The sequence below is a fragment of the Novosphingobium sp. PC22D genome (assembly GCF_002556635.1).
GTDB lineage: Bacteria > Pseudomonadota > Alphaproteobacteria > Sphingomonadales > Sphingomonadaceae > Novosphingobium.
In genome coordinates, this window is record NZ_MWMO01000003.1 from 1 (window position 1) to 113,724 (window position 113,724).

General features: G+C 66.4%; 106 protein-coding genes and 2 tRNA genes (1 of these 108 only partly in view). 61 read left to right on the forward strand and 47 right to left on the reverse strand.

Annotation, left to right across the window (positions count from 1 at the left end):
* Positions 1-16: 16 nt before the first annotated feature.
* The gene (gene soxR / locus B2G71_RS06650; protein WP_240530034.1) at positions 17-391 is read right to left on the reverse strand and encodes a redox-sensitive transcriptional activator SoxR; all 375 of its coding nucleotides are present in this window, start codon (positions 389-391) and stop codon (positions 17-19) included.
* A gap of 400 nt (positions 392-791) precedes the next feature.
* Here soxR and B2G71_RS06655 point away from each other — a divergent pair, with 400 nt between their 5' ends.
* From B2G71_RS06655 to B2G71_RS06670, 4 genes are all read left to right on the forward strand, one after another.
* On the forward strand, positions 792-1,925 hold the full coding sequence (locus tag B2G71_RS06655; protein ID WP_098104980.1) for an efflux RND transporter periplasmic adaptor subunit: 1,134 nt from the start codon (positions 792-794) through the stop codon (positions 1,923-1,925).
* Between the two features lies 1 nt (position 1,926).
* A complete protein-coding gene (locus B2G71_RS06660; RefSeq protein ID WP_098104981.1) occupies positions 1,927-4,998 on the forward strand; it encodes an efflux RND transporter permease subunit in 3,072 nt (1,023 codons plus the stop codon).
* Entirely contained in the window at positions 4,991-6,451 is a 1,461-nt protein-coding gene (locus B2G71_RS06665; RefSeq protein WP_098104982.1) for an efflux transporter outer membrane subunit, read from the forward strand. Before B2G71_RS06660 ends, B2G71_RS06665 begins: the two co-directional genes overlap by 8 nt.
* 214 nt (positions 6,452-6,665) lie before the next feature.
* Positions 6,666-8,258, forward strand: coding sequence for a peptidase S10 (locus tag B2G71_RS06670; RefSeq protein WP_098104983.1), 1,593 nt, complete (start codon positions 6,666-6,668; stop codon positions 8,256-8,258).
* Between the two features lie 4 nt (positions 8,259-8,262).
* Here the strand turns inward: B2G71_RS06670 and B2G71_RS06675 are convergent, their stop codons facing one another.
* From B2G71_RS06675 to B2G71_RS06700, 6 genes are all read right to left on the reverse strand, one after another.
* Positions 8,263-9,480: a phospholipase D-like domain-containing protein gene (locus B2G71_RS06675; RefSeq protein ID WP_098105268.1), complete on the reverse strand. Its 1,218-nt coding sequence runs from the start codon at positions 9,478-9,480 to the stop codon at positions 8,263-8,265.
* 5 nt (positions 9,481-9,485) lie between these two features.
* A complete protein-coding gene (locus tag B2G71_RS06680; RefSeq protein ID WP_098104984.1) occupies positions 9,486-9,962 on the reverse strand; it encodes a threonine/serine exporter family protein in 477 nt (158 codons plus the stop codon).
* A complete protein-coding gene (locus B2G71_RS06685; RefSeq protein ID WP_206049339.1) occupies positions 9,959-10,813 on the reverse strand; it encodes a threonine/serine exporter family protein in 855 nt (284 codons plus the stop codon). The genes B2G71_RS06680 and B2G71_RS06685 overlap by 4 nt, the downstream gene beginning before the upstream one ends.
* A gap of 167 nt (positions 10,814-10,980) precedes the next feature.
* Complete coding sequence (locus B2G71_RS06690; RefSeq protein WP_098104986.1) at positions 10,981-11,205, reverse strand: hypothetical protein; 225 nt, start codon at positions 11,203-11,205, stop codon at positions 10,981-10,983.
* Between the two features lie 66 nt (positions 11,206-11,271).
* The gene (gene greB / locus B2G71_RS06695; protein WP_098104987.1) at positions 11,272-11,757 is read right to left on the reverse strand and encodes a transcription elongation factor GreB; all 486 of its coding nucleotides are present in this window, start codon (positions 11,755-11,757) and stop codon (positions 11,272-11,274) included.
* 55 nt (positions 11,758-11,812) lie between these two features.
* Positions 11,813-13,780, reverse strand: coding sequence for a lytic transglycosylase domain-containing protein (locus tag B2G71_RS06700; RefSeq protein WP_098104988.1), 1,968 nt, complete (start codon positions 13,778-13,780; stop codon positions 11,813-11,815).
* 105 nt (positions 13,781-13,885) lie between these two features.
* Between B2G71_RS06700 and dapA the strand changes: the two genes are divergently transcribed.
* On the forward strand, positions 13,886-14,767 hold the full coding sequence (dapA, locus tag B2G71_RS06705) for a 4-hydroxy-tetrahydrodipicolinate synthase (protein WP_098104989.1): 882 nt from the start codon (positions 13,886-13,888) through the stop codon (positions 14,765-14,767).
* 33 nt (positions 14,768-14,800) lie between these two features.
* Here dapA and B2G71_RS06710 read toward each other — a convergent pair whose 3' ends face one another.
* Positions 14,801-15,394, reverse strand: a complete 594-nt coding sequence (locus B2G71_RS06710; protein ID WP_098104990.1) for a glutathione S-transferase N-terminal domain-containing protein — start codon at positions 15,392-15,394, stop codon at positions 14,801-14,803.
* A 166-nt stretch (positions 15,395-15,560) separates the two neighbouring features.
* Between B2G71_RS06710 and B2G71_RS06715 the strand changes: the two genes are divergently transcribed.
* The 8 genes from B2G71_RS06715 to B2G71_RS06750 all read left to right on the forward strand — a co-directional run bounded on the left by B2G71_RS06715 (position 15,561) and on the right by B2G71_RS06750 (position 25,591).
* Entirely contained in the window at positions 15,561-15,995 is a 435-nt protein-coding gene (locus B2G71_RS06715; protein WP_098104991.1) for a hypothetical protein, read from the forward strand.
* 113 nt (positions 15,996-16,108) lie between these two features.
* Positions 16,109-16,591: an SsrA-binding protein SmpB gene (gene smpB / locus B2G71_RS06720; protein WP_098104992.1), complete on the forward strand. Its 483-nt coding sequence runs from the start codon at positions 16,109-16,111 to the stop codon at positions 16,589-16,591.
* Entirely contained in the window at positions 16,588-17,169 is a 582-nt protein-coding gene (locus B2G71_RS06725; RefSeq protein WP_098104993.1) for a DUF2062 domain-containing protein, read from the forward strand. The genes smpB and B2G71_RS06725 overlap by 4 nt, the downstream gene beginning before the upstream one ends.
* Positions 17,159-19,594, forward strand: coding sequence for a PAS domain-containing sensor histidine kinase (locus B2G71_RS06730; RefSeq protein WP_098104994.1), 2,436 nt, complete (start codon positions 17,159-17,161; stop codon positions 19,592-19,594). Before B2G71_RS06725 ends, B2G71_RS06730 begins: the two co-directional genes overlap by 11 nt.
* 209 nt (positions 19,595-19,803) lie before the next feature.
* Positions 19,804-20,874, forward strand: coding sequence for a recombinase RecA (gene recA, locus B2G71_RS06735; RefSeq protein ID WP_098104995.1), 1,071 nt, complete (start codon positions 19,804-19,806; stop codon positions 20,872-20,874).
* A 69-nt stretch (positions 20,875-20,943) separates the two neighbouring features.
* Positions 20,944-22,224, forward strand: coding sequence for a Xaa-Pro peptidase family protein (locus B2G71_RS06740; protein ID WP_098104996.1), 1,281 nt, complete (start codon positions 20,944-20,946; stop codon positions 22,222-22,224).
* Between the two features lie 62 nt (positions 22,225-22,286).
* Positions 22,287-24,941 carry an alanine--tRNA ligase gene (gene alaS, locus B2G71_RS06745; RefSeq protein ID WP_098104997.1) on the forward strand — a complete coding sequence of 885 codons (2,655 nt, stop codon included), beginning with the start codon at positions 22,287-22,289 and terminating at the stop codon, positions 24,939-24,941.
* Between the two features lie 122 nt (positions 24,942-25,063).
* Positions 25,064-25,591, forward strand: coding sequence for a hypothetical protein (locus B2G71_RS06750; protein ID WP_098104998.1), 528 nt, complete (start codon positions 25,064-25,066; stop codon positions 25,589-25,591).
* Positions 25,592-25,639: 48 nt separating this feature from the next.
* On the opposite strand, the gene B2G71_RS06755 is transcribed toward B2G71_RS06750, so the two are convergent.
* On the reverse strand, positions 25,640-27,412 hold the full coding sequence (locus tag B2G71_RS06755; protein WP_098104999.1) for a cation:proton antiporter: 1,773 nt from the start codon (positions 27,410-27,412) through the stop codon (positions 25,640-25,642).
* Positions 27,413-27,650: 238 nt separating this feature from the next.
* Here B2G71_RS06755 and B2G71_RS06760 point away from each other — a divergent pair, with 238 nt between their 5' ends.
* Positions 27,651-28,901 carry an NYN domain-containing protein gene (locus B2G71_RS06760; RefSeq protein ID WP_168176293.1) on the forward strand — a complete coding sequence of 417 codons (1,251 nt, stop codon included), beginning with the start codon at positions 27,651-27,653 and terminating at the stop codon, positions 28,899-28,901.
* A gap of 70 nt (positions 28,902-28,971) precedes the next feature.
* On the opposite strand, the gene B2G71_RS06765 is transcribed toward B2G71_RS06760, so the two are convergent.
* Positions 28,972-29,751 (reverse strand): TonB family protein, encoded by a 780-nt coding sequence (locus B2G71_RS06765; RefSeq protein ID WP_098105001.1) that lies wholly within the window; start codon positions 29,749-29,751, stop codon positions 28,972-28,974.
* A gap of 149 nt (positions 29,752-29,900) precedes the next feature.
* A complete protein-coding gene (locus B2G71_RS06770; RefSeq protein WP_098105002.1) occupies positions 29,901-31,130 on the reverse strand; it encodes an NADP-dependent isocitrate dehydrogenase in 1,230 nt (409 codons plus the stop codon).
* Positions 31,131-31,265: 135 nt separating this feature from the next.
* On the opposite strand from B2G71_RS06770, the gene B2G71_RS06775 reads away from it, so the two are divergent.
* Positions 31,266-32,030, forward strand: coding sequence for a crotonase/enoyl-CoA hydratase family protein (locus B2G71_RS06775; RefSeq protein WP_098105003.1), 765 nt, complete (start codon positions 31,266-31,268; stop codon positions 32,028-32,030).
* A gap of 82 nt (positions 32,031-32,112) precedes the next feature.
* On the opposite strand, the gene B2G71_RS06780 is transcribed toward B2G71_RS06775, so the two are convergent.
* A tRNA-Val gene (locus B2G71_RS06780) sits at positions 32,113-32,187 on the reverse strand.
* A 102-nt stretch (positions 32,188-32,289) separates the two neighbouring features.
* Entirely contained in the window at positions 32,290-32,664 is a 375-nt protein-coding gene (locus B2G71_RS06785; RefSeq protein WP_098105004.1) for a response regulator, read from the reverse strand.
* 154 nt (positions 32,665-32,818) lie between these two features.
* Here B2G71_RS06785 and B2G71_RS06790 point away from each other — a divergent pair, with 154 nt between their 5' ends.
* On the forward strand, positions 32,819-33,769 hold the full coding sequence (locus tag B2G71_RS06790) for an N-formylglutamate amidohydrolase (RefSeq protein ID WP_098105269.1): 951 nt from the start codon (positions 32,819-32,821) through the stop codon (positions 33,767-33,769).
* A 271-nt stretch (positions 33,770-34,040) separates the two neighbouring features.
* Here B2G71_RS06790 and B2G71_RS06795 read toward each other — a convergent pair whose 3' ends face one another.
* Both B2G71_RS06795 and B2G71_RS06800 read right to left on the reverse strand, forming a co-directional pair.
* Entirely contained in the window at positions 34,041-34,811 is a 771-nt protein-coding gene (locus tag B2G71_RS06795; RefSeq protein WP_098105005.1) for a SapC family protein, read from the reverse strand.
* A 101-nt stretch (positions 34,812-34,912) separates the two neighbouring features.
* Positions 34,913-36,343, reverse strand: a complete 1,431-nt coding sequence (locus B2G71_RS06800; protein WP_098105006.1) for an FAD-binding oxidoreductase — start codon at positions 36,341-36,343, stop codon at positions 34,913-34,915.
* Positions 36,344-36,463: 120 nt separating this feature from the next.
* On the opposite strand from B2G71_RS06800, the gene B2G71_RS06805 reads away from it, so the two are divergent.
* Positions 36,464-37,072 carry a hypothetical protein gene (locus tag B2G71_RS06805; protein WP_098105007.1) on the forward strand — a complete coding sequence of 203 codons (609 nt, stop codon included), beginning with the start codon at positions 36,464-36,466 and terminating at the stop codon, positions 37,070-37,072.
* Positions 37,073-37,105: 33 nt separating this feature from the next.
* On the opposite strand, the gene B2G71_RS06810 is transcribed toward B2G71_RS06805, so the two are convergent.
* Positions 37,106-37,624, reverse strand: a complete 519-nt coding sequence (locus tag B2G71_RS06810) for a hypothetical protein (RefSeq protein WP_098105008.1) — start codon at positions 37,622-37,624, stop codon at positions 37,106-37,108.
* Between the two features lie 408 nt (positions 37,625-38,032).
* Here B2G71_RS06810 and B2G71_RS06815 point away from each other — a divergent pair, with 408 nt between their 5' ends.
* A complete protein-coding gene (locus tag B2G71_RS06815; RefSeq protein ID WP_098105009.1) occupies positions 38,033-39,400 on the forward strand; it encodes a DEAD/DEAH box helicase in 1,368 nt (455 codons plus the stop codon).
* 59 nt (positions 39,401-39,459) lie between these two features.
* On the opposite strand, the gene B2G71_RS06820 is transcribed toward B2G71_RS06815, so the two are convergent.
* Positions 39,460-40,998, reverse strand: coding sequence for a M20/M25/M40 family metallo-hydrolase (locus B2G71_RS06820; protein WP_240530035.1), 1,539 nt, complete (start codon positions 40,996-40,998; stop codon positions 39,460-39,462).
* A 63-nt stretch (positions 40,999-41,061) separates the two neighbouring features.
* Entirely contained in the window at positions 41,062-43,359 is a 2,298-nt protein-coding gene (locus tag B2G71_RS06825) for a UvrD-helicase domain-containing protein (RefSeq protein WP_240530036.1), read from the reverse strand.
* Positions 43,360-43,478: 119 nt separating this feature from the next.
* Between B2G71_RS06825 and B2G71_RS06830 the strand changes: the two genes are divergently transcribed.
* The gene (locus B2G71_RS06830) at positions 43,479-44,243 is read left to right on the forward strand and encodes a hypothetical protein (protein WP_240530037.1); all 765 of its coding nucleotides are present in this window, start codon (positions 43,479-43,481) and stop codon (positions 44,241-44,243) included.
* 118 nt (positions 44,244-44,361) lie between these two features.
* Positions 44,362-44,625 (forward strand): hypothetical protein, encoded by a 264-nt coding sequence (locus B2G71_RS06835; RefSeq protein ID WP_141521515.1) that lies wholly within the window; start codon positions 44,362-44,364, stop codon positions 44,623-44,625.
* Between the two features lie 6 nt (positions 44,626-44,631).
* Here B2G71_RS06835 and rsmD read toward each other — a convergent pair whose 3' ends face one another.
* Both rsmD and B2G71_RS06845 read right to left on the reverse strand, forming a co-directional pair.
* Positions 44,632-45,174, reverse strand: a complete 543-nt coding sequence (gene rsmD, locus B2G71_RS06840) for a 16S rRNA (guanine(966)-N(2))-methyltransferase RsmD (RefSeq protein ID WP_098105272.1) — start codon at positions 45,172-45,174, stop codon at positions 44,632-44,634.
* Complete coding sequence (locus tag B2G71_RS06845) at positions 45,171-46,091, reverse strand: pseudouridine synthase (RefSeq protein ID WP_098105011.1); 921 nt, start codon at positions 46,089-46,091, stop codon at positions 45,171-45,173. Before B2G71_RS06845 ends, rsmD begins: the two co-directional genes overlap by 4 nt.
* A 96-nt stretch (positions 46,092-46,187) precedes the next feature.
* Between B2G71_RS06845 and B2G71_RS06850 the strand changes: the two genes are divergently transcribed.
* Positions 46,188-47,528 (forward strand): MFS transporter, encoded by a 1,341-nt coding sequence (locus B2G71_RS06850; protein WP_098105012.1) that lies wholly within the window; start codon positions 46,188-46,190, stop codon positions 47,526-47,528.
* On the opposite strand, the gene B2G71_RS06855 is transcribed toward B2G71_RS06850, so the two are convergent.
* From B2G71_RS06855 to trpB, 3 genes are read right to left on the reverse strand one after another with little or no spacing between them, the layout of a single operon-like run.
* Entirely contained in the window at positions 47,525-48,826 is a 1,302-nt protein-coding gene (locus tag B2G71_RS06855; protein ID WP_098105013.1) for a bifunctional folylpolyglutamate synthase/dihydrofolate synthase, read from the reverse strand. The genes B2G71_RS06850 and B2G71_RS06855 overlap by 4 nt on opposite strands.
* A gap of 2 nt (positions 48,827-48,828) precedes the next feature.
* Positions 48,829-49,605: a tryptophan synthase subunit alpha gene (gene trpA / locus B2G71_RS06860; RefSeq protein ID WP_098105014.1), complete on the reverse strand. Its 777-nt coding sequence runs from the start codon at positions 49,603-49,605 to the stop codon at positions 48,829-48,831.
* 2 nt (positions 49,606-49,607) lie between these two features.
* Positions 49,608-50,849, reverse strand: a complete 1,242-nt coding sequence (gene trpB, locus B2G71_RS06865) for a tryptophan synthase subunit beta (protein ID WP_098105015.1) — start codon at positions 50,847-50,849, stop codon at positions 49,608-49,610.
* A gap of 218 nt (positions 50,850-51,067) precedes the next feature.
* Between trpB and B2G71_RS06870 the strand changes: the two genes are divergently transcribed.
* On the forward strand, positions 51,068-51,553 hold the full coding sequence (locus tag B2G71_RS06870) for a hypothetical protein (protein WP_098105016.1): 486 nt from the start codon (positions 51,068-51,070) through the stop codon (positions 51,551-51,553).
* A 237-nt stretch (positions 51,554-51,790) separates the two neighbouring features.
* On the opposite strand, the gene B2G71_RS06875 is transcribed toward B2G71_RS06870, so the two are convergent.
* A complete protein-coding gene (locus tag B2G71_RS06875) occupies positions 51,791-52,432 on the reverse strand; it encodes a phosphoribosylanthranilate isomerase (RefSeq protein WP_098105017.1) in 642 nt (213 codons plus the stop codon).
* 58 nt (positions 52,433-52,490) lie between these two features.
* Here B2G71_RS06875 and B2G71_RS06880 point away from each other — a divergent pair, with 58 nt between their 5' ends.
* On the forward strand, positions 52,491-52,913 hold the full coding sequence (locus tag B2G71_RS06880; protein WP_098105273.1) for a DUF4019 domain-containing protein: 423 nt from the start codon (positions 52,491-52,493) through the stop codon (positions 52,911-52,913).
* A gap of 36 nt (positions 52,914-52,949) precedes the next feature.
* Here the strand turns inward: B2G71_RS06880 and B2G71_RS06885 are convergent, their stop codons facing one another.
* The 4 genes from B2G71_RS06885 to purB form a co-directional block, all read right to left on the reverse strand.
* Positions 52,950-53,702 carry an SIMPL domain-containing protein gene (locus B2G71_RS06885; protein ID WP_098105018.1) on the reverse strand — a complete coding sequence of 251 codons (753 nt, stop codon included), beginning with the start codon at positions 53,700-53,702 and terminating at the stop codon, positions 52,950-52,952.
* A gap of 73 nt (positions 53,703-53,775) precedes the next feature.
* Entirely contained in the window at positions 53,776-54,453 is a 678-nt protein-coding gene (pyrF, locus tag B2G71_RS06890; protein WP_098105019.1) for an orotidine-5'-phosphate decarboxylase, read from the reverse strand.
* The gene (locus tag B2G71_RS06895; RefSeq protein WP_098105020.1) at positions 54,450-54,797 is read right to left on the reverse strand and encodes a LapA family protein; all 348 of its coding nucleotides are present in this window, start codon (positions 54,795-54,797) and stop codon (positions 54,450-54,452) included. Before B2G71_RS06895 ends, pyrF begins: the two co-directional genes overlap by 4 nt.
* A 109-nt stretch (positions 54,798-54,906) precedes the next feature.
* On the reverse strand, positions 54,907-56,217 hold the full coding sequence (gene purB, locus B2G71_RS06900; protein WP_098105274.1) for an adenylosuccinate lyase: 1,311 nt from the start codon (positions 56,215-56,217) through the stop codon (positions 54,907-54,909).
* Positions 56,218-56,341: 124 nt separating this feature from the next.
* Between purB and B2G71_RS06905 the strand changes: the two genes are divergently transcribed.
* The gene (locus B2G71_RS06905) at positions 56,342-57,364 is read left to right on the forward strand and encodes an alpha/beta hydrolase (protein WP_098105021.1); all 1,023 of its coding nucleotides are present in this window, start codon (positions 56,342-56,344) and stop codon (positions 57,362-57,364) included.
* A gap of 54 nt (positions 57,365-57,418) precedes the next feature.
* Here the strand turns inward: B2G71_RS06905 and B2G71_RS06910 are convergent, their stop codons facing one another.
* Both B2G71_RS06910 and radC read right to left on the reverse strand, forming a co-directional pair.
* Positions 57,419-58,153 (reverse strand): NRDE family protein, encoded by a 735-nt coding sequence (locus B2G71_RS06910; protein ID WP_098105022.1) that lies wholly within the window; start codon positions 58,151-58,153, stop codon positions 57,419-57,421.
* Positions 58,153-58,884, reverse strand: a complete 732-nt coding sequence (gene radC, locus B2G71_RS06915; protein WP_098105023.1) for a DNA repair protein RadC — start codon at positions 58,882-58,884, stop codon at positions 58,153-58,155. The genes B2G71_RS06910 and radC overlap by 1 nt, the downstream gene beginning before the upstream one ends.
* On the opposite strand from radC, the gene B2G71_RS06920 reads away from it, so the two are divergent.
* The 9 genes from B2G71_RS06920 to B2G71_RS06960 all read left to right on the forward strand — a co-directional run bounded on the left by B2G71_RS06920 (position 58,883) and on the right by B2G71_RS06960 (position 65,856).
* The gene (locus B2G71_RS06920; RefSeq protein WP_098105024.1) at positions 58,883-62,158 is read left to right on the forward strand and encodes a YdbH domain-containing protein; all 3,276 of its coding nucleotides are present in this window, start codon (positions 58,883-58,885) and stop codon (positions 62,156-62,158) included. The two genes, radC and B2G71_RS06920, sit on opposite strands and share 2 nt — an antisense overlap.
* Before the next feature lie 47 nt (positions 62,159-62,205).
* Complete coding sequence (locus B2G71_RS06925) at positions 62,206-62,427, forward strand: YnbE family lipoprotein (RefSeq protein ID WP_240530038.1); 222 nt, start codon at positions 62,206-62,208, stop codon at positions 62,425-62,427.
* Between the two features lie 11 nt (positions 62,428-62,438).
* The gene (locus B2G71_RS06930) at positions 62,439-62,831 is read left to right on the forward strand and encodes a YdbL family protein (RefSeq protein ID WP_098105276.1); all 393 of its coding nucleotides are present in this window, start codon (positions 62,439-62,441) and stop codon (positions 62,829-62,831) included.
* A gap of 53 nt (positions 62,832-62,884) precedes the next feature.
* On the forward strand, positions 62,885-63,115 hold the full coding sequence (locus tag B2G71_RS06935; protein ID WP_240530039.1) for a YrhK family protein: 231 nt from the start codon (positions 62,885-62,887) through the stop codon (positions 63,113-63,115).
* Between the two features lie 134 nt (positions 63,116-63,249).
* A complete protein-coding gene (locus B2G71_RS06940) occupies positions 63,250-63,570 on the forward strand; it encodes an AtpZ/AtpI family protein (protein WP_098105026.1) in 321 nt (106 codons plus the stop codon).
* A gap of 68 nt (positions 63,571-63,638) precedes the next feature.
* Positions 63,639-64,430, forward strand: coding sequence for a F0F1 ATP synthase subunit A (locus tag B2G71_RS06945; protein ID WP_098105027.1), 792 nt, complete (start codon positions 63,639-63,641; stop codon positions 64,428-64,430).
* Between the two features lie 44 nt (positions 64,431-64,474).
* Entirely contained in the window at positions 64,475-64,702 is a 228-nt protein-coding gene (locus tag B2G71_RS06950; protein WP_067538277.1) for a F0F1 ATP synthase subunit C, read from the forward strand.
* Between the two features lie 70 nt (positions 64,703-64,772).
* The gene (locus tag B2G71_RS06955; RefSeq protein WP_098105028.1) at positions 64,773-65,267 is read left to right on the forward strand and encodes an ATPase; all 495 of its coding nucleotides are present in this window, start codon (positions 64,773-64,775) and stop codon (positions 65,265-65,267) included.
* Positions 65,268-65,361: 94 nt separating this feature from the next.
* Positions 65,362-65,856, forward strand: coding sequence for a hypothetical protein (locus B2G71_RS06960; RefSeq protein ID WP_240530055.1), 495 nt, complete (start codon positions 65,362-65,364; stop codon positions 65,854-65,856).
* A 161-nt stretch (positions 65,857-66,017) separates the two neighbouring features.
* Here the strand turns inward: B2G71_RS06960 and gloB are convergent, their stop codons facing one another.
* The 5 genes from gloB to aroA form a co-directional block, all read right to left on the reverse strand.
* The gene (gloB, locus tag B2G71_RS06965) at positions 66,018-66,782 is read right to left on the reverse strand and encodes a hydroxyacylglutathione hydrolase (RefSeq protein WP_098105030.1); all 765 of its coding nucleotides are present in this window, start codon (positions 66,780-66,782) and stop codon (positions 66,018-66,020) included.
* 107 nt (positions 66,783-66,889) lie between these two features.
* Positions 66,890-68,602, reverse strand: a complete 1,713-nt coding sequence (gene rpsA / locus B2G71_RS06970; protein WP_098105031.1) for a 30S ribosomal protein S1 — start codon at positions 68,600-68,602, stop codon at positions 66,890-66,892.
* A 223-nt stretch (positions 68,603-68,825) separates the two neighbouring features.
* Entirely contained in the window at positions 68,826-69,449 is a 624-nt protein-coding gene (locus B2G71_RS06975) for a d(CMP) kinase (protein WP_098105032.1), read from the reverse strand.
* Positions 69,446-69,697 (reverse strand): permease, encoded by a 252-nt coding sequence (locus tag B2G71_RS06980; RefSeq protein ID WP_098105033.1) that lies wholly within the window; start codon positions 69,695-69,697, stop codon positions 69,446-69,448. Before B2G71_RS06980 ends, B2G71_RS06975 begins: the two co-directional genes overlap by 4 nt.
* Complete coding sequence (aroA, locus tag B2G71_RS06985) at positions 69,694-71,022, reverse strand: 3-phosphoshikimate 1-carboxyvinyltransferase (RefSeq protein ID WP_098105277.1); 1,329 nt, start codon at positions 71,020-71,022, stop codon at positions 69,694-69,696. Before aroA ends, B2G71_RS06980 begins: the two co-directional genes overlap by 4 nt.
* A gap of 206 nt (positions 71,023-71,228) precedes the next feature.
* Here aroA and B2G71_RS06990 point away from each other — a divergent pair, with 206 nt between their 5' ends.
* From B2G71_RS06990 to B2G71_RS07060, 15 genes are all read left to right on the forward strand, one after another.
* Positions 71,229-71,546, forward strand: a complete 318-nt coding sequence (locus tag B2G71_RS06990) for an FYDLN acid domain-containing protein (protein ID WP_098105034.1) — start codon at positions 71,229-71,231, stop codon at positions 71,544-71,546.
* A gap of 142 nt (positions 71,547-71,688) precedes the next feature.
* Positions 71,689-71,764 (forward strand) — tRNA-Ala (locus B2G71_RS06995).
* A gap of 183 nt (positions 71,765-71,947) precedes the next feature.
* Positions 71,948-73,411 (forward strand): signal recognition particle protein, encoded by a 1,464-nt coding sequence (ffh, locus tag B2G71_RS07000; RefSeq protein ID WP_098105035.1) that lies wholly within the window; start codon positions 71,948-71,950, stop codon positions 73,409-73,411.
* A gap of 46 nt (positions 73,412-73,457) precedes the next feature.
* Positions 73,458-73,925: a 30S ribosomal protein S16 gene (rpsP, locus tag B2G71_RS07005; protein ID WP_098105036.1), complete on the forward strand. Its 468-nt coding sequence runs from the start codon at positions 73,458-73,460 to the stop codon at positions 73,923-73,925.
* Positions 73,926-73,931: 6 nt separating this feature from the next.
* Entirely contained in the window at positions 73,932-74,450 is a 519-nt protein-coding gene (gene rimM / locus B2G71_RS07010; RefSeq protein ID WP_098105037.1) for a ribosome maturation factor RimM, read from the forward strand.
* A 48-nt stretch (positions 74,451-74,498) separates the two neighbouring features.
* Entirely contained in the window at positions 74,499-75,212 is a 714-nt protein-coding gene (locus B2G71_RS07015) for a DUF5818 domain-containing protein (RefSeq protein WP_098105038.1), read from the forward strand.
* A 130-nt stretch (positions 75,213-75,342) separates the two neighbouring features.
* The gene (trmD, locus tag B2G71_RS07020; RefSeq protein ID WP_098105039.1) at positions 75,343-76,089 is read left to right on the forward strand and encodes a tRNA (guanosine(37)-N1)-methyltransferase TrmD; all 747 of its coding nucleotides are present in this window, start codon (positions 75,343-75,345) and stop codon (positions 76,087-76,089) included.
* Positions 76,086-76,460 carry a 50S ribosomal protein L19 gene (gene rplS / locus B2G71_RS07025; protein ID WP_098105040.1) on the forward strand — a complete coding sequence of 125 codons (375 nt, stop codon included), beginning with the start codon at positions 76,086-76,088 and terminating at the stop codon, positions 76,458-76,460. Before trmD ends, rplS begins: the two co-directional genes overlap by 4 nt.
* A gap of 154 nt (positions 76,461-76,614) precedes the next feature.
* On the forward strand, positions 76,615-78,816 hold the full coding sequence (locus tag B2G71_RS07030; protein ID WP_240530056.1) for a S9 family peptidase: 2,202 nt from the start codon (positions 76,615-76,617) through the stop codon (positions 78,814-78,816).
* A 77-nt stretch (positions 78,817-78,893) separates the two neighbouring features.
* Positions 78,894-79,919 (forward strand): aspartate-semialdehyde dehydrogenase, encoded by a 1,026-nt coding sequence (locus tag B2G71_RS07035; RefSeq protein ID WP_098105041.1) that lies wholly within the window; start codon positions 78,894-78,896, stop codon positions 79,917-79,919.
* A 74-nt stretch (positions 79,920-79,993) separates the two neighbouring features.
* Positions 79,994-80,662 carry a hypothetical protein gene (locus B2G71_RS07040; RefSeq protein ID WP_098105042.1) on the forward strand — a complete coding sequence of 223 codons (669 nt, stop codon included), beginning with the start codon at positions 79,994-79,996 and terminating at the stop codon, positions 80,660-80,662.
* A 54-nt stretch (positions 80,663-80,716) separates the two neighbouring features.
* The gene (locus tag B2G71_RS07045) at positions 80,717-81,445 is read left to right on the forward strand and encodes a DUF4336 domain-containing protein (RefSeq protein WP_098105043.1); all 729 of its coding nucleotides are present in this window, start codon (positions 80,717-80,719) and stop codon (positions 81,443-81,445) included.
* A gap of 39 nt (positions 81,446-81,484) precedes the next feature.
* Positions 81,485-81,928, forward strand: a complete 444-nt coding sequence (locus B2G71_RS07050; RefSeq protein ID WP_098105044.1) for a GFA family protein — start codon at positions 81,485-81,487, stop codon at positions 81,926-81,928.
* On the forward strand, positions 81,925-82,680 hold the full coding sequence (locus tag B2G71_RS07055) for an alpha/beta fold hydrolase (RefSeq protein WP_098105045.1): 756 nt from the start codon (positions 81,925-81,927) through the stop codon (positions 82,678-82,680). The genes B2G71_RS07050 and B2G71_RS07055 overlap by 4 nt, the downstream gene beginning before the upstream one ends.
* A gap of 65 nt (positions 82,681-82,745) precedes the next feature.
* A complete protein-coding gene (locus B2G71_RS07060) occupies positions 82,746-84,560 on the forward strand; it encodes a M2 family metallopeptidase (RefSeq protein WP_098105046.1) in 1,815 nt (604 codons plus the stop codon).
* A 239-nt stretch (positions 84,561-84,799) separates the two neighbouring features.
* On the opposite strand, the gene B2G71_RS07065 is transcribed toward B2G71_RS07060, so the two are convergent.
* Positions 84,800-85,105 (reverse strand): ferritin-like domain-containing protein, encoded by a 306-nt coding sequence (locus B2G71_RS07065; protein WP_098105047.1) that lies wholly within the window; start codon positions 85,103-85,105, stop codon positions 84,800-84,802.
* A gap of 285 nt (positions 85,106-85,390) precedes the next feature.
* Between B2G71_RS07065 and B2G71_RS23710 the strand changes: the two genes are divergently transcribed.
* Positions 85,391-86,008 carry a hypothetical protein gene (locus B2G71_RS23710; protein ID WP_141521516.1) on the forward strand — a complete coding sequence of 206 codons (618 nt, stop codon included), beginning with the start codon at positions 85,391-85,393 and terminating at the stop codon, positions 86,006-86,008.
* Between the two features lie 169 nt (positions 86,009-86,177).
* Here B2G71_RS23710 and B2G71_RS07070 read toward each other — a convergent pair whose 3' ends face one another.
* Positions 86,178-87,611 (reverse strand): AMP nucleosidase, encoded by a 1,434-nt coding sequence (locus tag B2G71_RS07070; RefSeq protein WP_098105279.1) that lies wholly within the window; start codon positions 87,609-87,611, stop codon positions 86,178-86,180.
* 190 nt (positions 87,612-87,801) lie between these two features.
* On the opposite strand from B2G71_RS07070, the gene B2G71_RS07075 reads away from it, so the two are divergent.
* Entirely contained in the window at positions 87,802-89,331 is a 1,530-nt protein-coding gene (locus B2G71_RS07075; RefSeq protein ID WP_141521517.1) for a serine hydrolase domain-containing protein, read from the forward strand.
* 351 nt (positions 89,332-89,682) lie between these two features.
* On the opposite strand, the gene rplI is transcribed toward B2G71_RS07075, so the two are convergent.
* Genes rplI through rpsF form a run of 3 tightly spaced genes read right to left on the reverse strand, consistent with a single transcriptional unit; the run spans position 89,683 to position 90,916 of the window.
* The gene (rplI, locus tag B2G71_RS07080; RefSeq protein WP_098105049.1) at positions 89,683-90,312 is read right to left on the reverse strand and encodes a 50S ribosomal protein L9; all 630 of its coding nucleotides are present in this window, start codon (positions 90,310-90,312) and stop codon (positions 89,683-89,685) included.
* A gap of 13 nt (positions 90,313-90,325) precedes the next feature.
* The gene (gene rpsR, locus B2G71_RS07085) at positions 90,326-90,550 is read right to left on the reverse strand and encodes a 30S ribosomal protein S18 (RefSeq protein WP_098105050.1); all 225 of its coding nucleotides are present in this window, start codon (positions 90,548-90,550) and stop codon (positions 90,326-90,328) included.
* A 3-nt stretch (positions 90,551-90,553) separates the two neighbouring features.
* Entirely contained in the window at positions 90,554-90,916 is a 363-nt protein-coding gene (gene rpsF / locus B2G71_RS07090; RefSeq protein WP_098105280.1) for a 30S ribosomal protein S6, read from the reverse strand.
* Between the two features lie 305 nt (positions 90,917-91,221).
* Between rpsF and B2G71_RS07095 the strand changes: the two genes are divergently transcribed.
* Positions 91,222-93,873 carry a M1 family metallopeptidase gene (locus B2G71_RS07095; protein WP_098105051.1) on the forward strand — a complete coding sequence of 884 codons (2,652 nt, stop codon included), beginning with the start codon at positions 91,222-91,224 and terminating at the stop codon, positions 93,871-93,873.
* A gap of 72 nt (positions 93,874-93,945) precedes the next feature.
* On the opposite strand, the gene B2G71_RS07100 is transcribed toward B2G71_RS07095, so the two are convergent.
* Positions 93,946-94,770, reverse strand: coding sequence for a flagellin (locus tag B2G71_RS07100; protein ID WP_098105052.1), 825 nt, complete (start codon positions 94,768-94,770; stop codon positions 93,946-93,948).
* Between the two features lie 202 nt (positions 94,771-94,972).
* Here B2G71_RS07100 and B2G71_RS07105 point away from each other — a divergent pair, with 202 nt between their 5' ends.
* From B2G71_RS07105 to B2G71_RS07115, 3 genes are all read left to right on the forward strand, one after another.
* Positions 94,973-95,920: a DUF808 domain-containing protein gene (locus tag B2G71_RS07105; protein ID WP_098105053.1), complete on the forward strand. Its 948-nt coding sequence runs from the start codon at positions 94,973-94,975 to the stop codon at positions 95,918-95,920.
* A 155-nt stretch (positions 95,921-96,075) separates the two neighbouring features.
* Positions 96,076-96,294: a hypothetical protein gene (locus tag B2G71_RS07110; RefSeq protein WP_098105054.1), complete on the forward strand. Its 219-nt coding sequence runs from the start codon at positions 96,076-96,078 to the stop codon at positions 96,292-96,294.
* Positions 96,266-97,279, forward strand: coding sequence for a hypothetical protein (locus B2G71_RS07115; protein ID WP_206049340.1), 1,014 nt, complete (start codon positions 96,266-96,268; stop codon positions 97,277-97,279). Before B2G71_RS07110 ends, B2G71_RS07115 begins: the two co-directional genes overlap by 29 nt.
* A gap of 632 nt (positions 97,280-97,911) precedes the next feature.
* Here B2G71_RS07115 and B2G71_RS07125 read toward each other — a convergent pair.
* The gene (locus tag B2G71_RS07125) at positions 97,912-99,351 is read right to left on the reverse strand and encodes a Mur ligase family protein (RefSeq protein WP_098105056.1); all 1,440 of its coding nucleotides are present in this window, start codon (positions 99,349-99,351) and stop codon (positions 97,912-97,914) included.
* Between the two features lie 57 nt (positions 99,352-99,408).
* On the opposite strand from B2G71_RS07125, the gene B2G71_RS07130 reads away from it, so the two are divergent.
* The 4 genes from B2G71_RS07130 to dnaN all read left to right on the forward strand — a co-directional run bounded on the left by B2G71_RS07130 (position 99,409) and on the right by dnaN (position 103,424).
* Positions 99,409-100,227: an LD-carboxypeptidase gene (locus B2G71_RS07130; protein ID WP_098105057.1), complete on the forward strand. Its 819-nt coding sequence runs from the start codon at positions 99,409-99,411 to the stop codon at positions 100,225-100,227.
* Positions 100,228-100,319: 92 nt separating this feature from the next.
* A complete protein-coding gene (gene fabD / locus B2G71_RS07135; RefSeq protein ID WP_098105058.1) occupies positions 100,320-101,255 on the forward strand; it encodes an ACP S-malonyltransferase in 936 nt (311 codons plus the stop codon).
* Positions 101,256-101,305: 50 nt separating this feature from the next.
* A complete protein-coding gene (gene fabG, locus B2G71_RS07140) occupies positions 101,306-102,070 on the forward strand; it encodes a 3-oxoacyl-[acyl-carrier-protein] reductase (RefSeq protein WP_098105059.1) in 765 nt (254 codons plus the stop codon).
* A gap of 235 nt (positions 102,071-102,305) precedes the next feature.
* Entirely contained in the window at positions 102,306-103,424 is a 1,119-nt protein-coding gene (gene dnaN, locus B2G71_RS07145; RefSeq protein WP_098105060.1) for a DNA polymerase III subunit beta, read from the forward strand.
* Positions 103,425-103,458: 34 nt separating this feature from the next.
* On the opposite strand, the gene B2G71_RS07150 is transcribed toward dnaN, so the two are convergent.
* Positions 103,459-104,784, reverse strand: a complete 1,326-nt coding sequence (locus B2G71_RS07150; RefSeq protein ID WP_098105061.1) for an FAD-dependent oxidoreductase — start codon at positions 104,782-104,784, stop codon at positions 103,459-103,461.
* A 193-nt stretch (positions 104,785-104,977) separates the two neighbouring features.
* Here B2G71_RS07150 and B2G71_RS07155 point away from each other — a divergent pair, with 193 nt between their 5' ends.
* Both B2G71_RS07155 and lepA read left to right on the forward strand, forming a co-directional pair.
* Positions 104,978-107,677 carry an EAL domain-containing protein gene (locus tag B2G71_RS07155; RefSeq protein ID WP_098105062.1) on the forward strand — a complete coding sequence of 900 codons (2,700 nt, stop codon included), beginning with the start codon at positions 104,978-104,980 and terminating at the stop codon, positions 107,675-107,677.
* Between the two features lie 31 nt (positions 107,678-107,708).
* Positions 107,709-109,526 (forward strand): translation elongation factor 4, encoded by a 1,818-nt coding sequence (gene lepA / locus B2G71_RS07160; protein ID WP_098105063.1) that lies wholly within the window; start codon positions 107,709-107,711, stop codon positions 109,524-109,526.
* Positions 109,527-109,894: 368 nt separating this feature from the next.
* Here the strand turns inward: lepA and B2G71_RS07165 are convergent, their stop codons facing one another.
* The 4 genes from B2G71_RS07165 to B2G71_RS24745 all read right to left on the reverse strand — a co-directional run bounded on the left by B2G71_RS07165 (position 109,895) and on the right by B2G71_RS24745 (position 112,317).
* Positions 109,895-110,512: an MAE_28990/MAE_18760 family HEPN-like nuclease gene (locus B2G71_RS07165; protein WP_098105064.1), complete on the reverse strand. Its 618-nt coding sequence runs from the start codon at positions 110,510-110,512 to the stop codon at positions 109,895-109,897.
* The gene (locus B2G71_RS07170) at positions 110,496-111,578 is read right to left on the reverse strand and encodes a DUF262 domain-containing protein (protein ID WP_206049342.1); all 1,083 of its coding nucleotides are present in this window, start codon (positions 111,576-111,578) and stop codon (positions 110,496-110,498) included. The genes B2G71_RS07165 and B2G71_RS07170 overlap by 17 nt, the downstream gene beginning before the upstream one ends.
* A gap of 89 nt (positions 111,579-111,667) precedes the next feature.
* On the reverse strand, positions 111,668-111,823 hold the full coding sequence (locus B2G71_RS24040; RefSeq protein WP_168176294.1) for a hypothetical protein: 156 nt from the start codon (positions 111,821-111,823) through the stop codon (positions 111,668-111,670).
* 359 nt (positions 111,824-112,182) lie between these two features.
* A complete protein-coding gene (locus B2G71_RS24745) occupies positions 112,183-112,317 on the reverse strand; it encodes a hypothetical protein (RefSeq protein WP_276306910.1) in 135 nt (44 codons plus the stop codon).
* 360 nt (positions 112,318-112,677) lie between these two features.
* On the opposite strand from B2G71_RS24745, the gene B2G71_RS07175 reads away from it, so the two are divergent.
* A protein-coding gene (locus B2G71_RS07175) for a caspase family protein (protein WP_168176295.1) crosses the window boundary here: on the forward strand, positions 112,678-113,724 show its 5' portion. Its footprint extends 669 nt past the window's final position; only the first 1,047 of its 1,716 coding nucleotides appear in the window; it begins with the start codon at positions 112,678-112,680; its stop codon lies off the right edge, out of view.

Here is a 113,724-nt window from a genome sequence, read left to right on the forward strand (position 1 = left end):
AACCTTGTGATTTCGATTACTTGGACTTCGATAAAACCCACGCTTTCCTGCGGGCTTCAGCGTTCTTCACCGGCGACCAGCTATCGAGCTGGTCGCGCAACTGGACCAGGCTGGTGATCCGCTCGTTGAGCATGGCCCGCCAGTCCTGGCTCAAGGTCTGCCACTGGCGCGCGGTGATGGGCACCGAAGGGAACTTGTCGAGATGCTCCTTGATCAGCGTCAGCGGCACGCCCGCGCGCTGGGCGATCCGGATGATGGCGACGCGCCGCAGTATCCCGCGGTCATAGCGCCGCTGGTTGCCCCCGGTCCGCCACCCCTGGAGCAAGCCCTTTTTCTCGTAGAAGTGGATCGTTGATATGGCAACGCCGCTGCGCTGCGCCACCTCGCCCACTGTAAGTGTCTGTTTTCCCGAAGTTGCCATAAAGACCAAAACCAAAACCAATGTTCAGGTTTGAGCTAGGCGGGATGTCCTGCCGATGCAAGGGGCCGCATGATCGCAAGAGCCGGTCTGGAAAATCGAAAAAATCGATATTGACCTGAACTATAGTTGAGGTTGTAGAGGGGGTGCCGGCTCGCTTCCCCGGTGAGCAATTCCGCCACCTGCGGAGCAATATTCGAGGAGCCGACATGAATCTGCTTTACGAACCGCTCGACCCATCGTCGGGAAGGCCGCGCGATGTCTTCGCCGCCGTTATCAAGCCGTCGTTGCAGAGGCTTCATGCCAAGTCCGGCGTCGGTCGGTTATGGGGCCACGTCGCGGGATTCGGTTCAGTGCGGAGGGAGTTAAGGAAATGACGGGGGCAGATTCAGTGGAGGAAAATCCGCGCGATCGTTTCGGGCCGAAGGCGCGCAACATCGTGCTGGCCGTCGTCGCCCTGGCGGTACTGCTCGGGCTGCTGTTCGCCTGGCGCGCCATGCGCAACGGCGGAGGGCCGATGCCGCCGCGTCAGGCGGTTCCGGTCGCGGCTCTGGTGGCGACGCCCCGGGACGTGCCGAACGCGCTGGAAGCGGTGGGTACGCTGACGGCGGTGCGCGAAGTGACGCTGTCGCCCGAAGCCGCCGGACGCGTTTCCGCGATCCGGTTCAAGGCCGGCAACTACGTCGGCTCGGGATCGCTGCTGGTCCAGCTCTATGACGGCCCCGAGCGGGCTGATCGCAAGGCGGCGCTGGCCAGCGCCAAGTATGCGCGCCTGCAGCTCGAGCGGACCGAAAAGCTCATTCCTTCGGGCGCCGAATCGCGTGAACTGCTCGAGCAGCGTCGCGCCGAACGCGATCAGGCGGTCGCCGCGGTTGAACAGATCGATGCCCGCATCCGCCAGAAGCAGGTGCGCGCGCCGTTCGCGGGACGGCTCGGCATCCGCCGGGTCGATCTCGGCCAGTACCTCAATCCGGGCGACCCGGTCGCGACACTGACCGCGCTCGACAGCCTCTACGTCGAGTTTGCCGTTCCCCAGCAGGAGCTGACGCGACTGGAGCCGGGTACGACGGTCAGCGTCAGTTCCGATGCCTATCCCGGCCGCCGGTTCACCGCGCGCGTGAACGCGGTCGAGCCGGTCATCGACGGGGACACCCGCAACGTGACCGTGCAGGCGGTGATGCGCAATCCCGACCAGGCGCTGCGCCCGGGCATGTATGTCACGGCGGCGCTCGCTCTCCCCCCGCGCAAGGGGGCCATCGTCGTACCGGCCACGGCGATCCAGACTTCGGCGCAGGGTGACAGCGTGGTCATCATCCGCGGCAAGACGCCGAAGAAGACGGGCAAGGCGGAAATCGTTCCGGTCAAGACCGGCGCAAGACTAGGAAACTCGGTGATCGTCACCCAGGGCATTGAGCCCGGAGACGTCGTGGTGGCGCAAGGGCAACTGCGCGTTCAGCCCGGGGCCGAAGTGAAGGTCACCCAGATCGTTCCGCTCGAGAGAAAGTGACATGGCCTTTACCGACACCTTCATCAGGCGGCCAATTCTGGCCATCGTCGTCAGCCTGCTCATTCTGCTCGTCGGACTGAGCGCGGTCTTCGGGCTGCAGATCCGCCAGTATCCGCGGATGGAAAGCGCCACGATCACCATAGACACCTCGCTTCCCGGCGCCACGCAGGACGTCATGCAGGGGTTCGTGACCACGCCGATCGCGCAGGAGATCGCGACCGCCAACGGGATCGAGTATCTGACCTCGACTTCCAAGCCGGGCAAGAGCCACATCGCCGCGAAGCTGGTCCTCAATGCCGACGCCGACCGCTCGATGACCGAGATCCTCTCGAAGGTCCAGCAGGTGAAGTATCGCCTTCCCGAAGGCACCACCGACCCGGTCATCGCCAAGATCACCGACGGCGCTTCGGCGGTTCAGTACATCAGCTTCGCCAGCGAGAAGCTGGATTCCTCGCAGATCGTCGATTTCGTCAACCGCGTGGCGCGGCCGCTGATCACGTCGGTCCCCGGTGTCGCCTCCGTCGAGGTGAACGGCGGCGCGCCGCTCGCGATGCGCATCTGGGTCGACCCCGACAAGCTGGCGGGGCGCGGCCTGACGGCGAGCGACATCGCCGGCGCGCTGCGTGGAAACAACGTCCAGGCCGCCCCGGGCCAGCTCAAGGGCGAGAGCACCGCGATCAACATCACCGCCGCCACCGATCTCAAGGACGTCGAATCGTTCCGTCAGATGGTGATCAAGAGCAGCGACGGCAGTCTCGTCCGGCTCGGCGATGTCGCAACGGTCGAACTCGGCGGGCAGAACTACGATGCGGTGGCGCTCGGCGCCGGCAGGCCCGGCATCCTGGTCGCGATCTCGCCGACTCCGGACGGAAATCCCCTCGAGATCGTGAAGAACGTGAACGAGCTGATCCCGCGCCTGCAACGCTCGGCGCCGGCGGGGTTGACGGTGGAGAGCATGTTCGACCGTGCCCGCTTCGTCGATGCCTCCATCGAGGAAGTCGAGCATACGCTGATCGAAGCCATCATCATCGTGATCGTCGTGATCTTCCTGTTCCTGGGAACGGTGCGTGCGGTGATCATTCCGGTCGTGACCATTCCCCTGTCGTTGCTCGGAACCGCGGCGGTCATGTTGATGTTCGGCTTTTCGCTGAACCTTCTCACCTTGTTGGCGATGGTGCTGGCGATCGGTCTGGTGGTTGACGACGCCATCGTCGTGGTCGAGAACATCCACCGGCATATCGAGGAGGGCAGTAAGCCGATCGATGCGGCGCTGTTGGGCGCCCGGGAGATCGTGGGGCCGGTGATCGCGATGACGATCACGCTCGCCGCCGTCTACGCTCCGATCGGCCTGATGGGCGGGCTGACCGGCGCGCTGTTTCGCGAGTTCGCGTTCACTCTTGCCGGATCGGTGATCGTGTCGGGCGTAATCGCGCTGACCTTGTCGCCGATGATGAGCAGCAAGCTGCTGCACAACAAGATGGGCGAGAGCAAACTAGAGAAGCGGATCGAGCGCACCATGCACGGTCTGACGAAGCGCTACGACCGCGTGCTGGGCCATACGCTCTCGTCCCGAGGCGCGGTGCTTATCGCGGGCGTGGTAATCCTAGGGGCGACGGTGGTGTTCTTCACCGGGGCCAAGCGCGAACTCGCGCCGCCCGAGGATATGGGCTACGTCTTCACCCAGACCAAGGCCCCGCAATATGCCAACGTCGATTACACCGCGCACTTCAGCGGCGAAGTCGAGAAGTTGTTCCACGACATCGCCGAGTACGACGGAAGCTTCTTCGCGATCGGCGGGGCGAACGGTGCCAACATCGGCTTCGGCGGCATCATCCTCTCGCCCTGGGACGAGCGCACGCGCACGGCGAACGACGTCCAGCAGGATCTGACAGCGTCCACCGGAAGCGTGACCGGCGTCTACACCACGGTCTTTCAGGACAGTCCGCTCCCGGCGGGAAGCGGCGGCCTGCCGGTGCAGATGGTGATCCGCTCGTCCGATGAATTCTCCGAAATCTACCAGACGCTCCAGCAGGTCACAGGCGCGGCCTGGGGCAGCGGCCTGTTCGCCTTCGTCGACAGCGACCTCGCGTTCGACAGCCAGGACGCGCACATCAGCATCGATCGGGCCAAGGCCGGAGAGCTGGGCATCAGTATGTCCGAAATCGCCGATACGCTCGCGCTGCTGGTCGGGGAAAACTACGTCAATCGCTTCAACTGGTACGACCGCTCCTACGACGTCATCACGCAAGTCCCGCAGGACAAGCGCCTGACGCCCGAGAACCTGGGTCAGTTCTACGTGAAGGCAGGATCGGGCCGCCTGGTGCCGCTCTCCACCGTCGTGAGCATCGAGATCAATCCGCAACCGAACCAGTTGCCCCAGTTCAACCAGATGAACTCGGCCACGCTTTCGGCGGTGCTGATGCCGGGCGTGACGATGGGCCAGGCGGTCGACTTCCTGCAAAGCCAGGACCTGCCTCCCGGCATGACCGTCGACTGGCTCTCGAACAGCCGCCAATACGTGCATGAGGGTAATCAGCTCACGATCTCCTTCGGGTTTGCCCTGATCGTCATCTTCCTGGTCCTGGCCGCCCAGTTCGAAAGCTTTCGCGACCCGCTGGTGATCCTCGTCACGGTTCCGCTGGCGGTGTCGGGCGCGCTGGTCCCGCTCTATCTCGGGTTCACGACGCTCAACATCTACACCCAGATCGGCCTCGTGACGCTGATCGGCCTGATCTCGAAGCACGGTATCCTGATGGTCTCCTTCGCCAACGAGATGCAGCGCGATCACGGCTGGAGCCGCGTCGAGGCGATCCGCCATGCCGCCGCGGTACGTATGCGCCCGGTGCTGATGACGACCGCGGCGATGGTAGCCGGGCTCGTACCGTTGATCTTCGCGGCCGGAGCGGGCGCGGCCAGTCGCTATGCCATCGGCATCGTCGTGGTGATGGGCATGCTCGTCGGCACGTTGTTCACGCTGTTCGTTCTGCCGACGATCTACACCTTCGTATCCGCCGACCACCGGGCAAAGGCGCATACCGACGAAACGCAAATCGGGGAGACCGGCCATGCGTAAGGTCCGCAGCAAGATCGCCGTGCTCGCCGCGCTCCTGACAAGCGCGTGCGCAGCCGGCCCCGATTACCAACGGCCACAGGCGCCGTCATCGTCCGCTGGCGCCTTCGTCACCCGGGCGGAGGGTACCGATCCCACACAGCCGCTTCCGAACGACTGGTGGCGGCTCTACGACGATCCGGTGCTCGACAATCTGGTCGAACAGGCCCTGTCCGCGAACACCGACCTGCGCGTCGCCGCGGCCAATCTCGCCCGGGCCCGTGCGGTCCTGAGCGAGGCGCGCGCCGGGCGTCTGCCTTCCACGACGCTGTCGGGCGGCGGCTCCTACGGCGATACCGCGAGGGTCGGCGGTGATCAGGGCGGCGGCTTCGTAAACCTCAACGACACGCAGTGGTCGACCAACGCCTCGGCTTCGGTCTCGTGGGAAGCGGACCTGTTCGGCCGGATCGGCCGCAGCATCGAGGCTGCGCGTGCCGATGCCGAGGCGGTCGTGGCCGCGCGCGACGGCGTGCGGGTACTGGTCGCGGCGGAAACCACGCGCGCCTATCTCAACGCCTGCTCCTATGCCTATGCGCTCGAGACGGCCCGCCGCTCCTCCGAAATCAGCGAAAACAGCCTCAAGCTCGTCTCGGAGCGCGAGGAGGTCGGAGCGGCGAGCGGGCGCGATGTCGAGCGCGCCGGCGCGGCCGCGGCCACCGCGCGCGCGGCGGTGCCGATGATGGAAGGCCAGCGGCGGGTCGCGCTCCTCGAACTCGCCGCCCTGCTGGGCCGGACGCCGGATGCGATCCCCGAGGGCGCGCTGGCCTGCATGCTCCCGAAGCCGCCGGCCTCGGTCCTGCCGATCGGTGACGGCACCGCGCTCCTGCGCCGCCGCCCCGACTTGCGCGAGGCCGAGCGGCGGCTGGCGGCGGATACGGCGCGGATCGGCGTGGCCACGGCCGATCTCTATCCCCGCGTCAGCCTGGGCGGCTCGGGCAACTTCTTCCGCAACGACGACGTGAAGGGCAGCGATTCCTTCTCGTTCTCGCTCGGCCCGCTGATCTCCTGGAGCTTCCCCAACATCACCGTCGCCAGAGCCCGCATTCGCCAGGCGCGGGCGCAGTCCGAGGCTTCGCTCGCGACATTCGACGGCCGGGTCCTCACGGCTCTCAAGGAAGTCGAGCAGGCCCTGACGCGCGTCGACACCGGCCAGCGCCGGCTCGATGCCCTGCTGGAGGCCAAGGAGCGCTCCGAGCACGCCTGGCGCCTCGACGACCAGCGTTATCGCGCCGGATCGGTCTCCTATCTCGACGTCCTCGTGGCGCAGGGCGAAATGCTCGACGCGCGGGCCGCCTACGCGGATGGGTTGCAGGCCTTGTCCTCCGACCGGGTAGACCTGTTCAAGGCGTTGGGCGGTGGTTGGGGCGTCTCCGCGCAAGGCGACGCGGCCGAAGCGCCGGTGCAAGGCGAAAACTGACGTGGCAGGAGAGGCCCCGGCGCGGAACTTGCGTCGGGACCCTTGCCGGGATCGGCTCGCCATCGCGTGAGATAGGTGGCGCTTGTGCCGTCGCGGCTCGTGCGAACGTCCAGCACCGGATTGCGCTTTGACGATAGAATGTGTCGTTTGAGTGTTGCAAAATGCGCTCGGCCCATTCCATACTCGCCGCTCCCGGGACGCAAGCGAGGACGAGATGGCGAAACTGACCCGCGCATTCCTTTTGCCGATAGCCACCCTTTCGCTCGCGGCACCCGTGGCGGTGTTCGCGCAGGACTCCGCGCCCGACAAGAAGCCCGTGGAATCGGTCGACAAGCAGCATCGCGAGGACGTGAATGCCTCCGCGGCGCAAGGCTGGGCCTCGGCGCCGGTGGAGGAACGCGAGGTTTCCAGCCGGCACAGCGTTTCGGTGGGCGGCCGCAACCTTGCCTATACCGCGACGGCCGGCACGCTCACGCTGCGCACGCTCGAGGGCAAGCCGACCGCGAGCATGTTCTACGTCGCCTATACGCTCGACGGAAAGCCGGCGGGCACCAGGCGCCCCGTCACCTTCCTCTACAACGGCGGACCGGGCTCGCCGAGCTTCTGGCTGCACATGGGCTCGTTTGCGCCGGTCCGGCTGGAAACGGGCGATCCGGTCACGATCGGGCCGCCGCCCTATCGTTATGGCCCCAATCCGCAGACGCTGCTCGACAAGACGGACCTCGTCTTCCTCGATGCGATCGGCGCGGGCTATTCGCGCCCGCTCGGCGATGCGAAGCCGCAGGATTTCTACGGCGTCGACCAGGACGTCAACGCCTTCGCCACGGCCATCCAGCGCTACATCACCCGGTACGAGCGCTGGAACAGTCCGAAGTTCGTCCTCGGCGAGAGCTACGGCACGTTGCGCTCGGGCGCGCTGGCCTATGAAATGCAGCAGCGCGGCATGGCGCTCAATGGCGTCATCCTGCTTTCCTCGATCATGAACTACGGCTACCGCCAGCCGGGCCTCGATCAGGTCTACATCAACTACTTGCCCAGCTACGCCGCGACCGCCTGGTATCACAACAAGCTGCCGGACAGGCCTGCGGACGTTGCGAGCGTGGTCGAGCGCGCCCGCCAGTTCGCGCTGGGGCCTTACGCTTCGGCGCTTGCCAAGGGGCAGTCGATCTCTCCCGAGGAACGCCGCGCGGTGGCCGAGCAATTGAGCGCGCTCACCGGTCTTTCGACCGACTTCATCATCCGCGCCAATCTGCGGGTGGATCTCTATCGCTTCCAGAAGGAGCTCTTGCGCGACCAGCGCCTGTCGGTGGGCCGCTTCGATTCGCGCTATACCGGGCCGGACAGCGACGCGGCGGGCGAGGGGCCCGACAGTGACAAGTCGAGCGACGCCATCTCCGGCGCGTTCATCGCCAGCTTCCGCGACTATCTCGGCCGCGAGCTGGGCTATCGCTCCGACATGCCTTACCGGCTGAGCGCGCGCGACGCCGAAGGCTGGACGTGGAACTGGCAGCACAAGGCGGCGGGCGGCAACTGGCCGCAGAACAATCCCAACACCGCCGTCGACCTTGCGGCGGCCATGCGTGAAAATCCCTATCTCAAGGTCCTCTCGCTCAACGGCTACTACGACATGGCGACGCCGTTCTTCGGCACCGAGAACGATCTCGGGCATATGATGCTCGAACCGCGCGAGCAGCAGAACCTCGTTTTCCGCTACTACCATGGCGGGCACATGACCTACGTGAACCCCGAGGCGCTGGCCGAGCAGAAGGCCGACATCGCCGCCTTCATCGACTCGGCGGTGCGCTGAGGGTCTAGTCGCCGGCGGGGACGGCGAGGCGGCTGCACGCTTCCTCCAACGAGGCGGCATAGGCGCTCGTCCAGAGCTGTTCCTGCAGCGCGCGCAGCCGCTTGGCCATCACGGCGTCGCGCAGCACCACCTCGACGTTGCGCGAGGTGTCGAGATAACCGCCCTCCCAATTGCTCGTGCCGACCCAGGCGATGGCGTCGTCGATGGTCATGACCTTGGTGTGGACCACGCGCGCATAGGGAATCTCGCCCGAGGAAAGTTGCGGGATCGTCGCAACGCGAATCTCGACACCGGGCGCGGCGGAGAGGGCGAGGAGCCCCGGCAGCCGGCGCTCGGTCAGCGCCCAGTCCGCGATCAGCAGCCGCACTTTCACTCCGCGCGCCGCCGCCGCGCGCAGAGCGTCGTCGATGACGCGATAGTCTCCGCCGCCAAACGCGGTGGTCGAATATTGCATCACCTCGGCCACGATCTCGCGCTCCGCCGCGCCGATCAGGCTGACGAGCGCGGACTGCGAATCGCCGACACCGGGCGGGTTGTACGCATTGGGGCTCGCCACGAGCATGGCGCGCCGCCTCGGGGGCACATAAGTCTCCGCGCGCACCGGCGGGGCCGTCTCGCCCGCGGCGATGCGGGCCTGCGCCCGCCAGTCCTGTTCGAAGATCGCCTGGAGCCGCCGCGCGATCGAGCGGTCGGTGATGCGCAGCCCGGTCTCGTCGATCTGCGAGAGCGCGCGCCAGTCGAAGTTCTGGCTCCCGACATAGCCTTCGCGCCCGTCGATGACGAAGACCTTGGCATGGATGATGCCCGCGCCCGCCACGTCGCCCCAGGCGAGCGTGCGGAACTCGAGATTGGGGATGCGCTTGAGCCGGTCGATCGTCGCGGGATCGGACATCGCCTCGCCCTTCTTCTCCATCAGGAAGCGAATCCGGACGCCGCGCCTGCCAGCGGCTTCGAGCGCCTCCATCACCGGATCGAGCGCTTCGCCGGGTTCGCCGGTGACGTAGAATTGCTCGATGGCGATGTCGTGCCGGGCGCGGGCGATCATCTCGGTCCACACCGCGACCGGCTCGCGCAGATCGGGCGTCGCCAGCGTCGTTTCGGCTGGCGCATTGTGAACCAGCTCGAAGCCGGGCACCGAGAACTCGGCGCACACCGGGGCGGGCAGGGCGGCCAGCACCGCGGCGAGCGCGGAGAGCAGCGGCCCGATCCTCCTGTGGAGCATCGCGCTCATTCGGGGGCGCGGCGGCGTTTGAGGAACTGGGGCGGAATGGCGAGCCCGGTGCCCATCGCGCCGAGAATGAAGATCACCCGCAGCAAGGCGATCAGCGGCTCGCCGAGCGCGGCCCCTGCGACATCCTGCTCCTGCGAAGTCAGGGCGAGGAAGCCGAGGACGGCGCGCTCGAAATAGGCGCCGGGAACCATGGCGATGCATCCCGCCAGCGCCAGCAGGTTCGATGCCTGGCGGAATTCGGGCCGGGGCAGCCACACGAGTGTCGCGGTCATGAGCGCGGCGAAGAAGGTCGCGGCCTCGAGCGTCCAGCCGATTTCCTGGCAAAGCGTGCGCACGGTGAGCGCACCGGCACCGAGCCCGGCGCAGCGCACCAGATCGCGCGGCGCGAAGTTGAACAGCACGCCGAAACCCGCTGCCGCGATCGCTCCGAACAGCGCCTGATGGGCGACGTGGAGGATGTCGGCCGGGCTCATTGCAGCACGCCCAGCACCGCCTCGGCGCACCAGATTCCCACCGACGCGAAGATCATCAGCATCGCCACCGTCACGGCGCGGGCACTGCCGACCGTCGGAAAGCCGTCGATGATGTCGGTCTGGGCGTTGGTCGCGGGAACCCCGGGCACGAGCAGCAGGGTCGCCGCGATCGAGGCGAGACGCACACTCGCCGATCCCGCCACCGCCGAGAGCAGGCCGCCGATTCCCGCCGCCACGAAGGCGACGATCGCGGCCATCACGAACAGGTTGGTCCCGCGATGAAGCAACAGGTGCCGCGCGTACTGGCCGATCGCGCCGCCGATGAACACGGGCACGACCGCGAGCCAGTCCATCCCGAGCAGCCGTCCGAACGCCATGCACGCAGCACCCACCCCGAGCGCGACGACCAGCGGCGCGTGTCTGGGCGTCTCGGCCACGAGGGCATCGAGCCGCGCGCGTACCGTTTCCCAATGCCCGCCGTGGGCGGCGACGTCCTCGACCAGTTCGCGCACCGCCCGGTCGAGCCGATGATTGACGAGATGGCGGCCGACCGGGCGCATCCTCGTTACGCGATGCCCGCCGCCCGAGACGGTGAGCGTGAGCGAGGCAAAGCCCGCGCGCATTCCGATCGGTCGCGCGCCGAGACCGCGCGCCACGGTCAGCGCGCCTTGCTCGATCACTCGCACCGAGGCACCGCATTCCATCAGCACGCGGCCGAAGGCGATCGCGGTGTCGGCGATCTTCTCAAGGTCGTGGTAAAGCAACTTCGCGGCTGCCGGCGTGCCGCCGGGTTCGGGATATTCGGAAGGAACGGCAAGCGGGCCCGCCATATTGCCGGAATCTGCCGTCATCGCATCGGGTCCTCGTGGCCGGTAGCGGGATTATGCAGGGCCAGGCCCGGAGCAGCAAGCGCGGGCTGCGCGCGGGGCAATCCGGTGATCGGTCGATAGGCGCAGGTGCGCCCGGTCGCGCGGCGCGATGCCCCGTTCGCCGGGGCGCCGCGAAATGGCGCGGGCGGTCAGCCCGGAGTCGAACTTTTGCCGCTGCTGAGGTCGATAGCGGTCCGCAGGCGCTCTGCGGTGGAAAGCGCCTTTTCCTGCTCGCCTTCGTCGCAATCCGATTCGACCACGTCTTCCAGCCGGTCCGCGGCCTTGCCGAGCAGGCTCTTCAGCGCCTCGTTCTCGGCGCGCACATTGCCCAGCTTGTGCTTGAGCTCGCGGTTTTCCTCGTTGTTCGCGTCCACGCCGTTATCCCCGAATGCCCTGCCCAAAGCATACCGATTGTGCCGCCGATTCCAAGCGATCCGAAATCATCGTTCCGGATAAGCGATCGCGATCACTTCCCACTCCTTTTCGCCCGAGGGCAGGCGCACGGTCCGCAAATCGCCGACGGAGGCGCCGCGCAGCGCGCGCGACAGGGGCGCGCCCCAGCCGATCCGCCCGGTGCTCGCGTCCTGCTCGTCGTCGCCGACGATCATCACTTCCTTGTGGACGTCGTCCTCGTCGGCGATGGTGACCCGCGCGCCGAAATAGACGCGCGAGCGGTCTTCCTGCGCGGCCGGGTCGACGACGCGCAGCGCCTTCATCCGCCGCGCGAGATGCGCCAGTTCCCGATCGATCTCGCGCATGCGCTTGCGGCCGTAGAGGTAGTCGCCGTTTTCCGAGCGGTCGCCGTTTCCCGCGGCCCAACTCACGATCTCGACGATCTCGGGTCGCTCGCGGGACAGGAGATGATCGTAGCGCGCGCGCAGCGCGGAAAGGCCTTGGGGCGTGATCGGGGGACCGGCGGGTTTCATCGGCGCGATGATAGGCGAGCCCGGCGAGGCGGGCCAGCCTGTCGTGTCGGCGGGCTCAGCCCGGGGTGCGCTTGCCGAGGTAGCGGCTGAGCGGATTATCGCCCTTGTAGAATCCGCGTTCGGGATAGAGCGCTTCGTAGACCACGGCGTTCTCAAGCACGCGCTGGACGTAGTTCTTGGTCTCGTAGATCGGAATCCGCTCGATCCAGTCGACCCATTCGACCGAGCCGGTACGCGGGTCGCCGTTGGCGCGCAGCCACTTGTTCACGTTGCCGGGGCCCGCGTTGTAGGCCGCGACCGCGAGCGGATAGGCACCGCCGTAGTAATCCATCATCCGCGCGAAATAGCCGTTGCCGAGCTGGATGTTGTAGCTCGGATCGCTGATCAGCGCCGACCTGTCGTACGAAAGACCGAGCTTTCCGGCCTGCTCGCGCGCGGTGCCGGGCATGAGCTGCATCAGTCCGCTCGCGCCGGCATGGCTCACCGCGTTCTGCGCGAACTGGCTTTCCTGACGCGCGAGCGCGTGGACCATGATCCAGTTCGATCCGGGCGGCGTCACCAGGGTCGGGAAGGCGATCTTGCCGAACTCGGTATAGCCCTGCGCATGCGCGTTCTGACCCAGGATCACGCCGAGGTCGCGCCGCCCGATCTCGCGCGCGAGATCGGCGACGAGGACGTGGTCGACCTCGGTTTCGGCCTGGTCCGAAATCTCGCGGAAGAACTGGACGGTCGTGCGCCAGTCGGAATCGCGCGCGACTTCGCGCACCGCATTGGTAAGAGGCCGCGCCGCGAACTCGGCCGCGTCATCGCGCGAGGGGCGCGCCTTGGGCGTGACGTCGAGATTGGGGATCGGGCGTCCGAGCCGCTCGAGCGAGAGCTGGCCATAAAAGTACTCGGGATACTCGGCGGCCATCTCGAAATAACGCTTGGCGCCGTCGCGGTCTCCGGCTTGCGCCAGCGCGCGTCCCGCCCAGTAGAAGCCCTTGGAGCGGGTGCCCGGCGTCTGCGCGGCGGCGCCGTAGCGGTAGAACAGCGGCGCGGCGCGGCGTGCATCACCCAGATTCCACAGCGCCTTGGTGCCGCCCAGCCACATCAGCGAGGTGTAGTCGTCGCGCAGGCGATAGCTCAGCGTCGAGATGTCGGTGCCCGGTTCGAAGGCGTCGTCGATCTGCGAGGCGATCCGCACGGCCGGGTCCGAACCCGCCCCGCGCGCGGCGGTGAGCAGTTCCTTCACCCACTTCTCGGGCTCGGGGACCGGCTCCTTGAGCGGCGGGCGGTTGGCCAGCAGGTTGATCGCCGAGCCCAGGTTGCCCGATTTGCGGGCCTGGACGACGCGGTTGTAGACGTAACCCGGATCGCGCATCGCATCGCCATCGAGCGTAATGCCGAGGCTGCCCGGACCCGAGCCCTGCGCCAGCGCCAGCCGCTCCATGAACAGGTTGCGCTTGCTCGCCGACACAAACGAGATCTGCCGCTCGGCCTGCGTCGTATCGCCTTGCCAGAGCAGCGCGTCCATCCGCGCGTCGTGATCGCGCGAGTCGAGTTCCTTGCGAAAGTAGGTGAGAATGGTCGCTTCGTCGTTGGCCGAGAGCGTGCCCATCCGCCAGGCCTTGCGCGCCCATTCCTTGGCGTCGTTGGTGCGGCCGCTCAGCATCAGCGAAGTGGCGTAACGTCCGGCGGCCTCGCTCGACAGCGGGGGAAAGCGGTCGAAGAAGGCGACGAGCGTTCCGGCATCGGGCGATTCGCGGTCGAGCGCGCTTTCGGCGTAGCCGCGCAGCTTCTCTTCCTGCGGGAAGCCGGGATAAGTGATCAGAAAGCTCGCGTAGGAGCCGAAAGGCATGGAACTGGACGCGCTGAGCTGACGCCAGCGATCGATCGCCTGGCGCATCGCCATGTCGTGGCTCTGCATCAGGCGGGCCTTGGCGAGATCCCACTCGCGGCCCTCCTGGCAACGGGCGGGGGTGGAAACGCAGGCGGCTGTCAGCAACAGCATCAATGTCGAGGCACGCAGCATGCTGGACATTTTTGCAAAAGGCTCCTTATCAGGCGCTGAACGATGGCTCGCGTCGCGCCCCTTTGGCATCGCGGATCGGGTCGAAGTCATGAACCAAATGCAGGGGCAAAGTCCATGTTCTCGGGATCGATACCGGCGCTCGTCACGCCATTTCGCGATGGCGCGTTCGATGAGCCGGCGTTCCGCGCGCTGGTCGACTGGCAGATAGAAAGCGGCTCGAGCGCGCTGGTTCCCTGCGGCACCACCGGCGAGAATTCCACGCTTTCGAACGCGGAACACCATCGCGTGATCGAAGTCTGCATCGAGCAGGCGGCGGGCCGCGTCCCGGTGATCGCGGGGTGCGGCAGCAACGATACGATGAACGCACTTCTCCACATGAATTTTTCGAAGAAGTGTGGCGCCGCCGCCGCCCTGGTCGTCGCGCCCTATTACAACAAGCCCAGCCAGGCGGGGCTCATCGCCCATTTCTCCTATCTCGTGGAGCATAACGACCTGCCGATCGTGCTCTACAACGTGCCCGGACGCACCGTCACCGACCTGCAGCCTGAGACGGTTTGCGAACTCGCGACTCGCTATCCCGACCGGATCGTTGGCATCAAGGACGCGAGCGGCGATCTCAGCCGCGTTACCGACCACCGCATGGGGATCGGCAAGGACTTCTGCCAGCTTTCGGGCGAGGACGAACTGGCGCTGCCGTTCAATGCCGCGGGCGGAGTGGGTTGTATCTCCGTTACCGCGAACGTCGTGCCCCGGCTCTGTGCCGATTTTCAGGCCGCCTGCGCCGCGGACGATCTGGCCGAGGCGCGCCGGATCAACGACCTGCTCTATCCGCTGCACTACGCGATGTTCGAGGATTCCTCGCCCGGGCCCTGCAAGTACGCCCTGAGCAAGGTGCGCCCGGACATCGCCAACGAACTGCGGCTTCCGCTCGTGCCGTGCGGCGAGGCCGCGATGAAGGCCGTCGACGCGGCGCTTGCGCACGCCGAACTGGCCTGAGCAAAACGTCCGGGCGCATCCGCGCCGGGACGGTCAGGCCTCTTCGAGCAGGCCTTCGTGCTCCATCGCCTTGCGCACCGCGGGCCGCTGCTTCACCCGATCCTGGAACGCGCGCAGCGATGCGGGCAGATCGAGGTCGAAATGTTCGGTCCAGGTCGAGATCACGAAGAGATAGGCATCGGCCACGGTGAAGCGCTCGCCGAACAGGAACGGCCCGTCGATCGTGTCGGCAATCTCGCCGAAGCGCTTGTCCAGCATCTTGCTCGCCTTCGCTTTTTCCTCTTCCGAGCCCTCGGCGAAGAACGGGGCGAAGTTCTTGTGGAGCTCTGATCCGGTAAACGCGAGCGCTTCGAGCATGCGGGTCCGGCCCAGGGGTCCTTCGGGGACAAGCTTTGGCGCCTGCTGTCCGATCCAGTCGAGGATCGCCACGTTCTCTGTCAGAAGAGAGCCGTCGTCCAACTCGAGGGCGGGGACATAACCCTTGGGATTCACGGCGAAAAAGTCGTTCCCGTGCTCGGTCTTGCCGGTCGAAAGGTCGACCCGCTCATGCTCGAATGGCAAGCCGGCCTCGTGCAGCGAGATGTGGTCGGACAGGCTGCAAGCGCCCGGCGCGTAGTAGAGTTTCATGGCTTTTGCCTCCTTTGGCTTTGTCTCTCCAACGGTCGGGGACCGCTCAGCGATCCCGACAAGGCGGCGGGGCGGGGGCATATCGCGACGGATGGCCGGAAGGCTTGCCTGAACACGCGTTCAGCGCGATGATCGGCCTGCACGGGAAACGACAGGAGGATGGCCAATGGCAACGCTTGCCGCCGAGAAGAGCTGGACCGACCGCGACGCCGCGACCGGCGTTTATGCGCGCAAGGTCCTCGCCTATGTCGATGCGATCAAGGAAACGGTGGAGCGCGCCAAGGCGCCCGGGTTCGACGCGTCGGGCTGGGACGAGGTTGCGGCCATGCTCGACACCGAGAAGTTCCGGCGTGTCGGCAACGACAAGGCCGAGATGGGCTGGCCGGTCTACCGGGATCTCCTCATGCAATGGGGCACGACCACCGAGTTCTGGTCCGAATTCCGACGCATCAGCGAGGTCGGGAGCCGCGTGTTCCTCGAGCTTACCGAGCACAACCGGCCGGTCGGGGGCGAGGATGTGGTGGTTCATTCCTGCACTGTCTATGAGTTCGACGAGGCGGGAAAGCTGGTCCACCTCGACATCTATCTCCAGCACGACTGACGCTCGTCAGCGCCCGGTGCGGCCCGCAGAGGCGATCCCGTCGGTGACCCGGGAACGGTCCACGACAATGTGACGATTTATTTTTGGCCGGGGCATCCCTACATGGCCCCACCATGGCACGGCCCCAGCACAAGACATTCGACAAGCAGAAAAGCGTCGCGGAGAACCGACGGGCGCGGTTCGACTATCATATCGACGAAACCTTCGAGGCCGGAATCGCGCTCACCGGCACGGAAGTGAAGTCGCTTCGGTTCGGCGAGGGCTCGATCGCGGAAGCCTATGCCGACATCCAGAACGGCGAATGCTGGCTGGTGAACTCGAACGTTCCCGAGTTCAGCCACGGCAATCGCTTCAACCACGAGCCCAAGCGGCCTCGCAAACTGCTGCTGCACGAGCGCGAGATCGCGCGGCTGCAAGGCGCGGTCGAGCGAAAGGGCATGACCCTCGTTCCGCTCTCGATCTATTTCAACAGCCGCGGGCGCGCCAAGGTCGAACTTGCGCTTGCGCGCGGCAAGAATGCGGCTGACAAGCGCCACACCATCAAGGAGCGCGACTGGAAGCGCGAGCAGGGCCGCCTGCTGCGGGAGCACCGATGAGCAGATTCCTGACCAGGCTCTCGCGCTGGTTTCACAAGCAGATGCCGACGCACCATCAACTCGCGGAGAACCGCCTGACGCGTCCGTTCGCCCGCCGCACCGAGTTGTTCCGCTTCACGCGCCGCTCGGTGCCGCGCGGAGTCGCGGTGGGTCTGTTCATCGGTATCTTCGCGCTCATTCCCGGCATCCAGATCGTTGGTGCGGCGCTGCTGTGCGTGCCCTCGCGCGGCAACATTCCGATTGCCGCGGCGATGACGTTCCTTTCGAACCCCGGCACGACGCCGCTGATCATCGCGGCCTCGATCTGGGTCGGCAACCTGCTTGGCTTCCACGCCGACCTTACGACATTCTACACGCTCTACGAAAGCGGAGCGGGGCTGCGCGAGTGGACCTACTGGATGCTCTCCAACGCCGCGCCCGCCCTGGTCGTCGGGCTTTTCGTGATTTCGACGGTATGCTCGGCGCTCGGCTACCTGCTCGCGTCGTGGTTCTGGCGTGCCTGGATCGGCCGCAAGCACAGGGCCCGGCTTGCGCGGGTGCCGATCATCCACCGCAAAGATCACAAGCATGTCGATTGAGGGCGATGCGCGGCGCGAATGGACCGACTGGCTCGGGATCGCCGCCGCGCTCGCCGCGAGTACCGGGCTCGTCTGGCTGGCGAGCCGCGACCCGGTTCTGACCGCTGTCTTCACGGGCGGGCTTCTGGTCTTCGTCGTCGTGTTCGCCACCATGGCGCTGCGCCGCGCGGTCGAGACCGCCCAGGATTTCGCGATGCCCGACTGGTCGGTTACCGTCGCGGCGATCGAGCGGCCCGATACAGCGGTCGCGGTCGCAGATCGCGCCGGACGGCTGGTCTGCGCCAATGCGCGCTATCGCGAGTGGCTCGGCGCGGCCCACGCGCCGCCCCGCGCGGCTCCGGGTGATGCGGCGGGCGGCGGCGTGGGCGAGGCACTCGCCAATGCCGCCAGGGCCGCCTGGCGCGACGGCAGGGCGACGATCGAATCGCTCGACAGTCCGGTGGCGGACGGTCCATCGCTCTGGCGGGTCGAAGTGGAGCGCGCCGGGCGCGGCGAGGATCACCTTATCTGGCGCTTCGTCCCCGACACCGCCGACGACCCGGTGGCGGAGCTCGTGCGGCGGCTCGACGGCAAGGCCGGCCGCACGCTCGCCAAGGCGGGCATATCGGCCGCGCTGGTCGATCCCGACGGGATCATCCGCGCCGCCAGCGCGGGCTTTGCCGAGCGCGCCACCGGCGATCCTTTCATCGACACGACCGGGCAGGAGTTCGTCTCGCTGCTCCACCAGGACGAGGACGGGCGCATCGCCTGGGCGAGCGAAGGCGAGGGCGGGCCGCTGCTCACGCTCTACTACATCCCCATCGCCGATCCCGACACGGGCAAGGACCCCGATCCCGAAACGACGCCGTCGCTGCTGCTGGTCGCCGATGCCGGGATCGGCGTGGGTGGCGGCAACGATCAGGGCGCCGCCGCGGTGCCGCACCTCGAATCGATGCTGGGACAATTGCCGCTCGGGCTCGCCATGGCCAATCGCGACGGACGCCTACTCTTCGCCAATCCTGCCTTCATGCGCGCCGCCGGCCGCGAGGGGCAGGTCCCACCGACCTACCCGACCGATCTCGTCGTGCGCGAGGACAAGCGCGCGCTGTCCGAGGCAGTGCGCCGCTTCGGACAGGGCCCGGCGACCGCCGGCGACATCGCCATCCGCCTGAACGCGCAGCCCGACGATCCGGTCTCGCTCAGCCTTGCGGGCGTGCGCGGGCTCGGCGAGCCGGCGGTGCTGCTGGGCCTGACCGACACCTCTGAGGAAACGCGCCTGCGCCGCCAGGTCGCGCAGGCGACCAAGATGCAGGCGGTCGGCCAGCTCGCGGGCGGCGTCGCGCATGATTTCAACAACGTGCTCACCGCGATCATGGGCACCTGCGACCTCATGCTGATGCGCCACACGCCGGGCGATTCGGACTACGACGACATCCAGCAGATTCGCGCCAACTCGAACCGCGCGGCGGCGCTCACCCGCCAGCTTCTCGCCTTCTCGCGCCAGCAGACGCTGCGGCCCGAGGTGATCCAGCTTCCCGATATCGTCTCCGAGACCTCGCACATGCTCAAGCGGCTGGTCGGCGAGCGCATCCGCTTCGAGGTCACCCACGATCGCGATCTCGGCTCGGTCCGCGCCGATCCGCAGCAGCTCGGGCAAGTGATCATGAACCTCGTCGTCAACGCGCGCGACGCGATCCACGCGCGCGGCGACGGCAAGGGGCATATCGCGATCCGCACCCGGCGCGTGAGCGTGGCCGAAGTGCGCGCCATGCGCAGCGAGATCATCCCGGCGGGCGAGTACACCGCGCTCGTCGTCGAGGACGACGGCGGCGGCATTCCGCCCGAGCATCTCGGCAAGATCTTCGAGCCGTTCTTCACCACCAAGGAACAGGGCAAGGGTACCGGCCTGGGGCTTTCCACCGTCTACGGTATCGTCAAGCAGTCGGGCGGTTTCATCTTCGCCGATTCGGAAGCGGGCAAGGGCACGCGCTTCACCGTCTACCTGCCGGTCTTCCATGTTCCGTCCGGCTCCGCGCCGAGCGCGCCTGTCGCCGAAGTGCGCCACGAATGGGCTGGTGGCGGCCGGATCCTGCTGGTCGAGGACGAAGATCCGGTCCGCCTGATCGCCGAGCGTGCGCTTTCGCGCCAGGGCTACGAAGTCGTCGCCGCGCGCGACGGCGAGGAGGGGCTCGATCACGTCGCCAACGGGGGGGTGTTCGATCTCGTCGTGAGCGACGTCGTCATGCCCAGCATGGACGGCCCGACCATGGCGCGCGAGATCCGCAAAGTCGCCCCGGCGATGCCGCTGCTGTTCATGTCCGGCTATGCCGAAGAGCAGTTGCGCAAGGAAATCGGTATCGAACGCGCCTGGTTCATGCCCAAGCCGTTCTCGGTGCAGCAACTTTCGGAAAAGGTTGGCGAGGTCCTGGCGCTGTCGGCCGAGTGACCGCGTGATGTCGCCAGGCCGGAGCAATCCTTCCAAGCTCGGGCAAAACCCACAGGAATTAGGCCGTCGCGCTTGAAGGCCGCTGCGGCGGTTGCATAAGGTGCGGTAAGAATAGAGTAATCGTTCCCCTCTTGTTCTATGAGAACAAATGCGATACGAAGCGCGTGATGTTGACCTTTCCGGTCGGCTCTAGCGAAAGGGGAAGTGACATGAGTGCACAGCTCAAGCTGATTTCGGAAGGCAGGGAAAAGTCCATGGATCGTGAAAAGGCGCTCGAGGCGGCGCTCGCGCAGATTGACCGGGCGTTCGGCAAGGGCTCCGCGATGAAGCTCGGCAGCCGCGAGGCGATGCAGATCGAGTCGATCTCGACCGGCTCGCTCGGGCTCGATATCGCGCTTGGTATCGGGGGGCTGCCGCGCGGCCGGGTCGTGGAGATCTACGGGCCGGAAAGCTCGGGCAAGACCACGCTCGCGCTCCATGCCATCGCCGAAGCGCAGAAGGCGGGCGGCACCGCCGCTTTCGTCGATGCCGAGCATGCGCTCGATCCGGTCTATGCCAAGAAGCTGGGCGTCGACATTGACGAACTGATCGTCTCGCAGCCCGATACCGGCGAGCAGGCGCTTGAGATCACCGATACGCTGGTGCGTTCGAACGCGATCGACGTGCTGGTGGTCGATTCGGTCGCCGCGCTCGTTCCGCGCGCCGAGATCGAGGGCGAGATGGGTGACAGCCACGTCGGCCTCCAGGCCCGGCTGATGAGCCAGGCGCTGCGCAAGCTGACTGGCTCGATCAACCGTTCGAAGTGTCTCGTCATTTTCATCAACCAGGTGCGCATGAAGATCGGCGTGATGTACGGCAATCCCGAGACGACCACCGGGGGCAACGCGCTCAAGTTCTACGCCTCGGTGCGTCTCGACATCCGCCGCACCGGTCAGATCAAGGATCGCGACGAAATCATCGGCAATGCCACGCGCGTGAAGGTGGTCAAGAACAAGGTCGCGCCGCCGTTCAAGCAGGTCGAGTTCGACATCATGTATGGCGAGGGCATCTCCAAGATCGGCGAGATCCTCGATCTCGGCGTCAAGGCGGGCATCGTCGAAAAGTCGGGCGCTTGGTTCAGCTACGATTCGATCCGCATCGGCCAGGGGCGTGAGAACGCGAAGACCTATCTGAAGGAAAATCCCGAGGTCTGCGACCGGCTCGAACGCGCGATCCGCAACGAGACCGAGGAACTCGCCGAGGAGATGATGACCGGCCCCTCGGCCGAAGACGACGAGTGATCGCGTCCTGACGGGACATAGCCGTCACGCGGGCAGACGAACGGATCGCGCGAGAAGGGGAGCCGCTGCATGCTGATGAGCCGACGCCGGATGGTCGCAGCCTCGGGACTGCTGGCCGCAGGTTTCGCCGTCAGTCACGGCTCGCCGCTCTTCGCCGCAATCGACGACGAGGCCTCCGATCTCTCGCCGATCACCGGCGGCATAGCGCCGATCGGCAAGGCCGAGCGCGAGGCGCGCCTGGCCCGGGCCCGCGCGCTGATGGACGGGAACGGAATCGACGCGATCGTGCTCGAGCCGGGCTCGAGCATGGTCTATTTCACCGGTGTGCGCTTGTGGCGGTCCGAGCGGCTCGCCGCGGCGGTGATCCCGGCAAGCGGGCCGCCGGTGATCGTGACGCCGTTCTTCGAACGACCCTCGGTCGCCGAATCGCTCGAGATCGATGCCGAGATCCTTGTCTGGCAGGAAGACGAAAGCCCGACCGCGCTCATCGCGCGGCATCTGACCGAGGCTGGCCTGGCCCGGGCGCGGATCGGCTTCGAGGCGACGGTCCGGTTCTTCGCTAGCGACGGCCTGGCCAGGGCCCTGCCCGGCCTGACGATGGTCTCGGCCGATCCCGTCGTGCGCGGTTGCCGGATGCGCAAGACCGCCCCGGAGATCGCGCTCATGCAGGCGGCCAGCGACGTGACGATCGCGGCCTATGCCTGGACGATCCCCCGCATCCGCGAGGGCATGACCAATGTCGAGATCTCGCGCCTGATGGACGCCGCGACGCGAAGCCTGGGCGGTTCGCCCGAATTCTCGATGGTCCTCATCGACGAAGCGGCGGCCTATCCGCACGGCACGGGCAAGCCGCAAGTGGTGCGCGAGGGCTCGACCGTGCTGTTCGATTGCGGCTGCACCGTCGCCGACTACCAGTCCGATATCTCGCGGACCGTGTTTCACGGCGATCCCGATCCGGCGGCGCTGGAGACCTGGCACCTGGTGCGGCGCGGACAGGATACGGCCTTCGCGGCGGCCCGGCTCGGCGCGCCGGCCGGATCGATCGACGATCGCGTTCGCGAACTCTACGAGCGCAGCGGGCTAGGGCCGGGGTATCGTCTTCCCGGCCTTTCGCATCGCACTGGGCACGGTATCGGCATGGACGGTCACGAGCCCGTCAATCTCGTCCACGGCGAGGAGACGCCGCTTGCGCCCGGAATGTGCTTTTCCAACGAGCCGGGCATCTATCGCCCCGGGCATTTCGGCGTGCGCCAGGAAGACTGCTTTCATATGACCGAGACGGGCCCCCAGTGGTTCACCGTTCCCCCGGAAAGTCCCGATCAACTCGTCGGCTCGCCTGATCGTGAATAGTGCTCAGTCTGACCGGCTGAATCCGCTTGTCGCTCCGGCGCGCAGCAACTAACTGCCCGTTCATGCAGACGACCAACGACATCCGCCGGTCCTTTCTCGACTATTTCGCCGCGAATGGCCACGAGGCCGTGCAATCGGCGCCGCTCGTGCCGTACAACGACCCGACGCTGATGTTCGTCAACGCGGGCATGGTGCCGTTCAAGAATGTCTTCACTGGTCTCGAGAAGCGCGCCACGCCGCGCGCGACGTCGTCGCAGAAGTGCGTGCGCGCGGGCGGCAAGCACAACGATCTCGACAACGTCGGCTACACTGCGCGCCACCACACTTTCTTCGAGATGCTCGGCAACTTCTCGTTCGGCGATTATTTCAAGGAACAGGCGATCCACCACGCCTGGACTTTACTGACTGGCGAGTGGGGCCTCGACAAGAGCAAGCTTCTCGCCACCGTCTACCATACTGACGACGAGGCGTTCGACCTGTGGAAGAAGATCGCGGGCTTGCCCGAGGATCGTATCATCCGCATCGCCACCAAGGACAACTTCTGGGCGATGGGCGACGACGGCCCGTGCGGACCCTGCTCGGAAGTGTTCTACGATCATGGCGAGCATATCCCCGGCGGTCCTCCGGGCAGCCCCGACGAGGACGGCGACCGCTTTATCGAGATCTGGAACCTGGTGTTCATGCAGTTTGAGCAGGCCGCCGGCGAGATCGTCGGCGATTTGCCCAAGCCCTCGATCGATACGGGCATGGGCCTCGAGCGCATCTCGGCGGTGATGCAGGGCGTCCACGACAATTACGACATCGATACCTTCAAGATCCTCATCGCCGCGTCGGAAAGCCTCACCGGCGTCGGCGCCGAAGGAGATGCGCGCGCCAGCCACCGCGTCATCGCCGATCACCTGCGCTCGACTAGCTTCCTGCTCGCCGACGGCGTGCTGCCCTCGAATGAGGGGCGCGGCTATGTCCTGCGGCGGATCATGCGCCGCGCGATGCGGCACGCGCATCTGCTGGGCGCGAGCGAGCCGTTGATGCACCGGCTCGTGCCCGCGCTTGTCGCGGAGATGGGACAGGCCTATCCCGAACTCGGCCGCGCGCAGCCGCTCATTGAGGAAACGCTCGAGCGCGAGGAAATCCAGTTCCGTCGCACGCTCGCGAACGGGCTCAAGCTGCTCGACGAAGCGACCGCGACGATGGGCGAGGGCGGTGAACTGCCCGGCGAAACCGCCTTCCGGCTCTACGACACCTATGGCTTTCCCTACGATCTCACCGAGGATGCCTTGCGCGCGCGCGGCATCAGCGTCGATCGCGAGGGCTTCGACGCGGCGATGGCGCGGCAGAAGGCCGCGGCCCGCGCCGCCTGGAAGGGCTCGGGTCAGGCGGCCGACAACGAGATCTGGTTCGATATCGCCGAGCGCGAGGGCGCGAGCGAGTTCACCGGCTACACCTCGACGTCGGGCGAGGGCCGCGTCGTCGCGATCGTCAGGGACGGCGCCGAAGTGCGCGCGGCGAACCCGGGCGACGCGGTCGTCGTCCTGACCAACCAGACCCCGTTCTACGGCGAGAGCGGCGGTCAGGTCGGCGATGCCGGGACGATCACCGACGGCAAGGGCCTCAAGCTGATCGTCGCCGATACGTCCAAGCCGCTCGGGCGGCTCCACGCGATGGCCGGAACGGTGGAGGCGGGAACGATCACGGTGGGCGAGACCGTCCATCTCGAGGTCGACGTCGAGCGGCGCGACGCGGTGCGCGCCAACCACTCGGCCACGCACTTGCTCCATGCGGCATTGCGCAATCGCCTCGGCGATCACGTCACGCAGAAGGGTTCGCTCGTGGCGCAGGACCGCCTGCGCTTCGACTTCTCGCATCCCAAGGCGCTCGATGCCGAAGACATCGCTGCGATCGAGGCCGAAGTGAATGCCGAGATCCGTCACAACGAGCCGGTGCTCACCCGGCTGATGACCCCCGACGATGCGATCGCGGCGGGCGCGATGGCGCTGTTCGGCGAGAAGTACGGAGACGAGGTCCGCGTGCTCTCGATGGGTAGAATGGGCGAGGGTGGCCGCAACTATTCGGTCGAGCTTTGCGGTGGCACCCACGTCAGCGCGACGGGCGACATCGGCGTGTTCCGCATCGTGTCGGAGAGCGCGGTCAGTTCTGGCGTGCGGCGGATCGAGGCGCTGACCGGCGAAGGCGCCCGGCGCTGGCTGGTCGAGCGCGAGGAAGCGCTCAAGGCTACGGCTGCGGTGCTCAAGACGACGCCCGAGGACGTCGGCGCGCGCGTCGCGGCGCTGCTCGAGGAGCGCCGCAAGCTCGAGCGCGAACTTGCCGAGGCGAAAAAGGCGCTGGCGCTCGGTGGTGGCGGTGTCGCGGCGGCGGGCCCGGTCGACGAGGACGTCGGCGGGGTGCCGTTCTCGGGACAAGTGCTCGAAGGGCTTGACCCCAAGGAACTGCGCGGCTTGCTCGACCAGGCCAAGCAGCGCATGGGCTCGGGCGTTGCCGCGATCGTCGCGGTCAACGAGGGCAAGGCGAGTATCGCCGCGGGCGTTACCGACGACCTCACCGGCAAGATCAGCGCGGTCGATCTGGTGCGCAAGGGCGTCGAGGCGCTCGGAGGCAAGGGCGGCGGCGGCCGCCCCGACATGGCGCAAGGCGGCGGTCCGGATGGCGGCAAGGCTGTCGAGGCGATCGCGGCGGTCAAGGCGGCGATCGCGGGCTGAGGCGCGGGATCGCGCCAAGGCACCGGCAAGGGTGGCGAGATTTCGGCTCCACAGGCCTTCGGTGTGGTGATATCTTCCGGCTAGGCTTTGGCTGGCGGACTTAGCGGTCCGGGAGAGAACCGATGCACCGAATCCGACTGCCCGCGGCGCTTGTCGTGCTCATCGCCGTTCCGTCGCTGGCGCAGGAAAAGGCGCCTCGGGACCCGCCGCGACCGGTGCCGGCGCCAGCGCCGTATCCGATTGCGCGCGCGGTCAAATACCCCGAACCCGTCACGCTGGAGGTCGAGGTGCGCGACGGCAAAACGCTTCTCTGGTCCGGAAGTCTGATGGTCGGGGGACCTCGCAGCGCCAGTTTCAGCCAGTCGAAGAACGAATACTTGCCGCCATGCCCGGGTGAGGAGGAACTTACGAGCTGGGCCGCCCAGAACGGTCGCAGGACGTCGCTGCGGATCTCGATCAGTCCCGGGAGCCGCCATGCGCTACCCGATTCGTTTCGAGTCTCGATCAACTACGATTCCCCGAGCGACGATTGCGGGCAGCGCGGTTCGAACACGCTCGGTCTGGAGCGGGTGGTCACGCTTCAGCCCCGCACGAGCGACACGATTCGAGCCGGGAGCGGCCTGATGCTGAAGCTGAAGCGGCGCGACTGACGCGGTTCAGGGGTTCGCGCTCTTGGATCGGGCTCTTCGATCCGGCGTTCAGGCCGTTTCTTCCTGCATGATCGCCGACTTGAGCTTCGGCCGGGAATCGAGGTGGCCTTCTTCCTTGATCATGTCGCGCATCTGGTCGCGCTTTTCGTGGATCGAGGCGATCACCGGGCCCATCGGCACGCCGAGGTCCACCAGCACCGCTTCCGACAATTGCAGAGAGCTTTCGAGCGTTTCGGGCACCGCGTGGCTGGCGCCGACGCGGTAGAGCTCGGCGGCGTGCTTGGCGTCGCGCGCGCGCGCGATGATCGGCATGTCGGGGAACTGGATGCGCAGCCTGCGGACCAGGCGCTGCGCCGCGACGGGCTCGTCCATCGTCAGGATCACGGCGGTGGCCTTGTCCGCGCCGAGCCGGACGAGCGCGTCGGCCCGCGCCGCGTCTCCGAAGACCACGCTGTAGCCTTCCCGCAAGCCTTCGCTGACGAGATCGGTATCGCTGTCGACGGCGACATAGGGCTTGTCGTGCGTCTGGAGCATGTCGGCAACGAGCCGGCCGACACGGCCGAAGCCGACGACGATCGCGCGGCCCCGGGCCGCATCCTCGCTCGCGCCGGCCACTTCCACGCCATCGACGCGCCGGCCCATAGCCTTCCCGGCCAGCGCGAGGAGCGGCGTCACCGTGAGGCCGATGGCGGTGACGATCTGCCAGAACTGCGCGGTGCCCGGTTGGATGAGCTGGGCGCTGGTCGCCGCCGCGAGAACGATCAGCGTCGTCTCCGACGGGCTCGACATGAGGATGCCGGTCTCGGTCGCGGTGCCGCGCCGCGCGCCCATCAGCCGCAGCAACAGTCCCGTGACGCAGGCCTTTAGCGCGATCACGGTGATCGTGGCGATGAGGATCGGCACGATGTTGTCGGCAACCACGTTGATGTCGATGCTCATGCCGATCGTGATCAGGAACACGCCGAGAGCGAGGCCCTTGAACGGCTCCGTGATCTGTTCGACCTCGCCGTGATATTCGGTCTCCGCGATCAGCAGGCCCGCGATCAGCGCGCCGACGATCGGCGAGAGGCCGACCGCGGCGGTCGCGAGCGAGGCCACGATGACCACGAGCAGGCTGGCGGCAAGGAACAGTTCGGGGCTCTTGGTGCGCGCCGCCTGCGCGAAGAGGCGCGGCAGCAGGTAGCGGCCCAAGACCAGCAGCGCGACGACCACCACCGTGCCGAGGATGAGCGTGTTGGCAAATCCGCTCCAGCCCCCTTCGGCGTGCGGGGCGAGCGCGCCGAGCAGGAAGATGATCGGCACCAGCGCGATATCCTCGAACAGCAGCATCGAGAGCGCGGCGCGGCCGACGGGCGTGCTGGTGCTGGTGATCTTGAGCACCAGCGCGGTCGACGACAGCGCGAGCGCGAGCCCCAGCGCCAGCGCGCCGTCGAAGCTCTGCCCGATCGCAGCGAACATGAAGGTCAGCGAACTGCCGATCACGATCAGTTCGAGCGAGCCCAGTCCGAAGACCAGCCGGCGCATCTGCCACAGGCGCTTGAACGAAAGCTCGAGGCCGATCGAGAACAGCAGCAGGATGATGCCGAACTCGGCGAAGACCTCCAGCCCGCCCGGATCGGTAATGGTGATGTAGGACAGCCAGGGATAGTCGAACACGTAACGGCCGAGACCGAAGGGCCCGACGAGCAGCCCGACGAGGATGAACCCGATCACCGGCGTGATCCGGAATCGGTTGAACACGGGGATGACGATGCCCGCCGCGCCAAGAATGACGAGTGCATCTGACATTACGGGCGAGTAGAGTTCGGCAGATCCGGCCATATGGCCTCACTATCCCACATCTCAGCGGTTTGTCACCGCCGGGAGTGTGCGATTGCGGAATAAAGGGGAGGGGGCCGGACAGGCACGAGCGCATCGTGGTCATGATTGCGTGACGAAACAGGGTTCATGTCCGCACGGCTGGAGACAGCCGCCCATTACGTTTAATATTCTCATCAATAATTCAGCTCTATTATGACTCCTGTTAGTTGGTAATTCGAGTTTTTCCGAGGCTGGCCAAGTGATCCGAAAATCTGCACTCCTGCTCGATTTCGATAATGTCTTTTCCGGTATATGGTCCCTCGACCAGGCGTTGGGAGAAAGGTTTGCGACCGAGCCGGTGGAATGGCTCCAGGCCCTCACCACGAGTTTCATCGATGCTGGCGCGCGACGCTTCCTCACGCTTCGCTGCTATCTCAATCCGTCGGGTTATGTCGTCTTGCCGCAAACCGGGGAGCGCTATCACTTCGCACGCCTGCGGCCGGCATTCATGCGCGCCGGGTTCGAGGTGATCGACTGCCCTGCGCTTACGCGCGCGAACAAGAACGCAGCCGACATCCGGATGGTTCTCGATGCCATCGACCTGCTCGATCACCGCACGCGCTACGACGAGTTCCTCATCGCTTCGGGAGATTCCGATTTCACGCCGCTCCTGCGCCGGATTCGGGCGGACGACAGGCTGACCGGCATCATCAGCCCCGGCAACCTGGCGAGCGCCTATGCGTCGCTCGCCGACATGATCCTGGGGTTCGATGAACTCCAGGCCCTGCTTCGTCCGGACGAGGCGAACGCAGCGGTATCGGAACCCGACGATGCCCGGGAGTTCGTCGAGCCGAACGAAAAGCTGCGCGTCCGCTTCGTTGAGTTCGTCTCAAAAGCCTACGCCGATGCATCCAAGCCGATGAACCTGGCAAGTCTCGCGCACGCAACAAACCGCGAAGTGCCGGAAGCCAAGGCCTCGAAATGGCTCGGGCACGGCACCTTTGTATCGGCTCTGGAATCGCTATCGCTGCCCGGTGCGGCCATCACCAACCAGTACCTGTGGGACACGGACCGGCATCTCGATCCTGCGAGTGGGGAACGCCTTGACCTGCCGCCAGCGTGCCTGACCCTGGTTCGCGAACTGTCGGTTCCCCCGCTCGAGACCGCCAAATGGACATCGATATTCGAAGCTCTCGCCCGATACGCTGTCGAGCATGACTTCAACCTTGCGCAATCGACCGGTTGGACCCGCGACTATCTCACTCAGCGCGGTACCGAGGTTTCTCGAAAGGCGCTCGAATATGTCGTACGCGGAACGCAGATGGGCGGTGCGCCATTGAACGCGGTTCCGCCTCCCGATGCCAACGCGATTGCCAATGCATTCCTGGGCAACCTGATTGCGAGGGGTCTCGCTGCCGCTGTCGAATTGTCGCGCGAAGACGAAGACGCGCTTGCGGGGTGGATGGGGCTCGCGATGATTGACGCCGGCCACCAGCAAGGGATTGCCTAGTGGTCCGATTCAGACATCCGAAAACCTCCGCGGCGCGGTTGCACTCGAATACCGATATCTTTTCAATCCGCTAGTCCTCGCGCGGATAGAACCAGCCGTGGTTCTCCTCGACCCAGGAGGCGACCGGACGTCCGCGCGCGTCTTCGGCGGGGCGAAAGCGGTAGCGCTCGCGGATCAGCGGGCACGGAGTCGCGTCGACGCGGGGGTCGCCGCTCGAGCGCGATACCCGGCAGGCGCTGACGCGGCCGTCGGTCTCGACGCGGAACCGCACGCCGACATCCCCGCCAACGCGATCGCGGCGCAAGTCGCGGTCGAGGTCGTTGAACTTGAGGCGACCGCGCAAGTGTTCGGGCGGCGTGACGGCCGTGTCGCCGCCGCGTCCGCCGGTACCGCCGGTACCCCGGCCGTCGCCATGGTCTCCCGCGCCTTCACCCGGGCCGGCCCGGTCGGAAGCGCCGGTGTTCTGCGCCGCGCCCGTGCCGGCATTCGGCGCCGCGACCACGGGCGGCTTGATCAGCGGCGGCAGCACGGGGGCGACGATCTGCGTCGCCTCGTTCTTGAGGTTGCGCTTGCCCGCCTCGTCCTTGGGCGCGGGCTCCTTCGCCGGACTGCGCACGGCGCTTTCGGCCGGAGAAGAGGGCGGCGGGCTTGGCGTGGGAGACGGGGCGGGCTCGGGCCGTTTGGGAGAGAGGCTCAGCGTGGTGAGCGCCCGGCGCACCTCGTGCGGCTCCGGCAGGAACGAGAGGCCGGAGATGAGCGCCCAGCCGATCAGGGCAACGGCCGCCGCCGAGGCGAGCGCGCTGCTCCAGCGCTCGGCGCCGGAGGATTGATTTCCCGCAAGCCGTGACATCAGCTTGATATGCTGGGCTTTCGCGCCAGTTCAAGGCGGCGGGCGGATGCGCGGCCCCGGGCCCGTACCCGTTTCGCACGCTTCAAAAGAAGAAAGGCCCCTCCCGAGGGAAGGGCCTTCCTTGGCGATCACGTGATGCCGGGCGCGGCTCAGCCGAGGCCCTGCTTCGCCATTTCCTTCTCGAGATTCTCGACGATCGCCTCGAAGAACTGTTCGGTGGTCATCCAAGATTGCTCGGGGCCGATCAGCAGCGCGAGGTCCTTGGTCATCTTGCCGCTCTCGACCGTCTCGACGCAGACGCGCTCGAGCGTTTCGGCGAACTTGGTGACGTCGGGCGTACCGTCGAACTTGCCGCGGTACATCAGGCCGCGCGTCCAGGCGAAGATCGAGGCGATCGGGTTGGTCGAGGTCGCCTTGCCCTGCTGGTGCTGGCGATAGTGGCGGGTGACGGTGCCGTGCGCGGCCTCGGCCTCGACGGTCTTGCCGTCGGGCGCCATCAGCACCGAGGTCATCAGGCCGAGCGAGCCGAAGCCCTGCGCGACGGTGTCGGACTGCACGTCGCCGTCGTAGTTCTTGCAGGCCCAGACGAACTTGCCCGACCACTTTAGCGCCGAGGCGACCATGTCGTCGATCAGGCGGTGCTCGTAGACGATGCCGGCATCCTTGAACTTCTCGGCGAAGCCCTCGGTGTCGAACACTTCCTGGAACAGGTCCTTGAACCGGCCGTCGTAGGCCTTCATGATCGTGTTCTTGGTCGAAAGGTACACCGGCCACTTGAGGCCGAGACCATAGTTGAACGAGGCGCGGGCGAAGTCGCGGATCGAATCGTCGAGGTTGTACATCGCCATGGCGACGCCCGAGCTGGGGAAGTCGAACACGTCGAGGTCGAGCTTCTCGCCGTTGTCGCCGTCGAACACGAGGCGCAGCTTGCCGGGGCCCGGGATCAGCGTGTCGGTGGCGCGGTACTGGTCGCCGAACGCGTGACGGCCGACCACGATCGGGTCGGTCCAGCCCGGCACCAGCCGCGGCACGTTCGAGATCACGATCGGCTCGCGGAAAACGACGCCGCCTAGGATGTTGCGGATCGTGCCGTTGGGGGAGCGCCACATCTTCTTGAGGCTGAATTCCTCGACGCGGGCCTCGTCCGGGGTGATCGTCGCGCACTTCACGCCGACGCCGCAGGCCTTGATCGCGTTGGCGGAATCGACGGTCACCTGATCGTCCGTCGCATCGCGGTTCTCGATCGAAAGGTCGAAGTACTGGAGGTCGATGTCGAGATAAGGCAGGATCAAGCGTTCCCGGATCCACTGCCAGATAATCCTGGTCATTTCGTCGCCGTCGATCTCGACGACCGGGTTCTGAACCTTGATCTTTGCCATGCTTGGTTGCTCCGTGGGGATGGAAATTGCCCGGTCTCTTAGGCATCGCTCCCGTGCTTAGCAAGGCAAGTGTCTGCTGGACATCGCTAGGGAGAATTGCGCAAAATCCCGTCAAACACGACTTGGGAGAGAGCAATGAATAGCGAAGAGGTTCTGGTCGAGGCCGAGGACGGCGTGCTCGTGGTCACGATCAATCGGCCCGAGCAGCGAAACGCGATGACCAGGCAGGCCGCCGAGGCGATCGCGGCGGCCATGGATCGGCTCGATGCCGAGTTCGACTTGCGCTGTGCGATCCTGTCCGGCGCGGGTGGCACGTTCTGCGCCGGGATGGACCTCAAGGGCTTCCTGAAGGGAGAATATCCCGTCGCCGGCAACCGCGGTTTCGGCGGACTGACGAGTTGGACGCCCAGGAAACCGGTGATTGCCGCGGTGGACGGCCATGCGCTGGCGGGCGGGATGGAACTCGCGCTGGCCTGCGACATGATCGTCGCCAACGTCGATGCCCGGTTCGGTATTCCCGAAGCCAAGCGCGGCATGGTCGCGGGCGGAGGCGGCATGGTCCGCCTGCCGCGCCTAGTGCCGCGCACGCTGGCGATGGAACTGGCCCTGACCGGCGAGCCGCTCGACGCACGGCGGGCCCATGCGCTCGGTCTCGTCAACCGGCTGACCGAAGGGCCGGCGCTGGAAGGCGCGCGCCAGCTCGCCGCCGCCGTCGCGGTGAACGGACCGCTCGCGATCGCGGCGTCGAAAGCGGTGATCCGCGACTCCTGGCTCTGGCCGGACGACGATATCAACGCGCACCAGAACGCTTACATCGCCCATGTCTTCGATTCGGAAGACGCCAAGGAGGGCGCGCGCGCCTTTGCCGAGAAGCGGCCGCCGCAGTGGCAGGGCAAGTAGTCCGGGCAAGCTGGAAAGTGGCCGCGAAAAGCAAAGACCCGCCGCTTTCGCGGCGGGTCCTCAGGCCGTTACCGGCTGCAAATGGTGGGCGTAGCAAGGATTGAACTTGCGACCCCTACGATGTCAACATAGTGCTCTACCACTGAGCTATACGCCCGGGCCATTTGCGTGCGCCTTCGGGTATTCCCCTCGGCGGAAGCGCCACATAGCGTCGTGCCAGTCGCTATGCAAGCGGGTTTGCGGCGCAAATTTTCGCCGGTCAGATCCACGCCTGTTCGGAATGTCCGAAGACCCGCTGCACTTCGAGCACGAGGTCGCGCAAGTGGAACGGCTTGGAGAGCACCTTGGCCTGCGGCGCCTCGCGGCTGGCGCGCAGGCTGACCGCGGCGAAGCCGGTGATGAACATGATCTTGGTGGCGGGCGAGATGCGCGCGCATTGCTGGGCGAGTTCGATCCCGTCCATCTCGGGCATCACGATGTCGGAGAGCAGAAGGTCGAATTTTTCCTGCTCCAGGCAAGGTATCGCGTCGGTTCCGCGATCGACGGCAACCACCTCGTAGCCCGCGTTTTCCAGCGCGCGTTCGAGGTAGGTGCGCATGGCCGGATCGTCTTCGGCAAGCAGGATTCGGATCATGTCCCTCTCGTGTGAAGCTGAGGTGTGGTTCCAGGTCGCCGTTACCCGCGTCGGCGCTCGCCAGGAGACATAGCATCAAGGAGTTAAAAATCTTGGCCGGGTTTGACGGTGCCCGGCTTTGACACAGATGTTCGAAAAGGTCAGGAAATGTCCGATGAATCCCATTGGCGGCGAGAACGATTCGCAAAGGCGCGACTGCGGGGCGATTCCCGGCGCGCCGGGGATTCCCGCCTTCAGTCTGTTCGGCCCCGACCCTTCGAGAATTCCGGTAATGATCGCGGTTCCGCACGCTGGACGGGTCTATCCGCGCGCGCTGCTGCGCGACATGCGCCACGCCGATCTCGCCGCGCTCAAGCTCGAGGACCGCTACGCCGACCGACTGGCGCATGCCGTGGCCCGCGAAACCGGCGCGGCGCTTCTGATCGCCAATGCGCCGCGCGCGATGATCGATCTCAACCGCGCGCCTGACGATGTCGACTGGGAGATGTTCCCGCGCGGTTCGGCCGGCGAACGCATGCAGCGCGCGCCGAGCCGCAGGGCGCGCAGCGGCCTGGGACTGATCCCGCGCCGGCTCTCCGGTATCGGCGAAATCTGGCGTCGGCGTCAGGACCTGGCCGACCTCGATGCGCGCATCGCCGGTGTCCATGGCCCTTATCACGAAACGCTCGCGAGCACTCTGGCGCAGTTGCAGGCGCGTTGGGGCGCGGCGCTGCTGCTCGATCTCCATTCGATGCCGCCGCTCGCGTCCAACGGTGGAAGGGGCGGCCCGCACTTCGTCATCGGCGACCGTTTCGGAGCCTCGTGCCACGGCGGCATCACCGCCGCCGCCTTTTCTTGCTTCCACGGAGCGAATCAGGAAGCCGCGCATAACCGACCCTATGCGGGCGGCTATGTGCTCGAACGCCATTCGGACACGTCGCGCGGATTGCACGCGATCCAGCTCGAGATCGACCGGAGTCGTTACCTCGACAGCAGGCTTGCGGAGCCAGGGCCCGGATTCGATGATGTCGCGGCCTTGCTGACGAACCTGGTGCGCGATCTCGCGCAGGAGGTCTCGCAGCTCGGCCAGCTTGGCGACGAGGGTATGCGGCAAGCGGCCGAATAGGCGCGCAAGCGCTTGCGCTCAGGCGGGTTTACCCAAGCAAGTCAGACACTTGCCTTCTTATAAAGAAACCACCTCGCGCGATGCGCGAGGTGGCCAAGGTTCAGGGAGGAGGTGCACGAAGTGCACCGAATCTCATCAGGCCATGAGGGTAGCACTGACAAGACGTCCTCGAATATATGCGAGGAGGGGGGCAGTTACAAGCCCCCGCATTGTCCTTGCCTCTCCAACGGTCGCGCGGCGCGGGCGCCGCGCCGCGTTCTCCCGCGAAAAATCAGACCTGCTGCGCGAGCTGCTGCGGCGCCTTGCCCTGCTTGACCTGGCGGCCGAAGATGTCACGCACCAGTTCGAGCGAGAAGAGGTGGGCGTAGAGCAGCGCGAGGATGCCGTTGCGGTTCCACTCGCGCAGGATGTCGCCGCGCACTTCACGCAGCTTCTTCTCGTCGACCATGCGGAAACCGCGATAGGTGAAGGGCTTGCCTTCGGCTTCGATGGTCAGTTCGCCGTCCATCATCAGGTCGTTCTTCTTGAGGACATCGAGGAACTGGCCGGTCTTGGCGCCGGCGGTCTCGAAGTTCTCGCAGAACTTGAGCGTCTGCTGGCAGGATTCGCTGGGTTCGCCGTTTTCGAACAAGGGGCGGCCCTCGTCGAACTCGCCGACCAGTTCGCTGGTCGGATCGAAGCAGAGCGAGAGGTCTTCCTTCTCGGGATTGATCTTCGCAAGCAGGAACGGATAGCGGCGGACGTAGGCGGGGACGTAGACCGGGGTGTTCATCGTGCCGTCGTCGTCGAAGAAGACGTTGACGCCTTCGTTCATGCCCATCAGCGCGAGCGGAACCGGGTTCTCGCCAGCGGAGAATACGATCGGGAAGTGGCGCTGCGCTTGCGGAAACTCCTCGACGGTCAACGGCACCGCGTGCGTGTTGACGAGCCAGGCGGCCTTGTCGGTGGAGCGGGTCTTGTAGTTGGCGTGTTCCTGCGTGTTGAGCGGGATCAGGTCCTTGTAGAAAAGCGGAAGCGAAGCGGTCTTCGGCGCACTGGCCATCTTTAACTCTCCGGGAATTTGGGAAGTCGACTGGCGCGTGCCTTTAGGCGGTCAGGACTTGTCGCGCAAGCTTGGCGCTTCGGGCTGTTCTCGCGGCGCGCTCAGATCAGCTTGCCGGGATTGAGGAGGCCGGCCGGATCGAGCGCGTCCTTGACGCCGCGCATCATCCGCAGGGCGACCGGATCGCCGAGCCGCTGCAATTCGTCGCGCTTCAGTTGCCCGATGCCGTGCTCGGCCGAGATCGAACCGCCCCAGCTCGTGACCAGATCGTGGACCTGCCGGCTGATCGCCTTGCCGTCACTCCGATGCCAGGCAGCGGCGTCCGTCACCTGCGGGGCGATGACGTGAAGATGGACGTTGCCGTCGCCCAGGTGCCCGAAGGCGACCACTTCGGTTCCCGGCCATGCCTGCTCGATCTGCGGTCCGACCGCGTCGATGAATTCGGGCATGCGCTCGACGGGCACCGAGATATCGTGCTGGACCGCGGGGCCGCGTGCGCGCTCGGCTTCCGAGATCGACTCGCGCAAAAGCCAGAACGCCTCGGCCTGGCTTTCGCTGGCGGCGATCGCGGCGTCGGCGACGAGGTCGCGATCGAAGGCCGCAGCCATCATCGTCTCGCACCGTTCGGCCAGGCTTTCGGCATCGCCGCGGTCGGCGACGACTTCGATCAGCACGTACCATGGATAGGCATCGGCGAGCGGCGCGCGGGTATCTGGCACGTGGGCGAGCACCGCTTCCATGCTGGCATGCGGAATGATCTCGAAGCCTTCGAGCGCGTCGCCGGCGTAATCCTCGCAATGGAGCAAGAGGGAACGGGCGGCCTGCAACGAAGGCAGTCCGGCCCAGACCACGGAGCGCTCGGCGATGGCGGGGCTCAGGCGCAGCGTCGCTGCGGTGACGATGCCGAGCGTGCCTTCCGAGCCGATGAACAATTGTTTGAGGTCGAAGCCGCGGTTGTCCTTCTTGAGCGGGGTCAGCATCGAGTAGACGCTGCCGTCCGCGAGCACCGCCTCCAGGCCGAGCACCAGCGCGCGCATCGAGCCGTGGCGCAGGACCTGGCAGCCCCCGGCGTTGGTCGAGATCAGGCCGCCGACCGTCGCCGAGCCCTTGCCGCCAAGCGTGAGCGGGAAGCGCAAATCCTGCGCCTCGACCGCTTCGTGCAGCGTCTGGAGCACGACGCCCGCCTCGCACACGGCCTTGCGGCCCTGCGTGTCGATCTCGCGAATGGCGTTCATCCGGCGCAGCGATAGCAGCACGGCGTCGCCCGAAGTATCCGGAGTCGCGCCGCCGGACATGCCCGAGTTGCCCCCCTGCGGCACCAGCGGAACGCCGTGGGCGGCGCACAGACGGACGAGTTCGGCCAGTTCGGCGGTGTTCGCGGGGGAGGCGAGCGCGCGGGCGCGCCCGGTGAAGCGGCCCCGCCAGTCGGTCAGCCAGGGCGCCATCGTCTCCGGGTCGTCGGTCAGTCCGCGCGGGCCGAGGCGCGCGCTCGCGGCTTCCAGAAACGGGCTGGCTTTGGTCTTTGTCGTCATTGCGGATGCTCCATCGCATGGCCCCGGCGATATTTCCAGATCAGTCAGGTTAAGCGACGGTTCAAGCTATTGCGGTATGGGTCTGGCCAAGCCATTGGGCATCCGGGGACCGAACCATTCATGAATCTCGTTGCCGTCTTGCTTGCGCCGTTCGCGCTGCTGCTGCCAGCAGCGGGCGGCGTGGAGGCGCGTGATGAGGCCGTGGAGACCGGTCGTGCCGACTGGCCGTTCGATCCGGCGGGCGCGCCCGCGCCGATGGCCTATCCCGATGAGCCGGTTGCCGGCGACGCGCCGCATTGGCCGACGATCCTGTCCGGCACCGGCTTCGAGCCCGATCCTGCCTGGCAGATCCGGATCGAGCGGCGCATGACCATCCGGATCACGCCGCTGGCGCCGCAGCCGCGCCGCACCGACATGCTGTTCGGCGTGCCCAACCGCGAGATCGGCCCGCACTTCGTCGAGCGCAAGATGGGTAAGTGCCTGACGGTCTCGGGAATCTCGGGTGTCCAGCCCAACGGCGGCAACCGTTTGCTGCTATTCATGCGCGACCAGCGGATCGTGAGCGCCGAGCTGGAGCGCTCATGCACCTCGCGAGACTTCTATTCCGGCTTCTATCTGTCGAAAAGCAACGACGGCAAGCTGTGCGTCGATCGCGACACGTTGCTTTCGCGCAGCGGCGTCAACTGCAAGCTCTCGAGCATCCGGCAACTCGTCGAGGTCAGCGACTAGGAACACGAGGCGCGGCGGTCGCAGCATCGCTTGCTATGCGTCGGCGGCGTGGCCTTTGAGGGCAAGTCCGGTCTCGAAGAATACGTCGGTCATCTGCAACCTGCCGTAATCGGTCAGCCGCACATTCGCGTATTCCCTGCCGTCGCGCGGGCAGAGTTCGACGAAGCCGAAGTTCCTCAGCAACCCGAGCCAGCGGTGGACAAGGGCGCGGGCGAGGCCGGTCTCGATGCGAATGCCGGTCTCGGACTCGCGATTGTCGCGCCGTTCGAACAGGAGCAGCAGGATCGACCAGGCGGGCCCCTCTATCCAACGGGGATCGAAGCTTTCCTTGCGCTTGCGCTGAAGCGTGCGCGCGATGCGCAGAAGCCCGTCGACATCGGGCATTTCGGCAAGTTGCCAGCGGCTCTGGTCGGCGGCCGAAACGCCGCCTCGGCCTTCGGGCGACTCGCCCTCCGAGAGCCGCGCGCGCAGATCAGCGACTTCGCATCGCAGTCGCCGCAATTCTGTGTGGATGAGGGAGCGCTGCTCGCTCTCGTGGCGGGACTTCGTCATGGGCGGAGCCGCTTCAGGCAGAGCGGGTCGCGGCGCGTGCGCCAGATGCGCCACCGTCACAAGCGGCCATCGGTGCGGCACCGTCACGCATCGTGCACGGCGCCGCAGCTATCGGATCTATCGACATGCATCTCTCCTGCGATCGCGAGGCGAGACGGGCAGAGTGATGCTACACCGCCGGCGGGGACGCGTCGATATGTCTTGCAACGTGTGGTCCGAAGGGACGCTCGCCTTGGGCCGCGCCATCGAATTGCCCGATCCGCAGCCATTTCCTTGACTTTTGCGCCGATATCCTCAAAGGGCCACCGCAAGGATCGCTTAGGGGATCGCACCAGCACGGGCCCGGCCCGGCTCCGCGACCGCAAGGCTAGGTCCATGATGGCACTTTCCGGAAAAATCGCACCGCCTATGAGTTTCGCCGATCTCGGCCTTTCAGACGAATTGCTGCAAGCGGTTACCACCGCCGGCTACGACACGCCCACGCCGATCCAGGCTCAGGCGATCCCTTCAGTGCTGATGATGCGCGACCTGATCGGGATCGCGCAGACCGGCACGGGCAAGACCGCGAGCTTCGTTCTGCCGATGATCGACATCCTCGCGCATGGCCGTCGCCGCGCGCTTATGCCGCGTTCGCTGATCCTTGAGCCGACCCGCGAGCTCGCCGCGCAAGTCGCCGAGAACTTCGAGAAGTACGGCAAGAACCACGATCTCAAGATGGCGCTGCTGATCGGCGGCGTGCAGATGGGTGACCAGATCAAGGCGCTGCAGGACGGCGTCGATGTGCTGATCGCGACGCCGGGTCGCCTGATGGACCTGTTCGAGCGGGGCAAGATCCTGCTGACCGGCTGCGACCTGCTGGTGATCGACGAGGCGGACCGGATGCTCGACATGGGGTTCATTCCCGATATCGAGAACATCTGCACCAAGTTGCCGGCCGCGCGGCAGACTTTGCTGTTCTCGGCGACGATGCCGCCGCCGATCGAAAAGCTGGCCGCCAAGTTCCTCTCGAATCCGAAGAAGATCGAGGTCGCGCGCGCGGCGACGGCGAACGTCAACATCGCGCAGCACAAGGTCTTCCTCGATCAGCGCAAGAAGCGCGAGGCGCTGCGCACGCTGCTCAGGACCGATGACGTCAAGACAGCGATCGTCTTCTGCAATCGCAAGACGACGGTGCGCGAGCTCAACAAGAGCCTGCAGGGCCATGGATTCGCCAGTGGCGAGATCCACGGTGACATGGACCAGTCCGCCCGGCTCGCCGAGTTGAAGCGGTTCAAGGACGGCCAGGTCAATATCCTCGTCGCTTCCGACGTCGCGGCGCGCGGACTCGATATCAAGGGCGTGAGCCACGTGTTCAACTTCGACACGCCCTGGCACCCCGACGACTACGTCCACCGGATCGGCCGCACCGGACGCGCCGGGGCGACCGGGCGCGCCTTCACGTTCGTTTCGGCCGCCGATGCCGAGGCGATCGAGAACGTCGAGAAGCTGACCAAGGTCGAGATCCCGGTCTTCACCCTGGATTCCTCCGCCAAGGCGCCGCCGAAGCAAGACGCCCCGCAGGACAAGCCGGCGAAGCAGAAGAGTTCGGCACAATCATCCCGCCAGCGCAAGTCGGAAACGCCGGTGGAGGCCGAGACCGAAACGCGGGCCGCGAAGCCCGAACCCCGGTCGAGACCGCCGCGCCGCCGCGAGCGCGAGCCTGAGCCCGAAGCGGTTGAGGACGGCGCCTGGAACGGCCCCATCCCGGGCTTCCTGCAAGTCTCCGCGCTGGCCTGACTCCGCTTCGCTCGGCGCGGGCTTGACGTGCGCCCGGGCCCGTGCGGAATCCGGCAGCGTCAGACCGCCGCGAACTGGTACATCATCTCGACGTAGCCCATCGTCGCGTCGACGATCCCGGCGACCTTGGGATTGCTCGATTCAACGACATAGTATTCGTCCGGCGCATGCGCGCCCGAGCCGTGCCCGAGGCCGAAGTGACCTGCGGGAATCGAGAGCGGCGGCGCGGTGAAAGTCGCGCCCGGCCATGAGCCCGCGAGCCGGGGATTGAGGCTCGCGGTCACGCCCAGCGCCTTGTAGGTGGCGAGTTCGGCCTGGATCAGCCGGCTGTCCTCGGCGGTCTCCGTCGGATCGTAGCCGCCCGAAAAATTCGTTTCGACGTCGGTGAATCCGCGCTTGTCGAGGTGCGCGCGCAGCTTGCGTTCGGCTTCGGCGCGGGTCTGGTTCGGCACGAGCCGCAGATCCAGCTTGGCCACCGCGCGGCCGGGCAGGATCGTCTTGCCGCCGGGCCCGGTGTAGCCGCCGACCAGTCCTTCGATGTTGACCGTGGGCTGGCTCGCGAGCCGTTCGAGCGCCTGGTTGTAGGGCAGGTCGTCGATCCAGTGCGTCACGCCCAGCGAAGCCATTTCCTTGGCCTCGTCGGATGTGGCGGCGACCTGGGCGATGAGGTCCTTCTCGCGCTGCGTCAGCGCTCGCACGTTCTCGAACCATCCGTCGATCGCGGCCGTGTTCCCGTCGGGCGTGACGAGCGTCTGCAGAGCCTGGATCAGCCGCCATGCGGGCGAATCGACCATGGCCTTGCGGCTCGAATGGATGTCGCCCTTGGGGCCGCGCCCCCATTTTTCGCCGCTGGCGACGAGTTCGAGCTCGACCACGCCCTTCGAGCCGAGGTTGACTTCGACTTCGCCGTCCGGTCCCTGCCAGCTCGCGGGGATGAAGATGCCGCCGGCCTTCCTGAGCGCGGGCATGACGTCGGCGTGCGTGGCGAGCTGCTTGAAGTGCGGCGAGCCGATCTCCTCCTCGCCCTCGCAGATCAGCACGAGGTTGACCGGCGGCTTGACCTTGGCCGCCTTCATCGCGTGGAGCGAGGCGAGCAGCGTGGCTTCCGGTCCCTTCTGATTGACCGCGCCGCGCCCGACGATCGCCTTGCCCCAGTTCGGCTTGTCGACGATCCGCGCCTCGAGCGGCGGCGAGGACCACTCGGCCGGGTCGAACTGCTTGACGTCGTACATGAAATAGATGCCGAGCGTGGTCGGCGCGCCGTTGTCCATCACGCCGAACACGCCGGGATGGCCATCGGTCGGGATGATCTTGACGTCCGTGAACCCGGCATCGCTCGCGAGCTGCGCCATGTATTTCGCACCCTCGGCCATGTTGCGGTTTTCCGCCGCGATCGAGGGCAGCGCGATCCAGTCCTGGATGCGCTTCACGCTGGCCTCGCGCTGGGCGAGCGCGGCGGCGCGAATCCGCGCCCTGACGTCGTCGGCCGCGAAGGCCGCGCCGCTCGATGCCAGCGCCATCCCGGCTCCCACCAGCATGGACGAGCGCAGCATGGCCCGGCGATCGAATTGCGCGAAATTCCCAAAGCCGTCCGTCATGTCGTGCGTCCCCCTTGCGGCCTGCGCTCAGCATGGGACAAGGCGGCAGGGGATGGCAAGCGCTCAGGCGGGTCTGACGAAACTGTCTATCAGTCGCTTGCGGCCGGCCTGTTCGAAATCGATCTCGAGCTTGTTGCCTTCCTGCCCGGCGACGGTGCCGTAGCCGAACTTTTCGTGGAACACGCGGTCGCCGATGGCGATATCGGTGCGCGGCTTGGCGGCGAAGCTCGCGGCGCTGCGCGTGTTCTCGGCGACGCGGCGCGGCGTCGCGTCATACTCCCTGGCGGCCGCGCGCTGCCAGCCGGGCCCGCGCGTGACCACGCGCGAGGGCTGCGCGCGCGCGACGTCGGCGAAGGGATCGGAATGCTCGGACCATTGCGCCCGCCACAGCGAGGCGCCGCCCGTCAGCGTGGTTTCGCTTTCGACGTGGTCCTCGGGCAGCTCGGCGACGAACCGCGAGGGGATCGAGCTTGTCCATTGCCCGTAGATGCGCCGGTTGGCGGCGTGCAGGATCGTGCAGCGCCGCCGCGCGCGGGTGATGGCGACATAGGCGAGGCGGCGCTCCTCCTCGAGGCTGGCGAGCCCGCCTTCGTCGAGCGATCGCTGCGAGGGGAACACGCCTTCCTCCCAGCCCGGCAGGAAGACATGATCGAATTCCAGCCCCTTGGCGGCGTGCATGGTCATGATCGTGACCTTCTCGGTGTCGTCCGCCGCGTCGTTGTCCATGACGAGGCTGACGTGCTCGAGGAAGTCGCCGAGGGTGACGTATTCCTCCATCGCGCGCGCCAGTTCGGTGAGGTTCTCGAGCCGTCCGGCCGCTTCGGTCGACTTTTCCGCCTGCAGGGCGTCGGTATAGCCCGATTCGTCGAGCACGGTGCGCATCAGGTCCGCCGGGCTCTCGCCCGTCGCGAGCTCGCGCCAGCGCGAGAAGTCGCGCATCAAGGCCAGCAGCGTGTTGCGCGCGCGAGCCGGCAACTCGTCGGTGTCGACGATCTCGATCGCCGCCGCCGCCAGCGGAATGCCGCGCCGCCGCGCCAGCACGTGCAGCTTTTCGAGCGCCTTGGCGCCGAGTCCGCGCTTGGGCGTGTTGTAGATGCGCTCGAAGGCGAGATCGTCCGCGGGCTGGGCGATCACGCGCAGATAGGCCAGCGCGTCGCGGATCTCGGCGCGTTCGTAAAAGCGGAAGCCGCCGATGATGCGGTAGCCGAGCCCGATCTGGATGAAGCGGTCCTCGAACTCGCGCGTCTGGTACTGCGCGCGCACGAGGATCGCGACCTGATCGAGCGGCGCGCCCTCGCGCTCCAGCCGCTCGATCTCGTCGCCGACCCGGCGCGCCTCCTCGGGCGCGTCCCACACGCCGATCACGCGCAACGGATCGCCGGGATGGCGCTCGGTCCACAAGGTCTTGCCGAGCCGCTGGCTGTTCTCGCTGATCAGTCCCGAGGCCGCGGCGAGGATCTGCGGGGTCGAGCGGTAGTTCTGTTCGAGCCGGATTACCTTGGCGCCGGGAAAATCCTTCTCGAACCGCAGGATATTGGCAACTTCCGCACCGCGCCACGAATAGATCGACTGGTCGTCGTCGCCCACCACGCAGATGTTGCGGCGCTCCTGCGCGATCAGCCGCAGCCACAGGTACTGGACCTGATTGGTGTCCTGGTATTCGTCGACCATCACGTATTTGAAACGCTGGCGATAATGTTCGAGCACTTCACGCTCGGTGCGCAGGATGTTGAGCATGTGCAGCAGCAGGTCGCCGAAATCGCACGCGTTCAGCGCCTTTAGCCGGTCCTGGTAGAGCTTGTAGAAGCGCTGGCCCTTGCCGTTCGCGTAAGCCTCGTTCTCGGCCGCGTCGAGATCGCCGGGATTGAGCCCGCGGTTCTTCCAGCGATCGATGCAGCCGGCAAGCTGGCGCGCGGGCCAGCGCTTTTCGTCGAGCCCCTCGGACTGGATGAGCTGCTTGAGCAGGCGAAGCTGATCGTCGGTGTCGATGATCGTGTAGTTGGGTTGCAGCCCCACCAGCTCGGCATGACGGCGCAGCATCTTGGCCGCGATCGAATGGAAGGTTCCGAGCCAGGGCATGCCCTCCACCGCCGGCCCGATGAGCTGGCCGACGCGCTCGCGCATTTCGCGCGCGGCCTTGTTGGTGAAGGTGACGCACAGGATTTCGGATGGCCAGGCGAGCCGGGCACGCACGAGATGCGCAAGCCGCGCGGTCAGCGCGGCGGTCTTGCCCGTGCCCGCGCCCGCGAGCATCAGCACCGGCCCCTCGGTCGTGAGAACGGCCTCGCGCTGCGGGGCGTTCAGGCCCTGGATAAGAGGGTCGTCGGAGGCAGCGGGCAGGGGGGCAGGCGGTGCGTTCACATGCGAACAACTAGGGAACGCGTTGTCGCGGCGCAAGGTCGGTTCGTCGCACCAGCGGAACAATGAACGGCTTCAATCGTCGATTCGGCATCGTGACGAACAATAATCGGAGAGACGTTATGCGTAGTATCCTTCTTGCCGGCGCCGGCGCGATCGCGCTTGTGGGTGTGCCGGCCGCCCAGGCCCAGATGACCGACACGACCGTCGAGACGGCCACTTCCCCGGACACCATGGTGACCGAGACGACCACGACCGTCACCGAGCCTGCTCAGCCCGCACCTGACTCGAGCGTGCCGGGCTCCACCAATGCCGTGAGCGACAAGCGCGGCGGGTATGAAATGACGCCGCAGCAGACCAGCGTCTACAAGACCTGGACGGTCGAAAAGCGCGCCGACTACGATGCCTGGCCGGTAAGTTATCAGGAATATTACTGGACGCTCGATCCGGGCCAGCAGCAGGGCTATTGGGCGCTGACCCCCGATCAGCGCGGCAAGATCTACCAGATGTCGCCAGAGCAGCGCGCGATCGCCTGGAAGTCGGTCCGACAGCAGCTTGCGGGCGCGACGCCGACCACGCCGCCGGGGCAGGCCAATCCTCCGGGGCAGGGCATTCCGACCAACGGCGTGCCGAATCCGAAGATGGCCAACCAGGCGGTTCAGCCGGCGATGCCCAAGGACGAGAGCTATCAGGGCGGCCCTTACAAAGGCGCGCTGACGCCGCCGCCGGCGGACGCGATGAACAAGGACTACCCGGTCTGCAAGGGCGACGTGCAGGATAGCTGCGTCAACCCGCGCGAAGCCGGGATGAACTGGGGCAATCGCCCGCTCGATCACTGGCCGGGGCAGCCCGCCAGCGAGATGAAAGAAGACGATCTGGGCGGTTGAGCGCCCGACAGGCAGCCGATGGGGGCGCCGCGCGAGCGGCGCCCCTTTTCGTTTTGCGTCATGCCAATCGAACCGGCATAGTCCGGCCAACGCGCAAGACCGCATGGGAGTGCTGCCAGTGAAGAAGCTCAACTTCGCCATCGCCGCGAGCGCCGCAATGTTCATGGGCGGGGTCGCCGTCGCCGATCACGACATGCCCAAGGCCGAAGTGGTCGAAAAGGACGCCAGGGGCCGGCCGACCAAGGTCATGATCGAGGGCAAGGAATACGTCGTGTGCACCAGCGACGGTCAGGACGGCTGCATAAATCCGCGCGAGGCGGGTCTCAAGTTCGGCAACACCCCGCTCGACCACTGGCCGGGCAAGCCCGCCAGCGAGGACTAGGCGCGGCTACTCCTTGCGCAGCAGATGCAAGCGCGCGCGGCCGACATCGCGCGTCGCGTCGGCAGTGAAGCCTTTGACCGTAATCCCCTCGCCGCGCGCGGTCTCGATGCTCACCCAGGTCGCGGGCGCGATCCAGCCGAGACGTGCGAGCTTGTCGAGCGCGACCGCCCCGGCGCCGGTGTCGTAGGGCGGGTCCATCATGACGAGGTCGAGCGGCGCATTGGCGGGGCCGACCGCCAGCGCCGAAGTCGCGCGCACGTCACAGCGCGATTGCGCGCGCAGGTTGGCGATATTGGTGCGGATCGCGCGGATCGCGCCCGCGTCCTGCTCGACGAAGAGGCAATGTGCCGCGCCGCGCGACAGCGCCTCCAGACCCAGCGCGCCCGATCCCGCGAAGAAATCGCCCACGCGCAAGTCCTCGAAGGCGCCGAGTCGGCTCGCCAGCATCGAGAACAGCGTCTCGCGAGTGCGGTCGGCGGTGGGACGCGTGGCATCGCCCTGCGGCGCCATGAGCTTGCGCCCGCGCCATTCGCCAGCAACGATCCTCAGGATGGCCGGCCTCCCTTCGTGGCAGTGCCCTTGAGCTGGGCGCGGAACCGCTCGATCTGCTTGCGATCGATCTCGACCGCAGCCCCGCGCGGAAGCTCGTCGAGCGCGAAGGGACCGTAACCCACCCGGATCAGTCGGCTGACCTGCAGCCCGAGGTGCTCGAGAACGCGGCGAATCTCGCGGTTCTTGCCTTCGGTGATGGTCATCTCGATCCACTGGTTGCGCCCGGTCCGCCGCTCCATGTTGGCGTCGATCCTGCCATAGTGCATGCCTTCGATCTCGATCCCGTCGATCAGGTCCTCGAGTTGGGCCTGGGTGATGTCGCCGAAGGTGCGCGCCCGATAAGTGCGCGGGACCTGCGTCGCGGGCAGTTCGAGCTCGCGCTTGAACTCGCCGTCGTTGGTGAGCAGCAGCAGCCCCTCGGTGTTGAGGTCGAGCCGGCCGACCGGCATCACCCGCGGCACGTCGGGGGGCAGCGCGTTGCGCAGCGCGGTATAGATCGTCGGACGGCCCGCCGGATCGCGCTCGGCGGTGATCAGACCGGCGGGCTTGTTGAAGGCGAACAGCCGCGTCGCCTCGGGTGCGCGCACCGGCTTGCCGTCGACCGTGACGCCGCGCAGGTTGGGCAACACGGTGGCAGGCGTGGTCACGACTTCCCCGCCGAGCTTCACCCGCCCCTCGGCGATCAGCCGCTCGGATTCGCGCCGGCTGGCGACGCCCGCGCGCGCGAGCAGCTTGGCGATGCGTTCGCCTTCGCGCGGGGGGCCGTCGCTCGACCCGGCAGGTACGCCGGCCGCCTTCGCCGCGCCCGCTGGACGGCGCGGCGCGCCGGGCCTGCCCGGCCGCCCCTGACCGGGGCTGCGGGAACGCCGTACGGGCGGGCGCTTGCCGCCGGACCTTTCGGGAGGTTTTGCCATGCGCGGCCCTTAGCTGTTGATCGCGCGTTCATCCAGCCTTCCCATTGTCGGGCATGACGCTAAGCATCGGGTTCAGGCACAGATCGGGAGCAAGGCTTGGAAAGCGACACGACAGCAGCACCGCGCCGCAGCGTGCTGGACTCGATCAAGCCGTACCTCGAAAAGGAATCGATCGCGGCGTTTCTGCTCGGTCTTTCGTCGGGCTATCCCTTCGCGCTGCTCGCCGCGACGCTGACCACGCGCCTGGCGCAGGATGGCATTGAAAAATCAACGATTACAGCGTTCACGCTCGCCTTCTTCGTCTACAACTTCAAGCCTCTCTGGGCCTGGGTGATCGATGGCCTGCACATCCCCGTGCTGGGCCGCCTCGGTCAGCGCGTTGCCTGGATGCTGGTGACCGGCGTGCTGGTGATAGCCGCGACGGTGAATCTGGCACTCGTCAATCCCGCACAGGATATCGGCGGAACGGTCGCGGCAGCCGTGCTGCTCGGGCTGGCGGGCGCCAGCTTCGATATCGTCATCGACGCCTACCGGATCGAGACGTTGAAGCCCTACCAGCTCGGCGTGGGATCGGGCATGAGCCAGTACGGCTGGCGGATCGGCTCGGCGGGAGCGGGCTCGCTCGCGCTCGTGGTCGCCGCGCGCAGCGACTGGCACTGGGCCTATGCGATCTGCGCGGTCTTCGCCTTGCCCGCGATCCTGACCGCGCTGGTGCTCGGCGAGCCGCCGCGCCACAAGGTCTCGCACGAGCGGCGCGGTATGACCGAGATCTGGGCTTCGATCGCGGGGCCCTTCGTCGAGTTCTTCCAACGCTCGGGCGCGTGGCTCGTGCTGGCCTTCATTCTCGTCCACAAGATCGGCGACACGCTGGCCAATCTCACCTTCCGCCTTCTGTTCGACGACCTCGGCTTCAGCAACGACGAGATCGCTATCTACGATGTCGGCGTCGGCTTCTGGGCGCTGATCGTGGGCGTCTTCGTGGGCGGCGTGATCTACGCGCGGCTCGGACTCAAGCGCTCGGTGCTGATCGCGTTGGTGCTCATGGCCATCTCGAACCTCAGCTTCGCGATGCTCGCGGCGGCGGGGCACAGCAACTGGGGCATGGCCGCCGCGATCGGCTTTGAGAACTTCGCCAGCGGCTATGGCGGCGTGGTCGTGGTCGCCTATTTCTCGGCGCTGTGCGACTTGCGCTTCACAGCCGCGCAATACGCGCTGATCTCGGCGGGCGCGAGTGCGGTGGGGCGCCTGCTTACCGGCACCACGGCGGGCGCGCTGATCGAGGCGATGGGCTACGTGAACTTCTACCTGCTCACGACGATCGCGGCCTTGCCCGGGATCGCGCTGTTCTGGTGGATGATGCGCACCGGCCTCGTCGACGCCGCGATGGGTACGGCGGGAGAAGTCGGCGAAGGCGACGCGCGCGCCGACCCAGCCTAGTCGGGCGGTTCGTCGTTCAGCCGCAGAATCTCGCCTGCAAGGTAGAGCGAGCCCGCGACCAGCACCGGAAGGCCGTCGTCGGGCAGGGCGGCGAGAGCCTGGGCGACATCGGCAGCGGCACTTGCCTGCGGACCGAAGGCGCCGGGGCCGTGGGCCTCGTGTCCCGGAACGTCGACGGCCTGGATACTCGCGATGGAATCCGCGAGCGGAGCGATCAGCGCGGCCGGGTCCTTGTTCGCCAGCATGCCGATCACGAGATGCAGCTTCTGACCCGCGAAGTGGCGCGCGATCGCGGCGCCGGCGTCGGGGTTGTGGCCCCCGTCGAGCCAGACCTCGCGATGGCCCACCAAATCGCGCAAGGGTCCTGAGGAGAGCAATTGCAGCCGCGCGGGCCAGCGGGCGCCGCGCATCGCTTGGGCAAGCGCCTCGCTTGGCACGCTTACCCTGTCCTGATGGCGCAGCAGCGCCACCGCCAGTGCCGCATTCGCTCCCTGGTGCGCACCGGGCAGGACCGGGAGCGGCAGGCTGAGTGCGCCATGGCGGTCGCTGTATTCGATGGTGTCGCCGGTGGCCGCGTCCCAGTCTCGCCCGCGCATGTGCAGCGGCGCGCCCGCGACCATGGCGGCGCGCTCGATCTCCAGTTCGGCGGCGGGCGGATAGGCAAGCGTCACCAGCGGCACGCCCGGTTTGACGATGCCCGCCTTCTCGAAGGCGATGCGCGCGATCGGGTCGGTCGGGGCCCCGTCCTCGGGCGCGAGCAGGAAGGCCTCGTGGTCGATCCCGAGTGAGGCGATACCGCAGGCGGCGGGGTGATCGAGCACGTTGGTCGCATCGAAGCGCCCGCCGAGCCCGACCTCGATCACGCAGGCTTCGGCAGGTTCGCGCGCGAAGGAAAGGAGGGCGGCAGCCGTTGTCACCTCGAAGAAGCTGGGCGCCAGCCCCACCCGCTCGGCCGCGTCGAGCGTTTCCGCCAGCAGCGCGGCAAGCGCGTCGTCGCCGATCAGTTCGCCCGCCACGCGGATCCGCTCGTTGTAGCGGACCAGGTGCGGGCTGGTGAAGACGTGAACACGCTGCCCCGCGGCCTCGATCGCGGCGCGCAGGAAGGCGCAGGTCGAGCCCTTGCCATTGGTCCCGGCGACATGAAAGGTCGGGGGTAGGCTGCGGTGCGGATCGCCCAGCGCCGCGAGCAGGGCGCGAATGGTGTCGAGCCCGAGCCGGCCCTGCGGCAGTGAAAGCGCGCCGAGCCGGTCGAGCTGCGCCTGCACCGCCGCGCTCTCGGACGTCGCGAAGTCGCGCAAGGTCAGCGCGCCGTGTGGACGGCCTCGGCCAGGGCCTCGGTCAGCTCGCGGATCGCGGCGGGCGCGGCCTCGCCGTGCTGCTTGACGAGGTCGACCAGCGCCGAACCCACGACGACGCCATCGGCGACCCGGGCGATCTCGCGCGCCTGATCGGGCGTGCGCACGCCGAAACCCACCGCGACGGGCAGGTCGCTCGCCGACTTGAGACGGGCGACCGCCTCCTCGATCGAGGCCTGCGCCGCCTGCTGCATGCCCGTGATGCCCGCGACCGAGACGTAGTAGAGAAAGCCCGAAGAGCCTTCGAGCACGGCGGGAAGCCGCGCCGCGTCCGTGGTGGGGGTCGCCAGCCGGATCATCGCCACGCCCGCTTCGCGCAGCGCCGGGCCGAGTTCGGCGTCCTCCTCGCTCGGGATGTCCACGCAGATCACGCCGTCGACGCCTGCCTTGGCGCATTCGGCCGCGAACCATTCGGGCCCGCGAATGGTCATCGGGTTGGCATAGCCCATTAGCACCAGCGGCACCTCCGGGTGCCGCGCGCGGAAAGACCGCGCCATGTTCAGGATATCGGCGGTGCGTGTGCCCTTGGCGAGGCTGCGGATGTTCGCCTGCTGGATCGCCGGGCCATCGGCCATCGGATCGGTGAAGGGCATGCCCAGTTCGATCACATCGGCCCCGCCTTCGACCAGCGCATCGAGGTTCGCGGCGGTGTCGCCGTCTCCGGCGGTGATGAAGCACACGAGCGCCGGACCCTTGCCGAACGCCTTCTCGAAGCGCGTCATGGTCAGATGTCCGCTCCAAGCGCCTCGGCGACGGTGAAGATGTCCTTGTCGCCCCGGCCCGATACGTTGACGACGAGCAGCTTGTCCCGCCCCAGCGTTCTGGTCACTTCGGGCAGGGCGGCGAGCGCGTGGGCGCTTTCGAGCGCGGGAATGATCCCTTCGAGCGCGCAGCAGAGCTGGAACGCCTCGAGCGCCTGCTTGTCGGTGATCGGCACGTACCGCACGCGCCCGCTTTCGTGCAGCCAGGAATGTTCGGGGCCGAGGCCCGGATAGTCGAGCCCGGCGCTGATCGAGTGCGCCTCCGTGATCTGGCCGTCCTCGTCCTGCAGCAGGTAGGTGCGGTTGCCGTGGAGGATGCCGGGCTTGCCACCGGCGATGCTCGCCGCGTGCTCGCCGGTCTCGACGCCATGGCCCGCCGCCTCCACGCCGATCATCGCAACATCGGGATCGTCGAGGAAGGGGTGGAACATGCCGATCGCGTTCGAACCGCCGCCGACCGCGGCGAGCAGCATGTCGGGCAGGCGGCCCTCGGCCCGCATCATCTGCTCGCGAGTCTCGGTGCCGATCACGCTCTGGAAGTCACGGACCAGTTCGGGATAGGGATGCGGACCCGCCGCCGTGCCGATGATGTAGAAGGTGTCGTGGACGTTCGCGACCCAATCGCGCAGCGCCTCGTTCATCGCGTCCTTGAGCGTCTCGGCACCGCTCGTCACCGGCTGCACCTCGGCGCCGAGCAGCTTCATGCGGAACACGTTGGGCTTCTGCCGCTCGACGTCCTTGGCGCCCATGAAGATCGTGCAAGGCAGGCCGAAGCGCGCCGCGACGGTGGCGGTTGCGACCCCGTGCTGGCCCGCGCCGGTCTCGGCGATGATCCGCGTCTTGCCCATCCGCCGCGCGAGCAGGATCTGCCCGACGCAGTTGTTGATCTTGTGCGCGCCGGTGTGGTTGAGTTCCTCGCGCTTGAAGTAGATCTTGGGGCCCATCCCCTCTGGTGCGAGATCGCGGTAATGCTGCGTCATGCGCGGCGCGTGGTAGAGCGGGCTGGGGCGGCCGACGAAGTTCGCCAGCAAGTCGTCGAACTCGGCGCGGAACGCCGGGTCGGTCTTGGCCGCGCGATATTCCTTCTCCAGGTCGAGGATCAGCGGCATCAGCGTTTCGGCGACGTAGCGACCGCCGAATCGACCGAAGTGCCCGTGTTCGTCGGGCTGGTTGCGGAAGCTGTTGGGCTGCGGCGTTGCGGTCATGCGCGAGCGCTTGGCAGAGGGCCTCGCGCTTGTCCAGATCGACGAAAAGCGGACTCGCGATCGACCAACGACACACAACGACCGATCAACGGCATGTTGTGATATTTCTCACTCTGGAAATATCGAAAAACTGGCGTAGTGGCATTGACGGCAAGAACAAACGAGCCGCCGGAACGATAATGGGTCTCCGGAAACTGTAAGTTAAGAAAGACAATACGATGCGTAATCTTGTTTCCAGTATTGCTGCTGCTGCTCTTACTGTTGGTGTATTCGTCGCTGCAACCGGTCCCGCGTCTGCAAACGAAGCGCGTGTCGAGGCGCGGGGCGGCGTGGTTTGGAACGGCAACGACAATAGCGAGGCCGTCGCGGGTCTCGCCGCAGGCTACGATTTCGATCTCGGCGACACGCTTTTCGCCGGTCCCGAAGTCTCCGCCGAAAAGATTCTCGACGACGACACCCGCGTTTCGTTCGGCTTCGGCGGCCGCGTCGGCGCGAAGCTGGGCGAGAAGGGCAGGCTCTTCGTCGCCTCGACATGGCAGACCAAGCCGTGCGCGGGCTGCGAGGAGTTCGTCACGCTGGGCGGCGGCTACCAGCACAAGTTCGCCGGCAATCTCTACGGCAAGGTCGAATACCGCCACTTGTTCGTGGGCGACGGCTTTCCCGACGCCGATACGGCGTTCGTCGGCCTCGGCATGACGTTCTGACCGGGCATTTTGCTTGCGAGGTTTACGGGCGGTCCTGCGGGGCCGCCCTTTTTCGTGGCGGCGTGGACGATTCGCAGACGCCGGGACGAGTCTTGGCAACGGTTCGAAGGTTGCGAGAGTCGTGGGGGTGGGGAAGGGGGTCCGACCGCTATGTCGTCGTATCAGGGACGTCACTGCCGGGTGAAGACCATACGGAGCGGACGTCGTTTGAGCCGGGGGGCGGCCTTTCCGCGCTGCTTAGGCGTTCCGCGCGGCGCGGCAGAAGGCGGCGATCAGGTCTGGGTCCTTCACGCCGGGCGCGGTCTCGACGCCGGAGGACGTATCGACCAGCGGCGCCTGCGTCAGGCGCACCGCCTCGGCAACGTTTTCGGGATTGAGACCGCCCGCAAGGCCCCAGGCGAGCGGCCCGCGCCAGCCCGCGACGAGGCGCCAGTCAAAGCTCAGACCCATGCCGCCGGGAAGCGTGCCCTTGGGCGTCTTGGCGTCGAACAGGATCATGTCGGCCGCCCCGGCATACGTCCGGGCGCGCGCGACGTCGGCCTCGCCCGTCACCGCGAGTGCCTTCCACACGGGAATGCCGAAACGGGCGCGGAGCTGGGCGGCGCGCCCGGGCGTTTCGCTGCCGTGGAGCTGAAGCGCCTCCAGCCGCCCGGCGTCCACGGCCTGCGCGATCGTCGCGTCGTCCGCATCGACGAAGAGGCCGACCCGCCCGATCCGCCCCTGGCTGCGCGCGGCGAGATCGGCGGCGCGCGCACTGCCGACGAAGCGGGGGCTCTTCTCGAAGAACACGAGCCCGGCGAAATCGGCGCGCGCGCGGATCGCGGCGTCGAGGGCGTCGGCGGTCGATATCCCGCAGATTTTGGTGGCGGGGCTGGACATCTGTTTGCCGTATCCTCGAATTGAATTATTCAGGGCTTGTGTGAGGGATATGCGCGCGATGAATCGAATTGCACGGCTTCTAGTGATGGCGGCGTTCGCCGCAAGTCTCGCAAGCTGCGGTGTCCAGCAATCTATCGACGATGCCAAGGCAGAGATTTCGACGTTCCATGCCGACCTTGATGCGCGCAACTTTGACGCGATCTGGGACGAGGTCGCGCCGGACATGCGCAGCGCGACGCAGAAGTCGCAATTCGTGGCTATCCTGGAGGCGGTCAACCGCAAGCTCGGTCGCGTGGTCGGGAGCAAGCAGGTCGGGTGGAACTCCAACGTCAGCACCAGCGGAAGTTTCGTCACGGTGACGATGGAAACGAAATTCCAGAAGGGCTCGGGGGTCGAGACTTTCATCTACCGCAAGGTCGAGGACGACCGTCTGGCGCTGGCCGGCTACAATATCCAGTCGCAGGAAATGATGCTCAACTAGGCTCGGGCGACGTCAGCCCGCTCTGCCTTGCGCAGTTCACGGACTGAGTTCGAACTGTACCGTCACGTTGGCGCTCAGTTCGAGTTCGCCAGTCGCGACCGGAGGGGGCGGCGCGGCGACCGCGTCCATTGCGGCCTTGCGGTACATGACAGGCTGCGGCGCATAGCCTCCGCTCTCGCTGATCGAGACGACCCGCGCCACGCGCAGGCCGGCGGCTCGTGCATAGAGTTCGGCGCGCTGGCGGGCCTTGGCCATCGCCTTGGTTCGCGCCTCGTCGAGCGCGGCATCGGAATCGTCGACCTGGAAATTCGGCCCGTTCACCTGGTTGGCGCCCGCGCTCACCAGCGCGTCGATCACCTTGCCGTATTCACCGAGCTTGCGCTGCTTGACCGAGACGGTGTTGTTGGCCTGATAGCCGACGATCTGGCGGTCCTCGTTCTCGTAGCTGCCGTCGGGCATCCTTCGCGGCTGCGCATAGACCGGATTGAGGTTGAGGTTGCTGGTCTGGATGTCGCGCTCGGCAATGCCGGTCTTGCGCAGCGCGGCGATCACCGCGGCCATGCGCGTCGAATTTTCGGACAGCGCCGCGCTGGCGGTCTTGCCCTGGGTCGTCACGCCCGCGCTGAACAGCGCCAAGTCGGGTTCGCGGGTAGTCTCGCCGCTCGCGGTGACGGTAAGCAGTGTATGCCCCTCGGCGATCGTGGGAACCGGCGCCGCCATCTGCGCGAGGGCGGGCAAGGGCGCCGACGCGGCGAGCAGCGCCGCGGCGAACGAGGGTACGAACTTCATGGGCCAACTTCCTCCAGGCTCTCTCCGGGAGGAACGCGTTGGACCACGGCGAGTTTCGCGAAACTGAACGAAGCTAGAGCGTGGCCTCGATCGCGCGGGCGGCGGCGAGCGGATCCGGCGCGCGGCTGATCGGGCGGCCGATCACGAGCGCGCTCGCGCCGGCATCGCGGGCCTCGCGCGGGGTGACCGTACGCTTCTGGTCGCCCGCCTTGCCATCCGCCGGGCGCAGGCCGGGCACGACGAAGAAGCCTTCCTTCCACTGCTTGTGGACCGCCTCGACCTCGTGGCCCGAGCAGACGATGCCGTCGATCCCCGCCGAATGCGCGAGTTCGGCAAGCCGCAGCGCCTGGTCATGCGCGCTACAGCCGATCCCGGTGGCAGCGAGGTCTTTCTCGTCGAGGCTGGTGAGCACGGTGACGGCGACGACCTTGCAGTTCTCACCGGCGGCGGCCTTGGCGTCTTCCATCATCGCCCGCCCGCCGGCGGCATGGACGGTCACGATCGAGGGTTCGAGCACGTGGATGGACTGCATCGCGCCCGCCACCGTGTTGGGGATGTCGTGCAGCTTGAGGTCCAGAAAGATCGGGAGGCCGATCTTGTGGATCTCGTGCACCCCGTGATGGCCGTGCGCGCAGAAGAACTCGAGCCCCAGCTTGATCCCGCCGATATGCCCCGCGACCTTGCGCGCCAGCGCTTCCGCGGCATCCAGGCGCGGCAGGTCGAGTGCGAGGAATACCGGATTGTGAGTCATTGCGGGTCTTTCGTGCTGGTTTCGTGGGATTCGGTTGGCGCCGGTGCGAGTGAAGCCGGGCTTGGGCTCGGCGAGGAGCTGGCGGTCATCGCGCGCAGCGAGTTCTCGAGCGCGGCGATGCGGCGGTTCATCCGCCAGCGTCCGGCGCGGTGGAGCATCCACATCGGCACCGAGCCGAGCAGGAAGAACAACAGCGCGACGATTCCGACCGGCCATTCGAAATGGAGATAGTTTCCATCCGACAATGGCCACAGATTTACCGGCGCGGTGGTCCAGTTCATGGCGATGAACGCGACGAGCAATGCCGTCAGCGCAATCCAGAGGATCGTCCTTATGACCTGCATGTTCCCTCCTGTCTTCATCGGGGATGCTAGGCAAAGCGCGCCGAAATGGGAAGGCATCGTTGCCCGGTGCGCTGCCGCTGACCGGCAGGCGAGGGCGCGCGGACGGTGTTCAGCCGAAGACCCGGTCGAAAATGCGATCGACTTCCTTGAAGTGATAGTCGAGGTTGAACTTCTCCTCGAGCTGCGCGTCGGTGAGCGCGGCGGAGACGTCCGGATCGGCCTTGAGCAGCGCCACCAGCGAGAGCTGGCCATCCGATTCCCAGACCTTCATCGCGTTGCGCTGGACGAGGCGATAGCTCTCGTCGCGCGAGAGCCCCGCCTGGGTGAGCGCCAGCAGCACGCGCTGCGAATGGACGAGGCCGCCCATGCGATCGAGGTTCTTCTGCATCCGCTCGGGATAGACCAGCAGCTTGTCGATCACGCCGGTGAGCCGGGCCAGCGCGAAGTCGAGCGTGATCGTCGCGTCCGGGCCGATGAAGCGCTCGACCGAGGAGTGCGAGATATCGCGCTCGTGCCACAAGGCGACGTTCTCCATCGCCGGCAGGGCATAGCTGCGGATCATCCGCGCTTGTCCGGTCAGGTTCTCGGTCAGCACCGGATTGCGCTTGTGCGGCATGGCGGACGAGCCCTTCTGGCCGGGCGAGAAGTATTCTTCGGCCTCGAGCACTTCGGTGCGCTGCAAATGCCGCACTTCGATCGCGAGCCGCTCGATCGAACTCGCGATCACGCCGAGCGTGGCGAAATACATCGCATGGCGGTCGCGCGGGATGACCTGGGTTGAGACCGGCTCGACCTCGAGCCCGAGCTGGCCGGCGACGTAGGCCTCGACCGAGGGATCGACGTTGGCGAAAGTGCCCACCGCGCCCGAGATCGCGCAGGTCGCCACTTCCGCGCGGGCCGCCACGAGCCGCGCCCTGGCGCGCGAGAACTCGGCGTAGGCCTGCGCCATCTTGAGCCCGAAAGTGACCGGCTCGGCGTGGATGCCGTGGCTGCGCCCGATGGTTGGTGTGTACTTGTGCTCCTCGGCCCGCCGCTTGATCGCTGCGAGCAGCGCGTCGAGGTCTTCCAGCAGGATGTCGGCGGCGCGGGTGAGCTGGACGTTGAGCGTGGTATCGAGCACGTCCGAACTGGTCATACCCTGGTGCATGAAACGCGCTTCGGGCCCGACCTGCTGCGCCACCCAGTCGAGGAAGGCGATGACGTCGTGTTTGGTCACGGCCTCGATCGCGTCGATCGCGGCGACGTCGATCGCCGGGTTCTTCGCCCACCAGTCCCACAGTGCCTTGCCCGCGCTTTCGGGAACGACGCCGAGCTCGCCCATCTTGACCGCCGCATGCGCCTCGATCTCGAACCAGATGCGATAGCGGGCTTCGGGCTCCCAGATCGCGGACATCGCGGGACGGGCGTAGCGGGGGACCATGTTCGACTCCTTGGGACTGGCGCGCATGCCGCTAGGGGGCGCGGGCGGGCATGGCAAGTCTCACGGGAGCCTTCGTGCGCACTGCGCGCTATGGTGAGAAGATGCAGCTTATGGGGAAGGGCCGATGACGAGAAGTTTCCTATCGCTCGTTGCGGCGGCGCTGGCGCTCTCGGCGCCGACCGGCGCCGTTGCCGAGATCAAGGCGCCGGTCGTGCCGCTCGGCACCGATCTCGAGGCTTTCGACTACCCCTGGCCGGTGAAGCGGATGCCCATCCGCATCGGCACGACCGAAGGGCAGATGAGCTACATGGACGTGCGGCCCGAGACGCCCAATGGCAGGACCGCGATCCTGCTCCACGGCAAGAACTTCTGCGGCGCGACCTGGGAGCACACCGCGCGGGCGCTGGCGGGAGCGGGCTACCGCGTGCTGATCATGGACCAGATCGGCTTTTGCAAATCCTCCAAGCCGCGCGACGCGCAGTACAGCTTCGCGATGATGGCCGATGCGACGCATCGGGTGATGGCGCGCGAGGACGTGGCGCGCGCCATCGTCATCGGTCATTCGACCGGCGGGATGCTGGCGATGCACTTCGCGCAGATGTTTCCCGAGGCGACCGAGCGGCTGGTGCTGATCAACCCGCTCGGGCTCGTCGACCGCATGGCCGAGGGCGTACCCTATCTGCCGCTCGACAAGCTGATCGAGCAGGAGCGCGGCAAATCCGCCGAAACGATCAAGGCCTATCAGCTCTCGACCTACTACCATGGCAACTGGGAACCGCGCTACGACCGGTGGGTGGCGATGCTCGCCGGGCAATACGCCACCGACGACGACGACGCGGTCGAAATCGCGCAGGCCAAGACCGCCGAGATGATCCTGACGCAGCCCGCATCGCACGGCTTCGCGCGGATGCGCATGCCGGTCACGCTGTTCATCGGCATGCGCGATACGACCACCTTCGGGAAGGGGCAGGCGCCGGACGAGGTCAAGGCGCGGTTGCGCCCGATCCCCGAGGTCGCGCCTCAGGCGGCAGAACGGATGCCCGATGCGCGGCTGGTGACATTCTCCGATTTCGGCCACTCTCCGCAGGTCGAGGCACCCGAAGTGTTTGAAAAGGCCTTGCTCGCCGATCTCGACCGCGCCCGCTGATCGGGCTCGGATGACAAGGCGCCTGTCCCACCGCGCCGATCCGGGCCGTCTAGGTCAGCGGTCGCGGACGCCTTCGAGGTCGATCCGGATCTCGCCGCTCACGGCGCCTTTGGGATCGAACGAACGCTCGACGATGCAGCCGTTGCCGTCCGCGCCGAGCAGGACCACGCTCGAACAGCGCGTGCCGTAATCGGGATCGCGGATGAAAACCGGGCTGAAGCGCTGTTCGGGGCCCTCGCTGTCGGGCTCGGGCGGAAGCGGCGTCTCGTCGGCAAGCGCGGCAAAGAGCGGATCGAGCGCGTCGCCGCCTTGCGCGAGCCACTCGGAAAGCGCCGAGGCGAGCCGCGCGGTCTTGGGCCATGGCGTGTCGAACGCACCGTTCGAGACACCATGGATGCCCGGCGCGAGGGGCGTGGCCTTCGCGCTCGGCCAGTTGGTCAGGTGTTCGCAGCGCCCTGCGTCGCCGCGTAGCAGATGGAACGGGTTCATCGCCGCATGGTCGCCGTCGGGCCGCGCCCGCAGCCAGTCGCTCACCAGCGCGCCGCGCGAGGCCATCTCGGGCTTGGGATAGCCCGGCCTGCGGAAATTGGTGACGAGCCCGAAGCGCCCGCGCGTGGTGACGCCGAGCCATGTCCCGCCCGCGCGCAAGTCGCGCCCGGCAATGACCCCGCTGCCGTCGTCCCAGCGGGCGAGCGGGGCGGTGGGGCGCGCGTGGAACTCGTCGCGGTTGGCGATGATCGCCACTCGCCAGCGCGGATGCGCCAGCCACGCGATCGCGGCGACGCACATCAGATCAGGCCCTTGGCTTTCAGCGAGACGTGGCCCTGACGGCCTATGATGAGGTGATCGTGCACGGTCACGCCGAGCAGGCGACCGGCCTCGGCGATGCGGTTGGTGATGTCGATATCGGCGCGGCTCGGCTCGGCCGAGCCCGAGGGATGGTTGTGGACGAGAATCAGCGCGGTGGCGCCGATGTCCATCGCCTTGTGGATCACCTTGCGCGGGTGAATTGCCGCTTCGTCGACGTCGCCGTCGGCGACGCAGTCGTCGAGGATCAGCATGTTGCGCGCGTTGAGGTAGAGCACGCGCACGCGCTCGTGCGTGAGGTCGGCCATGTCGACCATGAGATAGTCGACCAGCGCCTGCCACGAGCCGATCACCGGCCTCTCGCGCACTTCTTGACGGACCAGCCGCCGCACGGCGACCGCGACGACCTTGAGCGCGGCGGCGCTTGCTTCGCCCATGCCGGGATGCGCCTGAAGCGTGTTCGCATCGGCGTTGAGCACGCCGGCGAGCGAGCCGAATCGCGCGATCAGCGAGCGCGCCAGCGGCTTCATGTCGCGCCGGGGAACCGCGCCCATCAGCAGGAATTCTATGACCTCGTGGTCGGCGAGCGCGTCCTCGCCCCCGGTAAGCAGGCGCTTGCGCAGCCGCGCGCGATGGCCGCTGGCGTCCTGACCCGCGTCGATCGCCTCCCGGCGGGGGTTCTGCTCGTCGAAAAGTTGGCGCTCGTCTGGCATGGGTCTGTTCAACTGCATTGCCTTTCCGGCCTTTGACGCGCAAGTGATGGAGCGCATGGCGCAGGAGGAATACAAGGAATATCCCGAAGCCGGGCGGGGTATCGACAGGCGCCATCGCTCGCGAGGGTGCCTGCTGCTCGCGTCGCTTTCGCTGATCGTCGCGCTGGTGCTCGTCTATCTGTGGATCCAGCGCGAACGGATCGCCGACGACTACATCTCGCAGCAGCTCGAAAGCATGGGACTGCCCGCGACCTACGACATTGCCGAGATCGGCCCTGACCGGCAGGTCGTGCGCAATCTCGTGGTGGGCAATCCCGAGCGGCCCGATCTGACCATCGAGGAAATCGTGCTCAATACCCGGATCGGCTTCGGGCTGCCGGGCATTGGCCGAATCACGCTCGTCAAACCCCGGCTCTACGGCAGCTTTCGCGATGGCGCGGCAAGCTTCGGCAGTCTCGACGCCGTGCTCAAGGGCGGCGGTGACGAGCCGTTCCGCATGCCCGACCTCGATCTGGGCATCGTCGACGGCAGGGCGCTGATCGAAACCGACTACGGACGCGTCGGCCTCAAGCTCGACGGTGAGGGCGGCTTGCGTGGCGGCTTCGAGGGCGAACTGGCGGCAGTGGCGCCCGCGCTGGCGCAGGGCGAATGCCGGACGGGCCGCACGACGCTCTACGGCAAGGTTTCGGTTTCGCGCGAGAAGCCTCGCTTCGCCGGGCCCTTGCGGATCGACGGGGCGCGGTGCCCGCAGCTTCCGCTGCGCCTTGGCCGCACCGTGCTCGATGCCGATCTGGTGGTCGACAAGTCGCTCGACGGTCTCGAAGGCAAGCTCGGCCTCGTCGCGGGGCCGGTGGCCTATGGTCCGAACCGCGTCGAGGGAACGCAGGGGACGGTGGCCTTCTCGTACCGCGCCGGCGCGCTCAACGCCCGTTACGACCTCGTGGCGCCCGGCGTCGCCAGCCCGCAGGCGCGCCTCTCGCGCCTGGCGGTGCAGGGCCGCCTGCGCACGCTCGACGGGGTCTCCCGGCTCGAGATCGAAAGCGACGTGCAGGGCAGCGGGGTCGCGGGCGGCGAGGCGCTGTTTGATGCGCTGGCGAGCGTCGTGGAGGCGGGGAAGGGCACCTTGCTCGTGCCCGTCACGGCGCAAGTGCGCAGCGCGCTTGACCGCGAATCGCGCGGCAGCGAATTCGACGGCAGCCTGATCCTGCGCAAGACCGAGGAGGGCACCACGCTCGTGGTGCCGCGCGCCAACCTGCGCGGCGGCAGCGGCGCGACCCTCCTCGCGGTCTCGCGTTTCCAGATGCTCGTCGGGGCCGATGGCGGTCTGCCCCGGCTCGCCGGCAACTTCGCGACCGGCGGCGTCGGGCTTCCCGCGGTCTCGGGGAGAATGGAGCGCAACGACGACGACCGCCTCGTGCTGCGCGTCCGCATGCCTGAATATGCCGCGGGCGATGCCCGCCTGGCGCTGCCCTCGCTCACGGTGGTTCAGGCGCGCGACGGGGCCTTCGCGCTCAAGGGCGAAGCGCGGCTGAGCGGCCGGCTGCCGGGAGGCAGCGCGCGCGATCTCGTCCTGCCGATCGACGGGCGGATCGCCGACGACGGCAGTTATGCGTTCTGGCGCAAGTGCGTCGAAGTCCGCTTCGACCAGCTCACGGTCGCCAACCTGACGCTCGATCGCCAGCGCCTGCCGCTTTGCCCGCCGCGCGGCCGCGCCATCGTCAGCGGAGGCGGAGGGCCGCTTCGCGTCGCGGCGGGCACTTCGGGGCTCAACCTGTCGGGGCGGTTGGGCGGGACGCCGATCCGGATCGCCAGCGGCCCGGTCGGCATGGCCTGGCCGGGGGCGCTGACCGCGCGCGCGCTCGAAGTGGCGCTGGGGCCTGCGGCGACGGCCTCGCATTTCCGCATCGCCGACCTCAGGGCTCGCCTCGGCGACGATATTGCCGGAACCTTCGAACGCTCCGACGTCACGCTCGCCGCGGTCCCGCTCGACATCCTCGAGGCCGCGGGAACGTGGCGCTACGCGGATGGCGTGCTGACGCTGGGCGAAGGCTCGTTCCGGCTCGAGGACCGCGAACAGGTCGACCGGTTCAAGCCGCTGATCGCGCGCGACGCCAGCCTGCGCCTCGCCGACAACCGTATCGATGCCGAGGCGCTGCTGCGCGAGCCGCAAAGTGATCGGCAAGTGGTTCGCGCCACGATCCGCCACGATCTGGCGACTGGAACGGGCCACGCCGATCTCGATGTGCCGGGCGTGGTCTTCGATGCCGCGCTGCAGCCCGACACGCTCACCTATCTCGCGCTCGGCGTTATCGCCAATGCCGAAGGGGCCGTGTCCGGCAGAGGCCGCATCGACTGGAACGAGCAGGCGGTCACCTCGCGCGGCCGGTTCTCCACCGACCGCCTGGATTTCGCGGCGGCGTTCGGGCCGGTCAAGGGACTGGCGGGCACCGTCGAATTCAGCGACCTGCTCGGCCTCGTGACGCCGCCTGGGCAGACCTTGCGGGTCGCTTCGGTCAATCCGGGTATCGAGGTGAACGACGGGATCGTGAAGTTCGGTCTGCGTCCGGGCCACGTCGTCGCGGTCGAGGGCGCGGACTGGCCCTTCTTCGGCGGCACGCTCCATCTCGAGCCCGTGACGATGACCATCGGCGCGGAAGAGACCCGGCGCTATGTGCTGGTGATCAGCGGGCTCGACGCGGCGCGCTTCATCGAGCGGATGGAGCTGGCGAACCTCTCCGCCAGCGGCACCTTCGACGGGCGCATGCCCCTGGTCTTCGACAAGGACGGCGGTCGGATCGAGGGCGGCGCGCTCGAATCGCGCGAACCGGGCGGCAACGTCTCCTACGTCGGCGAGCTGACGTACAAGGACCTCTCCACGATGGCCAACTTCGCCTTCGATACGCTGCGCTCGCTCGATTACCGGCGCATGGAGATCGGCATGGACGGCGCGCTCGAGGGCGAGATCCTCACCCGCGTGAAGATCTTCGGCGTCCGGCAGGGCGAGGGCGCGCGGAAGAACTTCCTCACCCGGCGCATCGGCAAGCTGCCGATCCAGTTCAACGTCAACCTGCGCGCGCCGTTCTTCCAGCTCGTGAGTTCGTTCAAGTCGCTCTATGATCCGTCCTATATCCGCGATCCGCGCACGCTCGGCCTCATCGGCGAAGACGGCGAGCCGAGGAACCCGGCGGCTTCCCCGCCGAACCCCGGCGGCACGGCGAATCCCGCCGCTCCCCAACCGACCATTCAGCCTCCTGAAAGCGAGGATATGCCATGAACTCCCCACGATTGACCCACCTGCATCCGCCTGCAAGAAGCGAGCGCATGACGGCAGACGGGATGCGGCAGGGCCAATCGGGCCGACGTGCACGGCGTGCGGCGGCGATGCTGGTGCTGGGAGCGACGATGCCGGCGGGCTGCATTTCGGTGAATGCGCCCGACAAGCCGATCGTCATCGAACTCAACATCAACATCACCCAGGAAGTCATTTACCGTCTCGCCGAAGACGCTTCGAACACGATCCAGAGCAACCCGGACATCTTCTGATGAGGAGCACCATGCAGACCACCCGTTTCGCCCGTTTCGGTATCGCCCTCGGTGCCGCGGCCCTGGCCGTGGGCGCGATCGCGGGGCCCGCCCTGGCGCGCGATCCGGCCTACGAAGCCGCGCGCGCGGCCGGCAAGGTCGGAGAGAAGATGGACGGCTACATCGGCATCGTCGGTTCCGGGGACGCCGATCTGCGCAAGATGGTCGACGACATCAACATCAAGCGCAAGGCGGTCTACGCGCAGAAGGCGCAGGAGCAGCACGCGACGGTCGAGCAGTACGCCTTCACCTCGGGCTGCCTGCTGATCTCGCAGACCAAGCCGGGCGAGAAGTACCAGGCTCCGGACGGGAGCTGGAAGACCCGCGGCGCCGGAGCCCCCGAGCGCGACAGCCGCTGTCCCTGATCGGGGCCGCCGCCCTGCACATCTGATCTTATCGGGGGCCGCGTATCTCCAGCTTGCTGAAGACGATCGTCCGGGACTTTCGCTGGGTTCACTTGTCGCTCGGCATCATGGGAAACTTCACGTTCCTGGTCGGCAGTATCCTGTTCCTCCCCTCGTTTTCCGAGTGGCAGACGACGGGCGTGGTGTTGTTCATCGTGGGCTCGGCGCTGATGTTCGTGGGCGCGCTGGGCGAGTTCGTGCTGAAGGCGATTCCCTCGCTGTCGGAAGACGATGGCGCTGCCTGATATGCCCTTCGGGATAATCGCCGCATCGCACGATCCGCACCGGTTGACTCCTAGGTACCCCCAACCTAAGGGGGCGACGCCCTCGGCGGGCAGCCGTTGTTGGTGTCAAACGTTCCTGGGGTCAGGAGGATGGCATGAGCGACGAGCCAAACGCACGAGAACCTGTCGGTGAAGATGCGCGGATCGACGCGCTCGACGAGCGGCTCAAGGCCGCCCGAGAGCGGGAAGAAAAGCGTAACAAGCCGGCCGCAGGCGCGGAAACGGACGAGAATTATCGTGCCGGCAACCGTGTCCTTGCGGACCTCATCGGCGGGATTGTCGGCGGCGCGTTCATTGGCTGGGTGATTGATCACTTCGCCGGGACGACGCCCTGGGGTCTGTTGGTGATGCTGTTCCTCGGGATAGTGGTCGCCTTCAGGAACATTATCCGGATGTCGAACCGGCGCCCTGACTGATTCCCGCGGGGGTGGGGACCACAAGGGGCGCTGTCGCGCATGTAAGGCAAGGCAAAGAGGGCGAGCACGTGGCAGCCGAATCTGGCAAAGTCGATCCGATGCACCAGTTCACCATCGAGCCCTTGTTCGGCTCGGGCGGCTGGGAAATCGCGGGCTACAACATCGCCTTCACGAATTCCTCGCTGTGGATGATGATTTCGGCCGCGGTGCTGTTCGTCTTCGTCGCCGGCGGCCTGAAGCGTGAACTCGTGCCCGGGCGCTGGCAGATGGCGGTCGAGAGCTTCACCGGCTTCGTGGATTCGATGCTCGCGGCCAATATCGGCCCGGCGGGCAAGAAGTACGTGCCTTACGTCTTCTCGCTGTTCATGTTCATTCTCTTCGCAAACGTGCTTGGCCTGCTGCCGCTGGCTGTCGTGCCCGGCCTTCACGCCTTCACCTTCACCAGCCATTTCAGCGCCACCGGCGTGCTTGCGATCCTGTCGTTCTCGATCGTGCTCGTGGTCGGCTTCTGGAAGCACGGCTTCCACTTCTTCTCGCTGTTCGTGCCTCATGGAACGCCCGTCCTGATGATACCGCTGATCTTCGTGATCGAGCTGGTCTCGTTCCTGGTGCGTCCTTTCAGCCTCGGCCTGCGACTGTTCGTCGCGATGATGGCCGGTCACGTGCTGCTCGAGGTGCTCTCCGGCTTCGTCATCAACGGTCTCAACGCCGGCATCGGGATCGGCCCGGTCGTCAGCGTGCTCAGCTTCATCCTGATGATCGCCATCGTCGCGCTCGAGTTCCTCGTCGCGGGCATCCAGGCCTATGTCTTCGCGCTGTTGACGTCGCTGTACATCAACGACGCCGAGAACCTTCACTAAGCACAATCCAACCCAGTCACGATTTTCCAAGAAGGAGTTTTCACATGGATCAGGAAGCAGCCAAGCTGGTCGGTGCCGGCCTCGCGGCCATCGGTGCGGGCATGGCCGCCATCGGCGTGGGTAACGTTTTCGGCTCGTTCCTCGAGAGCGCGCTGCGCAACCCCGGCGCCGCGGACGGCCAGCAGGGCCGCCTGTTCATCGGCTTCGCCGCCGCCGAGCTTCTCGGCCTGCTCTCGTTCGTCGTCGCGATGATCCTCATCTTCGTCGCCTGATCGAACGACCTGAAATGACCGGCCGGCCCCGCATCCTCGCGGACCGGCCGGCCACCAAGCGGAATCCGCCATGCCTCAGATAGCCCAGCTTTCGGCGACCTATGCCAGCCAGATCTTCTGGATCCTGCTGGTGTTCGGCTTCGTCTTCTTCGTCATCGGTCGGGGAATGGTCCCCAAGGTGATGCAGACCGTCGAGGCGCGCGACAAGCAAATCGCCGCCGATCTCGCCGCTGCCGAAAAGGCACGCGGTGCGGCAGACGCCGAGGAGGAGGCCTGGCGCAAGCGCGAGAATGAAAATCGCGCGCAAGCCCAGGCGATCATCGCCGAGGCAAAGGCGGCTGCGGCCAAGTCCACTGAAGGCAGGCTCGCCGAAGTCGGCGCCAAGCTCGATGCACGGATCGCCGAGGCGGACGCGCGGATCGCTTCGGCGCGCGACGCGGCGATGGACGAGATCGAGGACGTCGCGGCACAGGCCGCGGGCGACATCGTTTCGCGGATCGCCGGGATTAGCGTCGACGATGCGGCTGCGCGCGCGGCCGTGAAGAAGTCCATGGTCATTGGCTGAGGGTAGCGACATGCAGCACGAAACCGCTGCCGAAGCGGCACATGGCGGGGAGAGCCCGATCAAGACCGAAACTCTTGCGGACGGTAAGGCTGAGATGCACCATCCAGAGCCGAGCGCGCTTGGCTTCTCGCCGGCGGGTTGGGTCAGCCTTGCGATCATCGCCATTTTCCTGATCGCTTTCTGGAAGAAGGTGCCCGGGATGCTGGCCGGCGGTCTCGACAAGTCGATCTCGGAAATCAAGAAGCAGCTCGACGAGGCCAAGGCGCTGCGCGCCGAGGCCGAGGCGCTCCGCCAGGAATACGCCGACAAGATCGCCAATGCCGAAAAGGACGCGGCGGCCATGCTCGAGCATGCCCGGCACGAAGCCGATGCGATCGTCGCCAAGGCGGAGGCCGACACCACCGAGGTGATCGCCCGCCGCGAAAAGATGGCCGAGGACAAGATCGCTGCCGCCGAGCGCGCGGCCGTCTCCGATCTGCGCGCCAAGGCCGCCGATGCGGCCGCCGTCGCCGCCAAGGGGCTGATCGCCGCGCGGCATACCGCGGAGGCGGACAAGGCGCTGGTGGACCAGGCGATCGGTTCGATCTGATCCGGCTTGGTTGAGCCAGCCCCGCGGCTTCGCGGGCCTGCGGCCAGGACACGATAAAAAGGGCCCATGCCGAGCGAGGCATGGGCCCTTTTTCGTTGCGCGTCCGCCGAAGTCTCCAACCGTGAGCCGCGACCGGGCGCGGCGTTCTCTGGGTCTTGCGGTCAGAAGGCATCCTTGGCGCTGCGCAGGGCGGCGAAGGTCGCCACCGGGTCGCCGCCACTGCCCCAGCGGGCCTGCATCGCCGGATCGTCGGCGCGCAGGAAGGGATTGGTGTCCAGTTCGCGGCCGAGCCTGGCTGGCACGGTCGGCAGGGCATCGGCGCGGCGCCGGGTGATCTCCTCGCCGTATTCGGCGAGCGCGGCATTGTCCGGATCGGCGTGGAGTGCGAAGCGCAGGTTGGCGCTGGTGTACTCGTGCGCGCAGTATAGCAAGGTGTCGGACGGCAGCGCCTTGATCCGCTTGAGGCTCTGCCAGAATTGCGGCGCGCTGCCTTCGAACATCCGCCCGCAACCAAGCGCGAAGACCGAATCGCCGACGAAGGCCATGCCCGCTTCGGGAAGGTGGTAGGCGATGTGCCCGATGGTGTGCCCGCCGACGTCGATGACCTTGGCGATCCAGCCACCCAGAGCGACTTCGTCGCCCTGCTTAACCTTGCGGTCGATTCCCTCGATCTTGCCCGCATCGCCTTCGGGCGCGACGATCGTGCAGCCGGTCGCGGCCTTGATCGCCGCATTGCCGCCGGCGTGGTCCGGATGCCAGTGCGTGTTCCAGATCTGCGTGATCGTCCAGCCCTTGGCTCTCGCCTGCTTGAGGTATTCGTCCGCGTCAGGCGTATCGATGCAGGCGGTCTCGCCGCTCTCGGGATCGTGAAGCAGATAGCCGTAGTTGTCGGACAGGCAGGCGAACTGGTGGACTTCTGGCGGCATCGATTTCTCCTTTGCCGCCAATCTAGGGATGCAAGCCCAAAGCGAAAGGCCCGCCCGGATTGCTCCGGACGGGCCTTTTCGTGTTCGGTGTCGCTGGAAGCGGGGTCTTACGACTGCTTCTTGAGCGCTTCGCCGAGGATGTCGCCGAGCGAGGCACCCGAGTCCGACGAACCGTACTGCTCGACCGCCTGCTTCTCTTCGGCGAGCTGGTGCGCCTTGACCGAGAAGTTGGGCTTCTTCGAGCGATCGAAGCCGGTGACCATGGCGTCGAGCTTCTGGCCGACCTGGAAGCGGTCGGGGCGCTGCTCGTCGCGGTCGCGGCCGAGGTCCGAGCGCTTGATGAAGCCGGTCGCGCCGTCGTCGCCCGCCTGGACCTCGAGGCCGCCGTCGCGGACTTCGAGGACAGTGACGGTAACGACTTCGCCACGGCGCAGCGAACCGCTGCCCGAAGACGCCACGCCGCCCGCCGCCGGAGCACCGCGCTCAAGCTGCTTCATGCCGAGGCTGATGCGCTCCTTGTCGACGTCGACGTCGAGCACGATCGCCTTGACCTGCTCGCCCTTGCGGTGGAGCGCCAGCGCGTCCTCGCCCGAGATGCCCCAGGCGATGTCGGACATGTGGACCATGCCGTCGACGTCGCCGTCGAGGCCGATGAACAGGCCGAACTCGGTCGCGTTCTTGACTTCGCCCTCGACCTCGGTGCCCACCGGGTGCTTGTCGGCGAACTCTTCCCAGGGATTGCGCTGGGCCTGCTTGAGGCCGAGCGAGATGCGGCGCTTCTCGGAGTCGACCTCGAGCACCATGACTTCGACTTCCTGCGAGGTCGAAACGATCTTGCCCGGGTGGACGTTCTTCTTGGTCCAGGACATCTCGGACACGTGGACGAGGCCCTCGATGCCCGGCTCCAGCTCCACGAAGGCGCCGTATTCGGTGATGTTGGTGACGGTGCCCGACAGCTTCGAGCCGACCGGGTACTTGACCGCCGCACCATCCCACGGATCGCTCTCGAGCTGCTTCATGCCCAGCGAGATGCGCTGCGTTTCCTGGTTGATGCGGATGATCTGCACGGTGACGGTGTCACCGATGTTGATCACCTCGCTCGGGTGGTTGATGCGCTTGTAGCTCATGTCGGTGACATGGAGCAGGCCGTCGATGCCGCCGAGGTCGACGAAGGCGCCGTAGTCGGTGATGTTCTTGACGACACCCTCGATCACCTGGCCTTCGGAGAGCTTGTCGATCAGTTCCGAACGCTGCTCGGCGCGGGTCTCTTCAAGGACGGCGCGGCGCGACACGACGATGTTGCCGCGGCGACGGTCCATCTTGAGGATCTGGAAGGGCTGCGGCATGTCCATCAGCGGCGCGACGTCGCGCACCGGACGGATATCGACCTGCGAGCCGGGAAGGAACGCGACCGCGCCATCGAGATCGACGGTGAAGCCGCCCTTGACGCGGCCGAAGATCACGCCCTCGACGCGCTTGCCTTCGCCGAACTCGCTTTCCAGCTTGTCCCACGCGGCTTCGCGGCGGGCGCGGTCGCGGCTGAGCATCGCTTCGCCGTCGGCGTTCTCGACGCGGTCGACGTAGACTTCCACTTCGTCGCCGACCTTGAGGCCATGCTCGTCCTCGCCGCGCGCGAACTCGCGCAGCGGCACGCGCCCTTCGCTCTTGAGACCGACGTCGATGACGGCCTTGTCGTTTTCGATGGCGGTGATGGTGCCCTTGACGACGCGGCCTTCGAAGCCGTCATCGGCGACGCCGCCGAGTTGTTCGTCAAGGAGTTTCGCGAAATCGTCGCGCGTCGGATTTGCCGCAGTGGCCATGTAGGATGTCTCTCTAGTATCGATTTTCCGGCCAGGCGGTTTTTCCGCCGGTCTTTTCTCCGCCTCCGCGCACCATGCGCTCGGTCGGGGCTAAGGGCCAGACCGCCGCGGGGGCCGATCGCCGTCCACGGCATCCCTTGGGCGATGCCTTCGGAACGGTCGCGCGCCTAGGGCAAACGCGCCGGGAAGACAAGCGGAATCGGTGTTCCGAGGCAGGCCGGGGCTATTTCGCGCTCATCCGGTCAACCAGCGCGACCGCCCGCGCGATCGCGTCTTCGCGGCTGAGCGCCGAGGTATCGAGCACGATGGCGTCCGGCGCGGCGACGAGCGGCGCGGCGGCGCGGTTGCGGTCGCGCTCGTCGCGCGCGCGCAAGTCGGCGGCGATGGCTTCGAGCGTGACCGCGCGTCCCGCCTCGCGCATCTCGTTGAAACGGCGCTCGGCCCGGGCCTCGACCGAAGCGGTGACGAACAATTTCACGTCGGCCCCGGGCGCGATCACGGTGCCGATGTCACGCCCGTCGAGCACCGCGCCGCCGGGCCGCGCGGCGAAGGCGCGCTGGCGTTCGAGCAGGGCCGCGCGGACCTCGGGATGGATCGAAACGCGGCTTGCGAGCCCGCCGCTTGCTTCGGAGCGCAGTTCGGGGTCGCCGAGCAGTTCGGGCGGAAACGCGGTCGCGGCGAGGGCATCGGCCGGATCGTCGGGATCGCCGCCCGCCAGCGCGACGCCTCGCCCGACCGCGCGGTAGAGCAGTCCGGTGTCGAGATGCGGCAGACCATAGCGCTCGGCGAGCGCCTTCGCGATCGTGCCTTTGCCCGAGGCGGTGGGACCGTCGACGGCGATGATCACGCGCGGCTCCGGCGGCGAAAAGCCTTGCCAAGTCCCCAGATCGCGATCGCGGCCCAGAACACTTCGAGGACGAGCGAGGCCGGGTTCATGTGGACCAACAGCGATATCGTCAGCAGCGCGGCGCCCGCGAGGTTGACGCCGTGCTGGACGAAGGGGTTCGGGCGGTCGCGGGCGGTGACGTACCAGTAGGCGAAGACGATGCAACCCATGCCGACGAAGCCGATCACGTTGGCAAGATCGGGATTCATTGCGCGAGCCCGTCGAGCATCGCTTCGAAGGGCGGGAAGCTGGTCGCGATCGGGCGTGTGTCGTCGAGTTCGACACCATGGCGGCTCGCAAGCCCGCAGACCGCCATCGTCATCGCGATGCGGTGGTCGAGATGGGTCGTGATCGGCCCGTCTGTGCCGCGCAGGGGGTCGCCGCCGGTGCCCTCGATGACAAGGCCGTCCTCGCGCTCCTCGATCCGCGCGCCTGCCGCGCCGAGCGCGGCGGCCATGGCGGCGAGGCGATCCGATTCCTTGACGCGCAGTTCGTCGAGCCCGCTGGTGACCGTGCGGCCCTGGGCGAGCGCGGCCGCGACGAAGAGCACCGGAAACTCGTCGATCATGCTCGGCGCGATCGCCGGATCGACCTCGATGCCGCCGAGCGCCGAATGCCGCACCACGAGATCGGCGACCGGCTCGCCGCCGACGACGCGCGCGTTGGTTTCCTCGATCGATCCGCCCATCTGCCGTAGCAAGCCGATCAGCCCCGCGCGGGTGGGATTGAGGCCGACGTTCTCGATCACGATATCGCTGCCGGGCACGAGGAGACCGGCGACGAGGAAGAAGGCCGCCGAGGATGGATCGCCGGGCACTTCGACGTCCTGCGGGCGCAGCTCGGCTTCGCCTTCGAGCGCGATCACGCGCGCGCCGTCGGTATCGGTCTCAGCCGTGAGGCGGGCGCCGAAGCCGCGCAGCATCCGTTCGGAGTGGTCGCGGGTCGGCACCGGCTCGACGACGGTGGTGATCCCCGGCGTGTTCAAGCCGGCCAGCAGCACCGCGCTCTTGACCTGGGCCGAGGCGACCGGGAGGCGATAGCGGATCGGCACGCCGGGCAGGGCGCCGCGCACCATCAGCGGCAGGGTCTGGCTGCCGTTTGTTCCGGGGCTCGCCTCGAAGGCCGCTCCCATCAGCGAGAGCGGCTCGATCACGCGGCCCATCGGCCGCTTTGAAAGGCTGGCGTCGCCGATAAAGGTGGTGGTGATCGGGTGGCTGGCGACAAGGCCCATCAGCAGCCGGGTCGAGGTGCCCGAATTGCCCATGTCGAGCGCGGTCTGCGGTTGCAGCAGCGAGCCCACGCCGACGCCGTGGACGCGCCATTCGCCTTCATCGAGCCGCTCGACCTCGGCGCCCATCGCGCGCATCGCGGCGGCGGTCGCCAGCACGTCCTCGCCCTCGAGCAGGCCGGTGATCCGGCTTTCGCCCACGGCTAGCGCCGAAAGCATGATCGCGCGGTGACTGATCGACTTGTCGCCGGGAACGCGGATGCGGCCCCGCAACGGTCCTGCGGGCAGAAAGCGGCGCGGGCGCATCGCGGCGGGATCGTGGGCGGTCAAGGCAGGCACTTTTCCGATTGAGTGGCAAGGGGCGAAAGCGCGCGGCTTTTGACAGCGCGGGGCGGCTATGGCAAGGCGCGCGCCCGATGGCCCGAGGCTTGATTTCCGAGGGCAGCGTTACCATCACGTTTTTTCTTATCTGACGCGCCGCCTCTTCGCGGGCGGGACATAGAGGATTTTTCATGGTCAAGCCTGAATGGGGCGCCAAGCACGGCTGCCCGAAATGCGGCACCCGCTTTTACGACCTCGGTAAGGATGATCCGGTCACCTGCATCGAGTGCGGGCACGAATGGCATCCCGAACCCGTGCTCAAGTCGAAGCAGCCGATTCCCTTCGAGGAAATCGAAAAGAAGAAGCCGGAGCCCGAGCAGGACGACGATATGGCTGACGACGATCTCGACATCGACGATGACGGCGATTCGCCCGACAACGACGTCGATCTGGGCGGTGACGATGATCTCGGCGTGCGCGGCGGCGACGACGAGGACGACGAGAACTGAGTTGGCGCGATCGTGGAACGCGCAGTTTCGCGATCCGCGCAATTTCCGCTTGCCAACCCGGAGCGCCGCGACTAGTAGCGCGGCCTCCCGGGTTCAGGCTCGGGACCGCCGGATCTCCCAGGGTCCGGCGCGCGAATGGGACGGGGCCGTAGCTCAGCTGGGAGAGCGCTACAATGGCATTGTAGAGGTCAGGGGTTCGATCCCCCTCGGCTCCACCATTCGAAATCGGGACGGGTGAGATCTGGTCCCCGCCGACGCGCTTCGGCCGGGATCAAATCTCACCATTAGGTGCGGCTTTCGCGGCCCACCGGTGATATGACAGCACGCTGGCCGACGAGGTTTCGTCCGCCGGCGTTTTTGGCGTTTACCGGATTTGCGGGGCGCGCGAGTGGAGTGATTTGATGTTCGATACCCTCTCCGATCGTCTCGGCGGCGTATTCGACAAGCTGCGCGGGCGCGGCGCGCTCAAGGAGCAGGATGTCCGCGATGCCATGCGCGAAGTGCGCATCGCGCTGCTCGAGGCCGACGTGGCGCTGCCGGTGGTGCGGCGCTTCGTCGATCAGGTCACCGAAAAGGCGGTCGGACAGGAAGTGCTGCGCTCGGTCACGCCGGGCCAGCAGGTCGTCAAGATCGTCAACGACGCGCTGGTCGAAATGCTCGGCGGCACCGAGGCGGACCATGCCGAGACCGCCGGGCTCGATCTCAACGCCGCACCGCCCGTCGTGATCATGATGGTCGGCCTCCAGGGCTCGGGCAAGACAACCACGACCGCCAAGATTGCCAGGCTGCTCAAGGAGAAGCAGGGCAAGAAGGCGATGATGGCCTCGCTCGACGTCAACCGACCGGCGGCGCAGGAGCAGCTCAAGGTGCTCGGCGAACAGGTCGGCGTCGCGACGCTGCCGATCATCGCCGGTCAGCAGCCGACCGAGATCGCCACGCGCGCGCTCCAGGCGGCCAAGCTCCAGGCGATCGACGTGCTGCTGCTCGATACCGCCGGCCGGCTCCACGTCGACCAGCAGCTCATGGACGAGATGAAGGCGGTTTCCGCCATCTCGGCGCCGCGCGAGACGCTGCTGGTGGTCGATTCGCTCACCGGTCAGGACGCGGTCAACGTCGCCCAGTCGTTCACCGCCGAGGTTCCGCTGACCGGTGTCGTGCTTACGCGCATGGACGGCGATGCGCGCGGCGGCGCGGCGCTCTCGATGCGCGCGGTCACCGGCAAACCGATCAAGTTCGCGGGCACCGGCGAGAAGTCGGACGCGATCGAGGTCTTCCACCCGAGCCGTGTCGCCAACCGCATCCTCGGCATGGGCGATATCGTCTCGATCGTCGAGAAGGCGGCCGAAAGCGTCAAGGTCGAGGAGGCCGAGGCGCTCGCCAAGCGCATGGAGCAGGGCAAGTTCGATATGAACGACCTGCGCACCCAGCTTCGCCAGATGCAGAACATGGGCGGCCTCGGCGCGCTTGCGGGCATGATGCCGGGCATGAAGAAGGCCAAGGCGGCGATGGCGGCCTCGAACATGGACGACAAGGTGCTGCTGCGCATGGACGCGATCATCGGCTCGATGACGCCCAAGGAGCGCGCCAATCCCGCGCTGCTCAACGCAAAGCGCAAGATCCGCGTCGCCAAGGGCTCCGGAACGCAGGTCCAGGACATCAACAAGCTGCTCAAGATGCACATGGAGATGTCCAAGGCGATGAAGCAGATCAAGAAGATGGGCGGCCTCAAGGGCCTCGCCGCGATGTTCGGCAAGGGTGGCCTCGACGCCGCCATGCCGGGTCTCGGCGGAGGCGGCGGCCTTCCGGGGCTCGGTGGTCCCGGCGCGGGCGGGCAGCCCGATTTATCGAAGTTTCTCAAGAAATAATTTCAAATGTCTGATTTAAAACAAAGTTCATAAGGAAGGTAAGAGCATGGCAGTTGCAATTCGTCTCTCGCGCGGTGGCGCGAAGAAGCGTCCCTATTACCGCGTCGTCGTTGCCGACAGCCGCAGCCCGCGCGACGGCAACTATCTCGAGCAGGTGGGCACCTACAACCCGCTGCTCGCCAAGGACGACGAGAACCGCGTCAAGCTGACCGAGGACCGCGTGCGCTACTGGCTCGGCGTCGGCGCGCAGCCGACCGATCGCGTCGCCCGCATGCTCGATGCCGCGGGCATCAAGGAGCGCGCCGCGACCAACAATCCGCAGAAGGGCGAGCCGGGCCAGAAGGCCAAGGACCGCGCCGAGGAGCGTGCCGAGAAGGCTCGCGAGGCCGAGGAAGCGGCCAACGCTCCCGTCGAGGAAGAAGCCGCTGCTGAAGCTCCGGCCGAAGAGGCTGCGGCCGAAGCGCCTGCGGAGGCTCCCGCCGAAGACGCCGGTGAAGAGAAGGCCGAGGGCTAAGCAGCCTTGGCCGCGGCGCCTGCCGCGGACCGGCCCGTCACGCTCGCCGTCGTTACCGGCGCGCATGGCGTGACCGGCGAGGTCCGCCTCAAGCTGTTCGGAGAAGGCGTGGCCGCGCTGCAGCGCTACCGCGCCTTCAACGATTCGCAGCTCACGCCGAAGAAAATTCGCGACGACAACAAGGGCGGGGCGATCGCTCGTTTCGCCGAAGTGACCGACCGCAACGCCGCCGAAGCGCTGCGCGGCACCGAACTGACCGTGCCGCGCTCTGCCATGCCCGCGCTCGAGGAAGGCGAGTATTATCACGCCGACCTCATCGGCCTGCCTTGCGTGGACGAGGACGGCACGGCGCTCGGCACGGTGGTCGCGGTGGAGAACTTCGGCGCGGGCGACGTGCTCGAAATTGAGTGCGCCGAACCCGACGGGAAGGGGCGCCGGAAGCGTTTCATGGTGCCGATGATTCCGGTCGCCGTGCCCGAATGGGACGCGACCCGGCTCGTTGTCCATTCCGCTTTCGCCGAGTAATCGCGCAAGCGGCAGGAACCTCGATCGCGTTCGTCTCGTTGCGGGGGCATGAGACAGCAGACCCGACCCACCGCCATCGTCGTTGCCGCGGGGCTTGCGGCCGCGTCGTGTTCCCCGCGCGAGCCCGAGCCCGTTCCCAAGCGGCAGGCCGCCGCACCCACGCGGACCGATGCCCCGGATCGTCCCGAGCCCGCTGCCGCGACGCGTCGTGAAGGCCGGATCGAACTGGGCGGCGAATGTCGCGTGCTGCACACGCCCGACGGCAAGCGCTACGCACTCGGTGGCAACGTTCCGTTCGACACCGGAAAGTATGTTCGCGTCGAGGGTACGATCAGCGAGGCCGGCTTCTGCATGGAGGGAGACGGCACGATCGAGGTCGCGCGGATATCCCTTGCGGATCCGCCCGCGCGCGACCGCGATCCCGCGCGTGCCGGGGGCCTGGCGGTGACCGGCGATTACGTGCGGGGCGAGTGGGTGGCCAAGGGCGCGGATGCTGATTGCGGTCATCCCGATTTCGCGATCGCGCCCAACGCGAACGGCATGAACATCATCAAGGCCCGCGTCTCCGGGACGCCGCAGACCGGCGCGGTCGATGTCGGCGCCTCGCCCGCGCTGCAGTGGGACGATCCGCTACCCGCCCTGCCGATCGAGACACGCGGACCCGACGGCCTCGCGGTCATGCCTCCGACGGGAAACGCCAAGGTCACTCTGGCGGGCCACCCCGTCGAAGGCGACGGCATCGTTTTCGTCCGCTGCGCCTGAGGCGATGATGGTCGGTCGTTCGCTGGCGGCTCCAGGCGACTAGCCAGATCGGTCCGCGCTGCTTATCGCGGACGATCTCGCCGCCGATCGCGCGATGTTTCTCCCTGACGATATCCGCAAAGAGCCCTGAATGCCGTTCGCCGCCACCGTCCTGACACTTTATCCCGAGATGTTTCCCGGTCCGCTGGGCGTGTCGCTGGCCGGGCGCGCGCTGGGCGAGGGGACTTGGTCGCTCGATACGGTGCAGATCCGCGATTTTGCGAGGGACAAACACCGTACCGTCGACGGTACGCCGGCGGGCGGCGGCGCCGGGATGGTGCTCAAGGCGGACGTGCTCGCGGCCGCGATCGACCATGCGCGGGCGGCACGTCCGGATTGCCCGGTGCTTGCCATGACTCCGCGCGGAAAGCCTCTCTCGCAGGCGCGTGTGCGCTCGCTGGCGGCAGGCCCGGGCGTCACCGTGCTGTGCGGCCGTTTCGAGGGTTTCGACGAGCGCATCTTCGCCGGGCGCGGGGTCGAGGAGGTCAGCGTCGGCGACATCGTGCTCTCGGGCGGGGAACCGGCTGCACTGATGCTGCTTGACGCTTGCATTCGGCTGCTTCCCGGCGTAATGGGCGCGGCTTCAAGCGGGTCGGAAGAATCGTTCGAGGACGGTCTTCTGGAATACCCGCACTATACCCGACCTGTCGAATGGGAAGGGCGCACGATCCCTGAAGTGCTGCGATCGGGGGATCATGCGAAGATAGCCGCCTGGCGCAAGCATCAGGCGGAGATCGATACTCGGTCACGCAGGCCGGACCTTTGGGAGCGCCACGTCGGCGCTCGGGCCCAGTCTGCCTCTGGCGCGCGGCAGGAAACGAAGGACCAGGACCAATGAACCTGATTCAGCAGATCGAGGCCGAGGAAATCGCCAAGGCCGGCAAGGATATTCCGGAATTCCGCCCCGGTGACACCGTGCGTGTCGGCGTGAACATCGTTGAAGGCACCCGCAGCCGTGTGCAGAACTTCGAAGGCGTGTGCATCGCGCGTTCGAACCGCGGCATGGGCTCGAACTTCACCGTCCGCAAGATCAGCTTCGGCGAGGGCGTGGAGCGTGTCTTCCCGCTTTACTCGCCGACCATCGATTCGATTACCGTCGTCCGCAAGGGCGTCGTGCGTCGTGCCAAGCTTTACTACTTGCGCGGCCGCACCGGTAAACGCGCCCGCATCGCCGAACGGCGCGACAATCGCGCCGGCCAGGAGGGCTGAAGGCCCACCGCCCGCGAATAGGGTAGAACCATTCGAGAGGCGTCCTGGCACCAGCCGGGGCGCCTCTTTTGCTTCCAGGAGCCTGCGCTTGTCCTCTCCCTTCCGCACGCGGCTTGCAGCCGTCCTGCTTTGCGCCGCCGTCACCTGCGCCCCGATCGTCCCCCTCCTTGCCGCCGAGAGCGAGAAGCCTGCCGTGACCCAAGCCTCCGCCCCCGATCTCACCTTCGCGCGCGTCAACGCCAGCCCCGCGCTCGACGGACCGAGCCCACGCCTGGTCAAGCTCTCGCCCGATGGCCGCTACCTCACGCTGCTGCGCAACCGCGCCGACGACCGCGAGCGCTACGACTTGTGGGGCTTCGACCGCACCGCAGGCGAATGGACCATGCTCGTCGATTCCGAAAAGCTGGGGACCGGCCGCGAGATCAGCGAGGCCGAGAAGATGCAGCGGGAGAGGAAGCGCATCGGCAACCAGAAGGGCATCGTCGCCTACGACTGGGCCGAGGACGGCAAGGCAATCCTCGTACCGCTCGAAGGCGATCTCTACCTTGCCGGGCTCGACGGAACGGTGAAGCGGCTGACCGACAGCGAGGCGGACGAGCTCAATCCCGAACTTTCGCCCGAAGGCAGCTATCTCTCGTTCGTGCGCGACGGGCGCTTGTGGATCGGCGCGACGGGCGGCGAAGCCTCGCCGGTCACGCCCGAGGAATCCTCTGACCTGGTGCATTGGGGCGAGGCCGAGTTCGTCGCGCAGGAGGAAATGGACCGCTCCGAAGGCTACTGGTGGGCGCCCGACGACAGCCGCATCGCGGTGGAGCGGTTCGACGAGGCGCCGGTCGGCGTCGTCACCCGCACCGCGATCGGCGGCGAGGGGACCAGGACCTATCAGCAGCGCTATCCGGTCGCCGGATCGGACAACGCGCTCGTCTCGCTGTTCGTGATGAAGCCCGACGGCAGCGGCCGGGTCGAGGTCGATCTCGGCGAGAATCGCGACATCTACCTCGCCCGTGTCGACTGGGCGAAGGACGCGAGTAAGCTCTACGTCCAGCGTGAGAACCGCGCGCAGACCCGCCTCGACATGCTCGAGGTCGATCCGGCGACCGGAAAGAGCAGGGTGCTCTTCACCGAGGAGTCCGCGAACGATGCCTGGATCAACTTGTCGAACGCCTATCGCTTCCTCAAGGACGGCAGCCTCGTGTGGTGGTCCGAGCGCGACGGCTTCGGCCATCTTTACCGCTTCGCCGACGGCAAGTGGACGCAGCTCACCAAGGGCGCGTGGGTCGTCTCCGATCTGGTCGGCGTCGACGAAGCGGCGGGCCGGCTCTATTTCACCGCCAACCGCGACGATCCGCTCGAGATGCAGGTCTATGCCATGCCGCTTGCGGGCGGCGAGCCCGAGCGGCTGACCGAGGCGGGCTGGACCAACGCGGCCAGGATGAGCAAGGACGGCAAGACGCTGGTCGTCTCGCGCTCGTCCTCGAACCATCCGCCTCAGAGCTATCTCGCCGACGCCGAAGGCAAGCGGCTGACCTGGATCGAGGAAAACAAGCTCGACGCCTCGCATCCTTATGCGCCCTATCTGCCTAGCCACCGCGCACCGCAGTTCGGCACGATCGAGGCGAAGGACGGCACGGTCCTGCACTGGAAAATGATCACCCCGCCGCTCGAACCGGGCCGCAAGTATCCGGTGTTCTTCCAGCATTACGGCGGCCCGCACGTGCAGATGGTGACGCACGGTTGGGGCGGTGCGCTCGAACAGGCGATCGTGGACAAGGGTTATGTCTTCTTCGAGATCGACAACCGGGGCGCGACCAATCGCGGCGTCGACTTCGAAAAGCCCATTCGCCAGGCGATGGGCTCGGTCGAGGTCGCCGACCAGAAGGCGGGCGCGCTCTACCTCAAATCGCTCGACTTCGTCGATCCCGACCGGATTGCGACCTACGGCTGGTCCTACGGTGGCTACATGACGCTCAAGATGCTCGAAGCCGATCCGGGGCTTTACGCCGCCGGGATCTCGGGCGCGCCGGTGACGAAGTGGGAGCTTTACGACACGCATTACACCGAGCGCTACATGGGCGACCCGCGCGAAGTGGGTGACGCCTACAAGGCCTCCGACACGATCCATGATGCCGGCAAGATCGCCGATCCGCTGCTGATGATCCACGGCATGTCCGACGACAACGTCGTGCTCGACAATTCGGTGGCGATGTTCGCGGCGTTGCAGGCGGCGGGCGTGCCTTTCGAGATGATGCTCTACCCCGGCTACACCCACCGCGTCAGCGGTCCGGTGATCGGTACGCACGTTTGGGAGACGATCTTCGCCTTCCTCGATCGCAACGGGGTGACGCCGGCCGAGTGAACGCGCCAAGTTGAAGACTTGCGGTGCGGCGCGGCAGGGCCGCTCGCACCGCGCGATTGTACGATGGAGTGAATGAAATGGGATATCGGGTAGCCGTCGTCGGTGCGACCGGAAACGTCGGCCGTGAAATGCTCAACATCCTCGCCGAGCGCGAGTTTCCCTGCGACGAGATCGCCGCGGTGGCGAGCCCGCGCTCGACCGGCAGCGAAATCGAGTTCGGCGAGACCGGCAAGATGCTCAAGGTCAAGAACATCGAGCATTTCGACTTCACCGGATGGGACATCGCGCTGTTCGCCGCGGGTTCGGGCCCGACCAAAATCTACGCGCCCAAGGCCGCCTCGCAGGGTTGCGTGGTGATCGACAATTCCTCGCTCTACCGCATGGAGCCCGACGTTCCGCTGGTCGTGCCAGAGGTGAATCCGGACGCGATCGATGGGTACAAGGCGCGCAACATCATCGCCAATCCCAACTGCTCGACCGCGCAGATGGTCGTCGCGCTCAAGCCGCTGCACGATGCCGCCGGGATCAAGCGCGTGGTCGTCTCGACCTACCAGTCGACCTCGGGCGCGGGCAAGGCGGGCATGGACGAGCTGTTCAGCCAGAGCCGCGCGATCTTCGTCGGCGATCCGGTCGAGCCGGTGAAGTTCACCAAGCAGATCGCCTTCAACGTGATCCCGCACATCGACGTCTTCCTCGACGACGGCTCGACCAAGGAAGAGTGGAAGATGGTTGTCGAGACCAAGAAGATCCTCGATCCCAAGATCAAGGTGGTGGCGACCTGCGTGCGTGTGCCCGTCTTCGTCGGCCACTCGGAATCGATCAATCTCGAATTCGAGAAGGAGCTTTCGGCCGAGGCGGCTCAGAACATCCTGCGCGAGGCGCCCGGTTGCATGCTCGTCGACAAGCGCGAGGACGGCGGATACGTCACGCCGGTCGAATGCGTGGGCGACGGCGCAACCTACATCAGCCGCGTGCGCGAGGACCCCACGGTCGATAACGGCCTCGTCCTGTGGTGCGTTTCGGACAACCTGCGCAAGGGCGCCGCGCTCAACGCGGTGCAGATCGCCGAGCTGCTCGGGCGCCGGCACCTCAAGAAGGGCTGATTGCCGCTAGGCAGTCCCGCTCAGTTGTGAGACACGAACTCCCGGCGATCGCCAAGATCGTTGGGAGTTTTCTTATGGCGGAACGCGATTGGTTGCGTCGTTACAACGGGTTTGCTGTCGCCGTGCTTCTGACGCTCGGCATCATCTTTGCCGCGTTCGTGGTTTTTGTTTCTGCCCAGAGCTATTTCGCGGAGCGCCGGTTGGCGACCGTGGGCGCGGAACTCTCGGACGCAAAAGAGCCCGCTGGTCAGGAGTTGAGCAGCAGGCGCGGCCCGATCGTGCTCTACGATGAGCCCGGCGAGGCGGCCGACGCGCGCCAGAACCTGCGCTTCGTCGAAATGAAGACCGGGCGATCGGCCGCGTTCGCCGACGATCCCGAGACTCAGGTCTATGCTGGGACGATCCTGAGCCGCTACGCCGACGACCGGGCGCCATCGTCTGGATACATCGGTCTCGTGAAGACGGGCACCAAGCAAGACAAGCCGATTTTCGAGGCGAGACTGATCCGCTTTTCGGACATGAAGCGCTTTGTCGTCGCGCATGATATCGCCGCGCTGGATGCCCCGACGATGGTCGGAACGAACCAGGTTGGCGTCGTCGTATGGGACCAGCAGAACAGGGGGCAATGGCTGCTGTTCGACATCGACAAGGGCGAGACGGTCGACCGGTCGGACATCGATGCCCGTTCGATGCCTTCGCATGCCAAGGCCGCTGAAGGGGCTCCGAAGGCCCGCTTCTACTGACGGCATCTCGCCGTCCGTCAAGATCTTGCCATTCCGGCATGGCATCCTTGGCGGATGCAGACCTATGAACCGCTCAACACGCTCAAGCCCTTCGGCGAGGGCCTGTGGATCGTCGACGGGCCGTTGATCCGGATGGACCTCGGGCCCTTCAAGGTGCCGTTTCCCACGCGAATGTGCGTCGCTCGCCTCGCCGACGGCGGGCTGTGGGTCCATTCGCCGATCGCGCCCGACGAAGGCCTGTTCGAACAGATCGACGCGCTGGGACCTGTCGCACATCTCGTCGCGCCCAACTCGATCCACTACTGGTACATGGCCGACTGGCTCGCACGCTATCCCGAGGCGCGCAGCCATGCGGTTGCCGACCTGGTGACCTGCGCCAAGCGACCCTTCCGGATCGACGACCCGCTCGATGAACCACGTCCGCGCGCCTGGGATGGCGAGATCGACTGGCTGCTCGTGCCGGGCACCAAGGTGAACGAGGCCGTGTTCTTCCATCGCGCGTCGCGCACTGTTCTGCTCGCCGACCTGATCGAGAACTTCGAGGGCAGGAAGGTCGACAACCCCTTGCTGCGCGTCCTGATCCGCCTGGCGGGCGGGATGGACCCCGATGGCAAGGTGCCGATCGACTTGCGGCTCACCTTCTGGCCGAAGCGTGCCGATGTGCGCCGTCGGATCGCACAGGCCGTCGCCTGGGAGCCCGAGCGTGTCGTCATGGCGCACGGGAGGCCCTACGAAGCCAACGGTGCGGACGAGATGCGCCGCGCTTTTCGCTGGGCGCTCTGACGGTTGCGCCGTGCGGCGCTCGCGCTAGGGTGCGCGCCCATGACCAGAACCCTGACCGGCGGCTGCCAGTGCGGCCGGATTCGCTATACCGCAAGGCTCGAGAACGATGACGCGGGGCTGTGCCATTGCGCGATGTGCCGCAAGGCGACCGGGGGCATCGCCGGCACCTTCGTCGAGGTCGCGACCGACGCGGTGACCTGGGACCACGAGCCCGACGCCTACGACAGTTCGCCGATCGCGCAGCGTCTGTTCTGCGGCCGCTGTGGCTCGCCGCTCGGCTGGCGGCCGCGCAAGGGCGAGCGCATGGACCTGATGGTCGGCGGATTCGACGATCCCTCGCGCTTCCGGCCCGTCGCGCATGCCGGCGCGGAGCGGATCATCGAGGCCTGGCTCGATACGAGCGCGCTTCCGCGGTACGAAACCACTGCGATCGCCTCGACCGTAGCGCTGTGGAAGGACGCCGGGCGCGAGGTGCCCGAATGAGCGATCTGCGCACCGAGAGCCTCGAAGGCTGGGGCGGCACGCTGCTCGCGGTTCATCGGCTCGGCGCGGGCAGGCCGGTCCTGCTGCTCCACGGCCTGTTCTCCAGCGCCGAGGTCAACTGGATCAAGTTCGGCCACGCCCAGCGCCTCGCCGACGCCGGGTTCGAGGCGATCATGCCCGATTTGCGCGCGCATGGGCAGAGCGCCGCGCCGCATGAGCCCGAGGCCTATCCCGAGGACGTGCTCGTCAAGGACGCCTTCGCGCTCGCCGCGGCGCTGGGGCTCGACGACTTCGACTTGTGCGGCTTTTCGCTCGGCGCGCGCACCGTGGTCCGCGCGGTGGTCGCCGGGATGGCGCCGCGGAGACTGGTGATCGCGGGCATGGGTATCGAGGGGCTCGACAACTGGGCGCGGCGCAGCGCCTTCTTCATCGACGCGATCGACCGTTTCGACGAGATCAAGCGCGGCGACCGGGCCTATTTCGCCCAGGCCTTCATGAAAACGCAGAAGGTGGACCGCGTGGCGGCGCGGCTGCTGCTCCAGTCGGTCGACGATACCAAGGCGGAGGACATCGCGCGGATTACCGTGCCCACGCTCGTCGTCTGCGGCGACGAGGATCAGGACAACGGCTCCGCCCCGAGGTTGGCCCAGGCCCTTCCGAATGGCCGCTATGCCGAGGTGCCCGGCACGCACATGTCGTCGGTGACGCAGCGGCAACTGGGCGAGGCCATCGTCGATTTTCTCGCGGCTTGACCGGCTCGCCCGGTCCCTCCAACCATCGGGCATCCACAGTACCCAGTAAACGGGATGCCAATACCATGACCAAGCCTATCATTTCGCTGGCCGCGCTCGCCGGGGCGCTCGCCGCCACGCCCGCATGGGCCGACGCTGCCGACGCCGACAGGCCCGACGCGAAGACCTTCGTCGAACAGGCCGAGGCCGAATACGGCCGCAAGCTAGTGGCGCAGGCGCACGCCGACTGGGTCTACCAGACCTATATCAACCACGACTCGGAGATCCTTTCCTCGAACGCGGGGGCGGACGTCACCAAGTTCAACGTCGATACCGCGCTGAAAGCCGCCGAGTACGTCGGGCAGGAGGGGCTGTCCTACGACGTTTCCCGCAAGCTCAACCGGATGCGCACGCTGATCGTGCTGCCCGCGCCGACCACGCCCGGCGCGGCCGAGCAGGTCTCGAGCCTCAACGCCAAGCTCCAGGGCATCTACGGCGCGGGCAAGGGCACTCTGAACGGCCAGCCGATCAGCGGCAGCGACATCGAGGCGGCGATGGGCACCAACCGCAATCCGGTCGAACTCGCCGAGATGTGGACGAGCTGGCACGACAACGTCGGCGCGCCGATGAAGGCGGACTACGCGAAGATGACCGCGCTCGCCAACGAGGGGGCGAAGGAGCTCGGCTACGCCGATGTCGGTGCGCTGTGGCGCTCGAACTACGACATGAGCCCGGAAGAGTTCGCCGAGCTGACCGAGAAGCTGTGGCAGGAAGTCAAGCCGCTCTACGACCAGCTCCACTGCTACACGCGCACCAAGCTCAACGAGAAGTACGGCGACGCGGTCCAGCCCGCGACCGGCCCGATCCGCGCCGACCTGCTCGGCAACATGTGGGCGCAGGAGTGGGGCAACATCTACGATATCGTCGCGCCCGAAGGGGCGGGCGATCTCGGCTACGACGTCGGCGAGCTGCTCAAGGCGAAGGGTTACGATCCGCTCAGGATGGTGAAGGCGGGCGAGGCTTTCTATTCCTCGCTCGGTTTCGAGGAGTTGCCCGAAACCTTCTGGGAACGCTCGCAATTCGTGAAGCCACGCGATCGCGAGGTGATCTGCCACGCCTCGGCCTGGGACGTCGACAACCTCGATGACCTGCGGATCAAGATGTGCATCAAGGTGAACTCGGACGATTTCACCACGATCCACCACGAGCTTGGCCACAACTACTACCAGCGCGCCTACAACAAGCAGCCGACCTACTATCTGGATGGCGCCAACGACGGCTTCCACGAGGCGATCGGCGACACCATGGCGCTTTCGATCACGCCGCAGTACCTCGTCGACATCGGCCTGCTCGACAAGGCGCAGGTGCCCGGCGCGGACAAGGACACCGGCCTGCTGCTGCGCCAGGCGATGGACAAGGTGGCGTTCCTGCCGTTCGGCCTGCTGATCGACCGCTGGCGCTGGAAGGTCTTCGCGGGCGAGATCCAGCCCGCCGACTACAACAAGGCCTGGACGCGGATGCGCCTCGAATATCAGGGCATCGTCCCGCCCGCCGAGCGCGGCCCCGATGCCTTCGATCCGGGCGCCAAATATCACGTGGCGGCGGTGGTGCCCTACACCCGCTATTTCCTCGCGCGCGTGCTGCAGTTCCAGTTCTACGAGGCCGCGTGCAAGCAGGCGGGCTGGAAGGGCCCGCTTCACCGCTGCAGCTTCTACGGCAACGAGAAAGTCGGCGAGAAGCTCAACGCCATGCTCGAAATGGGCGCGAGCAAGCCCTGGCCTGACGCGCTGAAAGCCTTCACCGGCAGCCGCGAGATGAGCGGCAAGCCGATGCTGCGCTATTTCGCGCCGCTCTCGGCCTGGCTCAAGAAGCAGAACGCGGGCAAGACCTGCGGCTGGTGACGCGCGGGGCGGCGGGCGATCAGCCGCTTCGCCGCCCGCGTCCGAACCTCACGAAATTGGTCGATCTGGCGCAGGTTGAAACTTGCCACCAGTCGCGTGATTTCAAGATGTTACGGCGCGCCGATCTTCACGCGCGAGGACGCGGAAAAGTGACGATGTCGAGGAGCCGGGAGCGCGGTGCGCCCCGGCTTCCCGTCTGTCATCGGGCGCGCGGGCAGGAAAGACCCGCGCCGCGCCGATTACTTGGTCGCTTCTTCCTCGTGGCCGGCGATGTCGCCTTCCTGGAAGAGATATTCGCTGAGCTGGCTGTTGAAGCACTCGTCATTGCGGCGTAGCCATTCGAGCACCATCGCCGCGTGTTCGATTTCCTCGCGCATGTTGTGCAGCAGGATCGCCTTGAGCGCCTCGTCGTCGCAATCGTCGGCGCGCTGGCGATACCAGTCGGCGGCCTCCAATTCCTCCATCAGCGAGACGATCGCCTGGTGCATCGCGAGCGTCTTCGCACTCAGGCGTTCGCGGGGGGCGTGGAGACCTTCACTCGACATCGGCAGTTCCTTCGCGGTTGTTGTGGGGTTGTGCTGTCATGGTACCCTGCGAATGGGGCGAGCCAGAGCCTAGAGGCGCTTTGTCGCCTTGTGAACTCTTGGGATGGCGTGGGGGCTGGTTTGGGCCGGTAGGCGACTGTCCGGTTCGGAGTGCAGGGTGGCAATATCCCGCCGTTCCCAGCGTAATTATATCACTCGACCGCATGCGCCGTCTTCGTCGAAATTAGATGTTTCGAAGATCGTGGGATTTGAGCTACGCCACAAAGGATAGCCGATCCCGTAACCTTGTCAGTTTCTATTTTAGCGTTGAGCATTTCTGGTGTGACGGCTTGGCTGACGCTGCTTCGTCGAGGCACGGTTAGAATGACGCAACCAACAGTGGTCTTCTTTGGTCCAGATGCGCTCCGCGCTGATAAACTGAGCCCTCCACCCAAAATTTATCTGCGAGCCTTGTTGTTCTCGACTTCGAAGCGCGGCCGCGTAGTCGAAAGCATGCACGCGGCTTTACACCGCAACGAATCACATCAAAACTTCAATATCTGGGTTCATGGAGATGATAAGCTTGTTCGGGGCAGCGGGCTTTTTGTCGGCGAAACAGGAGTTGCAGCGAATCATCACTTCCTAACTCCAAAGGATGGATGCTCTTTCCAGTTTATCGCTGGAAAGTATCATCTGAAGGTCTATGCGCGCCTCCTTGGCGACCGCGAGCCCAAGCTATTGCTCAGTCAAGAATTTGAAATTTCTCCTGATCTTGCTGCATCGTTGCATTTGCCGGGGGCTGGGCTCTATTTTGATTGGGGGCCGGACTCGTCCAGATATTTGCCGCACGTGGAGCAGCGTCCGCCAACTCCAGATCCAGCGAAATTCCTTGAGGCGTTGGCACTCGCCGGTCGCGATGAATGAGTACGGTTGCGACAAAATCGGTGCCATGTGCCGCACCCAACCTTTGCGGCCAACGCAAATCAAGCGGTCAGGTTTCGGGGGCGCCATTTCAGATATCGAGTGACCGACAAGGGCGCTAACCAGGCGCAACGCTCGGGGGCTACATCATCTGCAACCTGTCCCCCACCCCCTACCGAAACGGCGGCTCGTTGAACGCCCGCAATTTCCGTGAATGCAGACGCGCGCCTTCCTCGCGCAGGAGTTCGCAGGTCTTGATGCCGATCTTGAGGTGCGCGCCGATCGCCTCCTCGTAGAAGCGGTTGGCCTGCCCCGGCAGCTTGAGTTCGCCGTGAAGCGGCTTGTCCGAGACGCACAGCAGGGTGCCGTAGGGCACGCGGAACCGGAAGCCCTGGGCGCTGATCGTCGCGCTCTCCATGTCGATGGCGATCGCGCGCGACTGGCTGAAGCGCCGGGCCGAGGCGGCGTAGCGCAGTTCCCAGTTGCGGTCGTCGGTCGTGACCACGGTGCCGGTGCGCATGCGCTTTTTCAGGTCCATTCCGCCCGCGCCGCTTACGTCCTCGGCTGCCTTCGCCAGCGCCTGCTGCACCTCGGCGATCGCGGGCAGAGGGATCTCGGGCGGAAGGACATGGTCGAGCACATGGTCGTCGCGCAGATAGGCATGGGCGAGCACGTAATCGCCGATCTTCTGCGAATCGCGCAGGCCGCCGCAGTGGCCGATCATCAGCCAGGTCTCGGGGCGGAGCACCGCGAGGTGGTCGGTGATCGTCTTGGCGTTCGAGGGGCCGACGCCGATGTTGACCAGCGTGATCCCCGAGCGGTCCTCGCGCATCAAGTGGTAGGCGGGCATCTGGTGACGCCGCCAGGCGGTGTCCGAAAGCCGCGCGCGCGCCTGGTCGCTGCTCGCATCGACATAGAGGCCGCCCGCGCCCGAGAGCGCGACGTTGCTGTCGGTGCCGACCTGCCGACCCGCCCAGTCGACGAACCCGTCGACGTAGCGATGGTAATTGGTGAACAGGACGTAGCGCTGGAAGTGCTCGGGCGGAGTGCCGGTGTAGTGGGCAAGCCGGGCGAGGCTGAAATCGGTGCGCAGGCCATCGAACAGCGCCAGCGGGATCGGATCGTCGGGGCCGGTAATGTCGATTCCGTCGGCCAGTTCGTCGCCGATCATAGCGAGTTCGGTGGCGGGAAAGTGCGCCGCTAGCTCGGCGGGCGTGACTTGTCCCAGTCCCTCGCCGCCATCGAGCACGTAGGCGAAGGGCATCTCCTGCGCCGAGCGGCCGGCCTCGATCACGATCTGGTAATTCTCGGTGAGCAGCTTGAGCTGTTCGCGGATGTAGTCTGCGAAGAAGCGCGGGCGGGTGACGGTGGTGGTGTAGAGCCCGTCATGCGTGAGGCGGCCGAACGAATGCAGCAGTTCGGGGCGCCGCTCGTCGCCGTCATAGCGGATGCGCAGTTCGGGATAGCACCAGGCCCGCTCGGCCCGGCGCAAGGGTGGGGGCGGCGTACCGTGTTCGGCGAAAAGGGCGATGTCTGAACGAAGCGTGGCGACGGTTTCGTCGTAAAGGCGGACCAATTCCGCGATGACGTGTTCAATCGTTTCCATCGCCGTGTCCTATAGATCGATGGAGCCAATGCAAGCCATGCCCGGCCGGCAAGAAATCGGTCGCCACGAATGCCGGTCCATGCAAGGTTGGTCTCGACTGTGGGAGCGGAACAGAGGGGTGGCTATGCGGCGTGCGGGCATGATCGGGCGTAGTGGAGGACGAACGTTGCGGCAGTGCGGCGCTTTGGCCTTGGTCGCCGCGCTCCTGCCCGGCGCGCCGGTATTGGCGGCGCAGGCCCTGCCGCTGGCCGGCGAAGCGGAGCCCGCCGCCGAGGAGGCCGCGCCCGCGACGATCGAGACGATGGCGGGCACGCTCCACGATATCTTCACCGCTTACATGGCCGAGGCGCATGTGCCGGGCATGGTCTACGGCGTGGTACAGGACGGCAAGCTGGTGCTGGTCGAGGGGCTCGGCACTCGCGACCTCGTGAGCAGGACGCCGGTCGATGCCGACACGCGGTTTCGCATCGCATCGATGTCGAAGGCCTTCACCGGGCTCGCGATCCTAAAGTTGCGCGATGAGGGCAAGCTGCGGCTCGCGGACCCTGTGTCGCAATACGTGCCCGAGGTGGCGGACTGGGCGTTGCCGACCTCGGATTCGCGGGCCGTCACCGTCGCCGACCTGATGCACCACACCGCGGGCTTCGTGGAGGACAACCCCTGGGGCGATCGCCAGCAGAGTATCGCGCCCGAGGCGTTCGGCGCGATGATGCGCGCCGGAATGCCCTTCGCATCGAGCCCCGGAACCGGGCCGGAATATTCGAACTACGGCTTCGCGCTGCTCGGGCGGATCATCAACAACGCTTCGGGCAAGCGCTATCAGGACTACATCCGCGAAGAGATCATGCTGCCGCTGGGCATGACGTCGACCGGCTACGACGTGCTCGCCGACCCGCCCGGATCGCGCGCGATCGGCTACCGCTGGCAGGACGGGCAATGGGTGCGCGAGCCCGACATGCCCGATGGCGAGTTCGGCGCGATGGGCGGGGTCGAGACCACGGCCAACGACTATGCGAAGTGGCTCGCCTTCGTGCTCTCCGCCTGGCCCGCCTCGGACGCACCCGAGACCGGACCCGTGCGGCGCGCGACCGTCCGCGAGATCCCCATGCTGGTCTCGCCCTGGGGGACGATCACCACGCCGCCCGACGCCGAAGGCGCGACCTGCACGGAGTCGCAGGGCTATTCGGCGGGGTGGTTCGTCTCCGACGGGTGCGAAGTGGGGCGCAACATGCGGCACACGGGCGGCTATCCGGGCTACGGCTCGACGGTGCACCTGCTGCCCGACGCGGGCGTGGCGCTGTTCGCGTTCAGCGCGCGGACCTATTCCTCGGGCCGCTCGGTCGCCTACGGCGCATTGCGCGAACTGCGAAGGGCAGGGGCCATTCCCGACCGCGCGCCCGGGCCGCCGAGCGCCTTGCTCGAGCAGGCCTATGTCAGCGCGAAAGTGGCCTGGCAGGCGGGCGATCCGGAACTTGTGCCGCTCGCGGTGAACATCGCGCTCGACAACGCGCTCGACCGCCGCCGCGCCGCGATCGCCGCGCTCAAGGAAAAGGTTGGCGCCTGCGATACGAGCGCGCCGGTCGCGCCGGTCAACAAGCTCCAGGGCACTTTCACCTGGACTTGCGAGAAGGGCGCGGTGAGGGGGCAGGTGCAGCTCGCGCCGACCGCCGCGTTCGAGCTTCAGCGGCTCGATTTCGCGGAGTTTTTGCCTGAGGGCTAGACGGCGTGGACGAGTCCATTCTGCTCGAGCGTCTGCTTTCGCCGGGCACTGTGGACAGGCGCGATGTCCGCAAAGTCGGAGTGGGCTGACAAGCGGCAAGCACCTCCACCCGCTCAGCCTGAGCTTGTCGAAGGCTCCGCGCCAACGCCTTCGACAAGCTCAGGCTGAGCGGGGTTGGGAATTGGCTCCTGCCGCAACGTGAAGAGGCTTCCGTCCATTCGAACCTGGTCGGGCGGGGGTGTGGGCCGGTGCCGCAGCAAACCGAGCCTGTGTCCGGTTTCGCAAGGCACGCCCGATGAAAAAGGGCGCCGGTTGCCCGGCGCCCCTCTTGACTCGTGGCGGTGAGCGGGCTCAGGCCTGCTCTTCGCCTGCCGGGGTCTCGGCCTCGTCCTCGGCGGCTTCGGCGGCCTGGATGGCGGCGACGTCACCGGGTTCGGCGTTCGGATCGTAGGCCTCGGTGAAGCCGACGGGCGCGGCCTCTTCCTCGAACATCGCGGCGAGGACGTCGACGCCCTGCGCCTGCTGGTCGGCCTCGTCGGGCGAGCGGGCGACGTTCGCCTTCACCGTGACGTGGACTTCCGGGTGCAGCGCGACGGTCACGTCGAACATGCCGATCGTCTTGATCGGATGGCCCATGATGACCTGCTTCTTGTCGATCTTGTGGCCCTTTTCCTCGAGCCCGGCGACGATGTCGCGCACGTTGACCGAACCGTAGAGCTGGCCCGAGTTCGACGAGGCGCGGATCAGCACGATCTCGGTGCCGGCGACCTTGTCGCCCTGCTTTTCGGCCTCGGTGCGCTTCTCGGCGTTTTCCTGCTCGAGACGTTCACGGTTGGCCTCGAAGACCTTCTTGTTCGCCTCGTTGGCGCGCAGGGCCTTCTTGTTGGGCAGCAGGTAGTTGCGCGCGTAACCGTCCCTGACGGTGACGACGTCGCCGATGGCGCCGAGCTTCTCGACGCGTTCCAGGAGGATGATGTCCATGGGGCTAGCCTCCTTACTTGACGATGTAGGGCAGCAGGCCGATGTGCCGGGCGCGCTTGATCGCCTGGCTCAGCTCGCGCTGCTTCTTGGCCGAAACGGCGGTGATGCGGCTCGGGACGATCTTGCCGCGCTCGGACATGAAGCCCTGCAGCAGACGGACGTCCTTGTAGTCGATCGTCGGCGCGTTCTTGCCCGAGAAGGGGCAGGACTTGCGGCGGCGGAAAAACGGTCGTGCCATGGCTCAGTTCCCCTCGCGTTCGCGGCGACGACGGTTGTCGCGGTCGCTCTTGCGCATCATCACCGACGGGCCCGATTCGTGCTCGTCGACGCGGATCGTCATCCAGCGGATCACGTCTTCGTTGATCGCGGTCTGGCGCTCGAGTTCCTCGACGGTGTCGCCCGAGGCCTCGATGTTGAGCATGACGAAGTGCGCCTTGCGGTTGCGCTTGATCTTGTAGGCGAGATTCTTGAGACCCCAGGTCTCGGTCTTGTGGACCTTGCCCTCGTTCTTCTCGACGATCTCGGTTGCAGTCGCGGCGAGCGCGTCGACTTGCGACTGGCTCAGGTCCTGGCGCGCCAGGAAAACGTGCTCGTAAAGCGGCACGGCAGCTTCCTTTTCATCTTCCAACCGATCGCTGGCTTGTCCGCACGATTGCGGGGCCCCTCCGGCTTTCTTCAGCTTTCCACACGGCCGAACGCGGCGCGCGGAAGCGGGGCGCATAGCGCATCCGGGGCGAAATGCAAGCGCGCATTGGCGCCTGCGGGCCCCCTCGCGCACTGTGGCGGGCGGGCCACACCGCCACGTCGTTCGTCGGCCACGGTCTGTCGTTGGCCCGAATCTGGGTTGATCGGGCAGGGCCGGGGCCTATCGAATCGACAGTCTGGCACTCTGTTATCCCCTGGAGACATATGAAGAAGCACCTTGCAACGGTTGCCGCCGCCGCGCTCGCCGCGTCGCTGGCGCAGCCGGCCCTCGCCGCACCCTCGACCACGCCCGGCGCCACCGCCGAGACGGTGACGACCCAGCTTCCCCGCGCAGTGCGGCCGACGCATTATGACGTCACGATCACGCCCGATGCCGAGGCGCTCACCTTCACCGGCGAAGTCGCGATCGACGTCGATGTGGTGGAGACGACCGACACGATCGTGCTCAATGCAGTCGATCTGAAGATCTCCTCCGCGCGGCTCACGGCGGCGGGGGGCAAGCAGGCGATGACGCCGACGATCACGCTCCAGCCCGACGCGCAGACCGCGACGTTCGCGTTCGACAAACCGCTCACGCCGGGCAAGTACCGCCTCTCGACCACCTATTCGGGCACGATCAACACCCAGGCCAACGGCCTGTTCGCGCTCGACTACGTCGCGGCCGACGGGAGCGAGAAGCGCGCGCTCTACACCCAGTTCGAGGCCCCAGACGCGCGGCGCATGATCCCGGCCTTCGACGAGCCGTTCTACAAGGCGACGTTCACGCTCCATGCCGTGGTGCCTGAAGACCAGATGGCGGTGAGCAACATGCCCGTCGCCGAGTCCGCGCCGGCGGGCGAGGGCAGGAAGCGGGTCAGCTTCCGCGAAACGCCAGTCATGTCGACCTACCTGTTCTTCTTCGGGATGGGCGATTTCGAGCGCGCGACCCGGCAGGCCGGCGACGCCGAAGTGGGTGTCGTGGTCAAGCGCGGCGTGGCCGACCAGGCGACTTTCGCGCTCGATGCCTCGGCCGACATCCTGCCCTGGTACAACGCCTATTTCGGCACGCCCTATCCGCTGCCCAAGCTCGACAACGTCGCCGCTCCGGGCCAGTCGCAGTTCTTCGGGGCGATGGAGAACTGGGGCGCGATCTTCACTTTCGAATACGCGATGCTGCTCGATCCCAAGCTCGATTCGGTCGATGCACGCAAGCGCATCTTCACCGTGCTCGCGCACGAGATGGCACACCAGTGGTTCGGCGATCTCGTGACGATGTCGTGGTGGGATGACCTGTGGCTCAACGAGGGTTTCGCCTCGTGGATGGAGACGCGCGCGACCGAGCACTTCCATCCCGAATGGAAGCCCGAACTCGGCGCGGTCAGCACGCGCAACGGGGCGATGAACCAGGATGCGCTGGTGACGACGCACCCGGTCATCCAGGAGCGCAAGACGGTCGAGGAAGCGAGCCAGGCCTTCGACGGCATCACCTATTCGAAGGGCGAGTCGGTGATCCGCATGCTCGAGGCCTACACCGGGCGCGACGAATGGCGCGAGGGCGTGCGCGCCTACATGAAGCGCTACGAATACGCCAACACGGTGACCGACGACTTGTGGCGCGAGATGGAAAAGGCTTCGGGCAAGCCGATCATCCAGATCGCGCACGACTTCACCCGCCAGCCGGGCATCCCGCTGGTGAAGGTCTCGGGCACTTGCAAGGGCGGCAAGTCGGTGCTTGCGCTCGAACAGGGCGAGTTCACGCGCGATCGTCCGGACAAGACGCCGCTCTCGTGGCATGTTCCCATCGTCGCCGCTGCGCTCGGCGGCGCGCCGGCGGAGACGCTGCTCGAGGGCAGCGGCAGCCTGGAGGTCGCGGGCTGCGGCCCGGTGATCGTCAACTCCGGCCAGAACGGCTATTACCGCGTGGCCTATGCGCCGCAGATGTTCTCGGCGATCTCGAAGAATTTCGCCGAAGTTCCGGCGGTCGACCAGCTTGGCCTGCTCTCGGACACCGGCGCGCTGGGCCTCGCCGGGGTCAAGCCGATGGCAGACCTGCTCGATCTGGTGCAGGCGATGCCGGCGGACGCCGAGCCCGAAGTGCTTGCCTCGGGCGCGAGCTACTTCTCGGCGCTCTACGCCTATGCCGAGGGCAAGCCCGAGTTGCGCGGGCGCCTGACGAAGTTCGTGGGCGCCAAGTTCCTGCCGGTGCTCGATCGGCTCGGCTGGACGCCCAAGGCCGACGAGCCGGCGACCGAGACCGAGCTTCGCTCCTCGCTAATCTCGCTGCTCGGCGATGTCGGCGAACCCACGGTCGTGGCCGAGGCGAAGCGCCGTTTCGCCGCTTCGGAGAGCGACCCGACGGCGATCGATCCCTCGCTGCGCAGCGCGATCCTCGGGGTGGTCGCCACGCATGCCGACGCAGCGACCTGGGACAAGCTGCACGCGATGGCCAAGTCCGAGCAGTCGACCCAGCTTCGCAGCCTGATCTATTCGCGCCTCGGGGCGGCACGCGATCCCGAACTGGCGCAAAAGGCGCTGGAACTGGCTCTGACCGACGAGCCGGGCGAGACCGTCAGCCCCAGCATCATCCGCTATGTCGCCAGCGAGCATCCCGACCTGGCGTTCGACTTCGCGATGGCGCACTACGACGATGTGGTGAAGCGCGTCGATCTCTCGGCGGCGAGCCGCTACTTCCCGGGACTGGCCCAATCCAGCCTGGACGAAGCCATGATCGGCAAGCTGGAAAGCTATGCCGCGGGCCTGCCGGAAGACGCGCGCAAGCCCACCGAGGAATCGATCGCGCTGATCCGCTATCGCCGCTCGGTAAGCGAGGGCCGGATGCCGGGTGTCGACGCCTGGCTGGCGAAGGCCGGGTACTGAAAGCCGGACGGAAAAGGCCCCGTGGACGGCGAACCGTCCACGGGGCCTCGACTGACTAGCTCGTGATCGCGATCAGCGCAGAAGCTGCATGACCTGCTCGGTCGCCTGGTTGGCCTGGGCGATCATCGCGGTCGAGGCCTGCGAGAGGATCTGGGCCTTGGCCATCGAGGTGGTTTCCACCGAGTAGTCGGCATCCTCGATCCGCGAGCGCGAATCCGAGAGGTTGGCGACGTTGCTGGTGAGGTTGTTGACCGCCGATTCGAGGCGGTTCTGGCCGGCACCCAGCGAGGCGCGGGTCGCGTTGACGTCGGCGAGTGCGAGGTCGATGTTGTCGATCGTGGTGGTCGCGAGCGCCGAGGTGGTGACGTCGAGCGCGGTGGCGTCGATATTGGTGCCGTCGATCGCGACAGAGGTCAGCGTGACGGTTTCGCCCGAGTTGGCGCCGGTCTGGATGTCGAAGGTGACGTCCGTGCCGGCAGTGGTCGAGAACAGCGTGTTGCCGTTGAACTGGGTGGTGGCGAGAACGTCGGCGACCTGATCGGTGAGCGCGGTGACCTCGGCCTGCATCGCGGTGCGGTCGGAAGCCTGGTACGTGCCCGAGGCCGACTGCACGGCGAGCTCGCGGACGCGCTGGAACATGTTCGAGATCTCGGAGAGCGCGCCTTCCGCGGTCTGCGCGAGGCTGATGCCGTCGTTCGCGTTGCGGATGCCCTGGCTCATGCCCTTGATCTGCGTCGTCATCGACGTGGTGATGGCAAGGCCGGCGGCGTCGTCCTTCGCCGAGTTGATGCGCTTGCCGGTCGAGAGGCGCTCCATCGAGGTGCCAAGCATCTTGTTGGCCGAGATCGAGGCGTTGGTGGCGCGGATCGCGCTGATATTCGTGTTGATGACTGCCATTTTTCGTTTCCCCGATTGTTCGACCGGAATGGGCCGGTCGCCCGCTGCGGTCAGGGGGAAGAACGGCGCGGGCCGGTGAGACTTTAAGGGCCGTGTGATCGAGGGCCGACAAGATGACGCTTGATCGGTTTGGCGAATGCCCGCATTCAGGCGGCCTCGCCCGCCTTTGGGCGCGCTTTCTGGTCAAGGAGCCTGCGCCGCCATGCCATCCGGTCTCGTCGCCCTTCTGGACGACGTCTCCGTCATCGCCCGCGCCGCCGCCGCGTCGATCGACGACGTCGGGGCAGGCGTGGCCAAGGCGGGCACCAAGGCGGCGGGGGTCGTGATCGACGACGCGGCGGTGACCCCGTCCTACGTCACCAATTTCACGCCCGACCGCGAATTGCCGATCATCTGGCAGATCACCAAGGGCAGCCTGCGCAACAAGCTGCTGCTCCTGCTGCCGGTCGCGCTGCTGCTGAGCCAGTTCCTGCCGGCCGCGATCACCCCGCTGCTCATGCTCGGCGGTTTCTACCTCTCGTTCGAGGGCGCGGAGAAGGTGATCGAGAAGCTCGGCGGCGCCAAGCACGGCGAGACGCTGGAGGACACCATCTCCGACCCGGCGACGTTCGAGAAGCAGCGCGTCGCGGGCGCGGTCCGCACCGATCTCATCCTCTCGGCCGAGATCATGGCGATCGCGCTGTCCGAAGTGGCGGACCAGAGCCTCGTGGCGCGCGCGATCATCCTCGCGCTGGTCGGCGTGGTGATCACCGCGGTGGTCTACGGCGCGGTCGCGCTGATCGTGAAGATGGACGACATCGGCCTCCACCTCGCCCGCAAAGATGGCCCCGCAGCGCAGAAGACCGGACGCGGGCTGCTGAAAGCCATGCCGATCGTGCTCAAGCTGCTCGCCTCGGTGGGAACGCTGGCGATGCTGTGGGTCGGTGGCGGCATTCTCCTGCACGGCAGCGAGGAACTCGGCTTCGCCGCGCCCGCGCATCTCGCGCACGCGATCCAGCACGCGGTCGAACACGCGACGGGCGCGCTCGGCGGCGTGCTGGGCTGGCTCGCCTACGCGATCGCCTCTGGCATCGTCGGCCTGATCGTCGGCGCGGTGCTCGCGGTCATCGTGCACCAGGTCGGCAAGCTGCGCGGCGAGAACGCGCACTAGCCGCATTCCGCCATGCTCGCGCATCGCGGCTAATCCGGGCTTTCCCGCTGCTAGGTGCGTTCGCCTAGGACTGGGTCCACGGGCCGAAAAGCCACGCTGTCCTAATGCCTCGCGGACCAACAAGAGCCCATCCAGTCGCGAGGGACGCAAGAGGAATGTCTGTACCACCCTTCATCCATCCCTGCTGGAAGCGGCTCGCCACGGGCGGCCTGCAGGAACTCGAGCTGAGGAATCCGGCAGCGCAGATGATGGCCAAGCGCCTCGATCGGGACCAGCGCACCGAGCTGGTCGACCGCGTTCAGGAAATCCACGAATTCTTTACCCGCTACGAAAGGACCCTGGGGCATGAGCTTTCTCAGTTCGACCGGCTTTGACCGAGTGCGGGTGAACGCCGTCCTGCCGCTGGGCGACGTCGTCTCGCTCATCGCCGGCGGCGCGACCTTGTGCATTGCCGGGCACGAGGACGTCTTGCGCCAGTTGCCCGCCGGCCAGTGGATCGGCGGGACCACGCCTTACGTGATGACCGCCGCCGGCGGTGCGAAGCTCGACCATCAGCACCTCTTCGTCACGGAGCTGGGCGATCTCGGCGAGACGCGCGTGGCGCACTACGGCCCCGACGAAATGGAAAAGATCACCGCCAACACGCCCGACGGCGGCTTCGCGCTGACGGTCATCCCGGCCGGATCGCGCTGTCACGAGCGTTTCGCCCACGACGCGGCGAACTATCCGCAGGCCTTCCTCAAGCCGACCTTCGGCTGGATCGCGGGCCACGATCTCGACCAGCCCGGCGCGAGCGCCAAGGTCTTCGCGGGATCGGGCGAGGCCTGGTCGGGCGATCGCGCCGCAGTGCTTCACGTCGCGCTGCCCGAGGACGTTCTGCCGCATCTCGAGTTCGTCAACCTGTTCGAGCCCGACCGCGTCGAGACGATCCGCTTTCACCAGACGACGTTCGCGCCCGCGCGGGCGATGGTGAACGGCGCCGAGGTTGATTTCGCCGACTACGTGCGCTCGCGCGGACTCGAGCACGGCCAGCTCCCGCTGGTCGGTGATTACTCCGGCGCCTACGTCAATGCCTCGCTGCAGGAGGTCGAGGCCGAGAGGGTGCGGCTCTACGCCCCCGTCTTTCCCGGCGTCGACTACTGCTTCGCCAGGCCGATCGGCGACTATGCCGAGGCATTCGCCGAACGGCTTGCGCAGGTCCCCAGCCAGGGCACGCTGTTCTCGTGCAACTGCATCCTGAACTACCAGTTCGGCGATCTGGCCGGAAAGGCGATCGGCGGCTTCGGCGGACCGATCACCTTCGGCGAAATCGCGTTCCAGTTGCACAACCAGACGTTGATCGAGGTCCGGCTCGTCTAGGCGGCGTGGACATTCCTGCCCGAAACGATCGTCCGCTATCGGGAAATGGGTAAGACTGCTTGAACGACCGGGATGTCGTGGTTAGCGGATATTGAGCTTCATCCGTCATCCCAGCGAAAGCTGGGATCGCTCACGGTTGTGCGAGGTGATCGAACAAGTCCTCCCAGCCAGGGTTCGCTTGCCCGATCAGTTCGACTTTCCAGTCGCGCTTCCATGCCTTCAGCGCCTTTTTACGTGTGATGGCAGCGTCAATCTCGCGATGCGGTGCAACGAGAACGCACCGCTTAAGCCCATACCTGTGCGGTGGAAGGATTTGTCTGAACCAGTTCGATGTTGCGCCATCCGCGAGCCAGATCAGGCGTGCCGCCGAAATAAAGCACGGCGTGAGGCTTGTTAGGCAGAATAGAGGTCCAACCGCCCGTGGCGGAATGTTGGCGCAACTCCTAGAGCGATGCCAGCTTTCGCTGGCATGACGGGTGGAGGATGGGCTCGGTCAGCAATGTCGTCGTGTCCGGTAGTCTGGTTCTTTGCCCGACAAGCCTGATTGCGGGCGTACCGGACCGAAACTGGATTTTTCCACGCCGCCTGGCTCTCGCTTTGCGGGGGCGCTTGTCGGACCGGTCGGCGCGGAGCTAGGGCAGCGCGGCGAGGAGGTCGCGTGCGAAGGCGCTCAGCGTGTCGTCGCGCGCGCCCATGACGACGATCCGGTCGCCGGGGCGGGCCAGTGCGGCGATGCGTTCGCCGCATTCCTCGCGGGCCGCGACGTACTCGGCCGCGCCGCCGGCTTCGCGGATCAGGCCGACGATCCGCTCGCTGCCCTCACTGCGGTCGACGGTCCCGCCGAAGTAGACCGGATCGCAGATGAACGTGCGGTCCTCGGGACCCAGTTCGTGCGCGAAAGTGCGGGCGAGCTGGGCGCCCATCTGGCGCAGCGGGCCGTAGCCGTGGGGCTGGAAGAAGGCGATCACGCGTCCGGGATGCTGCTTGAGCGTGCGCAGCGTCGCGGCGCATTTCTCAGGGTTGTGGCCGAAGTCGTCGATCACCGCGATGCCCGAGGGGCTGGAGCCGACCACGTCGAAGCGGCGTGCGAGTCCCTCGAAGCGCGCCAGCGCGGCGACGGCATCGGCCACCGGCACGTGGCAGGCGCTCGCCACCGCGATCGCGGCAAGCGCGTTGGCGAGATTGTGGCGGCCCGGCATCCGCAAGGCGAGCGCGTGGCGCGATCCGTCACGCCGGTCGAGGACGGTGGCGGCAAGGCCGATCGGTTCGTCGGCCACGCTTCCTGGCTCGACGCCGATCGCCGCCTCGGCGCTGTCGATCCCGAACGAAATGACATCGGGCGAGCGGACCGTGAGCGCGCGCGCCTCCGCATCGTCGAAGTTCACCGCCGCGCGCGGGGCTCGGGCGAGAAAATCGCCGAAGAGCACGCGCAGTTCCTCCATCGACTTGTGATCGAGGCTGACGTTGAGCAGCACCGCGACCTCGGGGCGATAAAGCGCGATCGAGCCGTCGCTCTCGTCGACTTCCGAGACGAAGACGTCGCCTTTGCCGACGCGCGCGCTGGCGAAAGGCGCGTCGGGCGCGACGAGGTTCTTCATCACCGCGCCGTTCATGATCGTCGGGTCACGGCCGGCCTCGATCAGGATCCAGCCGGCCATGCCGGTTACGGTCGACTTGCCGCTGGTGCCGGCGATGCCGATGGCGTGCGGGGCGGCGTTGAACAGGGCGGCGAGCAGTTCGGCGCGGCTCATCCGCTCGCAGCCGAGCGCTCTGGCGCGCGCCATCTCGGGCACGGTGTCCTCGACCGCGGCGGATGCGACGAGCACCTGGCCCGCCGAGGCGATCCCGCTGCCGTCTTGCGGGAAGAGGCGGATGCCCTGCCGTTCGAGCCAGTCGAACTTGGCGGCGCTGCGCCCCTGATCGCGGCTGCGATCCGACCCGGCGATCTCGGCTCCCAGTCCGTTGAGGATCAGCGCGAGCGGCAGCATGCCCGAGCCGCCGATGCCGCAGAAGAACCAGGGGCGATCGGTGAGGGCGGGGGGTGTGTCGGCGAGTGTGTCGGCAGGCGTCATGGAGAATGCGGTATGCGCGCTTGCCTGCGCTGACAACCTCGATAGGAGCGTTCTTCCATGACCCGTATCGCTGTTTGTGCTCCGTCCACGCCGATCACGCCCGAAGATGCGGAGCGCGTCACCGCGCTGGCCGCGGCCGAGTTCCCGCAAGTCGCGCTGAGCTTCCACCCGCAATGCTTCGCGGCGTCGGACCACTTTGCAGGAACGGACGAGGAGCGGCTCGCCGCCTTCGTCGACTGCGCCAACGATCCCGCCATTGATGCGGTGTGGTTCGCGCGTGGCGGCTACGGCGCCTGCCGCATCGCCGAAGACGCGATCGCGCACCTAGCGCCATGCGCGAGCGAGAAGACCTGGCTCGGCTTTTCGGACGCGGGCTATCTGCTCGGCGCGCTCTATCGCGAGCGGATCGGGCGGCCGGTCCACGCGCCGATGGTTTCGTGCATTCGCCGCGAGGGCGGGGATGAGGCGATCCGCCGCGTGCTCGACTACCTCGCGGGCGGCAAGACCGGCATCGAAACATGCGTCGACCCGCATCCTCGCGTGGCTTTCAACCTCATGACGTTGGCGATGATGGGCGGAACGCGGCTGATGCCCGGGCTCGCCAATCATGTCGTGCTGGTCGAGGAGGTCTCCGAGTATCTCTATGCCGTCGACCGGCTGTTCTTTCACCTGACCGCGCATCTCGGCGGGATCGCCGGGCTCATGCTCGGGCGGGTCTCGGAGGTGCCCGAAAACCAGCGCCCGTTCGGCGCCACGCCCGAGCAGATTGCGCGCCACTGGTGCGATCGCCACGCGATCGCCTTCCTCGGAACCGCCGATATCGGGCACGATTCGGACAACAAGATCGTGCCATTCGGGCTTGCCAGCGACGCATAAGCGCAATAGTCCGCCCCGCCACATCCAAAATAGGTCGCATGCGCTCATAGGCGCACCCGGCATGACGCGCCGGACAACGGAGTGGACTTACGATGCGAGCATTTTTGTTTCCGGGGCAGGGGAGCCAGAAAGTCGGCATGGGCGCCGAGCTCGCCGAGGCGAGCGCGGTCGCGCGCCAGGTCTTCGAGGAAGTCGACGACGTGCTCGGCCAGAACCTGTCGCGGATCATGCGCGAGGGCCCCGAAGACGAGCTGACGCTCACCGAGAACGCGCAGCCTGCGATCATGGCGCACGCGATCGCCTGCCTGCGGGTGCTGGAGAAGGAAGGCGGCATCGCGATCGCCGACAAGTGCGATTTCGTCGCCGGCCACTCGCTCGGCGAATACACCGCGCTGTGCGCCGTGGGCGCCTTCAGCCTTGCCGACACCGCGCGGCTGCTCAAGCTGCGCGGCCGCTCGATGCAGGCGGCGGTGCCCGTGGGCCTGGGCGCGATGGCGGCGCTGCTCGGCGCCGACATCGAGAAGGCGACCGCGCTCGCCGCAGCGGCCGCGCAAGGCGATGTCTGCGAAGTCGCCAACGACAACGATCCGTCGCAAGTCGTGCTCTCGGGCCATGCCGGCGCGATCGAGCGGGCGATCGGCCTGGTCAAGGAGTACGGCATCAAGCGCGGCATGGCGCTGCCCGTTTCCGCTCCGTTTCACTGCAGCCTGATGCAGCCTGCCGCCGATGCCATGGCCGAGGCGCTGGCGAAGACGCCCGCCGGTCCGATGCGCCTTCCGCTCTTCGCCAACGTCACCGCCGGGATGGTCTCCGATCCGGCGGAAGTCACGCGCCTGCTCGTTGCGCAGGTGACGAGCCGGGTGCGCTGGCGCGAGAGCGCGATCGCGATGCGCGAGGCGGGCGTCGAGACCTTCGTCGAGTTCGGTGGCAAGGTTGTCGGCCCGATGATCAAGCGCAGCGCGGGCGAGGTCGAAGTCGCCTCGGTCATGTCGATGGCGGACATCGAGCAACTGGCCAAGGCGCTCTGATCGCGGCTACAGCGCTGGATGCGAAAGAACGCAACGAGGGAAGGAATGCGATGTTCGATCTGCACGGAATGACCGCGCTGGTGACCGGGGCGTCGGGCGGAATCGGCTCGTCGATCGCGCGTGCGCTGGCCGCGCAGGGCGCCCGTCTCGCGGTCTCGGGCTCGAATCAGGCGAAGCTGCGCGCGTTCCGCGACGAACTCGACGAGCACTCGCCGCACCATCACCAGGAAGTCGATCACATCGCCATCGCCTGCGACCTGTCCGACCCAGATGCGGTCGAAAAGCTCGTTCCCGCCGCGATCGATTCGCTCGGCAAGCTCGACATCCTCGTCAACAACGCGGGCATCACCCGCGACAATCTCGCGATGCGGATGAAGGACGAGGAATGGGACGCGGTGATCCGCGTGAACCTCGAATCCGCCTTCCGGCTGATGCGCGCGGCGACCAAGCCGATGATGAAGGCGCGCTTCGGCCGCATCGTCAACATCACCTCGATCGTCGGCACCACCGGCAATCCGGGGCAGATGAACTACTGCGCGGCCAAGGGCGGGATCACCGCGATGTCGAAGAGCCTGGCGCAGGAGATCGCCACGCGCGGCGTTACCGTCAACTGCGTGGCGCCCGGCTTCATCCGCACCGCGATGACCGACGTCCTGCCCGATGCGCAGAAGGACGCGCTGAACGCCAAGATTCCGATCGGTCGAATGGGCGAGGGCGACGAGATCGCCTCGGCGGTGGTCTATCTCGCCTCGAAGGAGGCGAGCTACGTCACCGGGCAGACACTCCACGTCAACGGCGGCATGGTGATGGTCTGACGGAGTCGTTCGGGATTCCGGCTCGGTGCGGCTGAATCAGGCGTGGGCCGGTGCGGCTTGCGCGCGAGCGGCTGAGGCCCGATCGCGGTCGGACAAGGCGATTTTTCGCAGCCCTTATCCCCAGATTCGGCCCGCTGCGGGGACTCTTTACTTGCCGCTCGACTTCGTAACGCTAGAGAGGATGGTCCGTAACTGACGGTTATCCGTCCGGCCGACAAGGGGACATGAGGCTGAAATGAAGGCCACGATCGAACGTTCAACCCTGCTGCGGTGCCTCTCCCACGTGCAGTCCGTCGTCGAGCGGCGCAATACCATTCCCATCCTCTCGAACGTGCTGATCGAGGCTGCGGCCGACGGCGCGCTCAAGATCATGGCGACCGACCTCGATTTGCAGGTGGTCGAGACGCTGAGCGCGGTCTCGGTCGAGGCGCCCGGTGCGATCACCGTTTCGGCGCACCTCCTGTTCGACATCGCCCGCAAGCTGCCCGAGGGCAGCCAGGTAAGCCTGGACTCGGCGGACAACCGGATGCTGGTCAAGGCCGGGCGCAGCCGCTTCCAGCTTCCGACGCTGCCGCGCGACGACTTCCCGATGATCGCCGAGGGCGAACTGCCCACCAGCTTCGAGATTGCGGCGGCCACGCTCGCGCAGATGATCGACCGCACGCGCTTCGCGATCTCGACCGAGGAAACGCGTTACTACCTCAACGGCATCTTCCTCCACGTCACCGACGAGGAGTTCAAGGCCGCCGCCACCGACGGGCACCGCCTCGCGCGCTTCACCCTGCCGCGCCCCGAGGGTGCGCAGGGCATGCCCGACGTGATCGTGCCGCGCAAATGCGTCGCCGAACTGCGCAAGCTGCTCGAAGAGGCGCTCGACACCAGCGTGCTGATCGACCTGTCGGCCACAAAGATCCGATTCACGCTCGGCGGCGAGAACGGGGTGGTCCTGACCAGCAAGCTGATCGACGGGACATTCCCCGATTATTCCCGTGTTATTCCAACAGGTAACGACAAGCTTCTCAAGCTCGACCCGAAGACCTTCTATGAAGGCGTCGACCGCGTCGCGACGATCGCCACCGAAAAGACCCGCGCGGTCAAGATGGCGCTCGAGCCCGACAAGGTGACGCTGTCGGTGACCTCGCCTGACAACGGCACCGCCGCCGAGGAACTTCCCGCGGCCTACGCCTCGGACGGTTTCGAGATCGGCTTCAACGCGAACTATCTCAAGGACATCCTCGGCCAGATCGAGGGCGACAGCGTCGAACTGCATCTCGCCGACGCCGGCGCGCCGACGCTGATCCGCCAGAACGAGAAGAGCGAGGCGCTCTACGTGCTGATGCCGATGCGCGTCTGACGGCGGCGAAATAGGGCGGAGCGCGGGCCTCGCCCTATTTCGCCGGGTCTGGCTGCTTGCGCCCCAGCGTGCCGATCATGTGATCGACCTGGACGAACTTCTCGCGCGGACTGCCCTCGCGCGCGTTCGCGATCTCTGCCTCGTCGATCTTCTGCCAGTCGGTGAATTTGATGAAGTCGAGGCCCTTGCGCGCCGCCAGCGCCTCGAAACCCGGGCGGCCGGGCTTGGTGGCGCCTTCGCCGATGTCCGCGGCGACCTTCTCGATGATCGCGAAGCCATCTGGCCGGTTGGTGCCGATCGTTCCGGTGGGGCCGCGCCGCGCCCAGCCGACGCAGTAGAGCCCCGGCGCGATCCGGCCGTCCTCGTTGGCGAAGCGGCCGTTCTTCGCGTCGTAGGGCACCTCGGCGATGGGCGAGGTCTGATAGCCGATGCACGAGATCACCAACCCCGCCTCGACGCGATAGACCTCGCCGGTGCCGACCGCGCGACCGTCGTCGAGCCGCGTGCGTTCGACCTCCACCGCATCGACGCGATCCTCGCCGAGGATCGCGCGCGGCGAGGCGAAGAAATCGAACTCGATCACCACGTCCTTTTCGGAGCAGGGCGCCTCGTTCGCGGCGAAGGTGCGCAGATGGCCCACGGACTTGCGCGTACCGGGCTCGAGCGAATCGTCCAGCGCCGCGTCGGGCAGGTCGGCGCGATCGACGCGGGGGCAGGCGCGCGCGAGCTTGCCCAGCTCGCCCAGTTCCTTGGGCGTCATCGCGATCTGATGCGGCCCGCGACGGCCGAGGATGACGATGCGGCGGATCGTCGAGGCGTGCAGCGCGTCGAGCGCGTGGCTGACGATGTCGCTGCCGGCGAACTCGTCGCGCGATTTGGCGAGAATCCGCGCGACGTCGAGCGCGACGTTGCCGTTGCCGATAACGACGGCGGTGTCGTGCGAGAGTGCGGGGTCGAGATCGGCGAAATTGGGATGCCCGTTGTACCAGCCGACGAAGGCGGCGCTTCCGAAGACGTTGGGCAGGTCTTCGCCCGCCAGCCCGAGCTTGCGGTCGCCCGGTGCGCCGGTCGCGAGGATGACCGCGTCGTAAAGTTCCTGGAGCTCGGCGACGGTTACGTCGGTACCGACGTTGATGTGGCCGACGAAGCGGACGTTGTCCGACTGCGCGGTGGCTTCGTAGCGTCGCGATACGCCCTTGATCGACTGGTGATCGGGCGCGACTCCGCTGCGAATCAGGCCGAAGGGCACCGGCAAGGCGTCGAAGATGTCGACATGCACGTCCTCGCCCCATTGCTTGACCGCCGCTTCGGCGGTGTAATAGCCCGCTGGGCCCGACCCGACGATGGCGATCTGCCGCACAATTCCTCTCCTTTTTTCGATGCTTGGACGCAAGGCAAGCATGGCCGTGCCCGGTTCGGCAAGCAAAAAGGCGCCCGTGCCGGTTGCGCGAACCGGGACTTGCGGCCGCAGGGCCGGATCGGCGTCGATTTCGGATAACGAAGGATCGTGCCGCTTAACCGTTTCGCAAGCGCGCGGAGGGCATGGAACCGGGATGAGCAAGACCAGCGGATCTTCGCGCGCGCGAACGCGCGCAACGGCGACGTCGGTCGCCGAAGAAGACAGGCGGTCGGCTCCTCACGCTCAGCCGCCCTCGCAGGGGCGCAGTGCGATCCTCAAGTCCTTCCTGCCCGGGCGGCTGACCAGCGATCCGTTGCATTTCTTCGTCTCGCCCGAATGGAGCTACATGGCGCCGACCATCGTCGGCGCGCTCGTCGTGATCGGTGCGATCTCGCGCTCGATACCCGATCCCTTGACGGTGACCCTGGTCGTGCTTGGCGTGGTCGTCACCGCCTGCGCGCCCCAGTTGGCCCGGCTCGAACAGAGTTTCGGACCGAGTAGCTGGCTGCGCTACCTGGTCATGTTGGCCACGGTCGGGTTGCCGATGGGGCTTACCGGGACGGCCTTCGCGCATTGGACGGTGACGACCGGAGCGCTCGACTGGGATGTCTCCGCTCCCGTTCTGGTCGTTCTCGGAATGGTCGCCACGAGCCTGCTCAATGCCCGCATGGTCTCGATCATCGCCGCGACCATGGGGCTTTGGATCGGCCCGGCGGTCTATGGCGATTCGTACAAGAGTCTGGTGATCCTCGGCGTTGCCGCGGTCCTGGGGATCAGGATTGCCATCTGGCACGTGCGCAAGGCCGGGATCGTGGCGATGAACCGTGCCCAGAAAGAACGCGCCCGTGCCCGAGCCGAGGAACTTCTCGCCGAATACGAGGCGACCGGGCAGGGCTGGTTCTGGGAGACCGACCGCCGCGGCCTGCTCACCTATATCTCGCCGCGGATCTGCAAGCTGCTCGGCCGCAGGGCGGGCGACCTCGTGGGCAAACCGCTGACCGATCTGTTCGAACTCGGCCCCGGGGTGCAGGAGAGCGAGCGTACGCTCGTGTTCCATCTCAACACCCGCTCCTCGTTCCAGGATCTGCAGGTCAAGGCGGCAACGCGCGAGAAGGACGAGCGCTGGTGGTCGATCACCGGCGCGCCGGTCCACGACCAGTACAAGAACTTCATGGGCTTTCGCGGCTCGGGCATGGACCTGACCGAGCATCGGCGTTCGCAACGCCACGTCGTGGAACTGGCGCGACTGGATTCGCTGACAAAGCTCGCCAATCGCTTTCAGATGTCCGAATGGCTCGAGAAGATCCTCGGCGCGCCGCGGGCGGAGGACAGATCCTGCGCCGTCTTCCTGCTCGACCTCGATCGCTTCAAGCAGGTGAACGACACCATGGGGCACCCGGCGGGCGACGCCTTGCTCAAGCAGGTCGCCGACCGGCTGCGTTCGGCGGTCGGCGATGCGGGTCGGGTGGGACGCCTCGGCGGAGACGAGTTCCAGGTCCTGCTCCACGGGCGCGCGCCGCGCGACGATCTCGAGCATCTCGCCAGGCGGATCATCGAGACGCTCTCGCAGCCCTATTCGATCGATGGCAGCCGCGTGAGCATCGGTGCATCGCTCGGCATCGCGATCTGTCCCGAACACGGCACCACATCCGAAGCGATCATCCGCAATGCCGACCTCGCGCTCTACGCGGCCAAGGACGGCGGCCGCGGGCGCCACCACGTCTACGCCGAAGACCTGCACACCGACGCGCGCGAGCGTCAGCAGCTCGAGCAGGATCTGCGCGACGCGATCGCCCAGGGCGGCCTCGAGCTCGCCTACCAGCCGCAAGTGCGCGTAACCACCGAGAAGATCACCGGCTTCGAGGCGCTGCTGCGCTGGAACCACCCCACGCTTGGCTATCTCTCGCCCGCCAAGTTCGTGCCGATCGCCGAGGATGCCGGCCTCATCACGGCGATGGGCGAATGGGCGCTGCGCACCGCCTGCCGTGACCTCGCCGGCTGGCCGCGCGAGGTGCGCGTGGCAGTCAACGTATCGCCGCTCCAGTTCGCCAACCCGTTGCTGCCCGCCATCGTCACCAGCGCGATCGCGGGCGCCGGGATCGAGGCCTCGCGGCTGGAACTCGAGATCACCGAGAGCGTCTTCCTCAACGACGACAAGTCGACCGAGGCGATGTTCGCCGCGCTCAAGGGCGTGGGAGTGCGTCTGGCGCTTGACGACTTCGGCACGGGCTATTCCTCGCTCGGCTATCTGAAGAAGGCGCCGTTCGACAAGATCAAGATCGACCAGAGCTTCGTGCGCGGCGCGACCGTCGAGGCCAACCGCAATCGCGCGATCATCTCGTCGATCGTGAGCCTGGCCGAAGCGCTCGGCATGGAAACGACCGCGGAAGGCGTGGAGACTTTCGACGAACTCGATCTCATCCGCACGCTGGGATGCAGCCACATCCAGGGCTTCATCTACGAACGCCCCCTCAATGCCGCGGCCGCGAGCGCGCGGCTGGCCTCGGGTCTCACCGCGGTGGCGCGCGGACCCCAATCAGCCCGCGCGCCCCGCCAGACGATGCTGCGCAAGGTCGTGCTCGCCTACGGACCGAAGGAATACGCCGGAACGATCCGCAACATCTCGCGGACCGGCGCGATGATCGAGGGCATCTGGAATGTGCCGGTGGGCACCGTCTTCTCGGTGCGTCTGGCCGACGACTACGTCGTCCAGGCGACGGCGAGGTGGTGCAAGGAAGACCGCATGGGCATGCAGTTCGCCCTGCCGCTCGAGCTCGACGAGGCGGGCGGTGTGAGCTTCGTTCCGCCCAAGCCCGGCAAGGTACAGCCACCGCCGCTGCGCAAGGTTGGCTGACAGCCTCGCGAAGCGCTGCTAACGGCGCTTCATGACCGAACTCTCGCAGATCCGCAATTTCAGCATTATTGCACACATCGACCACGGCAAGTCGACCCTCGCCGACCGGCTGATCCAGCTCACCGGCGGCCTCACCGAGCGCGAGATGTCCGCGCAAGTGCTTGATAACATGGATATCGAGCGCGAGCGCGGGATCACCATCAAGGCCCAGACGGTGCGGCTGAACTACACCGCCAAGGACGGCCAGACCTACGAACTCAACCTCATGGACACGCCCGGCCACGTCGATTTCGCCTACGAGGTCTCGCGCAGCCTCGCCGCCTGCGAGGGCGCGCTGCTGGTGGTCGACGCCGCGCAGGGGGTCGAGGCGCAGACGCTCGCCAACGTCTACCAGTCGATCGAGCACGATCACGAGATCGTCCCCGTCATCAACAAGATCGACCTGCCCGCCGCCGAGCCCGACAAGGTCAAGGCCGAGATCGAGGACATCATCGGCATCGACGCCAGCGACGCGGTGCTCACCAGCGCCAAGTCGGGCATCGGCATCGAGGACGTGCTCGAGGCGGTGGTCCGGCGCATCCCGCCGCCGCAGGGCGACCGCGACGCGCCGCTGAAGGCCATGCTCGTCGATTCCTGGTACGACCCCTACCTCGGCGTCGTCATCCTCGTGCGGGTGATGGACGGGGTGATCAGGAAGGGCCTGCAGGTCCGCTTCATGCAGGGCGGCACCGACCACCTGATCGACCGCGTCGGCTGCATGACGCCCAAGCGCATCGACCTGCCCGAGATCGGCCCGGGCGAGATCGGCTTCATCACCGCGCAGATCAAGGAAGTGGAGCACGCCAAGGTCGGCGACACCATCACCACCACCAAGAACGGCGCCGCCAAGCCGCTGCCCGGCTACAAGGAAGTGCAGCCGGTGGTGTTCTGCGGCCTGTTCCCGGTCGACGCGGCGGACTTCGACAAGCTGCGCGAATCGATCGGCAAGCTGCGCCTCAACGACGCCAGCTTCAGCTACGAGACCGAAAGCAGCGCGGCGCTCGGCTTCGGCTTCCGCTGCGGCTTCCTGGGGCTGCTCCACCTCGAGATCATCCAGGAGCGGCTGACCCGCGAATACGACATCGACCTCATCACCACCGCGCCCAGCGTCGTCTACCGCATCCAGCTCAACAAGAGCAAAACCGACGACGCGCGCGAGATCCTGCTGCACAACCCCGCCGACTACCCCGATCCCAGCCGCATCGCCCAGATCGACGAGCCGTGGATCAAGGCGACGATCTACACGCCGGACGAATACCTCGGGCCGATCCTCAAGCTGTGCCAGGACCGGCGCGGCATCCAGCGCGACCTTACCTACGTCGGCGGCCGCGCCCAGGCTACCTACGAGCTGCCGCTCAACGAAGTGGTGTTCGACTTCTACGACAGGCTGAAGTCGATCTCGCGAGGCTACGCCAGCTTCGACTACGAGCAGATCGGCTTGCGCGAAGGCGACCTCGTGAAGATGAGCATCCTCGTCAACAACGAGCCGGTCGACGCGCTCTCGATGATCGTCCACCGCTCGGTCGCCGAAAGCCGCGGTCGCCACATGTGCGAGCGCCTCAAGGACCTCATCCCGCGCCACCTGTTCAAGATCCCGATACAAGCCGCGATCGGCGGCAAGGTCGTCGCCCGCGAGACGATCAGCGCCATGCGCAAGGACGTCACCGCCAAGTGCTACGGCGGCGACATCACCCGCAAGAAGAAGCTCCTCGAGAAGCAGAAGAAGGGCAAGGCGAAGATGCGCGAGTACGGGAATGTGAGCATCCCGCAGGAGGCGTTTATTGCCGCCTTGCGCATGGGGGAGGAGTGAAGGCGCCTAAGCGACGTTCGCAAAGCGAACGGTAGCTTGGAAGCCGGTCCGCGCAGCGGATTACCCGACCCGGCCGGCCTCGCCGCAGGCGAGGTTCGACGGCGTGGCTTCGCCACGACGGAAAGGCCGGAAGGCGGAACAGAAGCAAAAATAGAAAATGCGAGGGCCATCGCCCTCGCGCTCCCAATAATGAGTGCTTAATGCTTAAGCAGCGTCTTGGCTAAGACCCGTTATTTCGACGAATAGGTGCTGCGCAAGCGGCGAAACGTCACTGTCGATCTATGCCGCAATGCCGTTGCCGTGCCGATCCGCTACACGTTTCTGGACGGTCGCCGCATTTCACGGCGAAAAGCAATGACTTCAAAACTTCAAACGTAGGGATCTGACTTTAAGCGCTCGTCAATTCTGAAAGCCATTTCATACATGATGTCGTAAACAGCTGACTCAAAACTGCGATAATAAGAAATCTCAGAGACAATATCTCGCTTTCCGTGTGCGATTTTGTTTCGTCTATGTACTAATGTCGAGATCTTCACCTTGTGATCATATAAAGCATCGATATTAATATCGGCATCTTCGAGCAATGTTTTTAGTACATTGGGCCATAAATTTGACTTCGTATCAACTTCGGGAAATTCCGGCGAAGCGCTATCAAATTCGGCAGAAAAATTTTCGATTTGTTTTAAAAATGGTTCAATTTCGAGCGTTCGCAGCTTCTTCAATTTTTTCCCTAAAGCAAATACACGTGTTTTTAGTGGAAGGCTACCACACTGCACAATTGCCCTCGTTGCATAATCATAAAAGATTGTAAGTGAGGTCTTTGAGAAGCCTTCATAATGTGCATATAAAAGTGCCCAAGAAGCTCTGAGTAGAACGTCTTTTTGGACATCGCTTATATCTCTTCTTGCCAGCAACAGCTTTAATGATCCAAGCTCTGCCTCGCGCCAACTCAAATCATCTGTGATTACATCAAGCGGGGGCCTCATCACTGAGGTGCTCCTGCACAACTTGAATCCTCTGTTGTAATTTGGCGATAGTATTGGCGCCTGGGCCCGTGGCGTTTTTAAAACCTTCGCTTTCAAAAGCAGATTGCAGGCGCGATAAGAGGTCTTCGGCCGCGATGCTGCGGAGTTCGTCGTATCGCTCGACAAATGCCACGCAAACCGCTTCATAGTACGCGGGGGCTAGGCGTCCCGTCGCTTCACCATGCGAATTGAATCGAGTAAATGCTTGATCGCCTAGTTTCGTAGAAATCACGGCAAAAGTTCTCTCGAATAGCGATGTCATGGCATCATGGTCAAATTCGGACCGTTCGAAGAGGATATCTTCCATATATCCATCAAGCCACTCTTCGATATTTCCTTTGAAGGTATCGCGGGAGTTCATCAGCGCGAAGAATCTAAGAACCAGCTCTTCATTTGCTCTCTGTTCCACCATTGTCGCAGGAAGGCGCGCCGTGGCAGTGACGAAGCTTTCCACCTGAGCAAGGGATTGCAGAAGTTCGTAAAATTCTGCTCCGCCGCCCACCATTCTCGAAGAACAATTTCGAATCTCTTGGGCAGATAATAAGGAACCGCCGGTATTGAGCCTTTTAAACAGCTCATACTTCACGAAAGCGTCACCAGATCTGTTAATAATGGTGGCCCTAATCGGCGTTCTTTTGATTTTGAGCCGTGTGACGGTATCAATAGTCTTCATGGTTTTGCCGTTTAGGCCACGGATAAAGTCACATCCTTCGAGGACCAGCTCGGGCTGGTCAATGGCTTCATGATCAAGAAATTGAAGAACTGAACTGGTGCGCTGCAAGCCATCAATCAACTCGAGAATGCCAGTTTCATTTTCAATTAAAAAGATTGGCGGAATAGGTAAGCCCATGATGATTGACTCGATGAGCCGTGACCTCTGCTCGTTCGACCATCGGAACAATCTTTGATATTCTGGTCGAATAACGACCTCAGCATCACGATGCAGATTGAGAAGCTCGCCAAAAGAGAAATCCACTGCTGTAGTGCGGATTTCTCGCTCATGAATGTTTTCGTGGTTATCAGTCAATTTAAGGGTGCCCTCTAGGAACTGATATGCACGCTACATGCTGGTTCGTGGGTCAGCAATATCTTGTCGATGGATTTAATGCGCTCACATTACAGATCGTGCGCGCCTATCGCTTGCCTCTCTTCCATCCCCCGTTCCTCATCGCACGGCACCGTGACTTCGTGCGTCACTGCGTCGCCGGGCTTGCCTTGCGCGTAGTCTAGGGCTTCGGTGAGGCCCTGCCGGATGTTGTCGCATGCGCTCATGGCAGGCAAATTCTGCATATCTGCCCTCAAGTCAACGCGGGATAGGCCGCAAATGGCGGCGTCAGGTAAAGGCCGTTTCCCGCTTGCGGGAGGGGTTTGGGGGGGGGGGTGGCGCAACGCGGTGATGGCCCATCCCGCTGCGACTAGGCTCACCTGCGGTTCGCCAAATCTCGCTGCCCTCCCGCAGGCGGGAGGGCGAGGGTTGAGCGCAAAGGCTCGGCTCCGCGCCAAGCACCCGGGAGCGCGAGGGTAATAACCCTCGCATAACCCCTTCCTTCCCCTTCACTTCTCTGCCCGATCCTCATCCCAAGGCATCGTGTACCCCTTCTTGTCCTCGCGGTGGCTGCGCTGGTTCGCCTCTACAGGCGGCGGGTTTCGGGGCTCATGCTGTCGTGCTGGGCCTTGCGCATGCGGTCGATCCTGGCGTCGATCGAGGCAAGGACCGCGTCGTTGTACACGCGGCGGGTGCCGACGAGCTTTCCGTACGAATACACCGGCACCTCGATGCCGTGGATCGCGCGTGACCCAAAGTGCCGATTTGCCGCGCGCAGATCGGACGGGGACGATATTCTCCAGCCGTCGTGGCGCTGGCAGCGGCGCGGGACGGGGGTGAAGGCGGGCAGGGTGCGGGTCGACCTGGGGTGCGGGCGGTCACGATCATCGGCGGGCTCTCCGGTGCGGAAAGCCGGGGCGGATGCCGCGCGGGGTGCGGGCAGGAGAACGGTTTCGCCGCGCCCGGCGCCCCAGCCGCGCGGGCCCCGGGGCCTGCTGTGACATAGTTCACATTGAACGACTCGGCCGGATTTGGCATGACAGGTTCAGGGAAAACGGGGTTTCTACTGGAGGGAATGCCGATGCCGGCCTTCTCGAGGGGCGCCGCGGGCCGTGCGGGTCCGGGGCGCGTAGCGACATATCTGCGGATCGTGCTGGCGGCGCTGGGCGCCTGCCTCGCGCTCTGGGCCATGCCCGTCGAGGCCGCGCGCAAGGTCGCGCTGGTGATCGGCAACGCGCAGTATGCCAACACCACCAGCCTCGACAATCCGCCCAACGATGCGCGCATCGTCGCCCAGTCGGCGCGGCAGGCGGGCTTCGACGTCACGCTGGTCGAGAACCTGTCGAACGGCCAGTTCCAGCAGGCCCTGCGCGAGTTCCGCATCCGCGCCGACGGCTCTGACATCGCGATGATCTACTATGCCGGCCACGCGATCGAGGGGCAGGGCCGCAACTGGCTGATCCCCACCGACGCGCGGCTCGAGACCGAGTTCGACCTGCCTTACGAAGCGATCAACCTCGACCGGCTGCTCGAAAGCGTCACCGGCGCGCAGACGCGGGTGCTCGTGCTCGATTCCTGCCGCAACAACCCGTTCGGCAACTCGTGGCGGCGCGGCGTGCGCGCGGTAGGGCAGGGCCTCTCGGGCATCGAGATCGACGACGTGCTGATCATCTTCGCCGCCGCGCCCGGACAAGTCGCGCAGGACGGCGAGGGGGCGAACTCGCCCTTCGCCGCCTCGCTTGCCCGCCGCCTGCCCGAGCCGGGGCTGCCGGTGCAGCTTCTGGGCGGCGCGATCCGCGACGACGTGCTCGCCTCGACCGGGGGCAAGCAGCGCCCCTTCGTCTCGGCGAGCATGACCGGCACGCCGATCTACATCGTCCCCGCGCGCACCGCGGCCGCGCCGCAATCGGCCAACGATCGCACCGCGCTCGAGGCGCTGGCCTGGCAGGGCGCCGTCGCGGCCAATTCGGTCGGCGCCTACCGCTCGTTCCTCGGCCAGTTCCCCGACGGCCTGTTCGCCGGCATGGCGCGCGACAACATCCGTGCCTTGCAGGCCGACGCGCCCGCGCTGGCGAGCGCGGTGCGCCCCGGATACGCGCGCACTCCGGCGGTCAACGACGGTCCTGCG

Coding starts and splice junctions, on each gene's coding strand:
- B2G71_RS06655 (WP_098104980.1), top strand. CDS start 792: ATGACGGGGGCAGATTCAGTGGAGGAAAATCCGCGCGATCGTTTCGGG.
- B2G71_RS06660 (WP_098104981.1), top strand. CDS start 1,927: ATGGCCTTTACCGACACCTTCATCAGGCGGCCAATTCTGGCCATCGTC.
- B2G71_RS06665 (WP_098104982.1), top strand. CDS start 4,991: ATGCGTAAGGTCCGCAGCAAGATCGCCGTGCTCGCCGCGCTCCTGACA.
- B2G71_RS06670 (WP_098104983.1), top strand. CDS start 6,666: ATGGCGAAACTGACCCGCGCATTCCTTTTGCCGATAGCCACCCTTTCG.
- B2G71_RS06675 (WP_098105268.1), bottom strand. CDS start 9,480: ATGCTCCACAGGAGGATCGGGCCGCTGCTCTCCGCGCTCGCCGCGGTG.
- B2G71_RS06680 (WP_098104984.1), bottom strand. CDS start 9,962: ATGAGCCCGGCCGACATCCTCCACGTCGCCCATCAGGCGCTGTTCGGA.
- B2G71_RS06685 (WP_206049339.1), bottom strand. CDS start 10,813: ATGACGGCAGATTCCGGCAATATGGCGGGCCCGCTTGCCGTTCCTTCC.
- greB (WP_098104987.1), bottom strand. CDS start 11,757: ATGAAACCCGCCGGTCCCCCGATCACGCCCCAAGGCCTTTCCGCGCTG.
- B2G71_RS06700 (WP_098104988.1), bottom strand. CDS start 13,780: ATGTCCAGCATGCTGCGTGCCTCGACATTGATGCTGTTGCTGACAGCC.
- dapA (WP_098104989.1), top strand. CDS start 13,886: ATGTTCTCGGGATCGATACCGGCGCTCGTCACGCCATTTCGCGATGGC.
- B2G71_RS06710 (WP_098104990.1), bottom strand. CDS start 15,394: ATGAAACTCTACTACGCGCCGGGCGCTTGCAGCCTGTCCGACCACATC.
- B2G71_RS06715 (WP_098104991.1), top strand. CDS start 15,561: ATGGCAACGCTTGCCGCCGAGAAGAGCTGGACCGACCGCGACGCCGCG.
- smpB (WP_098104992.1), top strand. CDS start 16,109: ATGGCACGGCCCCAGCACAAGACATTCGACAAGCAGAAAAGCGTCGCG.
- B2G71_RS06725 (WP_098104993.1), top strand. CDS start 16,588: ATGAGCAGATTCCTGACCAGGCTCTCGCGCTGGTTTCACAAGCAGATG.
- B2G71_RS06730 (WP_098104994.1), top strand. CDS start 17,159: ATGTCGATTGAGGGCGATGCGCGGCGCGAATGGACCGACTGGCTCGGG.
- recA (WP_098104995.1), top strand. CDS start 19,804: ATGAGTGCACAGCTCAAGCTGATTTCGGAAGGCAGGGAAAAGTCCATG.
- B2G71_RS06740 (WP_098104996.1), top strand. CDS start 20,944: ATGCTGATGAGCCGACGCCGGATGGTCGCAGCCTCGGGACTGCTGGCC.
- alaS (WP_098104997.1), top strand. CDS start 22,287: ATGCAGACGACCAACGACATCCGCCGGTCCTTTCTCGACTATTTCGCC.
- B2G71_RS06750 (WP_098104998.1), top strand. CDS start 25,064: ATGCACCGAATCCGACTGCCCGCGGCGCTTGTCGTGCTCATCGCCGTT.
- B2G71_RS06755 (WP_098104999.1), bottom strand. CDS start 27,412: ATGGCCGGATCTGCCGAACTCTACTCGCCCGTAATGTCAGATGCACTC.
- B2G71_RS06765 (WP_098105001.1), bottom strand. CDS start 29,751: ATGTCACGGCTTGCGGGAAATCAATCCTCCGGCGCCGAGCGCTGGAGC.
- B2G71_RS06770 (WP_098105002.1), bottom strand. CDS start 31,130: ATGGCAAAGATCAAGGTTCAGAACCCGGTCGTCGAGATCGACGGCGAC.
- B2G71_RS06775 (WP_098105003.1), top strand. CDS start 31,266: ATGAATAGCGAAGAGGTTCTGGTCGAGGCCGAGGACGGCGTGCTCGTG.
- B2G71_RS06785 (WP_098105004.1), bottom strand. CDS start 32,664: ATGATCCGAATCCTGCTTGCCGAAGACGATCCGGCCATGCGCACCTAC.
- B2G71_RS06790 (WP_098105269.1), top strand. CDS start 32,819: ATGAATCCCATTGGCGGCGAGAACGATTCGCAAAGGCGCGACTGCGGG.
- B2G71_RS06795 (WP_098105005.1), bottom strand. CDS start 34,811: ATGGCCAGTGCGCCGAAGACCGCTTCGCTTCCGCTTTTCTACAAGGAC.
- B2G71_RS06800 (WP_098105006.1), bottom strand. CDS start 36,343: ATGACGACAAAGACCAAAGCCAGCCCGTTTCTGGAAGCCGCGAGCGCG.
- B2G71_RS06805 (WP_098105007.1), top strand. CDS start 36,464: ATGAATCTCGTTGCCGTCTTGCTTGCGCCGTTCGCGCTGCTGCTGCCA.
- B2G71_RS06810 (WP_098105008.1), bottom strand. CDS start 37,624: ATGACGAAGTCCCGCCACGAGAGCGAGCAGCGCTCCCTCATCCACACA.
- B2G71_RS06815 (WP_098105009.1), top strand. CDS start 38,033: ATGAGTTTCGCCGATCTCGGCCTTTCAGACGAATTGCTGCAAGCGGTT.
- B2G71_RS06820 (WP_240530035.1), bottom strand. CDS start 40,998: ATGACGGACGGCTTTGGGAATTTCGCGCAATTCGATCGCCGGGCCATG.
- B2G71_RS06830 (WP_240530037.1), top strand. CDS start 43,479: ATGCGTAGTATCCTTCTTGCCGGCGCCGGCGCGATCGCGCTTGTGGGT.
- B2G71_RS06845 (WP_098105011.1), bottom strand. CDS start 46,091: ATGGCAAAACCTCCCGAAAGGTCCGGCGGCAAGCGCCCGCCCGTACGG.
- trpA (WP_098105014.1), bottom strand. CDS start 49,605: ATGACGCGCTTCGAGAAGGCGTTCGGCAAGGGTCCGGCGCTCGTGTGC.
- trpB (WP_098105015.1), bottom strand. CDS start 50,849: ATGACCGCAACGCCGCAGCCCAACAGCTTCCGCAACCAGCCCGACGAA.
- B2G71_RS06870 (WP_098105016.1), top strand. CDS start 51,068: ATGCGTAATCTTGTTTCCAGTATTGCTGCTGCTGCTCTTACTGTTGGT.
- B2G71_RS06875 (WP_098105017.1), bottom strand. CDS start 52,432: ATGTCCAGCCCCGCCACCAAAATCTGCGGGATATCGACCGCCGACGCC.
- B2G71_RS06880 (WP_098105273.1), top strand. CDS start 52,491: ATGAATCGAATTGCACGGCTTCTAGTGATGGCGGCGTTCGCCGCAAGT.
- B2G71_RS06885 (WP_098105018.1), bottom strand. CDS start 53,702: ATGAAGTTCGTACCCTCGTTCGCCGCGGCGCTGCTCGCCGCGTCGGCG.
- pyrF (WP_098105019.1), bottom strand. CDS start 54,453: ATGACTCACAATCCGGTATTCCTCGCACTCGACCTGCCGCGCCTGGAT.
- B2G71_RS06895 (WP_098105020.1), bottom strand. CDS start 54,797: ATGCAGGTCATAAGGACGATCCTCTGGATTGCGCTGACGGCATTGCTC.
- purB (WP_098105274.1), bottom strand. CDS start 56,217: ATGGTCCCCCGCTACGCCCGTCCCGCGATGTCCGCGATCTGGGAGCCC.
- B2G71_RS06905 (WP_098105021.1), top strand. CDS start 56,342: ATGACGAGAAGTTTCCTATCGCTCGTTGCGGCGGCGCTGGCGCTCTCG.
- B2G71_RS06910 (WP_098105022.1), bottom strand. CDS start 58,153: ATGTGCGTCGCCGCGATCGCGTGGCTGGCGCATCCGCGCTGGCGAGTG.
- B2G71_RS06920 (WP_098105024.1), top strand. CDS start 58,883: ATGGGTCTGTTCAACTGCATTGCCTTTCCGGCCTTTGACGCGCAAGTG.
- radC (WP_098105023.1), bottom strand. CDS start 58,884: ATGCCAGACGAGCGCCAACTTTTCGACGAGCAGAACCCCCGCCGGGAG.
- B2G71_RS06925 (WP_240530038.1), top strand. CDS start 62,206: ATGACGGCAGACGGGATGCGGCAGGGCCAATCGGGCCGACGTGCACGG.
- B2G71_RS06930 (WP_098105276.1), top strand. CDS start 62,439: ATGCAGACCACCCGTTTCGCCCGTTTCGGTATCGCCCTCGGTGCCGCG.
- B2G71_RS06940 (WP_098105026.1), top strand. CDS start 63,250: ATGAGCGACGAGCCAAACGCACGAGAACCTGTCGGTGAAGATGCGCGG.
- B2G71_RS06950 (WP_067538277.1), top strand. CDS start 64,475: ATGGATCAGGAAGCAGCCAAGCTGGTCGGTGCCGGCCTCGCGGCCATC.
- B2G71_RS06955 (WP_098105028.1), top strand. CDS start 64,773: ATGCCTCAGATAGCCCAGCTTTCGGCGACCTATGCCAGCCAGATCTTC.
- B2G71_RS06960 (WP_240530055.1), top strand. CDS start 65,362: ATGCACCATCCAGAGCCGAGCGCGCTTGGCTTCTCGCCGGCGGGTTGG.
- gloB (WP_098105030.1), bottom strand. CDS start 66,782: ATGCCGCCAGAAGTCCACCAGTTCGCCTGCCTGTCCGACAACTACGGC.
- rpsA (WP_098105031.1), bottom strand. CDS start 68,602: ATGGCCACTGCGGCAAATCCGACGCGCGACGATTTCGCGAAACTCCTT.
- B2G71_RS06980 (WP_098105033.1), bottom strand. CDS start 69,697: ATGAATCCCGATCTTGCCAACGTGATCGGCTTCGTCGGCATGGGTTGC.
- aroA (WP_098105277.1), bottom strand. CDS start 71,022: ATGCGCCCGCGCCGCTTTCTGCCCGCAGGACCGTTGCGGGGCCGCATC.
- B2G71_RS06990 (WP_098105034.1), top strand. CDS start 71,229: ATGGTCAAGCCTGAATGGGGCGCCAAGCACGGCTGCCCGAAATGCGGC.
- ffh (WP_098105035.1), top strand. CDS start 71,948: ATGTTCGATACCCTCTCCGATCGTCTCGGCGGCGTATTCGACAAGCTG.
- rpsP (WP_098105036.1), top strand. CDS start 73,458: ATGGCAGTTGCAATTCGTCTCTCGCGCGGTGGCGCGAAGAAGCGTCCC.
- B2G71_RS07015 (WP_098105038.1), top strand. CDS start 74,499: ATGAGACAGCAGACCCGACCCACCGCCATCGTCGTTGCCGCGGGGCTT.
- trmD (WP_098105039.1), top strand. CDS start 75,343: ATGCCGTTCGCCGCCACCGTCCTGACACTTTATCCCGAGATGTTTCCC.
- rplS (WP_098105040.1), top strand. CDS start 76,086: ATGAACCTGATTCAGCAGATCGAGGCCGAGGAAATCGCCAAGGCCGGC.
- B2G71_RS07035 (WP_098105041.1), top strand. CDS start 78,894: ATGGGATATCGGGTAGCCGTCGTCGGTGCGACCGGAAACGTCGGCCGT.
- B2G71_RS07040 (WP_098105042.1), top strand. CDS start 79,994: ATGGCGGAACGCGATTGGTTGCGTCGTTACAACGGGTTTGCTGTCGCC.
- B2G71_RS07045 (WP_098105043.1), top strand. CDS start 80,717: ATGCAGACCTATGAACCGCTCAACACGCTCAAGCCCTTCGGCGAGGGC.
- B2G71_RS07050 (WP_098105044.1), top strand. CDS start 81,485: ATGACCAGAACCCTGACCGGCGGCTGCCAGTGCGGCCGGATTCGCTAT.
- B2G71_RS07055 (WP_098105045.1), top strand. CDS start 81,925: ATGAGCGATCTGCGCACCGAGAGCCTCGAAGGCTGGGGCGGCACGCTG.
- B2G71_RS07060 (WP_098105046.1), top strand. CDS start 82,746: ATGACCAAGCCTATCATTTCGCTGGCCGCGCTCGCCGGGGCGCTCGCC.
- B2G71_RS07065 (WP_098105047.1), bottom strand. CDS start 85,105: ATGTCGAGTGAAGGTCTCCACGCCCCCCGCGAACGCCTGAGTGCGAAG.
- B2G71_RS07070 (WP_098105279.1), bottom strand. CDS start 87,611: ATGGAAACGATTGAACACGTCATCGCGGAATTGGTCCGCCTTTACGAC.
- rplI (WP_098105049.1), bottom strand. CDS start 90,312: ATGGACATCATCCTCCTGGAACGCGTCGAGAAGCTCGGCGCCATCGGC.
- rpsR (WP_098105050.1), bottom strand. CDS start 90,550: ATGGCACGACCGTTTTTCCGCCGCCGCAAGTCCTGCCCCTTCTCGGGC.
- B2G71_RS07095 (WP_098105051.1), top strand. CDS start 91,222: ATGAAGAAGCACCTTGCAACGGTTGCCGCCGCCGCGCTCGCCGCGTCG.
- B2G71_RS07100 (WP_098105052.1), bottom strand. CDS start 94,770: ATGGCAGTCATCAACACGAATATCAGCGCGATCCGCGCCACCAACGCC.
- B2G71_RS07105 (WP_098105053.1), top strand. CDS start 94,973: ATGCCATCCGGTCTCGTCGCCCTTCTGGACGACGTCTCCGTCATCGCC.
- B2G71_RS07110 (WP_098105054.1), top strand. CDS start 96,076: ATGTCTGTACCACCCTTCATCCATCCCTGCTGGAAGCGGCTCGCCACG.
- B2G71_RS07115 (WP_206049340.1), top strand. CDS start 96,266: ATGAGCTTTCTCAGTTCGACCGGCTTTGACCGAGTGCGGGTGAACGCC.
- B2G71_RS07125 (WP_098105056.1), bottom strand. CDS start 99,351: ATGACGCCTGCCGACACACTCGCCGACACACCCCCCGCCCTCACCGAT.
- B2G71_RS07130 (WP_098105057.1), top strand. CDS start 99,409: ATGACCCGTATCGCTGTTTGTGCTCCGTCCACGCCGATCACGCCCGAA.
- fabD (WP_098105058.1), top strand. CDS start 100,320: ATGCGAGCATTTTTGTTTCCGGGGCAGGGGAGCCAGAAAGTCGGCATG.
- fabG (WP_098105059.1), top strand. CDS start 101,306: ATGTTCGATCTGCACGGAATGACCGCGCTGGTGACCGGGGCGTCGGGC.
- dnaN (WP_098105060.1), top strand. CDS start 102,306: ATGAAGGCCACGATCGAACGTTCAACCCTGCTGCGGTGCCTCTCCCAC.
- B2G71_RS07155 (WP_098105062.1), top strand. CDS start 104,978: ATGAGCAAGACCAGCGGATCTTCGCGCGCGCGAACGCGCGCAACGGCG.
- lepA (WP_098105063.1), top strand. CDS start 107,709: ATGACCGAACTCTCGCAGATCCGCAATTTCAGCATTATTGCACACATC.
- B2G71_RS07165 (WP_098105064.1), bottom strand. CDS start 110,512: ATGAGGCCCCCGCTTGATGTAATCACAGATGATTTGAGTTGGCGCGAG.
- B2G71_RS24040 (WP_168176294.1), bottom strand. CDS start 111,823: ATGAGCGCATGCGACAACATCCGGCAGGGCCTCACCGAAGCCCTAGAC.